100 protein-coding genes, 2 tRNA genes and 1 pseudogene (1 of these 103 running past the window's edge) are annotated in these 115,343 nt (G+C 40.6%); 51 read left to right on the top strand and 52 right to left on the bottom strand.

Annotated elements, in window-relative coordinates; translation table 11 throughout:
- Positions 1–96: 96 nt before the first annotated feature.
- Complete coding sequence (locus AC2SLN_RS09850; protein ID WP_486549111.1) at positions 97–1,662, bottom strand: hypothetical protein; 1,566 nt, start codon at positions 1,660–1,662, stop codon at positions 97–99.
- A 98-nt stretch (positions 1,663–1,760) separates the two neighbouring features.
- Between AC2SLN_RS09850 and serB the strand changes: the two genes are divergently transcribed.
- The 5 genes from serB (at position 1,761) to hemJ (ending at position 6,764) form a co-directional block, all read left to right on the top strand.
- Positions 1,761–3,050 (top strand): phosphoserine phosphatase SerB, encoded by a 1,290-nt coding sequence (serB, locus tag AC2SLN_RS09855; protein ID WP_486549112.1) that lies wholly within the window; start codon positions 1,761–1,763, stop codon positions 3,048–3,050.
- A gap of 362 nt (positions 3,051–3,412) precedes the next feature.
- Entirely contained in the window at positions 3,413–3,832 is a 420-nt protein-coding gene (gene aciT / locus AC2SLN_RS09860) for an AciT family ciprofloxacin tolerance protein (protein WP_486530384.1), read from the top strand.
- Positions 3,833–4,077: 245 nt separating this feature from the next.
- Entirely contained in the window at positions 4,078–4,584 is a 507-nt protein-coding gene (locus AC2SLN_RS09865) for a hypothetical protein (protein WP_486549113.1), read from the top strand.
- A 509-nt stretch (positions 4,585–5,093) separates the two neighbouring features.
- Positions 5,094–6,221: a biotin synthase BioB gene (gene bioB / locus AC2SLN_RS09870; RefSeq protein WP_486549114.1), complete on the top strand. Its 1,128-nt coding sequence runs from the start codon at positions 5,094–5,096 to the stop codon at positions 6,219–6,221.
- A gap of 108 nt (positions 6,222–6,329) precedes the next feature.
- The gene (hemJ, locus tag AC2SLN_RS09875; protein WP_486530381.1) at positions 6,330–6,764 is read left to right on the top strand and encodes a protoporphyrinogen oxidase HemJ; all 435 of its coding nucleotides are present in this window, start codon (positions 6,330–6,332) and stop codon (positions 6,762–6,764) included.
- Between the two features lie 188 nt (positions 6,765–6,952).
- Here the strand turns inward: hemJ and AC2SLN_RS09880 are convergent, their stop codons facing one another.
- The 5 genes from AC2SLN_RS09880 to AC2SLN_RS09900 form a co-directional block, all read right to left on the bottom strand.
- Positions 6,953–7,612, bottom strand: a complete 660-nt coding sequence (locus tag AC2SLN_RS09880) for a hypothetical protein (protein ID WP_486549115.1) — start codon at positions 7,610–7,612, stop codon at positions 6,953–6,955.
- Between the two features lie 388 nt (positions 7,613–8,000).
- Entirely contained in the window at positions 8,001–8,486 is a 486-nt protein-coding gene (locus AC2SLN_RS09885) for a hypothetical protein (RefSeq protein WP_486549116.1), read from the bottom strand.
- 28 nt (positions 8,487–8,514) lie between these two features.
- Positions 8,515–9,231: a ribonuclease PH gene (gene rph / locus AC2SLN_RS09890; protein WP_486549117.1), complete on the bottom strand. Its 717-nt coding sequence runs from the start codon at positions 9,229–9,231 to the stop codon at positions 8,515–8,517.
- 185 nt (positions 9,232–9,416) lie between these two features.
- Positions 9,417–11,183, bottom strand: coding sequence for an AMP-binding protein (locus tag AC2SLN_RS09895; protein WP_486549118.1), 1,767 nt, complete (start codon positions 11,181–11,183; stop codon positions 9,417–9,419).
- 430 nt (positions 11,184–11,613) lie between these two features.
- On the bottom strand, positions 11,614–13,323 hold the full coding sequence (locus tag AC2SLN_RS09900; RefSeq protein ID WP_486549119.1) for an AMP-binding protein: 1,710 nt from the start codon (positions 13,321–13,323) through the stop codon (positions 11,614–11,616).
- 907 nt (positions 13,324–14,230) lie between these two features.
- Between AC2SLN_RS09900 and parC the strand changes: the two genes are divergently transcribed.
- Complete coding sequence (gene parC, locus AC2SLN_RS09905) at positions 14,231–16,543, top strand: DNA topoisomerase IV subunit A (protein WP_486549120.1); 2,313 nt, start codon at positions 14,231–14,233, stop codon at positions 16,541–16,543.
- Positions 16,540–17,586, top strand: coding sequence for an NYN domain-containing protein (locus AC2SLN_RS09910; protein WP_486549121.1), 1,047 nt, complete (start codon positions 16,540–16,542; stop codon positions 17,584–17,586). Before parC ends, AC2SLN_RS09910 begins: the two co-directional genes overlap by 4 nt.
- Positions 17,587–17,722: 136 nt before the next feature.
- Here AC2SLN_RS09910 and AC2SLN_RS09915 read toward each other — a convergent pair whose 3' ends face one another.
- From AC2SLN_RS09915 to AC2SLN_RS09925, 3 genes are all read right to left on the bottom strand, one after another.
- Positions 17,723–18,736, bottom strand: coding sequence for a branched-chain amino acid aminotransferase (locus AC2SLN_RS09915; protein WP_486549122.1), 1,014 nt, complete (start codon positions 18,734–18,736; stop codon positions 17,723–17,725).
- 428 nt (positions 18,737–19,164) lie between these two features.
- Positions 19,165–20,523: an FUSC family protein gene (locus tag AC2SLN_RS09920; protein ID WP_486549123.1), complete on the bottom strand. Its 1,359-nt coding sequence runs from the start codon at positions 20,521–20,523 to the stop codon at positions 19,165–19,167.
- A gap of 127 nt (positions 20,524–20,650) precedes the next feature.
- Positions 20,651–21,211, bottom strand: a complete 561-nt coding sequence (locus AC2SLN_RS09925) for a DUF421 domain-containing protein (RefSeq protein WP_486549124.1) — start codon at positions 21,209–21,211, stop codon at positions 20,651–20,653.
- A gap of 302 nt (positions 21,212–21,513) precedes the next feature.
- Between AC2SLN_RS09925 and AC2SLN_RS09930 the strand changes: the two genes are divergently transcribed.
- The 6 genes from AC2SLN_RS09930 (at position 21,514) to AC2SLN_RS09955 (ending at position 26,674) form a co-directional block, all read left to right on the top strand.
- Positions 21,514–21,669 (top strand): DUF1328 domain-containing protein, encoded by a 156-nt coding sequence (locus AC2SLN_RS09930; RefSeq protein WP_486530370.1) that lies wholly within the window; start codon positions 21,514–21,516, stop codon positions 21,667–21,669.
- A gap of 217 nt (positions 21,670–21,886) precedes the next feature.
- Positions 21,887–22,849, top strand: coding sequence for a metallophosphoesterase (locus AC2SLN_RS09935; RefSeq protein ID WP_486549125.1), 963 nt, complete (start codon positions 21,887–21,889; stop codon positions 22,847–22,849).
- 126 nt (positions 22,850–22,975) lie between these two features.
- On the top strand, positions 22,976–23,524 hold the full coding sequence (purE, locus tag AC2SLN_RS09940) for a 5-(carboxyamino)imidazole ribonucleotide mutase (RefSeq protein WP_486549126.1): 549 nt from the start codon (positions 22,976–22,978) through the stop codon (positions 23,522–23,524).
- Between the two features lie 269 nt (positions 23,525–23,793).
- Positions 23,794–24,993, top strand: a complete 1,200-nt coding sequence (locus AC2SLN_RS09945) for a 5-(carboxyamino)imidazole ribonucleotide synthase (RefSeq protein ID WP_486549127.1) — start codon at positions 23,794–23,796, stop codon at positions 24,991–24,993.
- A complete protein-coding gene (locus tag AC2SLN_RS09950; protein WP_486549128.1) occupies positions 24,990–25,439 on the top strand; it encodes a YaiI/YqxD family protein in 450 nt (149 codons plus the stop codon). The genes AC2SLN_RS09945 and AC2SLN_RS09950 overlap by 4 nt, the downstream gene beginning before the upstream one ends.
- A gap of 188 nt (positions 25,440–25,627) precedes the next feature.
- On the top strand, positions 25,628–26,674 hold the full coding sequence (locus AC2SLN_RS09955; protein WP_486549129.1) for a threonine aldolase family protein: 1,047 nt from the start codon (positions 25,628–25,630) through the stop codon (positions 26,672–26,674).
- A 333-nt stretch (positions 26,675–27,007) separates the two neighbouring features.
- Here AC2SLN_RS09955 and AC2SLN_RS09960 read toward each other — a convergent pair whose 3' ends face one another.
- Complete coding sequence (locus AC2SLN_RS09960; RefSeq protein WP_486549130.1) at positions 27,008–27,463, bottom strand: GNAT family N-acetyltransferase; 456 nt, start codon at positions 27,461–27,463, stop codon at positions 27,008–27,010.
- Between the two features lie 362 nt (positions 27,464–27,825).
- Here AC2SLN_RS09960 and AC2SLN_RS09965 point away from each other — a divergent pair, with 362 nt between their 5' ends.
- The 7 genes from AC2SLN_RS09965 to AC2SLN_RS09995 all read left to right on the top strand — a co-directional run bounded on the left by AC2SLN_RS09965 (position 27,826) and on the right by AC2SLN_RS09995 (position 32,975).
- Positions 27,826–28,110, top strand: coding sequence for an HvfA family oxazolone/thioamide-modified RiPP metallophore (locus AC2SLN_RS09965; protein WP_486549131.1), 285 nt, complete (start codon positions 27,826–27,828; stop codon positions 28,108–28,110).
- A gap of 274 nt (positions 28,111–28,384) precedes the next feature.
- Positions 28,385–28,699, top strand: a complete 315-nt coding sequence (locus AC2SLN_RS09970; protein ID WP_486530363.1) for an HvfA family oxazolone/thioamide-modified RiPP metallophore — start codon at positions 28,385–28,387, stop codon at positions 28,697–28,699.
- A 356-nt stretch (positions 28,700–29,055) separates the two neighbouring features.
- The gene (locus AC2SLN_RS09975; protein WP_486549132.1) at positions 29,056–30,162 is read left to right on the top strand and encodes an HvfB family MNIO-type RiPP peptide maturase; all 1,107 of its coding nucleotides are present in this window, start codon (positions 29,056–29,058) and stop codon (positions 30,160–30,162) included.
- The gene (locus AC2SLN_RS09980; protein ID WP_486549133.1) at positions 30,149–31,093 is read left to right on the top strand and encodes an HvfC family RiPP maturation protein; all 945 of its coding nucleotides are present in this window, start codon (positions 30,149–30,151) and stop codon (positions 31,091–31,093) included. The genes AC2SLN_RS09975 and AC2SLN_RS09980 overlap by 14 nt, the downstream gene beginning before the upstream one ends.
- A gap of 158 nt (positions 31,094–31,251) precedes the next feature.
- Positions 31,252–31,932, top strand: a complete 681-nt coding sequence (locus tag AC2SLN_RS09985) for an HvfX family Cu-binding RiPP maturation protein (RefSeq protein ID WP_486549134.1) — start codon at positions 31,252–31,254, stop codon at positions 31,930–31,932.
- Positions 31,933–31,966: 34 nt separating this feature from the next.
- Positions 31,967–32,587 (top strand): sigma-70 family RNA polymerase sigma factor, encoded by a 621-nt coding sequence (locus AC2SLN_RS09990; RefSeq protein ID WP_486549135.1) that lies wholly within the window; start codon positions 31,967–31,969, stop codon positions 32,585–32,587.
- 205 nt (positions 32,588–32,792) lie between these two features.
- Positions 32,793–32,975 carry a zf-HC2 domain-containing protein gene (locus AC2SLN_RS09995; protein WP_486549136.1) on the top strand — a complete coding sequence of 61 codons (183 nt, stop codon included), beginning with the start codon at positions 32,793–32,795 and terminating at the stop codon, positions 32,973–32,975.
- A gap of 91 nt (positions 32,976–33,066) precedes the next feature.
- Here the strand turns inward: AC2SLN_RS09995 and AC2SLN_RS10000 are convergent.
- From AC2SLN_RS10000 to AC2SLN_RS10030, 7 genes and pseudogenes are all read right to left on the bottom strand, one after another.
- Positions 33,067–33,953: pseudogene (locus AC2SLN_RS10000) on the bottom strand (SDR family NAD(P)-dependent oxidoreductase).
- 66 nt (positions 33,954–34,019) lie between these two features.
- Positions 34,020–35,012, bottom strand: a complete 993-nt coding sequence (epmA, locus tag AC2SLN_RS10005; protein ID WP_486549137.1) for an EF-P lysine aminoacylase EpmA — start codon at positions 35,010–35,012, stop codon at positions 34,020–34,022.
- 474 nt (positions 35,013–35,486) lie between these two features.
- Positions 35,487–36,647: a 4-phosphoerythronate dehydrogenase gene (locus tag AC2SLN_RS10010; RefSeq protein ID WP_486549138.1), complete on the bottom strand. Its 1,161-nt coding sequence runs from the start codon at positions 36,645–36,647 to the stop codon at positions 35,487–35,489.
- A gap of 44 nt (positions 36,648–36,691) precedes the next feature.
- The gene (locus AC2SLN_RS10015; RefSeq protein ID WP_486549139.1) at positions 36,692–37,921 is read right to left on the bottom strand and encodes an AI-2E family transporter; all 1,230 of its coding nucleotides are present in this window, start codon (positions 37,919–37,921) and stop codon (positions 36,692–36,694) included.
- A 307-nt stretch (positions 37,922–38,228) separates the two neighbouring features.
- Positions 38,229–40,322 (bottom strand): glycine--tRNA ligase subunit beta, encoded by a 2,094-nt coding sequence (gene glyS, locus AC2SLN_RS10020; protein WP_486549140.1) that lies wholly within the window; start codon positions 40,320–40,322, stop codon positions 38,229–38,231.
- A 673-nt stretch (positions 40,323–40,995) separates the two neighbouring features.
- Positions 40,996–41,940, bottom strand: coding sequence for a glycine--tRNA ligase subunit alpha (gene glyQ, locus AC2SLN_RS10025; RefSeq protein WP_486549141.1), 945 nt, complete (start codon positions 41,938–41,940; stop codon positions 40,996–40,998).
- 550 nt (positions 41,941–42,490) lie between these two features.
- A complete protein-coding gene (locus AC2SLN_RS10030) occupies positions 42,491–42,703 on the bottom strand; it encodes a PspC domain-containing protein (RefSeq protein WP_486549142.1) in 213 nt (70 codons plus the stop codon).
- Positions 42,704–43,062: 359 nt separating this feature from the next.
- On the opposite strand from AC2SLN_RS10030, the gene nadR reads away from it, so the two are divergent.
- The 4 genes from nadR to AC2SLN_RS10050 all read left to right on the top strand — a co-directional run bounded on the left by nadR (position 43,063) and on the right by AC2SLN_RS10050 (position 46,732).
- Complete coding sequence (nadR, locus tag AC2SLN_RS10035; protein ID WP_486549143.1) at positions 43,063–44,118, top strand: multifunctional transcriptional regulator/nicotinamide-nucleotide adenylyltransferase/ribosylnicotinamide kinase NadR; 1,056 nt, start codon at positions 43,063–43,065, stop codon at positions 44,116–44,118.
- A gap of 209 nt (positions 44,119–44,327) precedes the next feature.
- Entirely contained in the window at positions 44,328–45,077 is a 750-nt protein-coding gene (gene pnuC, locus AC2SLN_RS10040; RefSeq protein ID WP_486549144.1) for a nicotinamide riboside transporter PnuC, read from the top strand.
- Between the two features lie 131 nt (positions 45,078–45,208).
- Positions 45,209–45,655: an Mpo1 family 2-hydroxy fatty acid dioxygenase gene (locus tag AC2SLN_RS10045; RefSeq protein WP_486549145.1), complete on the top strand. Its 447-nt coding sequence runs from the start codon at positions 45,209–45,211 to the stop codon at positions 45,653–45,655.
- Positions 45,656–46,147: 492 nt separating this feature from the next.
- Positions 46,148–46,732, top strand: a complete 585-nt coding sequence (locus tag AC2SLN_RS10050) for a YceI family protein (RefSeq protein WP_486549146.1) — start codon at positions 46,148–46,150, stop codon at positions 46,730–46,732.
- A 119-nt stretch (positions 46,733–46,851) separates the two neighbouring features.
- Here the strand turns inward: AC2SLN_RS10050 and AC2SLN_RS10055 are convergent, their stop codons facing one another.
- The 4 genes from AC2SLN_RS10055 to tyrS all read right to left on the bottom strand — a co-directional run bounded on the left by AC2SLN_RS10055 (position 46,852) and on the right by tyrS (position 49,388).
- Positions 46,852–47,181, bottom strand: coding sequence for a hypothetical protein (locus AC2SLN_RS10055; protein WP_486549147.1), 330 nt, complete (start codon positions 47,179–47,181; stop codon positions 46,852–46,854).
- A 92-nt stretch (positions 47,182–47,273) separates the two neighbouring features.
- Entirely contained in the window at positions 47,274–47,522 is a 249-nt protein-coding gene (locus tag AC2SLN_RS10060; protein WP_486549148.1) for a DUF1653 domain-containing protein, read from the bottom strand.
- Positions 47,509–48,093 carry a GNAT family N-acetyltransferase gene (locus tag AC2SLN_RS10065; protein ID WP_486549149.1) on the bottom strand — a complete coding sequence of 195 codons (585 nt, stop codon included), beginning with the start codon at positions 48,091–48,093 and terminating at the stop codon, positions 47,509–47,511. The genes AC2SLN_RS10060 and AC2SLN_RS10065 overlap by 14 nt, the downstream gene beginning before the upstream one ends.
- Before the next feature lie 62 nt (positions 48,094–48,155).
- Entirely contained in the window at positions 48,156–49,388 is a 1,233-nt protein-coding gene (tyrS, locus tag AC2SLN_RS10070) for a tyrosine--tRNA ligase (protein ID WP_486549150.1), read from the bottom strand.
- A 333-nt stretch (positions 49,389–49,721) separates the two neighbouring features.
- Here tyrS and AC2SLN_RS10075 point away from each other — a divergent pair, with 333 nt between their 5' ends.
- Positions 49,722–51,089 (top strand): anhydro-N-acetylmuramic acid kinase, encoded by a 1,368-nt coding sequence (locus AC2SLN_RS10075; protein WP_486549237.1) that lies wholly within the window; start codon positions 49,722–49,724, stop codon positions 51,087–51,089.
- A gap of 404 nt (positions 51,090–51,493) precedes the next feature.
- Here the strand turns inward: AC2SLN_RS10075 and trxC are convergent, their stop codons facing one another.
- Positions 51,494–51,937 carry a thioredoxin TrxC gene (trxC, locus tag AC2SLN_RS10080; protein WP_486530340.1) on the bottom strand — a complete coding sequence of 148 codons (444 nt, stop codon included), beginning with the start codon at positions 51,935–51,937 and terminating at the stop codon, positions 51,494–51,496.
- Between the two features lie 966 nt (positions 51,938–52,903).
- On the opposite strand from trxC, the gene AC2SLN_RS10085 reads away from it, so the two are divergent.
- The 4 genes from AC2SLN_RS10085 to AC2SLN_RS10100 all read left to right on the top strand — a co-directional run bounded on the left by AC2SLN_RS10085 (position 52,904) and on the right by AC2SLN_RS10100 (position 56,626).
- Complete coding sequence (locus AC2SLN_RS10085; protein ID WP_486549151.1) at positions 52,904–54,688, top strand: SulP family inorganic anion transporter; 1,785 nt, start codon at positions 52,904–52,906, stop codon at positions 54,686–54,688.
- A gap of 129 nt (positions 54,689–54,817) precedes the next feature.
- The gene (locus AC2SLN_RS10090; RefSeq protein WP_486549152.1) at positions 54,818–55,144 is read left to right on the top strand and encodes a protein tyrosine phosphatase family protein; all 327 of its coding nucleotides are present in this window, start codon (positions 54,818–54,820) and stop codon (positions 55,142–55,144) included.
- Positions 55,145–55,214: 70 nt separating this feature from the next.
- Complete coding sequence (locus AC2SLN_RS10095) at positions 55,215–55,547, top strand: protein tyrosine phosphatase family protein (RefSeq protein WP_486549153.1); 333 nt, start codon at positions 55,215–55,217, stop codon at positions 55,545–55,547.
- Between the two features lie 299 nt (positions 55,548–55,846).
- On the top strand, positions 55,847–56,626 hold the full coding sequence (locus AC2SLN_RS10100; protein ID WP_486549154.1) for a dienelactone hydrolase family protein: 780 nt from the start codon (positions 55,847–55,849) through the stop codon (positions 56,624–56,626).
- 33 nt (positions 56,627–56,659) lie between these two features.
- On the opposite strand, the gene AC2SLN_RS10105 is transcribed toward AC2SLN_RS10100, so the two are convergent.
- Positions 56,660–57,532, bottom strand: coding sequence for a LysR family transcriptional regulator (locus AC2SLN_RS10105; protein WP_486530336.1), 873 nt, complete (start codon positions 57,530–57,532; stop codon positions 56,660–56,662).
- Between the two features lie 453 nt (positions 57,533–57,985).
- On the opposite strand from AC2SLN_RS10105, the gene AC2SLN_RS10110 reads away from it, so the two are divergent.
- Both AC2SLN_RS10110 and AC2SLN_RS10115 read left to right on the top strand, forming a co-directional pair.
- The gene (locus tag AC2SLN_RS10110; protein WP_486549155.1) at positions 57,986–58,756 is read left to right on the top strand and encodes a glutathione S-transferase; all 771 of its coding nucleotides are present in this window, start codon (positions 57,986–57,988) and stop codon (positions 58,754–58,756) included.
- A gap of 84 nt (positions 58,757–58,840) precedes the next feature.
- Positions 58,841–59,515 (top strand): LysE family translocator, encoded by a 675-nt coding sequence (locus tag AC2SLN_RS10115; RefSeq protein WP_486549156.1) that lies wholly within the window; start codon positions 58,841–58,843, stop codon positions 59,513–59,515.
- A 344-nt stretch (positions 59,516–59,859) separates the two neighbouring features.
- Here the strand turns inward: AC2SLN_RS10115 and AC2SLN_RS10120 are convergent, their stop codons facing one another.
- From AC2SLN_RS10120 to ahpF, 7 genes are all read right to left on the bottom strand, one after another.
- Positions 59,860–60,474: a LysE family translocator gene (locus AC2SLN_RS10120; RefSeq protein WP_486549157.1), complete on the bottom strand. Its 615-nt coding sequence runs from the start codon at positions 60,472–60,474 to the stop codon at positions 59,860–59,862.
- 115 nt (positions 60,475–60,589) lie between these two features.
- Positions 60,590–61,405, bottom strand: a complete 816-nt coding sequence (locus AC2SLN_RS10125) for an AraC family transcriptional regulator (protein WP_486549158.1) — start codon at positions 61,403–61,405, stop codon at positions 60,590–60,592.
- A 285-nt stretch (positions 61,406–61,690) separates the two neighbouring features.
- A complete protein-coding gene (locus AC2SLN_RS10130) occupies positions 61,691–62,128 on the bottom strand; it encodes a VOC family protein (RefSeq protein ID WP_486549159.1) in 438 nt (145 codons plus the stop codon).
- A 177-nt stretch (positions 62,129–62,305) separates the two neighbouring features.
- On the bottom strand, positions 62,306–62,506 hold the full coding sequence (locus AC2SLN_RS10135) for a hypothetical protein (RefSeq protein ID WP_486549160.1): 201 nt from the start codon (positions 62,504–62,506) through the stop codon (positions 62,306–62,308).
- Between the two features lie 171 nt (positions 62,507–62,677).
- The gene (locus tag AC2SLN_RS10140; protein ID WP_486549161.1) at positions 62,678–63,160 is read right to left on the bottom strand and encodes a helix-turn-helix domain-containing protein; all 483 of its coding nucleotides are present in this window, start codon (positions 63,158–63,160) and stop codon (positions 62,678–62,680) included.
- Between the two features lie 301 nt (positions 63,161–63,461).
- Positions 63,462–64,916, bottom strand: a complete 1,455-nt coding sequence (locus AC2SLN_RS10145; protein WP_486549162.1) for an alanine/glycine:cation symporter family protein — start codon at positions 64,914–64,916, stop codon at positions 63,462–63,464.
- A 445-nt stretch (positions 64,917–65,361) separates the two neighbouring features.
- Positions 65,362–66,954, bottom strand: coding sequence for an alkyl hydroperoxide reductase subunit F (gene ahpF, locus AC2SLN_RS10150; RefSeq protein WP_486549163.1), 1,593 nt, complete (start codon positions 66,952–66,954; stop codon positions 65,362–65,364).
- A gap of 415 nt (positions 66,955–67,369) precedes the next feature.
- On the opposite strand from ahpF, the gene AC2SLN_RS10155 reads away from it, so the two are divergent.
- The 3 genes from AC2SLN_RS10155 to AC2SLN_RS10165 all read left to right on the top strand — a co-directional run bounded on the left by AC2SLN_RS10155 (position 67,370) and on the right by AC2SLN_RS10165 (position 71,064).
- Positions 67,370–67,591: an HP1242/YdcH family protein gene (locus AC2SLN_RS10155; RefSeq protein ID WP_486530331.1), complete on the top strand. Its 222-nt coding sequence runs from the start codon at positions 67,370–67,372 to the stop codon at positions 67,589–67,591.
- 465 nt (positions 67,592–68,056) lie between these two features.
- Entirely contained in the window at positions 68,057–70,363 is a 2,307-nt protein-coding gene (rnr, locus tag AC2SLN_RS10160; RefSeq protein ID WP_486549164.1) for a ribonuclease R, read from the top strand.
- 491 nt (positions 70,364–70,854) lie between these two features.
- A complete protein-coding gene (locus AC2SLN_RS10165; protein ID WP_486549165.1) occupies positions 70,855–71,064 on the top strand; it encodes a dodecin family protein in 210 nt (69 codons plus the stop codon).
- 296 nt (positions 71,065–71,360) lie between these two features.
- Here the strand turns inward: AC2SLN_RS10165 and AC2SLN_RS10170 are convergent, their stop codons facing one another.
- The 3 genes from AC2SLN_RS10170 to AC2SLN_RS10180 form a co-directional block, all read right to left on the bottom strand.
- Positions 71,361–71,960, bottom strand: coding sequence for a class I SAM-dependent methyltransferase (locus AC2SLN_RS10170; protein WP_486549166.1), 600 nt, complete (start codon positions 71,958–71,960; stop codon positions 71,361–71,363).
- A gap of 322 nt (positions 71,961–72,282) precedes the next feature.
- Positions 72,283–73,041 (bottom strand): endonuclease/exonuclease/phosphatase family protein, encoded by a 759-nt coding sequence (locus AC2SLN_RS10175; protein ID WP_486549167.1) that lies wholly within the window; start codon positions 73,039–73,041, stop codon positions 72,283–72,285.
- Positions 73,042–73,376: 335 nt separating this feature from the next.
- Positions 73,377–74,486 carry an AOC03_06830 family ribosome hibernation factor gene (locus AC2SLN_RS10180; RefSeq protein WP_486549168.1) on the bottom strand — a complete coding sequence of 370 codons (1,110 nt, stop codon included), beginning with the start codon at positions 74,484–74,486 and terminating at the stop codon, positions 73,377–73,379.
- Between the two features lie 366 nt (positions 74,487–74,852).
- Here AC2SLN_RS10180 and AC2SLN_RS10185 point away from each other — a divergent pair, with 366 nt between their 5' ends.
- The 4 genes from AC2SLN_RS10185 to AC2SLN_RS10200 all read left to right on the top strand — a co-directional run bounded on the left by AC2SLN_RS10185 (position 74,853) and on the right by AC2SLN_RS10200 (position 82,258).
- A complete protein-coding gene (locus tag AC2SLN_RS10185; RefSeq protein WP_486549169.1) occupies positions 74,853–77,027 on the top strand; it encodes a M3 family metallopeptidase in 2,175 nt (724 codons plus the stop codon).
- A gap of 1 nt (position 77,028) precedes the next feature.
- Complete coding sequence (locus AC2SLN_RS10190; protein ID WP_486549170.1) at positions 77,029–77,274, top strand: YheV family putative metal-binding protein; 246 nt, start codon at positions 77,029–77,031, stop codon at positions 77,272–77,274.
- Positions 77,275–77,612: 338 nt separating this feature from the next.
- Entirely contained in the window at positions 77,613–82,073 is a 4,461-nt protein-coding gene (locus AC2SLN_RS10195; protein WP_486549171.1) for a pentapeptide repeat-containing protein, read from the top strand.
- Positions 82,070–82,258, top strand: a complete 189-nt coding sequence (locus AC2SLN_RS10200; protein ID WP_486549172.1) for a hypothetical protein — start codon at positions 82,070–82,072, stop codon at positions 82,256–82,258. The genes AC2SLN_RS10195 and AC2SLN_RS10200 overlap by 4 nt, the downstream gene beginning before the upstream one ends.
- A gap of 94 nt (positions 82,259–82,352) precedes the next feature.
- On the opposite strand, the gene pnp is transcribed toward AC2SLN_RS10200, so the two are convergent.
- The 14 genes from pnp to tpiA form a co-directional block, all read right to left on the bottom strand.
- Positions 82,353–84,497 carry a polyribonucleotide nucleotidyltransferase gene (gene pnp / locus AC2SLN_RS10205; protein WP_486549173.1) on the bottom strand — a complete coding sequence of 715 codons (2,145 nt, stop codon included), beginning with the start codon at positions 84,495–84,497 and terminating at the stop codon, positions 82,353–82,355.
- A gap of 672 nt (positions 84,498–85,169) precedes the next feature.
- Positions 85,170–85,436 (bottom strand): 30S ribosomal protein S15, encoded by a 267-nt coding sequence (gene rpsO / locus AC2SLN_RS10210; protein ID WP_486549174.1) that lies wholly within the window; start codon positions 85,434–85,436, stop codon positions 85,170–85,172.
- Between the two features lie 166 nt (positions 85,437–85,602).
- The gene (locus AC2SLN_RS10215; protein ID WP_486549175.1) at positions 85,603–85,758 is read right to left on the bottom strand and encodes a hypothetical protein; all 156 of its coding nucleotides are present in this window, start codon (positions 85,756–85,758) and stop codon (positions 85,603–85,605) included.
- A gap of 115 nt (positions 85,759–85,873) precedes the next feature.
- On the bottom strand, positions 85,874–86,038 hold the full coding sequence (locus tag AC2SLN_RS10220; protein ID WP_486549176.1) for a hypothetical protein: 165 nt from the start codon (positions 86,036–86,038) through the stop codon (positions 85,874–85,876).
- Between the two features lie 77 nt (positions 86,039–86,115).
- The gene (locus AC2SLN_RS10225) at positions 86,116–86,643 is read right to left on the bottom strand and encodes a type 1 glutamine amidotransferase domain-containing protein (RefSeq protein WP_486549177.1); all 528 of its coding nucleotides are present in this window, start codon (positions 86,641–86,643) and stop codon (positions 86,116–86,118) included.
- Positions 86,644–87,150: 507 nt separating this feature from the next.
- Positions 87,151–88,170 carry a tRNA pseudouridine(55) synthase TruB gene (gene truB, locus AC2SLN_RS10230; RefSeq protein ID WP_486549178.1) on the bottom strand — a complete coding sequence of 340 codons (1,020 nt, stop codon included), beginning with the start codon at positions 88,168–88,170 and terminating at the stop codon, positions 87,151–87,153.
- A gap of 12 nt (positions 88,171–88,182) precedes the next feature.
- A complete protein-coding gene (locus tag AC2SLN_RS10235; RefSeq protein WP_486530312.1) occupies positions 88,183–88,605 on the bottom strand; it encodes a ribosome-binding factor A in 423 nt (140 codons plus the stop codon).
- Positions 88,606–88,869: 264 nt separating this feature from the next.
- Entirely contained in the window at positions 88,870–91,587 is a 2,718-nt protein-coding gene (gene infB, locus AC2SLN_RS10240) for a translation initiation factor IF-2 (RefSeq protein WP_486549179.1), read from the bottom strand.
- An 18-nt stretch (positions 91,588–91,605) separates the two neighbouring features.
- Positions 91,606–93,093, bottom strand: a complete 1,488-nt coding sequence (gene nusA, locus AC2SLN_RS10245) for a transcription termination factor NusA (protein WP_486530310.1) — start codon at positions 93,091–93,093, stop codon at positions 91,606–91,608.
- Between the two features lie 241 nt (positions 93,094–93,334).
- A complete protein-coding gene (gene rimP, locus AC2SLN_RS10250) occupies positions 93,335–93,841 on the bottom strand; it encodes a ribosome maturation factor RimP (RefSeq protein ID WP_486549180.1) in 507 nt (168 codons plus the stop codon).
- A 141-nt stretch (positions 93,842–93,982) separates the two neighbouring features.
- Positions 93,983–94,059: transfer RNA gene (locus AC2SLN_RS10255), tRNA-Met, on the bottom strand.
- A gap of 205 nt (positions 94,060–94,264) precedes the next feature.
- A tRNA-Leu gene (locus tag AC2SLN_RS10260) sits at positions 94,265–94,349 on the bottom strand.
- 236 nt (positions 94,350–94,585) lie between these two features.
- Positions 94,586–94,915, bottom strand: a complete 330-nt coding sequence (secG, locus tag AC2SLN_RS10265) for a preprotein translocase subunit SecG (RefSeq protein ID WP_486549181.1) — start codon at positions 94,913–94,915, stop codon at positions 94,586–94,588.
- A 263-nt stretch (positions 94,916–95,178) separates the two neighbouring features.
- Entirely contained in the window at positions 95,179–95,958 is a 780-nt protein-coding gene (gene tpiA, locus AC2SLN_RS10270) for a triose-phosphate isomerase (RefSeq protein WP_486549182.1), read from the bottom strand.
- 660 nt (positions 95,959–96,618) lie between these two features.
- Between tpiA and pilB the strand changes: the two genes are divergently transcribed.
- The 4 genes from pilB (at position 96,619) to coaE (ending at position 101,714) form a co-directional block, all read left to right on the top strand.
- Entirely contained in the window at positions 96,619–98,334 is a 1,716-nt protein-coding gene (gene pilB, locus AC2SLN_RS10275) for a type IV-A pilus assembly ATPase PilB (RefSeq protein WP_486530306.1), read from the top strand.
- Between the two features lie 103 nt (positions 98,335–98,437).
- The gene (locus AC2SLN_RS10280; RefSeq protein ID WP_486549183.1) at positions 98,438–99,661 is read left to right on the top strand and encodes a type II secretion system F family protein; all 1,224 of its coding nucleotides are present in this window, start codon (positions 98,438–98,440) and stop codon (positions 99,659–99,661) included.
- A gap of 159 nt (positions 99,662–99,820) precedes the next feature.
- Complete coding sequence (locus tag AC2SLN_RS10285; protein ID WP_486549184.1) at positions 99,821–100,717, top strand: prepilin peptidase; 897 nt, start codon at positions 99,821–99,823, stop codon at positions 100,715–100,717.
- A gap of 292 nt (positions 100,718–101,009) precedes the next feature.
- Entirely contained in the window at positions 101,010–101,714 is a 705-nt protein-coding gene (gene coaE, locus AC2SLN_RS10290) for a dephospho-CoA kinase (RefSeq protein WP_486549185.1), read from the top strand.
- A 138-nt stretch (positions 101,715–101,852) separates the two neighbouring features.
- On the opposite strand, the gene rlmB is transcribed toward coaE, so the two are convergent.
- Positions 101,853–102,662, bottom strand: a complete 810-nt coding sequence (gene rlmB / locus AC2SLN_RS10295) for a 23S rRNA (guanosine(2251)-2'-O)-methyltransferase RlmB (protein ID WP_486549186.1) — start codon at positions 102,660–102,662, stop codon at positions 101,853–101,855.
- Between the two features lie 185 nt (positions 102,663–102,847).
- Complete coding sequence (locus tag AC2SLN_RS10300; RefSeq protein WP_486530301.1) at positions 102,848–103,180, bottom strand: pyrimidine/purine nucleoside phosphorylase; 333 nt, start codon at positions 103,178–103,180, stop codon at positions 102,848–102,850.
- A 597-nt stretch (positions 103,181–103,777) separates the two neighbouring features.
- Here AC2SLN_RS10300 and AC2SLN_RS10305 point away from each other — a divergent pair.
- The 8 genes from AC2SLN_RS10305 to AC2SLN_RS10340 all read left to right on the top strand — a co-directional run bounded on the left by AC2SLN_RS10305 (position 103,778) and on the right by AC2SLN_RS10340 (position 112,355).
- Positions 103,778–105,577, top strand: a complete 1,800-nt coding sequence (locus AC2SLN_RS10305; protein WP_486549187.1) for a DNA repair protein RecN — start codon at positions 103,778–103,780, stop codon at positions 105,575–105,577.
- A 172-nt stretch (positions 105,578–105,749) separates the two neighbouring features.
- Entirely contained in the window at positions 105,750–106,313 is a 564-nt protein-coding gene (locus tag AC2SLN_RS10310; RefSeq protein WP_486549188.1) for a YqgE/AlgH family protein, read from the top strand.
- 63 nt (positions 106,314–106,376) lie between these two features.
- The gene (gene ruvX / locus AC2SLN_RS10315; RefSeq protein ID WP_486549189.1) at positions 106,377–106,889 is read left to right on the top strand and encodes a Holliday junction resolvase RuvX; all 513 of its coding nucleotides are present in this window, start codon (positions 106,377–106,379) and stop codon (positions 106,887–106,889) included.
- A 107-nt stretch (positions 106,890–106,996) separates the two neighbouring features.
- Entirely contained in the window at positions 106,997–107,494 is a 498-nt protein-coding gene (locus AC2SLN_RS10320; protein WP_486549190.1) for a hypothetical protein, read from the top strand.
- 183 nt (positions 107,495–107,677) lie between these two features.
- Positions 107,678–107,971, top strand: coding sequence for a sulfurtransferase TusA (gene tusA / locus AC2SLN_RS10325; RefSeq protein WP_486549191.1), 294 nt, complete (start codon positions 107,678–107,680; stop codon positions 107,969–107,971).
- Positions 107,972–108,541: 570 nt separating this feature from the next.
- Complete coding sequence (locus tag AC2SLN_RS10330) at positions 108,542–110,077, top strand: aldehyde dehydrogenase family protein (protein ID WP_486549192.1); 1,536 nt, start codon at positions 108,542–108,544, stop codon at positions 110,075–110,077.
- Positions 110,078–110,401: 324 nt separating this feature from the next.
- Positions 110,402–111,340 (top strand): site-specific tyrosine recombinase XerD, encoded by a 939-nt coding sequence (gene xerD, locus AC2SLN_RS10335; RefSeq protein ID WP_486549193.1) that lies wholly within the window; start codon positions 110,402–110,404, stop codon positions 111,338–111,340.
- Between the two features lie 46 nt (positions 111,341–111,386).
- A complete protein-coding gene (locus AC2SLN_RS10340; RefSeq protein WP_486549194.1) occupies positions 111,387–112,355 on the top strand; it encodes a hypothetical protein in 969 nt (322 codons plus the stop codon).
- Between the two features lie 13 nt (positions 112,356–112,368).
- Here the strand turns inward: AC2SLN_RS10340 and AC2SLN_RS10345 are convergent, their stop codons facing one another.
- Both AC2SLN_RS10345 and mraY read right to left on the bottom strand, forming a co-directional pair.
- Positions 112,369–113,403, bottom strand: coding sequence for a putative RNA methyltransferase (locus AC2SLN_RS10345; RefSeq protein ID WP_486549195.1), 1,035 nt, complete (start codon positions 113,401–113,403; stop codon positions 112,369–112,371).
- Between the two features lie 142 nt (positions 113,404–113,545).
- Positions 113,546–114,640, bottom strand: a complete 1,095-nt coding sequence (gene mraY / locus AC2SLN_RS10350) for a phospho-N-acetylmuramoyl-pentapeptide-transferase (protein WP_486549238.1) — start codon at positions 114,638–114,640, stop codon at positions 113,546–113,548.
- On the opposite strand from mraY, the gene AC2SLN_RS10355 reads away from it, so the two are divergent.
- The gene (locus AC2SLN_RS10355) at positions 114,552–114,740 is read left to right on the top strand and encodes a hypothetical protein (protein ID WP_486530432.1); all 189 of its coding nucleotides are present in this window, start codon (positions 114,552–114,554) and stop codon (positions 114,738–114,740) included. The genes mraY and AC2SLN_RS10355 overlap by 89 nt on opposite strands.
- Before the next feature lie 45 nt (positions 114,741–114,785).
- On the opposite strand, the gene AC2SLN_RS10360 is transcribed toward AC2SLN_RS10355, so the two are convergent.
- Positions 114,786–115,343: the end of a UDP-N-acetylmuramoyl-tripeptide--D-alanyl-D-alanine ligase gene (locus AC2SLN_RS10360; RefSeq protein ID WP_486549196.1), read on the bottom strand. The gene runs 1,287 nt beyond the window's last position; only the last 558 of its 1,845 coding nucleotides appear in the window; the start codon falls outside the window, past its right edge; the stop codon is at positions 114,786–114,788.

The following is a 115,343-nucleotide window of genomic DNA, read 5'->3' on the forward strand; positions in this document are numbered from 1 at the left end:
TTATTTTTACATTGTCATAATCTGCTATCAATTATAGCCATCAAACTCAGTTAAATTCATTGTGAGGGCTGTTGTTTCAATGTCAATGCTAAGAACCTAACGCTGACCGGATAACAATACAGCATTTCTTACCTCAACTAGCCGCTGCATCATCGCATCACTGGTGCCCTTAACAATAGAGCAATCACGTTCATATACTGTTGTTGGGTTGCTTAAATTTTCCAATTGCATATGCCCGCTAAGCTGTTTCACACCTTCAGTAGGTAACAATGCAAGCACGTCATTGGCTTTTGCTCTATGGCGCACGACTTGTTGCATCTCTTCAGCCACTGCGTCATCACTCACACCTGCATAGACTTCTAAAGCAAATCTTTGCAATTCACGATGCTTGATATAGGTCACTTGATTGAGCATAACAAAAACCTTGGCAAGCATCACTGCGGCTAAGGCTGCCTTGCTAAGGCTACCCCTGTTTATAAATTCAACATTGGCCCCATTAGCATCAAATATGGGTTCATTGTTAATCTTAACACCGTATAGCAACGGCTGCTTTAATAGTTCATCAAGTGTACGCTGCAACAACTGAGTACATAGAGCAAAGTATGGCTTTGATTGCTCAAGCGCAAGTGTCCCAATCAGCTTACTTGGATCGTGGAACCGAATTTGCACTGTCGCAACCTCTATAGGGCGATTACTCATTAAAACTTTACGTGGATAGGGAACGGTAGCCCCCTGTCGCATCGTACCGCTTGCCGACATGTGTTGGGGATGACCTTCAACACCTTGACTGCTTGCGTTACCTTGTCTGTATACTCTTGATGACGTACTGATGCCATCAGAGGGCGCATTATCATCATTTAAAACAGCATCGATGTCGTCATTAGCAAATTTTGAGTCGTTATGTGTCTGCCTTGCCTGTGCGTCATCTCTATTGTCTTCGTTAGCACGTTGATCACCCTCTAGAGTCTTATCGTCTTGATGGGCTTGTACATATTGATTGACAGCTTGATGGACATCAAAACCTGTATTGCTCTCATTAACGGTGTCAGTCAAGCCATCGTCATAGTCTTCAACCTCGTCATCCGGCAGCCGACTGCGACGTGAGCGACTAATAAACCTAGAGCCTTGCTGCTCAATCAAATGATCTTGAATATCTCGGCTCAATGCAGCAAGCTGCTCACGTGTTGGCCGTGCCATATAGCCATAAATGAGCCACAATAACAGATGCACGATGAAGGAGCCCAAAATGTATATCCACTGGGAGGCAATGATTTCGCCTTTGCTCGTGTCCCGTAGCGTCAAGGTTACCTTACCGATAATATTGTCGCCTAGAATCACTGGCTGAGAAATCTCATCACCACTCAACAGTTGCGCTTGACCCGTTTGCAGCAGCACGTCATCGTCGATATCTCGAACTGTCACGCTTGCAACATGGTTTTCACTGGTATATCTACCCGTCAAAACACTTAAGCTGACTTTATCTTTGCTTAACAAAGGCAGTTTAACTTCGTCAACGAGCTGAACTAACATCCGCTCTGCTGTCTGCTTTTTAAGCGCATCAAGCTGTTGATCGGTGCTGATAATCAGCAACGTCGCTTGAATAAAAAAACTAATAAGAATAATTATGGCAAACAGGCCTTGCCGTGGCGCTAAATACGTCATGTTATGCTAAACTTTTGTAAAAGATGAGGGGGTGCTCTAATTTTGGCACGTCCTATTATTCCTAATCTTGCGTACGCTTACAAGGGGCTTAGCTGACCATGACAAAAAATACTACAACTAATTATCAAAATAACAGCTTCAGTACAGAAAAAACACCCTCCGAGATCACAGCAAACTTCGCCAGCTTTGGATCCGGAATGGCACAGCACCTAAAGGGTTGGCTGCGTGCATTACAACAAGCCAATGACTTATTGCCACGTCATTTACGCTTTGACGATGTTAATCTTGACGATTTAAATAATTCTAATAATAAAATATCACTTGATCTAATTGAGCAACTTGAAACCCTACCGGTATTCTCGCTATCAGTTGTTGTACATCAACAAGCTCTTATTAATGAGGGGAATACAAATAAAAAGACTCAATTTGAATCACATATTAAGGAATGGGCTACCCAAAACCCTTTATGGCAAATTATTAAAGTACCTTATGCACATGATAACTTAGAGGACCACTCAGGTAGTGACCGGCTAACTTCAGTATTTACATATCGCTATGTGCTTTTGCCAACAGATGCCTCTACCATGCAGCCCAATAAAAAGGCGGCCGCTGCCCGTCTTTTAGATGATGGTATAACCGCACATCTGCGCCAATTTATTGATACATTACCGATCACAGCAGATCTGGGCGGTGATGCAGCTATAGACTGTCATATTATCTCGCTTGCCAAAATGTTACGCCCCCATCGTTTAGTGTGTTTTGACATGGACTCCACTTTAATCGAACAAGAGGTAATTGTAGAGCTAGCAAAGCATGCAGGGATTGGCGAGCAAGTCAGCGAAATTACCGAGTCTGCAATGCGTGGAGAAATCGATTTTGATACGTCATTTAGCAACCGTGTTGCCCTACTCGAAAATTTATCAACTGACGTACTCGATGAAGTCCAAAGTAAATTAACATTGTCAGCTGGTGCACGCACCTTGATGGCCAACTTAAAAAAGCTTGGTTATCACACCATGCTGGTATCTGGTGGTTTTACTTATTTTGCTAAACGCATCGCCCAAGAGCTTGGCATCGATGAGGTCTATGCCAACGAGCTTGATATAGAAGAGAATATCGTTACCGGTAATGTCATCCTACCCATCGTTAATGGTGAGCGCAAAGCGGCTTTGGTTGAACAGGTAGCTCAGCGTCTTGGTATTAACGCCGCACAGGTCGTCTGTGTCGGTGATGGCGCAAACGATTTACCCATGATGACCTATGCAGATCTAGGTGTCGCTTACCATGCCAAACCTATTGTGCGTTCACGTGCTGATGCTGCCATTAACGCGACTGGACTAGAAGGGGTGCTTTATGTCTTGGGATACGCTGCTCAAGATTTATTGTAAAGTTGGTTTTAAATAGTTGGTATAACACTGCTATTAAAATCCGTTTAATACTACATACAAATAAAACTTTTATGACAGTTTAGAGATTAAATTTAGCGCAAAATATTTCTATAACACTGTCACAAAAGTTTCATATAAAATATTTGTTGGTAAAAATTGTTCCAAACCAATTAATTGTCTAGGTTAGCAAAAATATGCCTATTTTTTGACAGAACAACACGACAGCTACTGTCGTAAATTGTTAGTCATTGTCTTTTTATTTCCATAAAATACAAGCATAATAACAATCAATGAGAAACAACTTACACCGTTCAACATGACTTTTGATGTTGTATTTGTTGACAGTACATGAGGCAATCAAAATGGCACCTAGCATAATCTTGGCCACCAACTTCAATTGGTTCTCCAGCGTAATTTCATGGTCTACACTTGGCTTAGTACTTATTGCCATAGGCATCTTTGCGACACTCTTATCGAATCATCGCTATCTGCTAGCGTATCTGCTTGGCGGTATGGGCTACTGGCTTGTAGTAGAGGGTATTCAATCTGTTGTTGCCAGCACCTTTACTATTGACATATGGCATAGCTATGTTGCATCGCTTGCCATCACTTGGTTTGTACCAAGCCTTGTTTTAGCATATCGCTATTCTAGAACACCAACCCATTCTGGCGCTACTAAGGGTATGAAGCTGAAAAGAGGCTCAAAGCCATTGGCACACTCTGATAATTATATCGAGCACACGCCAATTTATAACAACTACAAACCTAGATTCCATAACTAACTGTTTCGCAAGCTTCATGTACAGCAAAAAAGAAGGCAAGCTTAGCAGAGTTTGCCTTCTTTGCTTTATTAATTACCTTTGTAAATGACTTTGGCCGTACCTTGAAAACAAGAGCATTGAAAACCAGTGTAAAAAGCACAATAATAGGAAGTATCACATCACTCATAAATAAAGGTATTAATTAAATATTAACCTATCGTTATGACATCACTTTATTAACTTTTGTTTAATTTCTGGACACTACTATGTTTACTATTCCTGTACTAAATATCAAAGCTGACCCATTAGATGGTCTATTAGCAGCAGTTGGCTATCGTTTATCTATGCTGGCAAATAGTGATAATGAAGACTTCGCTGCGCTATTAGACGGCCGCAATGTTACCATTCAAATTGGTAGCGCTGCCTCGGGTGTTTCTCGTTATTATACTTTTGAAGAAGGTAAATTTAGTCAACATAGTGGCGAAGCCGTTGAGCCAGACCTTAGTATTGACTTTCAAGACTCAGCTACTGGTGTAAGATTATTGACGGGTGGTAATGTGGCTGCTTTTATGACGGCAGTGCAAGAAAAAGAAATGAGCATGGAGGGGGATTACAGTTTACTCATGTGGTTTAATAAGCTGTCTAAACACATTGTACCTGAGATACCAGAAGAGATTAAGCCTTTGCTTCAAAAGGCAAAACCCTATGCTTATAAAGCACAAAGCTTAGCTTCAAATGTTATTGGAATGTTGAAGCATAAACTGTCGAAATGACCAAACGGTTGGACAGACTTAATTAGAGCGTGTTTTTATTGACAATAATCTACAGGTTATGCATTAAAAATGGCTATATTTGCCCTAACCTGTGGATGATTTCTCGTTAATATTTCATTGTTTTCGTTGAAATCAGTGCTGTTTGGCGACCTTTTATTCTATTTTTTTTATTCTTATAAAGTAAGGTTAATAAAAATACGCCCTAATTTTTAATCATTGCGTTCTTAATCGTTGCATCATACTCAATTATAATAAGCGGGTTGCTGTCAGATGATAGGATTGTAAGACTATTGTATTGTTATAATAAGCCTATTTAGACGCCTAAACGCTATCATGCGCTTTAGGCGTTTTTCGTTTATTTAATATCATCAAATAAATGGTACAATTGTACACATAAACCCTAAATATATACTATATTAACTGAATTATTTGAATTTTAAGAATTAGGTCAATTCATTAGGTATGCCTAAAACACACTCTTATACAAATGATTTGCAAAGGATTGTAGCATGACGATTTTGGTAAAAATTGCAGAGCCCAACTCTGCCGCTAACGATAATATGAATAATAGTTTAGACTACGCCTCTTACACAGATTTAGTGCATTCAAATTTGGATACCGCACCAGTAACTCGTGACCAAATTGCTGAGCTTTTTGAGTTGCCTTTTATGGACTTACTCCTCAAAGCCCAAACTGTACACCGTGAGCATTTCAACGCAAATGAAGTTCAAATCAGTACGTTATTGTCTATTAAAACAGGCAATTGTCCTGAGGACTGCGGCTACTGCTCACAATCAGGACATCACCGCGATAAAACCAAACTACAGGCAGAAAAACGTCTGGAAGTCGATAAAGTGCTTGCCGCTGCCAAACGAGCCAAAGCATCAGGCTCATCACGCTTCTGTATGGGTGCAGCATGGAAGCACCCAAGTAAAAAGGACATGCCGTATATCGCTGAACTTATCAAAGAAGTCAAAGCCTTGGGGATGGAGACCTGTATGACATTAGGTATGCTTAGCCCAGAACAATCCTCACAACTTGCAGAAGCTGGACTTGATTATTACAACCACAACTTAGATACCTCTCGCCGATATTATAATGAGGTGGTCAGCACACGTAGCTATGATGACCGCCTTGACACCATTCAAAACGTGCGTGATGCTGGTATTAATGTGTGTAGTGGCAGTATTGTGGGTATGGGAGAGAGCCGCGACGACCGTATAGACTGGATTTATGAACTTACCAGCATGCCTCTTCCACCAGAGTCTATTCCTGTCAATCTACTGGTGCCCATTGCTGGTACACCTCTTGGCGATAAAGTCATCAGTGAGGGCCAACTGCCTGTACTGGAATGGATTCGTACCATTGCCGTTACACGTATTTGTTGTCCTAAGAGCTATGTAAGGCTATCAGCAGGGCGCGAGAGCCTATCCGACTCTGAGCAAGCATTGGCATTCATGGCAGGCGCAAACTCGTTCTTTTATGGTGATAAACTATTAACCACAGGAAACTCTAGCCAATCAAATGATGACAGGCTAATGGCACAACTTGGGCTTAAGCCTACTAAAGCAATGCCCTCTACGGTACCTGTGGTTAACGCCATGAGCGGTACACGTAGCCATATACACAAAATTTAACAGCCTAACACTTTAACTAATCGTTTAGAGATTAGGCTGGCTAACCTTTTAAAAATGAGTTATAAAAGCGCTTAATTCTTAACACGCACTTAACTCGGTAACTAACCTATGGCGGACTACTTTAACTGGATAAAAGCAGCACATGTTATCTCTATGGTGTGCTGGTTTGCAGCCCTATTTTATCTCCCGCGTTTATTCGTTTATCATGCGATGAGTGAAGATAAAGTTAGCCAAGATCGCTTTGTGATTATGGAGCGTAAACTATATCGCGGCATTATGACACCATCGATGATAGCCACTTGGGTGTTTGGCCTATGGATGGTATTTCTAGGATGGGATGTTTATAAGACGCAAGGTTGGCTACATGCCAAAATCTTACTCGTCGTTCTGCTCTCCGCTTATCATGGTATGTGCGGGGCGTATCGTAAGAAACTTGCGTTGAGCCCTCAGCATAAAACTCATGTGTATTGGCGCTGGTTTAACGAGATGCCTGTATTTGTATTAATTGGAGCCGTGTGCTTGGTTATCGTCAAACCCTTTTAACACGCCCATCAAATTAAAAAACCTGTCAAACCTCTCCCCTTAATAGTGACATACTTAATAGTGACATACTTAAATAATTTCGCTACTAATTTCTCTAAAACGCAGGCAACCAACCGTAGATAGGACAACAAGTAGTATATTGAGGAAGGTCAACAAATACCGTAGCGGATTTATTTGAGAAAGGCTAGCTATATAGGCCGTATGATATTATAGACATGACTTAAATCATATACCTTATAACGAGCCGGCTCTTGGCGATTTTCTCCTGCATAGCTCAAAATGAGAGCTTGACTGCTGTCAGGCTCTACCCAACCAATAAATAGCCCACTGTGTTCGACATCATTATATCCATGATTGATAAAATACAGCCAATCTCCTGAGCGCAATTGTTCACGACTAGCATAGGGCCCTGCTTCATAGCTACCTTTAAGCACTGTATCACGGCCTACAGTCGCTCTTGAGAATACCATATTTAAATAGTCCCAACAGCCACCACCGACGATGACTCTTTGGTTCAAGGTCATTACTCTTGCTTGTCGCAATACTCGCTTAGCAGGCTCTGAAGCCATTAACTCTGACGCCTGAACGATCGAGGCGTGTTGCATGGGTAAGTTACTATATGGAGTGCTTTGCAACGCAAAAAGCTGTGAGGGTTGCCACTCATCCGCCTGATAGATTGAATCCTCAGCGCTTGCTAAGGGCATTGTGCTAAGAGCCATGCAAGTGATGGTAAATGTTCTAATCTTCAGATCTGCTAGTAGGTTTGCTACTCTTATTATCGCTACGCTAACTTTATACGTCGTTGCTTCTAATTTAGATAAATTGGGTTTAAACAGGGGTAAAGTCATGGTAATAACCTCAATCTATACACTATGTTGACTGTATTATCTTTGGATGACGGATTCTACTGATGCTATAGTCAAGTAGTCTAAAACTGTTACTAGGTAACAAACAGTATTTAGTATTAGTTTGAATAATATATCATTATTACCGCATGTAAACCCACAAAAAAAGAGCCCGTATATTATTTTATACAGGCTTTTTTAAAATAAATTATAACTTATATTAGTCCGTGTCCTCATTGAAATCATGAGGGTAAAAATGCGATAAATGATCGTCAAACACCAATGCTTGTAAATAGAATAGTGGCATATTAGCGAGAAATCAGACACAGTTTAGCGATTATTTAGACCTTTTTGCCCATAAAATATAAGTTATGGTCAATGAGGACATGCCCTAGTTTGATTGCATTCTTATATTGGCATTACGCTTATCAAACTTCTGGCCCTGTAGCACAGCTTGCATCACTTGTGCTTCTTTAGGAGAATCAAACCCTGACACTTGACATTTAACGTTGCCATTGATATCAGTAATCAGCAATGCTGCGCCATTAATCTGAACCTTATCATTTGCTTGTATAATAATTTGCTGCCGTTTACCAAGTACATTATGCACAAACATACCCTTTTGTACTTTTAGAACCCCATTATTAATTACCTCAGCCGCTTTAGCATTAGAGCGCAGCCTATTAAACACAAAGCTACCAATAATCAAAACAGCTAAAGCGCCAATGGCTAATCGTTCAGGAAGTAAACTCATCGCCAGTGCTACACCAACGGCGCCTATCAATAAGGCACTTGCAAACCAAAACAGTCCATCGCCAAAGCCTTTCGCTTTGCCAGAGAGGGTTATATTGGCGCCATGGTCAGTCACTTGTAACATAATTAACCTTTGAGTTTACCCTGTGAAATTACCAGCCCAATGCCGTTTGCTGTAGTTTCACTAAATCAGCAATACCTTTTTCAGCGACAATAAGCATTTTATCTGCTTCTGCACGGGTAAAAGGCTTTTCCTCAGCTGTTCCTTGAATCTCGATAAACTCACCTTTTTGTGTCATTACTACGTTAAGGTCGGTATCACAGCTTGAATCTTCGCTATAGTTTAGATCTAGCAATATGTCGCCATTTTTAACCCCAACAGAGACAGCAGCCACTAAACCAATCAGAGGATCTTCTTTGATTTTTTTGTTTCTTTGTAGGGTCTCTAAGGCATCAATCAATGCAACAGCCGCGCCAGTGATACTAGCCGTACGAGTGCCACCATCTGCTTGGATCACATCACAATCAACATAAATTGTATTCTCGCCAAGTTTACTCATGTCGATCATAGCACGCAAGCTCCGGCCAATCAGGCGCTGAATTTCTTGAGTACGTCCCGACTGCTTGCCACGGGCGGCTTCACGTTGGTTACGAGTGTTGGTGGCACGCGGTAGCATGCCATATTCAGCGGTTAACCAGCCTTGACCCTTACCTTTTAACCAGCGAGGAACGCCTGCTTCAACACTGGCTGTACACAGTACTTTGGTGTCGCCAAAACAGACCAGTACTGACCCTTCGGCATGTTTGGTATAGTTTCGTTCAAAAGTTACATTACGAAGTTCATCATGCTGACGGTTATCTATACGCATTGTTTAGCGGTATCCTTTATAAATTAGCTCGTTTATAAAATCGTTGTTTGGTATCTATTTGCTGTTATCGTAACGTCATGGCTACTCAATAGCAAGGCACACCCTTTTAAACAGCGCGATAACTCAATCATTATCACTGAATTCTAGCGCCAAGTGTGAGCCTCAATCAGGTTTGCAAAATGCGTTTAATCCAAACCTTCCATCTTGCGTAACTCTTTACGTAAGATTTTACCGACATTTGATTTAGGTAGCTCATCAACAAACTGTACATGGCGAGGACGTTTATAACCTGTCAGCTGTTTTTTACCAAAATCAAGTAACTCTTGTTCGGTAACATTACCCTTTTTGACCACAAATATTTTAGGCTCCTCGCCACGTTCTTCACTTGGTATACCAATAGCCCCAACCTCTAATACATTTGGATGCTCTGTCATTGCTTCTTCAATCTCATTAGGATACACATTGAAACCAGACACCAAAATCATATCTTTTTTGCGATCAACAATTTTGATAAATCCTTTTTCATCTATAATCCCAATATCGCCAGTCTTGAAATAGCCATCATCAGTGAAGCTATCAGCCGTCTCTTTAGGTCTGTTTTGATACCCTACCATGACTTGTGGACCTTTGACGCAAATTTCTCCACGTTCGCCAATTGGCATAAGATTACCATCATCATCAATCAAAATAACATCAGTAGCGGGGGCTGGTACACCAATCTTTGCAGTAAAATCTGAAATCGTCATAGGGTTAAAAGTTACCACTGGGGAGGTTTCAGATAGTCCATAGCCTTCCACGATAGGTAAACCTGTTGCTTCGTGCCACTGTTTAGCAACACTTGGTAATACTGACATACCACCACCAATAGAGGCTTTAAGGTTCGAGAAGTCAAGACTTTTAAAATCTTTGTGATTGACTAATGCATTAAATAAAGTGTTGACTGCTGGAATATAAGCAGGCTTGTACTTAGCCATATCTTTAATAAGACCATCTAAGTCACGCGGGTTTGGAATGAGTAAGCCAGCAAGACCTTCATACATCGAATAAAGACCACATACCATAAACGAGAAAACATGATACAGAGGCAAAGCTGTTAACATAATCTCCGTCTTATTTGGTGTGTCTTCAAATGCCGCGCTGATTAAGTTATTTATCTGTAGCATGTTAGCAATCAAGTTGCCATGAGTCAGCATAGCACCTTTTGCCACACCAGTTGTGCCCCCAGTATACTGTAGTAAAGCAACATGACTTAAATCTAGCGTTGGCCTTTCGTATTGATGCGCAGAAACAGACTCAAGCACCTGTTTGAAGGTCTTACTACCTGAAATTGAGTAGCTTGGCACCATCTTTTTAACGTGACGCACTACCATGTTAACCACAAACCCTTTTACTAATCCCAGCATATCACCCATGCTACACACAACCACATGTTCAATATCACCTTTGTCAACAACCTTCTGATAGGTATTAGCAAAGTTCTCAATAACAAATAAGGCCTTAGCCCCACTGTCATGCATTTGATGCTCAAGCTCACGCGAGGTATACAGAGGATTAACATTAACTAATATCATGCCAGCACGAATAATACCCAGTGCCAGTATAGGGTACTGAAGTACGTTAGGCATCATTACTGCTACTTTATCACCCTTCTTAAGCCCTATTGACTGTAAATAGGCCGCTATCTGACGGCTATAATGATCTAGCTCGCGATACGTAATAGACGCATCCATACAGATATAAGCATCTTTACTGCCATAACGGGCAAAGTTACGCTCAAACACATCAAGTAATGAGGTGTCATCTGCCGGCATATCAATGGATGATGACAACCCATAACGCTTATATGTTTCAAACCAAGGGCGATCGCTTGGAATCTCCGGGAATGTCGGATAGGTACCATGTAAGTGGCTGTCTATAACATGGGTAGAGTCTTGATTGTCTGCTGTAGTCATTAAATTACCTGTAAAATCGTTGGATGTTGTTAATTCGTGTTATGTGTTTCTTTATAAGATAAAAAATAAGATGAAAATTAATAAGATAATAATCTTCATAAAAAACCAGTTCGTGATTATATTTATCTTATATCAAAACATTCTAGAAAATGGAAATTAAAACAAAAAACTAACCGTAAACCAAAACCTGATCCATACTAAAAAAAGGATACGGTGGCGACGCGTATCCCTTCTCCTTGGTCTCTCTTCTCCTTCGTATCCCTTCTCAAACTCAAGTGGGTCACAATACTGTTTATTAAACACTTAACCTTATGTAAAGCATTAAACGTGAACCCTATAGCTTCTTATAGCCTACAAATATAACGTCTACATTGGTTCTATTGGCAGTTTCTTGTTGCAGAGATAATGTCAAAGCTTGCTGCTATTTTGACTATCTAGACGCTTCAAGCTTACGCAAATCTTTACGCAGTATTTTACCGACGTTAGATTTAGGTAACTCATCAATAAACTCAACAATACGTGGGCGCTTATATCCCGTTAAGTTGTCATGGGCAAACTGTAGTACCTCTTGTTCAGTCAAACTCTCATCGCTACGTACCACAAATATCTTAGGTGTCTCACCCGTTCTGCTGTCTTCAACCCCAATGACACCACACTCTAAGATTTTTGGATGATCTGCCATGACATTTTCTACTTCGTTTGGATAGACGTTAAATCCAGAGACAATAATCATATCTTTTTTGCGATCAACGATAGTGAAAACACCTTCATTACTCATAATACCAATATCACCGGTACGAAAGTAACCATCATCGGTCATAACCTCTTGTGTGGCTTCTTCACGATGCCAGTAGCCTTTCATAACCTGCGGCCCACGCACACATATCTCGCCGCGCTCAACCTCGTTACCCTCTTCATCTAGAATTGCCATTTCCGTACCGGGGATTGGAGTACCAATATTGCCCGTAAATTCAGTTGACACTCGGGGATGATTTGCTGATGCGACAGGCGACGTTTCTGACAGCCCATAACCTTGTACGATAATATTTCCCGTTAATTTCTGCCACTTATCAGCGGTATCTTTTAAAACCGCCATACCTCCACCCATAGACATCTTTAGCATACTGTGATCAAGTTTTTGAAACGTCTTATCATTGGCAAGCGCATTAAACAGCGTGTTAACTGCTGGGAAGAATGCGGGTGGATACGCTTTATAATCTTTAATCAAGCTATCTAAATCCCGAGGATTCGGTACTAACAACCCAATACATCCTCGATACAACCCAAACATACCACAGACGGTAAACGAAAAAATATGATAGAGCGGCAACGCTGTTAAAATGACCGCTTGTTCGCTTTTGTATGAATCAAACGCCTCACCCAAAAACAGATTACACTGAATCAAGTTAGCTGCCAAGTTACCATGAGTCAGCATGGCACCTTTAGCCACGCCAGTGGTACCGCCCGTATACTGCAACACGGCAACATCTTCTAAAACGATATTGTTAGGACGTTTATAATGCCCCGTAGAAAATCGATTTAAAGCATTTTTAAAGGTCACACTGTTTTTAATGGCGTAATCTGGTACTAGCTTTTTAATATGGCGTACAACCGTATTGACAAGCAAGCCTTTAAACGACCCCATTAAATCGCCCATAGATGCCACGATAACGTGATCGACCAGATCCTTACCAATATCGGCATAGGTCTTAGCAAAGTTTTCTAATATAAACAGTACTTTGGCCTCAGAATCTTCTAGCTGGTGCGCCAGCTCTTTAGAAGTGTACAATGGGTTAACATTTACTAAGGTATATCCTGCCCGCAACACCCCCAGTATTGTCACAGGAGATTGCAAAATATTTGGCATCATGACCGCCACTTTATCGCCTTTTTCAAGCCCTAGTGACTGCAAATACGCGGCAATTTTTCGGCTATATTGGTCTAACTCGTCATAAGAAAGCGCGGCGCCCATACATACAAAAGCAGTTTTACCTTTATAGTCCGTAAAGCACTGTTCGAATATGTCTATTAAACTGGTATCGGCTGGCGGCAGTGTCACATCATACTGCACCCCTAGTTTTTCATAGATTTCTAACCAAGGTTTATCGTTATAGCGAATGAGGGTGTCATGATTGTCCATAACCTGTAGATCTCCTGTGTTAATACTTACTCTTTCATAGATTTTTTATCTATACTAATCAAAAATCTATTAAAAAATTATATTTTATTTGACGGGTCAGGTCTGTTTTTTCTGTTTCTACTCACGGTTAATGCTGGTATTAACAGGACGCTTGGTTCCAAAATGCTATTATTTGAAAGTCTGATATCCAAAAATAACACATTAATGCCCTCTTATATATAAAACTTATGCCTAATGACTTATATGATGAATTAAAAAGTCAATACGATCTAAATAGTTAGACGGGTTATAAATGCCTTGACTATACCCCTATCTTGGCTATACCCCTATATGATGATGAGGCGCAATGAAAATCCTCTTAATGATGCCATCTGATAAATGACCTTTTATCATATAAGTTGTATAAAAAGCACCATAATGCTTATGACTATGATGACGCTTGACGACTTCTTTGCGCCATCTGTTGACGTATGACGCATACATCGTCTTTTCTATTGCAGCAATTTAAGCTAGGATACTGCAAACCTATTAATTAATGACTTAATAACCAATAAACACTGAATAGCCAAGTTGTTAATAACCAAGTATTAAATAAGCAAATATTAAATAAGCAAATATTAAATAACCAAACATTGAATAGCTATTCATCCAAAAAACTATTTATTCAAAAAACTAAGAGCCTGTATTCATCAGCTAAAGTTAGGAGATTTTTAGAATAAAATGAGTCAATACGAGGCACCATTAAGTTAAAAGCTCGGGTTGAATAATCACTCTATTTAATCCTAACTTTAACTAATAATAGTGGCTTGTTTCAGGCGAAAACAACCAATTATAGGTTGTGAATACAGGTTCTAAAAGAAAACCAATATGTTAACAATCTCAAACCAATAAGGCAGTCCCTCTCATTATGTCTGACACTATAAGTCCCCCTGATAGCCCTATCCCAAGTGAGCCAATGGATACCCGATCCGTTGCTGAATTTACTGAGCAGGCGTATTTAAACTACGCCATGTACGTCATTATGGATCGTGCCCTGCCTAATATTGCCGACGGTTTAAAGCCTGTTCAGCGCCGCATCGTCTACGCCATGAGTGAGTTGGGGCTTAAGTCGACCGCAAAACCTAAAAAGTCGGCTCGCACCGTGGGTGATGTGCTTGGTAAATATCATCCACATGGTGATACTGCTTGCTATGAAGCCATGGTATTGATGGCTCAGCCGTTTAGTTATCGCTATCCGCTTATTACCGGTCAAGGTAACTGGGGCAGTCCAGACGATCCAAAGTCATTTGCGGCGATGCGTTATACCGAAGCGAAAATGTCCGCCTATGCCAATACCCTGCTCGCTGAACTAGGACAAGGCACCGTAGACTGGCAAGATAACTTTGATGGCTCGATGCTAGAACCCGTTACTTTGCCCGCCCGTCTTCCCAACATTCTGCTAAACGGTACGACAGGTATTGCGGTTGGTATGGCAACTGATATTCCGCCACATAATCTAAATGAAGTGGTACGGGCGGCGATTCGTCTGCTTAAAAACCCTGATCTTTCGGTCAAGCAATTAACCCAATCTATCCCTGCGCCTGATTTACCGACCAAAGCTGAGATTATAACCTCTAAGAAAGACTTGCAAGCCATGTACGAAACAGGACGTGGCAGTTATAAAATGCGCGCGGTGTATCACGTTGATAAGAACGAAAAGAATCTGGTTATTATCGACGCTCTCCCCTATCAAGTCTCTGGCAATAAAATTCAAGAACAGATTGCCAAGCTCATGACCGACAAAAAGCTACCTTGGGTAGTGGACATTCATGATGAATCAGATCACGAAAACTTCTGCCGTATTGTGTTAGAGCTACGTTCAACCCGTGTCGATGTCGACAGAGTGATGAGTCACCTATTTGCCAGTACAGAGTTAGAATCCAACTACCGCGTCAATATGAATATGATTGGCCTTAATGGTAAACCACAAGTCAAAAATCTAAAACAAATTTTATCCGAGTGGCTCATATGCCGCCGCAATGTGGTCACCCGCCGCTTGCAATACCGCCTCGATAAGATTGATAAGCGCTTGCATATCTTAGAGGGCTTGCTGATTGCCTACCTCAATATTGATGAGGTCATTCGGATAATACGTGAAGAAGATGATCCAAAAATGGAGTTGATGACTCGCTACGATTTAACCGAGATTCAAGCCAACGCCATCCTAGATATTCGCCTGCGCCAGCTTGCTAAGCTTGAGGAAATTGAGCTTAAACGCGAACAAGATGAGCTTGCCGCAGAGCGAGCGACCATTCAAGAGCTGCTTGATAACCCTGATAGTCTAAACAATCTGATGGCTGAAGAGCTGACAGCGGATATGAAAGAACACGGCGATGAGCGCATATCACCCATTGTTGAGCGTGATGAGGCGACTGCGCTTAAAGAGTCTGACCTTGTGCCAAGCGAGCCCATTACTGCTATTTTATCGCAAGCGGGCTGGATCCGTGCAGCAAAAGGTCACGATGTTGATGCCGCTGGTATGAGTTATCGCTCAGGGGATAGCTATCAAGCCCATGTCAGAAGCAAATCCAACCAGAAGATTTACATCATGGACAGCACTGGCCGAAGCTATAGCATTGAAGCACACACGTTAGCGTCAGCGCGTGGTCAAGGCGACCCATTAACCAGTGTGTTAAAGCCTCCTGCTGGCGCTAAGTTTACCCAGCTACTCGCTGGCGATGACACCCAGCGCATTATCTTAGCTAGCTCACAGGGTTATGGATTTATCAACACGCTTGGTAACTTAGACACCAACCAAAAAGCAGGCAAAAACATCATCAACTTTACAGGTAATGCACACCTGCTAAACGTTGCCGAAATTGACGTGAAAGAAGTATCTGACAGCTCCGATGGCTCAGACGAAAAAAGCACAATGGACAAAGCCGCACAGGACCAAATTGCAGTGGTCACGTCAGCCGGTTATTTGCTGATATTCCCTATCGATGAGTTGCCTGAACAGCAACGGGGCAAAGGCAATAAGCTGATTAATCTTAAAAAAGGCGAAGAAGTGATTGCCGTGACCCCGCTCCATCACGCCGACAGTTTGGTCATCACTGCTGGCAAACGCCATGTGACCTTAAAGCCGCATGATTTAGCCAACTATACCAGCAAGCGAGGCAACCGGGGCAGTCAATTACCACGTGGCTTCCAGAATGTAGATGCCGTTGAGGTTGCTCAGTGAAACGTTTTGCCGTATTGATTGACGCTGATAACTCTTCGCATCGCAATATTGAAGCGATACTAGAAGAAATTGCAAAGTATGGCATTGCAAGTGTCAAAAGAATTTATGGCGATTGGAGTGTGGATTCACTTCAATCATGGCGTGATAAATTATTACCGAATGCCATCACACCAGTACAGCAGTTTGCTTATGTGGCTCAAAAAGATGCCACAGATATGCGATTGGTCATTGACGCCATGGATTTACTTTACGCTGGAGATTTAGATGGATTTTGTATTATTTCTAGCGACAGTGACTTTACGCCATTAGCCTCACGTATCCGTGAGAGCGGGCTGTTGGTGTATGGTTTTGGCGAAAAGAAAACCGTATCTTCTTTTGTAAATGCATGTGATAAGTTTATCTATGTTGAAAACATAGACTCTAATTTAGATACTAATTCAGAAATATCAAATAGCCATCACTTAAAGTCTGACAATCATCCTAAACCAGCACCTACTACTGATGAAAAAAAGACTATAAATAACGTATCAAAGCACAAAGACGATATTGAACAATCCACGCCTGATCCAAACAAAACAGATAAGACTGAAATAGATTTGCCAACGTTAAATCTCATTTATAGAGCTATTAAAGACAACTCTGATGATGATGGCTGGGCAAGTCTGTCTACTGTTGGAACGTATATTAACAACGTTAAACCCGACTTTGACCCTCGTACCTATGGTCGCTCTAAACTCTCTACCTTACTTAAAAAGCTTGTGAAGTTTGAAACTAAAATAGAAAATAGCCAGATGTTTGTTAGAAAGTTTAACTTTACGCCATTTATTGAAAAGGTTCAAAAAACGATTAAACGTTTGAATAACGTGAACAAAGATACTGAGGGATGGGTCAAACTGCCTGACTTGGTACAATCTCTCGCTGAACAACCAAATGAACCGTTAAATCGCCTATCAGACCATGATATTGAACAAAAGGTTTTAGCCATTTACTCAAATATTATTGAGATTTCAAAGGATGGAAGTCTTGTACGTATGACACCTTAACCCATAATATAGGCAATGTGAATTGCCTCAAACATGATAAATTCATTCTAAAATCTCAATACAATGCCAAATAAAAAAAGAGCCTTAATTGAATTGAGGCTCTTTTTTGTTTTTTAAACGTTGTTATTTAATTGTATTAAATCTGCGTAATCCAGCCAAAAGGATCTTCAGCTAGGCCGCACTGAATGTCGTTTAAAGCTTTACGGATTTTGACGGTGTTTGGCGATCGTGTGCCGCCTTTGACGGGATAAATGTCATCTTGATAGACCACTTCGGTCACGGGGGTTAATACGGCAGCCGTTCCTGATAAGGCAATCTCGCCTGTTTTTGTCCATTCTATAAGTTCTTCAGCTTGAATGGTGCGTTCAGTAATTTTGTACCCAAGCGTCTGTGCTACTTTTAAAACGGAGTCACGGGTAATACCGGGCAAAAATTCACTGGTTAACGATTTGGTAATCACTTCTTGATCGTTGATAAGTAGGCAATTGGCGGCTGCAGTTTCTTGTACATCGCCATTTGGCGCAAAAATGACTTGCTGAGTACCGTATTTCTCTTTGGCTTTCATGACAAGCCCAAGTGCAGAGGCGTAATTACCGCCACTTTTTACTGCGCCAAAGTGAGGCGCACAGCGTAAGTCAGTAGTATTGAGCAGCACACGCATGCCTGATCCCGGCACAAAGTAATCGGCAACGGGAGATATTAGCACATACAATAAAGCGGTTTCGCTGGGAGCTGCGGCTCGGCCAATGGAGGGATCGGTTCCGATAAGCGTGGGGCGAATGTAGGCAGCGCTTGGAAAGGCGGGAACCTCATCACGGTATTTGACAAGCAGGTCAATAATCATTGACTTTAGCTGCTCGGCGTCGGGCACTGGTAAATATAAGGCTCGTGCTGAATTTTGCATACGGCGAACATGGTCATCAATTCGGAATATATTAATTTTGCCATCATGGGTACGAAACGCCTTCATGCCTTCAAAACAAGTGCTGGCATAATGTAAAACATGAGTGGCAGGGTGCAGTGATAAGCTATTTGACGGCACAAGGCTGGTGTCTGACCATGCTTGACCATCATATGACGCTATTGTCATTTCATCAAAAAACACGCTACCAAATTCATTGTTCGCCATTTTCTTGCTCCTTATTTTCATTATTTTCTACGATTTATTTTATCCTGTCTAACAAGATGCTATCGCATGAGGTAGGTCTAATCAAAATTTATTATAATATCTTAACCACTATTGACACTATTAGCTATAGAGAATTTATGCTTGTGAGAGTTGAGGTATTCTTAATAGCAATGATTAACCAGCACTGATTAACAAGCACTGATTAACAAGTAGTCAATGAGCAATGATAAGTTTATCCTCAGTTTGATGCATAGTGCCTTGATGCATAGTCCCTTGATGCATAGTCTCTTATAGTCATATATTGATAGTCATTTATGAACATTTATAGGTATTTATGGTCATTTATAAGTTGGGCATTTATAAGCAGGCATTTGCTTAGACAAGGAGGTCGCACAAGCAAAGCGATGCACGCATGAAGGGTAAGACTAAGCTGCTTTTGCTATCAAGTCTCAAACATCTAAATCACTCTCGCCACCATGTGCATGGATGCGACGCTGCTCTTGACGCTGATAACGCAGACCCGACGCGGCAAACCACTTATCTTTACTGTGTTGTAATAAGTCACTCAAACTTTGCAGCTGGCTTTGCAAGGTTTGCGTCAGCCAAAAATAGCCTTTCCATTCAAATTCTAAGTGGCGGACGCTGGGGTAAGTGGAGACCGGAATACGTGTAATGGGACGAAATACCTCATCACTCGGGCTTCTAAGTACTGCTGCCATATGGCGCATTGCCTGTGTCAGCTCATGGTGATAATGATCCAGCAGCACACGATTTTCGCTATCAATGGGAATATAGGCAAGATGCGGTGCAGCACTAAGCAGTAAGTCAATCGTACCAATAATATTACGATGGGTACGTTGAATCATATCCAATGTTGGGGTATCAATGCCAGATTCGCTTGCGGTTGCAGCAATGTGTCCGCGTACTCTCAGCAAACGCTGATTGATTTTTTTAAATTGCTGTACCATATCGGTATCAACAAAGCTTGCCTCAGTATGGTCTGCCATACCATCTAAAGACGTTGCCGTTGTTGCCCCCAAATCAATATGAGCTTGCACCGTTTGCTCTGTATTAACGAGGTTCTGTTGTTCAAAATTTGACCCACTTACACTTTCAATGGATTGTGAGGCGTTCAGACTTCCGCCACTGTCTTTTACCGCCCTGATGTTAGAGGTATCTTGATGAGTCGGGACAATATTAGGATCTGAAATATGAGCTTCAACGCCATCGTACATATCAGCACAGGCATCGAGGTTTTTCGCTAATAAAAATCGCCACATAAGGGTGGATTTTAGGGGCACAACAAAGGTAGCTGCTACAGCGATTAAAGTACCTATCAATACATTCAGGGCGCGGTACATGCCGTCGCTCGCCACATCGCTGGTACTAGAGATAATCATACACATGGTTATACCCGTCAATAAACCAATATAACCCAGCTGTTTAACCGCATAATAGCCAATAATGCCACTGATAATACCTATCAGTAAAAAGTATAACCAAATATCTGTGAGCAGATGGTGACCCAACCACAGTAGACTCAGACCCACACCAATACCCAAAAGCGTGCCCAGTATTCTCTCTTTGGCTTTGGTATAGATAGCACCTTGATACTGTAGCAAACCCAGAATAATAAAAATGGTAATGGTGGTCCATTCGCCATGCGGAAATTGGCTGAAATGATTGATAATAAGAGATACTACAACAGCGGTTCCCAGTCTAAAAGCATGCAGTATGTCTGCATATTGGTAGCGAGAATATGGCTCAACAAAGGGAGCAATTAGGCGTGTTTTAAGTGTTTTTTTCATTTTAATGGTTCAGTTGATGGATGGGCCATTATAGTGTTATTTACGCCCCATATATATAACAGGACTCACAATCCTAAATACCCTAACTTTAGCTTATGAATACAGGTTGTTAAACATAATGCACGAATTAACGCTTAAATCTTTCATTATTAATCAAGTCTTCACACTCTCTGATATCATCAAATAAGTCAATATCAGGTTGAACATCATTTTGCTTAATGACACTCATATCACCAGTGGTTTCCATCACGACGGCAAATACCTCACTTTTTGATTTCAGCCCATTTTTGCGAAGCACTTCTTGAATATCACTTTTAGCTAAGTTAGCCTTTTTGAGGTTATCCCAATGATATTCTCCATGTGCCATCAGAACTAAAGGTTCGTTATCTACTAAATCTTTAATCGGTTTTATATTCCGGCGCAGCGCAGAAACGACTGCTTGCAAGATAAACAATATGGCCATAGCTATTAAGCCTTGAATTAATGAGGGCGTCTTAGACAATATAGTAGATGCCAAAATACTCCCTACCCCTACTGTCATGGCAAAGTCATGGCTAGATATTTTGGAAAAGCTACGTAGCCCCATTAGCCGAGTAAATAGCATTAATCCAACATAAATACCAATGGCAGATAACACAATGCCAACGGCCTGACTCCACTCTATTGCCAACCAGTCTGACCCTTTCATAATCTTTCCTATTAAACTTAAAGCTGTTATTAAAGCTTAGCGCACATTCTCTACAAACCTACGAAAAATATGATGTTAAAACAGTACTACCTATAATAGATAACAATACTTTACTCTCGTTACAATTAAATCGGCTATTCTTAAAGTGTTGTTAGCGTTTTATTTAAAAGCTCTTAGCATTTCATTTAAAAATCGGGTCACTTAAAAATCGAGAGTTTTAGAGTGTCCAACTGTATTTTACACGCTAGACTTGACTAAGTTATATTCCCTTTTTTTTATTTAGGTTTTTTTAGGAGGATGTTATGGTTAGATGGGCTATCATATTTGCCGTTATCGCTTTGATTGCTAGTTTCCTAGGATTTGGTGGTGTTGCTGGATTAAGCAAAAACTTTGCTTATATTTTCTTAGCAATCGCAGTTATTTTATTTATTGTGAGTTTTATTTCACGCAAAACATAAGCAAGTAAGACCTAATTTTAAGTAAAAAAATGCTGGAAAGCACCTGTTATCAGGTGCTTTTCTAGTTTTGGGGGAAGGATTCAATACGAATATGACAATACGGTATACTAATTAAGCAAAGAATAACTTAAGCGAAGAGTAACTTAAGCAAAAAATAACTAAAATCAGCAATCAAAATCGGTAATTAATATCAGTAATTAAAAGGTGCAGTGCATTTATGATTTATGATGTCATTGGCGATATCCACGGCCATGCTACAAAACTTAAAGGCTTGTTAAATAAGCTTGGTTATACCGTGCACACTGATCTCAAATCTGGCAATCCTTATTATCAGCCGCCGAAAGGTCATCGTGCCATGTTTATTGGCGACTTGATCGATAGGGGTACAGAGGAGGTTGAAACCTTACAGATTGTTTATGCCATGATTGATGCTGGGGTTGCAGATTGCGTGATGGGCAATCATGAATACAACGCCCTTGCCTATGCTACTGAAAATAAGCTGTCAGATAATTCGCGTTATTTACGTACTCATAACACCACACATACTCGTCAGCACCAAGAGTTTCTAAATGAAGTTCCCTTTGGATCAAAACGTCATAAATATTGGCTAAAACGCTTCTACGAGTTGCCATTATGGATTGAGACTGAGCACGCTTGTTTTGTTCATGCGTGCTGGCATGTCGATCAGATGAACGTGCTTAAACCCCTGTTGACAGAAGCTAATCGATTAACCGAAGATGCTTTGCAGCGTACCGGACAGAAAGGCTCAGCGGAATATGAGGCACTAGAACGTGTTCTTAAAGGTGTTGAGGCACCGTTGCCAGAGAATGTTACTTTTACCGATAAAGATGGCACAGTACGCTCAAGAGTACGAGTCAACTGGTGGCAGGATAATCTTAGCGGCCAGCGTATTATTGATATTGCACGGGCCATGCCTGCGGATTTAGCACAGATTCCGCAAGGCGCTATGATTGACCATGTTGACTTTAAACTACAAACAACCAAGCCTGTTTTTGTGGGTCATTATTGGATGCAGGGTACACCAGAACCGCTTAGCCCACAAGTTGTTTGTACAGATTATTCCGCTGCGGGCTCTGGCTATTTAACGGCCTACCTATTTGACACTACTAACCCAATGCCGTTATCAAAAGATAACTTTGTCCAATACATTCCTGACTAGGGCGTATCCTCATAATTTATATGGCCTTACGCCCTAATGCTTTTTAAATATACAAAGTAATGACTTTTACACTTTTTATTGATGTAAAAATTTTGTATCATTGAGGTTTTTCTAAAGGATATAGCCGTGTCAAAGATACAGCAACCCGAGCAACCCAACCCTATTGAGTCTCCTGTGGGCACAGCTAAAGTTGGTATTATTATGGGCTCGCAGTCGGATTGGGCAACCATGAATTTGGCAGCGCAATTGCTCGCTGACTTTGGCGTGGCTTTTGAATGTGAAGTGGTCTCAGCACACCGCACTCCAGATAAACTATTTGATTATGCTAAATCGGCTAAATCCAAAGGGCTACAAGTGATTATAGCAGGGGCCGGAGGAGCGGCTCATCTGCCAGGCATGTGTGCGAGCCAAACCGAGCTGCCTGTGTTAGGAGTGCCTGTGAAGTCATCCACCTTAAGTGGCTGGGATAGTCTACTGTCAATTGTACAAATGCCGAAAGGGATTGCGGTAGGCACCTTAGCCATAGGTACGGCGGGCGCTTATAACGCAGCGTTATTAGCCGTTCAGATACTGGCGCTACAGGATGGCAGTCTCGCCAAACAGTTGGTTGCGTTCCGTGAAAATCAAACCAATACTATTTTAGCGAGTCCAACCCCTGGTATTATTAATAATTAGCGGCAACTGCTTAAGCCAATCTGAATTATGACAAGGCTAACTGACGCTATAACCGGAATAATTTCTGTTATACTTATAGCCAATCTGAACATTAACCTGTGAATGAGAGCTCTACAAACAGTAGGGTTAGCGACTTTGACAAAGTACGGTTGTTTTCAGATTTACTATTTAATTATCTTAATTATCGTTATGATCCAAACCTTAAATTAAAGGTGCTAATAGCACCTTTTTGTATTTTTGACCAATCAAACTGCTAATACGAGCCCATCATGACCACAGCTAACGCTTACCCTGCTAATCAAAAGATTCGTACCATTGGCATCCTTGGAGGCGGCCAGCTCGGTATGATGCTCGCTGAGGCTGCACTACCCCTTGGCTACCGTTGCGTCTTTTTAGAGGATGCACCGAAATGCCCTGCGTCGTTATTTGGCGAGGTTTTTACTAGTGAACAGCTCGATGAGTTTATTGCTAACGCAGATGTGTTTACCCTAGAGTTCGAAAATACCCCTTTGGAAACAGTGCGTAAACTTAAAGATTTGGCAGATAAAGGCATCAAACAAGGCATGTATCCACCGCCACATGCACTACAAGTTACCCAAGATCGTTTATCAGAGAAAACCTTGTTTAATGAACTGGCTATTGCCACTGTGCCCTTTATGTCAGTTGGTTCAAAGTCTGATTTAAACACTGCTTGTGAGCGATTAGGCACACCGTTAGTCTTAAAAACAAGCCGTGGTGGTTATGACGGTAAGGGGCAGTTTGTGGTTAAGTCGCCCAAGGATATTAATGAGGCATGGCAAGTGCTTGGCGATGCAGTAACCGGTAAAGGAGACTTAACACCTACCCCTGCACCGCTAATAGCAGAAGGCTTTATCAAATTTAGCCGTGAGGTATCGATTATTGCAAGCCGTGCTCAAGATGGCAGTATGCGCACTTATGACTTGGTCGAGAACTATCATCACAACGGAATCTTAGCAAAATCACAAGCCCCAGCGATTGGCACCAGTCATCTTTTGCCTGCGGCAACATCAGCCATCGAAACGCTCATGACCCACCTAGACTATGTCGGCACGATGGCACTAGAGCTATTTGTCAGCAAAGACAATGAGGGCAAGGATATCATTCTGGCTAACGAGATTGCCCCACGCGTGCATAATTCTGGTCATTGGAGCATTGAGGGTGCGGTTACTAGCCAGTTTGAAAATCATATTCGCGCTGTGGTTGGTCTACCTCTTGGCGATACTGACAACGTCCATCCCTCTATTATGGTTAACGTATTGGGCAAATATCCAAATATTGCAGAGGTACTAAGCATCGATGGCACCCATTATCATACCTATCATAAAGAGGAGCGGGAAGACCGCAAAATTGCACACATAACCTTGATGCCTAATGATGTGGCTAATCTAGAGCCCGCATTAAAAAAACTGGTTGCTACTCTACCAAACCCAATGGGTCTAGCTAAATGAAAATTTGGATAGATGCCGATGCTTGTCCGTTGGTGGTTAAAGACTTAATCATTAAGACAGTGATTCGTACCAATACGCCTGCTATTTTTGTGGCGAACCAGACTATTAAAGTTCGAAAATCGCCACTGATTACCATGAAGGTAGTTGGCTCGGGCTTTGATGTGGCGGATGATTATATTGCTGATAATGTCGAAAACGGCGACTTGGTCATTACCAGTGATATTCCTTTAGCCAATGACGTGCTAGACAATGGTGGGCAAGTGCTCACGCCACATGGTATTATTTATGATAAGAATAACATCAAGCAAAAGCTAAACGCCCGTGACTTTATGGACACCATGCGCTCTACTGGGGTACTTGATTTAACCCAAATGGGTGGTCAAAAACCCTATTCTGATAAGGACAAAAAGGCGTTTGCAGATGGGCTGAATAAGTTGGTGCGTTAATGGTTGGGTAGAACTAAAGAGTAGCTATCATTCTTTTAAACCCTTTCTTTATAAAGTAACAACCCTTCGATGAGCAACCAAGCGTCCGCCCTCCTTCATACGCATCCTCAATAACGATAAATCTATACGTTAAATGTATACGCTAAATAAATCGATTTTAACCTTGCATTATTATCTACGAGATTGCTATGTACTTTTTCTTGAATGACTACTGTGAAAGCGCCCATCCAGATATCATCAACGCCATGCAGGACCTACATCTGACACAATATGAAGGCTATGGCTTTGATACCTACTCCGATAAAATTACTCAAATTATTCGCCAGAAATTGACTAATGATGGTTACGAGAAAAGTGATGAGGTAGCTGTACATCCTTGCATGACGGGTACACAAGCGAATCTTGTCTGTATTGATGCCATGTTGTCGCCGATTGATGGGATTATAGCTTGTAGCTCTGGTCATATTGCCATTAATGAAGCGGGTGCTATTGAAGCGTTAGGACATAAAATTATATTAGCAGAACCAGTGGAGGGTAAATTAACCGTAGAAGCTGTGGATGCTCTACGAAAACGTCATGCATTTAAGAAGCCACATGTTGTTCGTGCAAAAGCCATATATATATCTAACGCTACTGAAATTGGTACGGTATACACTTATGATGAGCTAAAATCTTTATCAGACTATTGCCGTCAACATGATATGTTAGTGTTAATGGATGGGGCACGACTCGGTGCTGCACTAGCCAGCACTCATCAAGATTTAACATTAGCTGATATAGCTCAGTTTACAGATATTTTTTGGATTGGTGGCACAAAAATGGGAGCATTGTTTGGAGAGTTGATTGTTATCCCAAACCCTAGGCTTGCAACTGATTTCAATATCTACCTTAAACGTCATGGTGGATTGATGGCTAAAGGCTATATTTTAGCGCTACAGTTTTGTGTTTTATTAGAAAATAATAAATTTCTAACATTATGTGCTCATGCCAATACTATGGCAGAGAAACTAGCAAAGGGAATACAAAATAGTGGCTATCAACTAAGCTCTGATACCAAGAGCAACCAAGTTTTTGCTATTTTACCTCAAGAAGTCATCAAAAAATTAAAAGCTGAGTTTATGTTTTATGAATGGGAAGCGCTTGACGATAATCGTAGCATTGTAAGACTTGTTACCTCTTGGGCGACGCCTGAGACTCACGTTGATAAATTTATTCAGCTTTTGCAACAATGTTAAAAAACCCGAGATTATATGTTTCAATCCCTCATATTTACCGTTGAGAACTTCATTATAGGCGTTATAGGCGGATAATTGAAGTACAAGACGGACTACCGAAAATAGTACATCTAGGGAGGTCAACACTGTATTAAAATTAGCAGTTATGGCTTCATCATTAAAACTGTGATTCATGACAATACGCACAATACACCTGCTATTTTATTGTTGTGGCAAACCAGACCATTAAAGTACGAAAATTGCCACCGATTACCCTGAAAGTCATTGGTTGTGGCTTTGCAAATGAGGTAAGTAAGTTGGTGCGCTGATGGGCTGATAGATGGGTTGCCGTAATTAGAGAGTCACAACCATTCGATGAGCAACCAAGCAGCCGTTTTCAAACACATCCTCAATCACACTAAATCCATGCGCTAAATAAAATGGTTTTGCGGTTAACGTTGACTCTGCAAACAGCTCTTTTACGCCTTGTTGTCGATATTGTACTTTTATCCTCTCAAGTAATTTACCGCCAACTCCTTTATTTTGACAATCGGGACTAACATAATTCAGTAACACCGCCCCTTTTTCTGACACTAAAATAAATCCTGCTATCTTGTCAGTGTCGTCTTGTCTAAAGACTAAAGCAAAATTCTGGGCAATCCAGTCTTTAATATTTTTTGGCGTCTTATTTTCAAGCCATTGTTTTATGATAATTTCATTATTGTGGTGATCAGCCGTACAAGATAAAATACTGTCTCTTATGACATAAGCTATCTGATAGGCATCTATCTGTTTTGCAACGTCAATCATATTGAGCCTCCCGTGCTACGTTGTCTGCCTGTCCATTCAAATTATCTTACATAACTGTCAAAACTAACTTGCTTTTACCTAACCCTTTTTACTCAATAAGCTTTTTATTTGAACTTTTTTCTACTTTATAGCAACTTTTATTATAAACATTTATTTTTAATATCAATAGGTTAGCCTAACCACGAATATTTATTTTTAAATATTTAAAAAATAAGTGTAAGAAAATGCCCCTCTCTTACGTCTAATCTATAACAGTATGATAACTTGCCATTGCTATTGATGACACATCTTTTACAGGGCTTAAGTTTTGACACTGTTCATTCATAACCTTTACCTAATCCCTATTATCAATGGAGTTCATCATGAAAAAAATGTCAGTTATTACCAGTTTAGCGCTAGGTTCACTCATGGCAATGGGCGGAGCCAATGCTGCAAATCCATTTGATGCCAAACCTATGCAAAATGCACATCAAAGCCATAGCAAGGCTCATGATGCCAAATGCGGTGATGCAAAGTGCGGTGCTAGTGTGAAAAAAACCACTAAAAAAGCAGATAGTAAATGTGGCGATGCTAAGTGCGGTGCCAGTGTAAAAAAGACCGTCAAAAAAGCAGAGGGTAAATGTGGTGAAGGCAAATGCGGGAGCTAATATGGACGTTAGTATATTCCATCCGTTCAAGTTTTGAACTCAAATGATGGCACTGCAAGACTACCGACCTTAGATAGTACAAGACGTACCTTCAGGAAGCTCAACAACATAGTGAATGTATTTTGACACCATATACATCTAATTTGACGTTCAACCCTTTAACAATAGAATGTGATAAAAGTTTAGGCAAATAGCTTTCAGGTTTAATGAGCTTGCAAAGCCACTTTTATTCACTCATTCAAACATTAATTCACTCAAAAATATGGAAACTATTATGAATAAATCATCAATCCTTACCTCATTAGCCTTAGGCTCTCTAGTTACTTTAAGCGGTTGTGCCACTAACAATCCATTTTCCACCAAGCCAATGCACGACGGCTATCAAAATAGCAGCAAAGCTAAAGAAGGCTCATGCGCTGCTCACAAAATGGATAAAAAAGCTGACGGATCATGTGCAGGGCATGCCACCACTATGGATAAAAAAGCGGATGCTAAGTGCGGCGATGCCAAATGCGGTGCTGATTTAAAGAAGACCGCTAAAAAAGCTGACGGCAAATGTGGCGAAGCCAAATGTGGTGGTAATCAGTAAATCATCATTTCATTATAAAGAGCAATAAAAGTAATAAAGATCGATAAAGTTAGTTTCCTATTGCCTTAAGATAGTTATCGAGACAATTAAACGAGTGAAAATAGCCACTGATTTCCAATCAGCCCTATCTAGCAATGCTCATATCGTCCCAAACATTTAGGAAGCTAACTATATAACGACTGTCAAACCAATTTAAACTTACAGTAAGGAAACTGAGTGCACGCTATAAAATGGTATGGCTAGCGAGGGTATAACCTTAGTCATTTAAGCATTATTTAACCCATCATTTAGCATTGGACAGACTATATAGCGCCACATATCAACAAGTCTCATTAGTAAAAGTTTTAAGGATAATCATGACCTCAACACTCCCAACGTCTATAGCATCAGAAACGACAGAGATTAGCAGCCATCAACTCAGCGGTGCAGGGCTTGGATTTCGTCGTGAATTATTAAACAAAATGAGGGATGCAGATTTATCCGAGATTGATTTTTTTGAGATATCTCCAGAAAACTGGCTTAATTCTAATGGCCAAATGGGAGGGCAATACGCGAGACAGTTGCGTGAATTTAGTGAGCAACATCCCTTTATTTGTCACGGTTTATCTTTATCAATCGGTAGTACCGCTCAGTTAGATACAGCACTGCTTCACAACATAAAATCTTTTATGAATACGCACAACATCGACTTATATACGGAGCATTTATCTTGGTGCAGCGATGAGTCAGGACACCTATACGATCTACTACCCATACCCTGTACCGAAGAGGCAGTGCACTGGGTCGCTGATCGTATTAAAAAGGCGCAAGACATTCTAGGGCGCCAAATAGGTTTTGAGAATGCGTCATACTACTTTGTACCGCCGCACAGCGATATGAGTGATGCCGAATTTATTAGCGCCGTTACTGAGGAAGCAGATTGTTTATTACATTTAGACGTTAATAATATCTATGTGAATAGTCAGAACTTCGGCTTTGATGCACATGATTATTTACGTCAACTGCCCCTTGAGCGAACTTGCTATATGCATGTGGCTGGACATTTTATCGATGACGATGGTCTTATCATCGATACCCATGGTAGCAACGTGATAGATCCCGTTTGGGCACTTTTGGCTGACGCTTACGCACTGATTGAAAATAAAACAGGTGTGTCTGCGAGTCGTCTACCTACGTGCCTTGAACGTGACTTTAATTTTCCGGACTTGTCCGAGTTAATATCAGAAGTTAATCACATCAGGCAGATACAAAATAGCTTTTGTGAGCAGAAATCTTATGAACATAGCTCTGGTAAACATAGCTCTGGTAAAAACAGACTTCATACAAATAGCTCCGATAAAAGCCATACCATAAATACTAACACAGCAAACAAAGCCAACTCCTCAACAGACTATATTAAACAGACTATAAATGGTAATTGCCCCCCATCTCTGCAAAAGGAGAGTTACCATGTTGTCTTTTAAACAGCAAACAGAAGGCTTACTTCAACAAGAAAATTATTTAAATCACTCAACCAGCACCCGCGAAGTATTTTCTGAAGCCCCTTCTTTAGCCGAATTCCAAAATAGTTTTGGGCAGTATCTACGTCTTCAAGATAAAGGGGATTCAACACAGGTTTTACCCATTGAACCAAGGCAGTCTTCGGATAACCATTCCTATCAAGGCGCTGAACCTAGCCGTCTACCTTCAAGTAGAATCGAGCGAGTAAGTCAGCTTTACCAAACGCTTGTTTTTAATAATGTCTGTGGGTTTTTGACTCAATGCTTTCCTGTCTGCCAAACCCTTATCAGTTTGGAGGATTGGCAAAAAATCTGTCAGCAGTTTTTCTTACACCATCACTGCCATAGCCCCTACTTTACTGAAATTAATCAAAGCTTCGTTGACTACCTAAGTCAACCTAAACAGCTTGACCGTTTAGGGCTACCTCCTTATTTTGCCGAGCTCGCACACTATGAATGGGTAGAGCTACTGGTTGAAACACTTCCTGATTCAACTTTCGATAACTCTGATAGGACAGAATCAAAGGAGGATCATGCACCAACCAGTAGCTTATTGACGGTTAACCCAACGGTGCAGAATTTACATTATCAGTGGCCAGTACATACGATCAGTAGTGATGAACTGCCAGAATCAGCAGACGACAGTTTCTTTATTGTTTATCGTAAAAATGAGAGTGTCGAATTTATGCAAACAAATGCACTAACCCACGCCTTGATTGAGTTCATCAAAGCGCAAGTGCCTATTGCAATAAGCCCTGTTGCTCTGGCCTCTCTACTTGAAGAATTTGCTCAGATGCTTGGCTATGACAACAAGACTACTTTAATCGAATTTGGATTGCCTTTGCTTGAGCAGTTATCCCAACAAGGCATTTTATTTCCAACCTTTGAACTATAGTCAATTTCATATAATAGTCGGTAACCGATAAAAGACTTACCAATAGTGCATCTAGAGGCGTAAATAACAACTTTTTATTTCATTGTTTATCTTCTAGATTGTATTTGCCGTTTTACCATTTTTTTAATACTCCTTTTTAATTAGCACAAGGTACACCCATGAATGCTCTTTCTAATCTGCTAAAACCTTTAAATAGAGGCACTCTAAAACTTGAATCTTTGAGTTTTTTAGCTCCGTTAGCGATTCGCTTGTATCTTGCGCCTATTTTTATCAGCGCAGGATGGAACAAAGTAACTGGCTTTTCAGATATTGTTCAGTGGTTTGGCAACAGCGATTGGGGACTGGGATTACCCATGCCTAGCCTTATGGCTGTATTGGTCATAGGCGCAGAACTATTAGGGGGTTTTGCTTTATTACTTGGCGTAGGTACACGTTTTGTGTCATTCTCACTTATTATTACTATGTTAGTGGCCATGGTTAGTGTGCACTGGGCAAATGGCTGGTATGCCATTACGCCAACCAATCCAGACACAAGCATGTCAAGCCTAATGAATAGCTTTGGCTTTTGGGGCAGTGACGCAAGTCTTGCTAACTCTCAAGAAGCTGCCCTTCGTTTAGATAAAGCCCGTGAAATACTGCAAACGCATGGCAACTATGACTGGCTGACTGAAACAGGTAATTTTGCTATATTAAACAATGGTATAGAGTTTGCGGCGACATACGCCATCATGTTGTTGGTTACTTTGTTTTATGGCGGCGGACGCTATATGAGCTTAGATTATTGGTTAAACCCCTCTCAGCTTAAGCGTCAATATCGGAACTTATACCATAATCATTAATATGTTTTTATAAAGTCAATATACGAGCCCTTCTATGACAAACCCCGCGAACTCCTCAGCAGAAGATTTTGATAAAGTTTCGCCTAAATTTGTCGCGTCAGTGCGCCAGCAAATGCTTGCTTTTGCCAGATCCCAATTGGGCGATTACCATTTAGCTGAAGATGTGGTTCAAGAAACATTTATTGCGGCGCTACAATATGGGGATCAATTTAAAGGCGAAGCGGCCTTTAAGAGTTGGGTATTTGCCATCTTAAAAAATAAGATTGTCGATAATATACGCAAAAACAGCAAATATACTACGATGTCTAGTTTATCTGATATGCAAGATGGCAATGAAGATACTTTGATAGATGCTCTATTTGATGAAGCAGGGTCTTGGTACCCAAATAGTAAGCCCAGCCAATTTGATAACAGCTGGAGTGATCCAGACGTTCAGGTTCAATCAGAAGGGTTTTGGCAAGTTTTAGAAGCTTGCTTAACTAATTTGCCCAGTGAACAAGCTCGCGCCTTCTTAATGCGTGAATACATTGAGCTTGGCACCAGTGAAATATGTCAAACTCTTGAGATTAGTACAAGTTATTATTACGTACTAATGCATAGAGCAAGGCTAGGTTTACAAACCTGTCTAAGCATTCGCTGGTTCGAATCCACCTAAACACAGATTTTATGACATTGAGTAGGCGTGTCAATATTAAGCATCAAAGACTATAGATATATTGTTAAATCACTGCCTTAAGTCTTCTCAGCCAGATCTAGTAGTGTTTACGCTCACATGTCTTGTCTCACACCACTTTTAAACTTGATTGGCTTGATTGACTGGCTTGTTCGACTATAGTCACAGAACTTTTATTAGGATTAACATGAAAGACTGCTTACGAATAACCCAAATTGCCAGTGATGCTAAAGAAAGAAAGCTCACTGCTCGCGAAAAGCTACGTCTCAATACTCATCTCATGTTATGCCCAGGCTGTAGAGCCTTTAATAAGAATACAGAAACGTTGAGTAAAATTATGCAGTCTTTTAAATCTCAAAATGACACCTAAATCAGTCTTATTCAGATAAAGATAAGAAACAGTTTGCCGATGGGCTGAATAAGCTGGTGCGATAAATATTATTTTTACCAACTGGCATCATTTAATGATGCTCGCCAGGTAAAATTTTGGCAAAAGCTTTTTGCATAAGGTTAGGCTTACGGTCTTTGGTTTGTGCCGCTTTCGTACTTGGAAAAACACTAAAACCTGCAGACTGTATCGCCACATTAATTGAGGGCACTAACGCATAAGTTGCAGACGCAAATTTTCCCATCATACTCGCAACGCTAGGTGGCTTATCGATAATGGCTTTTGCTATCATCTCAGCTGCTTGTTCCGGCGTTAAAGCAGGCATGTATTTATATAGCTTAGTAGGTGCTATCATTGGGGTGCGACCAGTGGCATATAAACGGTGCTGATATGGATATTTCTGGACTTCACTTCGGCAGCTAGGCAACGACTAAACGCATCTAACGCTGCTTTGGATGCCACATAAGCCGAAAACCGAGGACTATTTGCCAATACCCCAATAGACGATATGTTGATAATATGCCCAGACTTGCGCTCTATCATACTGGGCAACAGCTCCAATATAAGCTTAACTGCACCAAAGTAATTGATGTCCATGGTGCGTTCAAAATCATGAAAACGTTGCGACGATTCACGCACCGAACGACGAATCGAACGTCCCGCATTATTAATCAGCACGTCAATATGGTTGTGATGGCTTAAGATTTTCTGAGCGGTATGAACTACAGCGGCAGTGTCTGTTAAATCACAGCTATAAGTGCTCACTTTGCCCGCTGCATTAATAATATTCTCTCTCACTATTTCTAGCTTATCTTGCGAACGCGCAATTAATACCACATGCGCCCCTGCATTAGCTAATAAATAGGCTGTGCTCTCTCCAATCCCACTTGAACCGCCGGTTATCAAAATTGTTTTATTACTGACCTCAAAAGGTAGGTGTGACATATTTATCCGAGCCATCTTTTTATATCCTAATCAACTTATCATCAAACGAGTACACAGATTATTTTTCGACTGTTTAAGGTTTTAACTTTTGGCTATGGTAAAGCCCATCACTTCATCGATACTTTTAGCATCTGTTAAAACCATCAGAAGCCTGTCAACGCCTAGAGCAATACCGCTACACTCTGGTAATTCATCGCAAGCCGCCAACAAACGCTCATCAATGGGTATGATAGGCAGTCCCCGCTTTGCTCGGTCGATATTATCCTGCTCAAAACGAGCTTGCAGTGCCTGCCTATCTGCCAGCTCATCATAGGCATTGGCTATCTCAATACCATTGATATATAGTTCAAAACGGCGGGCAACTTTATTACCATCTTTATCTGTTTCAATTTTGGCAAGTGCAGCAGTAGCAGGTGGGTAGTCGATAATGAGTGTCGGCATCTCATGCCCCAAATTTGGCTCTACCAAATGGCTAAACAGCATATCAAGCCAACCTTGATGATCATCGCCTAAATCCAAACCGCCTAACCCATTATCTGACGCAATGCCAGCGAGCACGTCACAGCTTGCGGATAACGGATGGATACCAACATAATCTAAAAATGCTTGCGAATAGCTGTAATGCGTCATTATTTGAGGATGGCCATACAACACCGCCATTAAATCAGCCAACTCATGACTCAAGTCATTTAAAGTAAACCCAGGGCGATACCACTCAAGCATCGTAAATTCAGAGTTATGACGGCTACCCACTTCATTATCTCGAAAAACAGGGCATATCTGATAGAGTGCCACTTGCCAACTTGCCAGCATTCTCTTCATAGCAAACTCGGGAGACGTATGTAAATAATAGGTTTTTCGCTGATCTTGCACGGTTACATTAGCGGTTATCGAGGGTACAAACACATCGGTATTGCCTGATTGAGACATCAGGGGTGTTTGCACTTCCAGCACGTCACGCTGAGCGAAAAACTGACGAATCTTAGCCAACATGTCGGCTCGTTTGTGCGCCATATCCAAAGACATACTGGGATGATAATTAATGGGTTGCATAATAGTTGGTTTAGGAGACATGATTCACTCTTAAAAGGTAGTATAAAATAACGAAAGGATAATTAGGGCGTGTCTTAAAGAGGGGTTTGGATGTTAGGGCACAGTTTTTGGCTTATAGATCATTGCAGTATCGCTATCATCGGCACATTTTAAGACTGCTAATAGGAATCAAACGTAAACAGCAGCTCGTTTATCAGAGAAAGCACCTTATGCAAGGTTACCACCGTGTTAAAGTATCCATGCTTTAATTGTAGCGAACCTATCTCACATATCACATTTACATATCATACTTAGGCTTGCTTTTGCCGAGGGACGAGGCACGGTCATAGCTTTGCAAGAACGACTACACTTGCCTTGCATATTTCTCCCCTTTTTAATAGCCCCGATATTAAGGCTCATCTTTTGTTTTTTATCTTTTGGTTTTTGTTTTAATGTAAGTTTTACTGGTAAATCGAGCGCATCCATTAATAAAGGATTGCTTTATTCATGTATACGCTATGAGTTATCGAACTGCCATTCACGGCGTAGCGCATAGTTTTTGCGTAAAGAATCAAAAGCAGAACCGATAACTTTTTGTCGCTTGCTGTCTACGGCTTGTCGAAGCAGGGCATCATCCGCTTGAATGTCATAAAACTCCGATAAACGCTCAGGGTTATTTTTTAATGACTCCCATGAATAAGGGTTGTCTGGCAATAACTGATCCATTAGAGGTTCAGTTTGACCGTCTATGCTTTGAGTTTCTGAACCCTGCCCCTCTAGGCCAAATACCTTCACAAAGGCATCGAATATCATTTGGGTGCCACGCAGCTTGCCTTCCAGTGTATAGCCTGCAATATGGGGGGTCGCTATTGAGAGGCGCTCAAGCAATTGTGTAGAGACCATTGGCTCATATTCAAAGACATCTAAAACCACATCCCTTTTATGGGTCATTAAGTCTGCTAATAGTGCTGACTCACTAATCACTGCCCCACGTGCTGTATTTATCAATAAGGTGTTCACGGGCATCTTTGCGAAGGCGGAACTGCCCATTAGATGATAGGTGGGATATGGACTGCTGTCTGGGGCTGTTAAAGGTACATGCAGGCTAATTGCCTGACTTTGAGTGAGCACCTCATCAAAGCTTGCATTGTTGATATCGGAATGTGGCAAAAAAGGGTCGTAACCCAATACTTGCCAGCCTAAATCCTGAGCATATTTTGCCAGTGTAGATCCAATATTTCCTAAGCCAATGATGCCCAGTTTGATGGGCTCAGCAGGATGGGCAGAGTCGCCATACAAGTGCGAACACGATTGCCAATAACTAGGGCGCAAGGTTAATGCGGCGGTTAGTACATACTGCGCTACTGAGTGCTTGCTACAGCCTGCGGCATTTTTGAAGACGATATGTCGCTTTGCTAAATAATCTTGATCTACATGATCCGTACCAATCGTGGCAGAACCCACAAACGTTACACTCTGATTGATATCAAGTAGTGAGGCATCCACCTTGGTTACTGAACGAATAAGCAGCGCGTGGGGCTGATGTTTTTCGATAACGCTACTGGTAATGTCTCGCCCTGCCATTGCGATCACTTTTACAGGTTGATTTAAAACGGAAGCGTTGAAATAATCGTGTAAATGGGCGATGTTGCTATCGGCAATAATGGTAAGGGTCAATGTTAATCCTAATCGTTATTCAAATGAGTGATGCAATCGACAGTCTACTTGTTTTTATCATGGCTGGCGTCACTAAGCTTAGAATCATCTATAGGCGAGTCAGCAAAGGGGTATTTGCTAAAAGTAACCACATCCGGAGATATCTCAAACGACATAGGTCTATCCGCAGGCCTCCACTGATGCTCATCTAACTGAGCATAACAAGGCGCAAATATGATATTACGATGCTGATTAATCCACTCGCGCCAAACAGCTAATGCAATGGCCAATACGACAGGCCCAATAAATAAGCCAACAAAACCAAAAGCCGTTAATCCGCCAAGCACACCGATAAAAATAATGATAAACGGGATCTTAGTTGCTCCCGAGATAACGATTGGGCGAATAAGATTATCCACCCAACTAATGACCAATGTGCCCCATAGTGCCAATCCAATTGCTTCTGTCGCATGACCTTGAGTAAATAGGTAAATAACCACCCCACCCCAAGCAAATGGCGTACCAAAAGGTATGAGCGCAATCGCAAAGGTTAAAATAGTTAACAGTATCGGGTTGGGGGCGCCTGCAAAGAAATACCCGATGCCAGCAAGAAAAGCTTGGGCCAATGCAGTCAAGCCAATGCCATACACAACCGCTTGCGTCGTACCACCGACCGAATCAATATAGCCGTCTATACGATTGCCAATAATATTGCGCAGGGCTTGACGGATTTGCTTCATGAGGCTAATGCCATCACGGTAAAAAAAGAATAGCGTCATAAACGCCATACCTGTTTTGGCCAAGCTGCTTAACATGGCATCAAGAGCCACTTTGCCGTAGTACAGGTGCGACTGTAGCCACATCTTAAAAGCATTCAGCGACGCTTCTGGATTTTTATTTATCTCCCACAAGATATCTTTTACTTGTTGTCCAATAACGGGTAGATTTTTAATCTCTTCAGGTAAATCGACATAACCGACCTTAAGTCGATAGAGCAGATTACCGTATAAACTTAGGGCTTCTTGCTGCAATACAAACAGCCCCATAACGACGGGCACACCGATAATTAAAGATATGGTTACTGTCATAATGCTTGCACTAATATTAGGGCTAAGCTCTACCTTTTTATGGAAAAAATTATATAGCGGAAAGGTCACATAAGCTATGATAGCGGCCCACAAAGCAGGAACAATAAAAAATTGTACAATACGAAAAGATAATATAAACAAGATTACCAATAAGGTAGCTGTTAATACTCGCTGAGTCACAAGTTCTCGGGTCCAGTTTTCAATCATTGCAAGGCTTACCAAAATAGCAGAAGTTGTCGAATAGTTATAGCGCCCCTATTATGCGACATTCAGACTTGAAAGAATAATGATAACTTGTAACTTTTGCTTACAATATTACTTCAACCCTATTCTCAGGTACGAAATAATTAAAAAACTGCCAAAGACATCATTCAAATCATAGCCAATATGTTGGGATATGGACTAGATAACTCGTATAGTCGCCTCACTTATAACTCGCTAAGGTATTAAAAAGCTGACCCTCCAGAGTCAGCTTTTAACGGATATAAAATGGCTACCTATCATAAACTTGCTATCAGATTTGCAATTCGCCGACATCAGCTACCGTTAAGAAAAGCTCACGTACCTGCTTTAGTAATGCCAAGCGGTTGGCTTTTAGTTTCTCGTTATCACTATTTACCATAACGTTATCAAAAAATGCAGTCAAAGGCGCTTCGAGCTTTGTTAACGATTGCAAAATCTCATTGTATTTAGCATTGGCTTGTAATGGTGCTACTTCTTTTTGCGCCTCACTCACAGCAGCATATAAACTTTTCTCTGCCTCCTCGTTCAATAAGTCTATATCTACTTTCTCGCCTACTGCCCCTTCAGATTTGGCTAAGATATTGGCCACACGTTTGTTAATCTCTGCCAACGTTGCCGCTTGCGCAAGCTCACGAAAAACAGTTACTGCACGAATACGCTGATCAAAATCAAGTGGCATATGCGGGTTGATGGCTTGAACCGCTTGAATGGCATCAACGCTTACCCCTTTTTCAGTATACATGGCACGATAGCGTGAGTTGATAAAGTCCATCACGTTGGTAAAGGTATCGCCCATTTTTGGTAGCTTACCGTCATAATTTTTAATGGCTTGTTCAACCAGTACAATTAAGTTAATAGGCAGTTCTTTTTCAATTAAAATACGTAGCACCCCAATGGCACTGCGGCGCAAACTAAAGGGATCTTTAGAACCTGTCGGCGCTTGATCAATGCCAAATATACCCACCAAAGTATCTAAGCGATCCGCTAAGGCAAGGCATATACCTATTGGTGTTATTGGTAATTTATCACCACTAAACTTAGGTAGATATTGCTCTTCAAGAGCCGCTGATACTGCTTCTGGCTCACCATTTAAACGTGCATAATAGGTACCTGCAATACCTTGCAGTTCAGGAAACTCGCCCACTAAAGTACTCGCAAGGTCGGCTTTAGACAGCACTGCCGCACGGGTGGTTTGCGCCACATCTATATCAGTATAACCTTCAAGCTTTAACTCTTTAAGGGTTGACGCAATGAACGCTGCTAATTTAGCTATACGTTCAGACTTCTGCCAAATGGTACCGAGCTGATCTTGGAATACCCGATTTTTAAGATTTTCAGTCAGGGTAAATAAGGGGTGTTTTTGATCTTGCAAAAAGAAGAATTCAGCATCAGCAAGGCGCGGACGCACGACTTTTTCGTTGCCATTAATCACTTGGCTTGGGTCTTTTGACTCAATATTACTGATAAAGATAAAGTATGGCTGCAATTTGCCATCACTATCCGTTAAGCAAAAATACTTCTGATCCGCTTGCATGGTTTTAATGAGAGCTTCTTGTGGCACTTGTAAAAAGCGTTCTTCAAAACTGGCGCGCAGGGCAACAGGCCAATCAACCAATGCAGTTACTTCATCGAGTAAATCTTGCGGCATAATGGGCTTTGCGTTTACCTCATCTGCTAGCGTTTTTACCCTCTCAATAATCAGCTGCTGACGACGGTCAAAATCTGCAATCACTTTAGCACTGTGTAAAATGCTCTCGTATTCTTTAGCATGAGCAATTTCATGAACCTTTGGCGAATGAAAACGATGCCCTAACGTCGTATTTCCGGCATTTAGCCCTTGTACCGTTGCCTCAAGCACCTTATCGTCTTGCATAAATATCAGCCACTTAACCGGGCGGACAAACTCTTCTCGAGTCGCACCAGAACGCATACGCTTGGCAATAGGCAGTTGATCAAGTGCTGTTTGAAATATATGGGGCAGTAACTCTGTGGTTGCTTGACCAGTGATGGTTAAGTCATAGCCGATATAATCGCCCTTGTCTGTTTTGATGGTCGTCAGTTCGCTGACATCAATGCCTAATCCTCTAGCGAAACCTTCTGCAGCTCGAGTGGGATTACCCTCTGCATCATAAGCGGCCTTTACCGCAGGCCCTCTTTTTTGTTCACTGCGATCAGGCTGCTTATCAGCAATACCTTCAATTTGGATAGCCAAACGACGGGGGGCGGCAAACGCTTTTAAGCGATCAAAACTGATATCAGCCTCTTTAAGCTGACTCTCAACGCTGGATTTAAGCGAATCCCGTAGTGGCTTTAAGCTCTTTGGTGGCAGCTCTTCACTACCAAGTTCAAATAAAATTGTGCTCATGAGGCTCTCTATCTATGATTAATTTTTATAATTTTAGTGTTGTTTATTCTGTATTCGAAAAGCACTGGTATGCAGCTTGCGGTACACCGAGCAATGACAGTTTAAAACGTCACTAATATCGCCGTGAAGTTCATATTCAATGCCACTACGCAAAAAGCCGCCTTTATGCAACATCAATTATCTTACCTTTTATTGCTGCTGCTATTGCTCCTGCGCTATATTAATCTTAGCGTTAATCGAGTATCAGAATAAACTTATTTAGTTTGGGTAATTAGGGTCTGTTGAACATTCAAATATTAGGACTGCTGATAGCTAAAATTGTTCCAAACTAGGTGTAAACCGACGATAATGTCTAGACCTTAGCTAGGTTTATAACAACGTTTGGGGCAATTTTAGCATCAGCCCTGTGGGGCAAGGCTATTTTTTGTCAATATATTGCGAAATTTTCTAACTTAGAATGACTAAGCGTCAAAAATCTCCCTGCATATTGCCTAAAAAATCGCCTCCGCCAGTTCCACATTTGAATGTTCAACAGACCCTAAGCTTAGTACTGAAACATAGTATATTACTGAAGCTTAGTGCTTAAACATAGCCGTAAACAATAGGTTTTAAACACCGTTAGCACAGATTGTTACTCTTAGGAATTAAAACTTAATGTGCTGATATTTCGGCTTTAAACCTTATGCTCAACGGTTTCATCTTTAGGTAAATACTTTTTCAGCGCCGCTTCTCTATGCGCTTTATCCGCTAATGGGAAACCTAGCTTCGCACGAGCTTCCACATACCCCTGTGCTACCTTGCGCGCCAATGTACGCACCCGTAAAATAAAGCGTTGGCGTTCAGTCACTGAGATGGCACCGCGGGCATCAAGTAAGTTAAAGGTATGTGACGCTTTTAAGACCATCTCATAGGCAGGCAGTGGTAATCCAGCCACTACTAGCTTATCCGCCTGTTGCTCATAGAAGTCAAATAACTCAAACATTTTTGGCACATTAGCATACTCAAAGTTGTAAGTAGATTGTTCAACTTCGTTTTGATGGAAGACATCGCCATAAGTGACTTTACCAAATTGACCATCTGTCCAGACTAAATCATAGACACTATCAACACCTTGAATATACATTGCCAAACGTTCAAGACCATAGGTAATTTCGCCCGTTACAGGAAAACATTCCATACCACCTACTTGCTGGAAATAAGTAAACTGGGTAACTTCCATACCATTTAGCCAAACTTCCCAACCCAAGCCCCATGCCCCAAGTGTTGGCGACTCCCAGTTATCCTCTACAAAACGTACATCATGCGTTAGGGTGTCAATGCCAATAGCTTTTAGCGAATCAATATACAACTCTTGAATATTAGGCGGGTTTGGTTTCATGACAACTTGAAACTGATAATAATGTTGCAACCGGTTTGGGTTATCCCCATAACGACCATCTGTTGGGCGACGTGACGGTTGCACGTAAGCAGCGTTCCATACCTCAGGTCCTAACGAGCGTAAAAACGTTGCTGTGTGAAACGTACCCGCGCCCACTTCCATATCGTAGGGTTGCAGTACCACACACCCTTTATCGGCCCAGAAAGCTTGCAAGGTTAAGATGAGTTCTTGAAATGTCATAGTATTGCCACTGTTAAATTAGAATTGTTGTTAAACTTAATTAGAAAAAATATTGTCAAACTTATGGTGTTAAATACAGCCCAAGTCATATAATCGAAGGTTGGTTTTGGTAAAGAAGTTAAGCAAAACGCAGATAAAAAGGCAACCGATAGCAGATTTCATCTTATTTATCTTGAATTTTATTTATCAAAGCACTTATCAAAGAATCAACCTATAGTCCGCTTCACACTTCGAATTTTAGCCCATATTTATCTAGATTATGACTAACGAACTAAGCATTTTAACTTAGTACGCACACCTTACTAAAAAATGGCACTTTTATCTATATTTTAAGCGTTATATCTCGATAAGCAGGCAAAAAAATACCTAGATGGCAACCCATCTAGGCAGGAGGAAAGCGGTTTAAAGATTAGCTTTTTTTTGTTGTTATAATCGTTATTATAATTTAAATGATGGCTAAATCTTATCAGCTAACGATAAAAGGACAATAGGATATTGTCTATAATATTACTGTATTAATATAATATACTAAATATAATTGCTAACACGGCTACTGGTAAGATGCTTGGCTGGCATTAGGCATCACTATCCAAAGTAGTAAGTAAATAAAAATTCCTGGTACGGCAGCGCTTGCTGTTGATATGATAACGAATAAAAGGCGGGTAATATTTGGCGACCATCCAAAATACTCAGCAATGCCACCCATAACGCCTGCAACCATACGATGATTACGTGAGCGATGTAATTTATTTAACCTTTGCATTTTACCTCCATTACTCGCAGTATAATTATTTATCTTATCTTGAAATTAAAAATCTCTTTCAAAGTTTTTCGGGGTAATTTTATAAAGGGTACTTATCTAAACTGTACTGGTCTAAATATACTTTATTTGACTCATTAACCACTTAATTTGATATATTTATTATATATAAATTAGCCAACAATGATGTTTAAACTTAACACTGAATTTGTAACAGTATTTACTTTTACTCTTGCAGAAGCTTAGTAATTGTTATTAATACAAAATGATACCCAACGGGCTGTTTTGTTGAATCACGTTTCATTGCCAGTTATTTAACATCTAGTTATTTAATATCTAGTTAGTAGATAAGGATGCAACTTATGCTTAAATCAGATGCCATACGCTCAGGAATTATGATTGGTCACTTTGAACCTCTACACTTAGGGCATATGCGTAGCATCTTGTTTGCGTCTGATTTGGTTGACACCTTACATATTGTTATCACATCACATCCAGATCCTAACCCTCGTTTTCCCGTGACACTCGAAGACAAAGCTCGCTGGCTACAGATGGCATGCCGTGATCTCCCTTTCATTAAAATACACACCTGCTCTGACTTTTTATTCCCTGTGCATGACAGTGTTGAAGACATTACTTTGAATATTGACGCCTACACTGCCAAGATTGGCTATATTCAAGACAAACTTAATATATCAGAGCATAATGCCCTATTTGTTACTGAGGGTCATCCAATGGCCACAGAAGCCGTCAAAACGGCACTCAATATTGAGGTAATGACCACACCTAGGCATAATGAATTCGATAGTATCGCCATTCATTACGACCCAATTGCAAACTGGGACAGCATTCATCCAGAAGCAAGAGGCGAATATACTCGAACCGTAGCAATTGTAGGTGGCGAAAGCTCTGGAAAGACTACTTTAGCGCACAAAATTGCTAATTATTATGGGACAAATTTAGCGCTTGAGATGGGTCGTCTATACGTAGGTACAGACCTTGGTGGCTCAGAGGTTGGTTTACAATACAGCGATTACGCCCCTATAGCATTAGACCACGCTCACGCTGTACGCGAGGTAGCGTACAAAGCTATCTCACCTGTCACCATTGTTGATACTGATTTTGTGACCACACAAGCGTTCTGTGAAGAATACGAAGGTCGCTCACACCCTTTTGTTACTGCCTGTATTGATGAGTTCCGTTTTGACCATACACTATTTTTGGACAACAACACACCTTGGGTTGATGATGGCATGCGTTCATTAGGTTCTCAGGAGGCACGTGAGCGTTTTGAGACCAGACTAAAAGATATTTATGCGCGTCATAACATTAAAACTCATCATATTAATAACCCAGATTTTTCGGAACGCTACCGACAAGCCATCGCTTATATCGATGCACAAATTTTCAATAAATAATGTTTCATGAGACGGCTTTTCAGTATACTACTGGTTAATAATAAGTACTTTAATTAAGTACCTTAATTACGATCTGACACCTTGTGTTCATAATTCATTGTTAATATTAACAGTAAATTTCTCACCTCGTTATCGACTGATGTATAGACCTCAAACCACAACATTCATGACTCAACTATGACCATTACAGTGACAAATTAGGGACTCACATGCGTATCAGACTTTTGGACAACCTTACCGGTAAATGGTCAATGCAATGGGTTGTGACGTGGTTTATATTTGGGGTTGTTGCCTTAACAACGGGCTTTTGGCTAACCACTGAGCATACTCGCCTTGATTTGTTTTATCTGGTTGTGTCATTGATTGGCTTGGTGTGCGTAGTATCATTATCATTTCGCAAAAATGTTATGGGGAATGGTCTGGGTTTAGCGGCTACATCAGGAGAAATAGTAGTGCAGGCGACTGCTGGTGCGGTTGGACTAATGCTTGCGCCCCTATTTAACTTTTTTACTCACCTATATGGTATCGTCTATTGGTCGAAGAATACCGATCCTGATGGCAATATGGTACCCAAATCTGCCTCAAAATTAGTATGGGTAATAACCATCGCTTTTATTATGATTGGTTTAGCTATTTTTCCTACGGTTAACGCATGGCTCACTGAAAAAGGCTATGCTGTGGTTAGCAATGATGGCAGTCAGTTTTTGGGCTTGATTGACTTTTATTGGATTAACGTTTTAGCATTTGTGCTCTCTATTACTGCTCAAGCCACCATGATTTTGCGCTACTCTTTCAGCTGGTGGATCTGGATTGCGGTTAACTTTGTTTGGCTTATCGTAAATCTTATGACCGGCAATTATATTTTTGCTATTCAAACCATGGTTTATCAGATTAATGCCTTTATTGGCCTGTATGAGTGGTATCGTAGCGAGCTTGATTCAAAACTAATCAACGCATAATGTGCTATCAGTTCTAAGAATCCCCTGCTTTTGAGTGGCAAACTTGCCTTTACAAGACTTACCCCTATTGCCATAATAATTCTCACCTATATAGAATAGATCCAACTCACATTTTTAATAAGGACGTTAAAATGACAAAATTCATTACCAGTAAACGCTCACTTGAGCAATGGCTTGCAGAATATGCGGTTAGCCATCAAAATCCTATTAACAAGAAAATCCACTGGCTTTGTGTTCCTACCATTTTTGTGAGTATCGTAGGTATGAGCATGTCGCTATCAGTTTGGTTTACTATTGTATTAACCATGTTGGTGTGTCTTTTTTATCTAAGGCTGTCTACTCCTTTATTTATTGCAATGGGTATATTTACTTTAATGTGTTTATCAGCAATCGCTCTATTGCCTTTTGGATTTAAAGCATGGGCAGCGGTGTTTGTAGTGGCTTGGATTGGACAATTCATTGGGCACAAGATTGAAGGTAAAAAACCATCATTCTTAGAAGACTTACAGTTTTTGCTCATAGGTCCAGCTTGGGTTGCCAATACGCTAATGGGGCGAAAAATTCAACCTGCAAGCTAATGCCTACCGCTATTGACCGATTCTATTACCTTATAATAAGGTTAACTCGTGAATGAATCATTGTTAAAGTAATCCTGAAATGGTGTGGCTTATTTATAACTAAAATACAACTAAAATGTTTCATTCTGTAACTTTCCGATACTAAAACTTACTTAATCTTTGTTAAACTATACAATGTTATATGTAAGCTCTGCTTAATGAGCCATCAATGAGCAGTGACACAGCGCATACCATTTCTTTAAATAAGAGCCTGAGGAAACAGGAATACAAGTGCCCCTTATTGATCTTATTGATAAGTTTTACCAATGATAAGTCTTATGAGTTTCACAAATGTCGGTTATTTTTAGAGCTGGTAATGAGTCTATATCTTTAGTAAATCTTTAATGAATAATGGTGTGTAGCAAAAAATCCGCTTAAAAATGTACGACTCTAATAACATCAAATATTGTTCAAATTTGACCGCTAGAGGTCTCACAAAAAGGAGAACTAACTGTGAATTTATTAAAAAGCACACTAACTATTGCCGCACTGGCTGGTTTAAGCACATTAAGCGTATTAGGTCAGGCAGCTACCTATGAGATTGACACTCATCATGCTCATGCACGTTTTTCTGTTGATCATTTTGGCACCTCTACCAACGCTGGTGGCTTTTATGGTTTATCAGGTATAGTTGAATACGCCCCTGAAGCCAAAAAAGGCTTTGTGGGTATTACTATTCCTATTGGAAGCTTGGATACCGGCATTAAAGCTTTTGACAATCACTTAAAATCGCCTGACTTTTTTAATGTAGAAAAATACCCCACTGCTTATTTTAAGTCAACAGAATGGCAGTTTGATGGAGATAAAGTAACCGCTGTAAAAGGTGACTTAACCTTACTTGACCAGACACATCCCATTACCCTAACTGCCACTAAGTTTAATTGCTATGATAGCCCAATATTGAAAACTCAAGCTTGTGGTGGCGATTTTGAAACCACTATTGACAGAACGAAGTGGGGTATTGATACCTTTACTGATGGTGGTATGATGAAAGATGTTAAGTTAAACATTCAAATCGAAGCAAGTTTGAAAAAGTAATCCCCCTTACTTTCTTTTACCCTTACTTTCTTTTGATAGATATTTGAATTAAAGTTCTATATCAATAAAGCGCCAATGATTCAGTCAATGGCGCTTTTTGGTATTCATAATGGCTAAAATTAAAACGTGCCACCTATCCAGTCATGGAAATACAATAGGGCGACAATAATAAGTCCCCATGAGGCAAGCGTGTGTACAACAATCTGAATGGGGACGGCTAACCAACGTTTAAGACCATCAAAAGGCGATGACTTATAGAAGATGATTGCACTAAAAAATATGCCTGCAGGAAATAAAATGCCCCAAATGACGCTATCCAGCTTGGAAGTATCGTACTCATTGCGCACATTGAGCCAGTCTATCGTCAATATGACGACCAATTGAATGATAAAAATATAAAGTAGCTTTAGGAAGGGAGACTGCTGAGCCAGCCGTTTAAAAATACTCATAACGTCCCTGTTAGTGAAATATATCTTGCTTAAAATTCAAGGTCTTTTTAATAGAGAGATTGAAATAGAAAATCTGGACTGATTGCTTCTGATTAACTGCTTAACGCTTTGATTAACTCAAAACGGGGTACTTGTTTACCCTCTATTTCAACAGTTTCAATAAACATTTCAAGTGGACGTACCCAGACACCGTATTCACCATAGAGACAACGATAGACGACTAACGCTTCTTCGGTTTCAGAATGATGTGCGTTATGCAAAACCTGATAAAGATTGCCTTTGTAATGGCGGTAAATACCTTGGGGAACCTGTTGCACAGGGTCTGTTTTATGTTTGGTCATAATGCTTCAGCTTATTTTCTAGGTTCATTTTTGCTTGTGGCCATTCACTAATCGTCATGCTATAAACGACAGAGTCCGTAATAGTGCCATCTTGACGCATGCGATCACCACGAATCACGCCGTCTTGTTTAGCGCCTAATCTCTGTATCGCTCGTTGTGATTGAGTATTTATGATATCTGTACGCCAGCCTACCGTCAGATATTCTAGCGTCTCAAAAGCATGTGTCATTAGCATCAGCTTGCATGAGGTATTAATATGACTACGCCAATACGATTTTGCATACCATGTGTATCCAATCTCTAACCTTTTTACCATTGGCATAATATTATAAAAGCTGGTCGAGCCAATCGCTTTACCTGTGGTCTCATCAATAACGGCAAACGCAACCCTATCCTCCATATTATGAGCTTTATTGATATAGTCAGATATGGTTTCTGGACTGGGTACATAGGTATACACCGTTTCCCAGAGCTTTCCATCTTGGCAGGCTTTGGCTAAGTCATCTGCATGATCTTGAGTGAGTGGTTCAAGGGTTATACCATTGTAAGACAGTGTTGTCGGCTTTAGCATAGTGGTTCCTAATCGAAAACGATATAAGCTGTGATTTTAATATAACCCAATAAACCGTTTAATTAAACCACCGTTACCTTAGCAAACGCTTTTTTACCCGCTTGAATCACTACCGTCTGACCTGAGGTTAAGCTAAAGCCCGCATTCACCTCTTCACCATCCACTTTAACCGCATTGCGTTTTAGCATATCTTTTGCCGCAGCGTTATTTTTAGCCAATTCTGCTTGGTTTAAAATTTGCGTAATAAATAAGGCCTCTTGGCCCTCTGGCAACTCAAGTGTCACCTCTGGCAAATCTACTGGCAACTCACCATCGGCTAACACATTTCCCGCTGATTTATGGGCATTGGCAGCCGCCTCTGCGTCATGGAAGCGCTCGATAAGCTCTTCTGCCAAGATACGTTTAATTTCTTGAGGGTTACGCCCATTTTCAATCTCTGCCAGTAGTGCTTCGACTTCATCCATGGGTTTAAAGCTTAAAAACTCATAATAGCGACGAATGAGCGTATCTGGCATCGATAGAATTTTTTGATACATCGTACCTGGAGTGTCATAGATTGCCACATAGTTGCCCAGTGACTTTGACATTTTATTAACGCCATCTAACCCTTCAAGAATGGGCACAGTGATACACACTTGCGACTCCTGACCATAACGAGACTGCAGTGTACGCCCCATTAATAGGTTAAATGTTTGGTCAGTTCCGCCAAGCTCCACATCCGCCTCTAAAGCTACCGAATCATAACCTTGTACTAACGGGTACAAAAACTCATGAATAGAGATGGGCGTTTGCGCCGCATAGCGTTTTGAGAAATCATCACGCTCAAGCATACGGGATACCGTCTGCTGACTGGCCAGAGCAATCATGTCTGCGGCGCTCATGTCATTAAACCACTCAGAATTGAACACTACCGTCGTCTTTTCTTTATCCAAAATCTTAAATACTTGTTCGGCATACGTTTTGGCATTCTCTTTAATTTGTTCATCGGTTAATGGCGGGCGGGTGGTGTTTTTACCCGTTGGATCGCCGATTTTGGCAGTGTAATCACCAATTAAGAAATAAATTTCATGCCCTAAGTCTTGAAAATGCTTGAGTTTATTAATCAGCACTGTATGACCCAAGTGTAAATCAGGTGCCGTCGGATCAAACCCAGCTTTGATTTTTAACGGACGGCCTAGTTTTAGCTTAGCGACTAAGTCTTCTTCAGACAAAATCTCATGAGTGCCTCGCTGAATAATGGCAAGCTGCTCTTCTACTGATAAGTTGTTGCTTGATTCTGGTAGTGCTTGGGTCATGGCTGCCTCTAATTCTAGTAAGATAAATGATTATGACTCAGTATAAACAATAAAAACTATAAGAATTTTTAGATTATACTACTTTGAGGCTCATTTCGTCTCAACCCATAATCGCACTTTAATTAATCCCTTATTTTTATAGTGTAACCGGTTAAGATATTATCTATTATAATTGCACGCGATTTCGCAATAACGAAGGGTTAAACCAAAACGGCCCATACCTTTCACCATACTCTTTTTAAGTTAATTATAGGTTTCATCATGGCGACCACACCGCTCAATAAAGACAATAACAATAACAATAACAATAATGATCTCAACACAACGAACAACATGAATGACAAGGACACCTTTGCCGGGGTTATATCAGAAACTTTGTTTGATAGTTTTGATGAGGGATTTTACATTGGCATGATGTCTGGCACTAGTCTAGACGGACTTGATGCCGTCATTTGCCAGTTCAGTGACTGTTTTGATACCAGCGAGCCAACTCACTGTCCCAATAGGATTATTGCGACCCACAGTAAGGGATTCCCCCCAAGTTTGCGTCGAGTCCTCCTCGCTTTGTGCCAGCCAAATAGTACCAGTCGTTTGGCTGAAATAAGCACCCAAATAGTCAAAGACTACCCAACTCTAGAAAAATTGCCTGAAAGTGAGCTTGAATGGTTTGGTTGGGCAAGCCGAGAATATGCTGAATTTGCCAGCACGGTGGTCAATGAGCTACTACAGAAATCGGGCTTAAATGAAACGTCTATTTTAGCACTTGGTTGCCACGGACAAACCGTACGCCATCGCCCCAACTTAGGGTTCAGTTTGCAATTGGTTGACCCTAATGTGATCGCCGAACGTACCGGTATTAGCGTGGTCTCTGATTTCCGCCGTCGAGATATGGCAGTAGGGGGACAAGGGGCACCACTTGCCCCTGCATTCCATTTGTCTCAATTTGGTAATATCTATAATCGTGAACATTGTAACCGCATTGTGGTTAATTTAGGCGGCATCTCTAACATTACCGTCATGCCTGCTGGGCAACCTGATAACGTCATCGGTTACGATACTGGGCCTGCCAATATGTTGCTTGATGCTTGGTATCAGACCCATGTCGACTCTGCCACCTTAAATCAAGATGACTCAGCGGATGACAATGCAAACGACCCAACCAATGACTCTTTATACGATAAAGATGGCGCGTGGGCAAAAGCAGGCGAAGTCCATCATCCGTTGTTACAGAAGCTGCTAACACACCCCTACTTTGCTCAGCCCACACCCAAAAGCACTGGCCGTGAAGACTTCCATTTAGCATGGTTGAATGAACAGATTGCCGAAATAAGCGACAAACTTGGGGCTAATATCGCTCTTGAGGATGTGCAAGCCACGTTAACAGCGTTTACGGTACAAACCCTTAGCGATGCGATTCAAGCTGAATCAGAGCGTCTTAATATGCACAGTGGCGACAAGGGTTGTGAGCTCATTGTTTGTGGCGGCGGGGCTTATAACACCAACCTACTTACGCAATTGGCACAGGCATTACCAAATTGGGAGGTAAAAACCAGCGCTGACTATGGCATTGCCCCCACTTGGGTTGAGGCAATGGCATTTGCTTGGCTAGCCCGCCAGACTATTATGGGTCAAACAGGCAATCTGCCCGCAGTCACTGGCGCTAGTAAGCCTGTGGTATTAGGTCAGGTGTGTTTTGCTTAGATGCTCCCAACCAAACGATAAAGTTGATTCTATACTTTACAAAATAGGGCCTTTGAACATTGATAGTAGCCATAGATGAGGGCTCAAAGCCACATTTAGCCCTTAACTAGGTAACATTAAATTCCCCACCGAAAAGTAATACCTTAGGATTGAATAAATTTGAATTGAATAAATTATTATGCCAATAACGCTTTGCCGAGGGACGAGGCGCGGACATAATCAGGTAAGAGATACTCCTCATGCCTCGCATATTTCTTACTCTTAAAGAATCCCCGATATTGAGGCTAGTCTTTTGGTTTTTATCTTTAGGGTTAGAATTGAATATACGCAAAAGACTAGGCTGTGCTAGTGCTCAAGCTAAGAGGCTAGTTTTGAGCAAATGTCAAAACTCAACTGTAAAACTCCTAACCCAACGACTGCACCCACTGCACTATCTGATTACTTGGCAATGCCCCAGACTGACGGGCAATCTCTTTGCCACCTTTAAATGCCACCATGGTAGGTAGGCTTCTGATACCATAAGGGGCAGCGGTTTGCTCATATTTATCCGTTTGTAGTTTAGCAAACACCACTTGAGGCAGTTGCTTTGCGGCTTGCTCAAACTGTGGTGACATCATTAAACACGGCTGGCACCAACTTGCCCAAAAGTCGACGATGGTTAATACGTCATTCTTTTGAATGGTCTTGTGTGCAGTTGCATTTGTCAGCTCTCTTGGGGCACCTGTAAGCAGGGCGTGCTGACACTTGCCACATTTTGGCGATTCGCTGATACGCTCAGCAGGAATGCGATTCGTTGCAACACAATGGGGACAAACCAAATGCAGTGCTTCTGTTGTAGCGTGCGTCATACGCCCTCCTTTTTTCTAAAGTTCCAATGTAATCTACATAATTTAGCTTATTATACCTCTGAATATATCATGTGTAGATGATGTTATTATTAAGATTAGTTAAAGACGTCATAAGTGTTATAACGTGACAAGTTGTATAACGTTTAAGTGAGTTGCTATAGCCAGCGCCAACTGCGCCTGATTCATCAGCTCTTGCCTTAAGTACATCTTAACCTACTATCTACTACACTATCTATCTATCTACCTATCTACCTATCTATCTACCTATCTACCTATCTATCTACCTATCTACCTATCTACCTATCTATCTACCTATCTACCTAACTATCTACCTATCTACCTAACTATCTAACTATCTAACTATCTAACTATCTAACTAAGCTAAGCCCCCAACCAAAGTGGGCAATAATGAGAAACTTCGGTATGATAAACCCGTTGCCAAGACAAAACACATGGCATGATTTACTTATTGCATTAGGGCGTGTCGTCATTTAGATTATAAGTATAAAAATAAGATAGATTAACCTAATACGAATGATTTCGAAGAAAAAGCAGTCATTAAATAGAATCATTTTAGCGAGACATCAGACACTGTTTAACCGGGGTATAATCATTTTTAGGGCGTGTCCTCATTTTGAAAATGGAGATAAAAATAAGATAAATCGCAGTCAGACAAGGAAAATAATAGGTAAATATCGAGATATTTCCCCGTTATGTGACGTGGTATGACAAGATTTAGCTATTTTCAACCCATTTAAATGCAATTGTACGAATTGAGGATACGCCCTAGCCCCTAAAATATCAGTTCTTGTCAATGAAGACCGACTCTAATGATAGTATCAAACCATTATGACATTGCCACAACGCACCCACTGCGAATATTTTAGTCTTACAAGGGAATGAGCACAGTCGCAGTTTTCAACTGTGCCGATTATAGTACCTACACGACGACGTAACTGAGAGACCATGGTGACTAACAAGCACGCGACGCTCGTACAAAAGTGGATGACATTGCTCGTGCCAAAGTGGCTAACGCAATACTCAACCAGTACGCTGCCTTCCGACATGGTGGCCGGAATCGTGGTCGGTGTGTTAGTCATTCCGCAAAGCTTAGGCTATGCAGTATTGGCTGGATTACCACCCGTTTATGGGCTTTACGCCTCTATCGTGCCCGTACTGGTTTATGCTTGGGTGGGCTCAAGTAATGTGCAGGCCGTTGGTGCGGTTGCCATCACTGCTATTATGACCGCCAGTAGCCTGCATGGTATCGCTGAGGAAGGCAGTACTGAATATGTGATGCTTGCAGGTCTTCTTGCCCTCATGGTCGGTATTTTTCTGTGGCTGGCGGGTCAATTAAAGCTTGGCTGGATTATGCAGTTTATTAGCCGCGGCGTTTCGTCAGGCTTTGTCAGCGGTGCGGCGGTGCTGATATTTGTCAGCCAACTTAAATATATTACTGGCATACCCGTGCAAGGGAACACCCTACCAAGTTATCTTGATTCTATTGTCAATCAGATGGAAAGTTTGCATCTCCCTACCCTAATATTGGGCGGCATTACCTTTGGCTTATTTTTATTAAATCGTTATGGCAGTGCAATACTCTGGAAGTCTTGGCTCCCAGATTCAAAAGCCAAATGGGCGGGGCGGCTTTTTCCTTTAGTGATAGTCATCATTGCTATTATTGTCAGTCAGATTGGTAATTGGTCAGCGTTGGGTATTCGTCTTATGGGCGTGATTCCAAGTGGGCTGCCTAAGCTATCAATACCTGAGTTTGAGTCTTTTTCACAGGTAGTCTCACTACTGCCAACAGCCGGGCTGATGGCGCTTATCGCCTTTGTATCCAGTAGCTCAGTTGCCAGTACTTATGCACGTTTACGTGGCGAGAAATTTGATGCGAATGAGGAGTTAAAAGGATTAGGACTTGCCAATATAGCGGGCGGATTTAGTCAAAGCTTTCCCGTCGCAGGTGGATTCTCACGTACGGCCATTAATGTCGACTCTGGAGCAAAAACCCCACTGGCCAGCCTCATTACGGTTGGCGTTATGGTTGCTGCTCTCCTAGTGCTTGGCAGTATCATTGCGCCTCTACCCTATGCACTGCTGGGTGCCATGATTATGGCCTCCATCATCAACCTTATTGATGTTAATACCTTTAAAATGGCGTTGAAAACCGATCATTTAGATGCGATTAGCTTTGGTGCTACCTTTATTGGGGTATTAATTTTTGGCTTAAATACAGGGTTAGTAATTGGTATTATCGCCTCATTTGTTGGTCTTATTTGGCAATCTAGTCATCCACACATTGCGGTGGTCGGTCGCCTGCATAACACCGAGCATTTTCGTAATATCAATCGCCATAATGTCATTACCTATGACAACCTACTTATTATGCGGGTGGACGAAAGCTTGTTTTTTGGTAACAGCCAAGCCGTTTATAACCAGATTTATGCGGGACTTGATAAGTACCCAAAGGCAAGGGACTTGGTGCTAATTATGTCTGCAGTCAATCATATTGATCTCACAGCGCAAGAGATGCTTATTACCTTAAATAAAGAGCTGGTAGCGCAACACAAACGTCTGCACTACAGCTTTGTGAAGGGTCCCGTCATGGATATTCTGCAAGAAACGCCCGTTATTTCTGAACTGTCAGGACGTGTATTTTTAAGCACGGTCGAAGCCATTACTTTATTAACGGATGATGACCCTGTTAATGATGTTGCGCCCAAAATCCAAACAGAAGAAGCACATTAAAATAACCCCTTAATATAACATTATGAACACCACACAATCGGTATACATATATTCTTAATCGGGCAATAGATAATGAAACAAAAATGTTAGTATATAATTCTTATTGACACCTATAAAGCCGTATAAACCATGACTGAATCAATTACCATTTATAAGCAAATATACCCTGCGCAATGTACAAAGCTGTGCGAGCTTGGTTATCGCTCTCTTATTAATATCCGCCCCGATGGCGAGGCAGCAAACCAACCTAAAAGTAACACTCTAAATGAAGCGGCGCATCAGGCAAAGTTGCAATATGCTTATCTACCTTATGACTGTGAACGCTTAAGCTTAGATACGATTAAAAAGTTTGCTGAATATTATCATCAGCTTCCAAAGCCTATTATGCTTTTTTGCGGTACAGGCAATCGAGCTAAACTGCTCTATCAAAGTGCAATGATGCAAGGTTTACTGTAGATTTCATCATATATTTATTGAATGTTTAATTAAAACATCTCCATTCACTCAATTAAAAAAAGGATTCACTATGTCGCATCAGGTTAGTTTTGCCGGTCAAGTGACCCCAGAACAAGTTCAAGATATCGCTGCTAAAGGCTTTAAAACCATCATTAATAACCGTCCAGACGGTGAAGCACCGGACCAACCTAAAAGTAGCGAAATCGAAGCCGCTGCCAAACAAGCAGGGCTTGCTTATAAAGAAATTTCATTTGCCGGCAATGCATTGACGCAGCAACATGTAGAAGCGTTTGCTGATTACTTTAATCAAGCTGAGCAGCCAATTTTGATGTTTTGCCGCACGGGTAACCGCTCGAACGGTCTATATGAAGCGGCCAAACAAATGGACCTATTAGACGATTGAATCATCTGGTTTATTAAAGGCTGACTAAGGCGTATTCTTATTCACAGTAATTGACAGTTTTATGGATTAAAAATAGCTAAATCCCCGCCAAACTTTGTTTGATTTCTAGCAAATATGTCTTATATTTGTTCGAAACCACCCATGTTTGACGATACTCTATCTCATTTTTACTCTCATACTCTAGGGTCTATTGAACCGTCAAACATGTCAGTGGCAATGAGTGTTTTTTGAATGTTCAACCGCCCTTAAATGAGGAATACCCTAAAACAAAAATGCCTTAAAATAAAAAAGGAGCTGTTATGTCAAGTCTTCTAAACAACCCATTTAAAACACTTATTATTAACGTAGCCGTTGGTCTAATGACATTAGGTACCAGCCAAATTGCAGCCGCCATAACCAGTAAAAACGTCACTTATTCTGTTGAAAATAAGACCTATGAGGGATATTACGCCAAGGCGGATACCCCAAATGCACCTTTTATCCTGCTCATTCATGATTGGGACGGTTTAACCGATTATGAGCGTAAGCGTGCCGACATGTTGGCTACCGAAGGGTATAACGTATTGGCAGCAGATCTTTATGGACAAGGCATTCGACCTACTGAATTAGAAGATAAAAAACGGCTCACTGGGGAGTTATATAATGACCGCAATAAAATGCGCCATTTGCTTGCAGGTGCTTTAAATGCGGGTCAAGCGGAAGGTAATAATGTACGTGAAGGGGTAACCATGGGATACTGCTTTGGTGGCAGTGCCGCACTTGAGCTTGCACGGTCAGGCTTCCCTCAAAAAGCTTTTGTACCGTTTCATGGTGACCTTGCGACACCTGCCCATCAAAATTATGACAATACCAAAGGCGAGATTTTAGTTTTTCATGGAACCGCGGATCAAGTTGTGCCCTTTGAGGACTTTACCACGCTCGGTAAAACACTTGAGACAGCGAATGTACCTCATGAAATGATTACCTATAGCGGGGCTAAACATGCGTTTACTGACTTTGAGGCGGAGTCTTACGACGAACGTGCAGATAAACGCTCATGGCAGCGTTATTTAGAGTTTTTAGATAATTTATATGAGTAAACGCCCTTCTGACCATACCTAAGCGACTACAGCTTAATTGGCATAACCCTCACAAACCTCAAGCAACTGCGCCCGTCCAAAATTTGGATGGGCGTTTGCCGCTATCACCATCTCAATAATCACGCTAGGCAACTTTGGCAAGGTAAACGGCAACGGATTGTTGGCGCCTGTTAATATCGACATCCCCCTCACACTACTTTTAGCTACCACGGTTATTCCCTGTCCTGCCAACACCAAGCTGCGGATAGCACCCACACTGTTACTACTGCACACCACTTGACTGCTGACATTAAGCTGGCTTAACCCTTGCACCGCAGCATGGTGAAAATGGCAACTTTTCTCAAACAAAACCAATGGCACACTCCCTAAAGCTCTATACGCCTCTGCCAGTTTATCGCTGTCCCCATTAAATGCCCACACCCCGTCACTTTTTTCTAAATACTGCCCCGCTACCTTTGCGGCCGAACGAGAAACAATCGCCGCATCAATCGTACCCGCCACCAACATGTCTTGTAAGTTAGTCGAGTTGTTACAATGAATTTGAATGGGCATGTTGGGCACAATGGCTTGTATTGAGGCCACAATTTTAGGCAATATCAACTCGGCATAATCGTCAGGACATCCTAATTGCAACGGGCGCATAATTTGCTGACTTTCTTTCATTTGGCGTATCATATCATCATGAAGACTAATAATATGACGGGCGTATCCCAGCAAAAACTTGCCATCTTCGGTTAATTCAAGCGCTCTACCTGCCTTTATAAATAATGTCTTGCCTGTCTGCTCCGCCAGTTTTTGCATTTTTTGGCTGACCGCACTTTGGCTACGATGCACCTGCTTTGCCGCTTGCGAATAACTACCCGTTTCCACCACCGCAATAAAACAGCGTAGCGCTTCTATATCCATAATTTTTCAACTTCTTAGACTAACTTTGTTAAATGACTTATAGTCATAGGCAACTAAATGAGATACAAGTCAACCGAACGCAAGTACTACTCTAGTAGGCTTAGTGAGGTTAACGCTGTAGCTCTTTAGTTTGCCTACGACTATAGTCCTACTTTAGCACAGCCAAACCCCTAATATTTACTATCCTGTTCCTCGAATATCTGATAGGTACTATCAGAGTTTTGCGTTTGTTCAATGACGACAACTGCGACATACTAAAATCCTTAGCCAAGTTAACTAATCACTTTAATTTTGTAGCACATCCAGCTTTACGCTCATATCTTGGCTAAACCGCTCTCATCTTTATAGCTCACTTGTTTGTATAACTCAGCTATCTTTATAACTCAGTTAGCTTTATAGCTCAGTACTCTAAAAGGGCTAAAAAGGAATATCCATCACATAAGGAATATTATTATGAACACTCCGCTACTTATCATCGGTAACAAAAACTACTCCTCCTGGTCACTGCGAGCTTGGCTACTGCTCAAGCAGTTTGACATTGAGTTTGACGAGCAGCTTATTCAGTTATTTGATGTCTCTTCAACCCCTATCCTTAGTAAATACTCATCCACGGGTAAAGTGCCTGTGTTGGTTATCAATCGAGACACAGAGAATCCTAACACTACCCAACACCTAGCCATGACTGACAGCCTAGCCATCGGTTTATTTGCCAATGACTATCTTACTAACTTAGATGTTTGGTCAGGCAAACCAAAGTCTGCATTGCTGAACGATGATTTAGCCTTACAACAACAGCGTGCCTTTTGCCAAAGTATCGTTGCTGAGATGCATTCAAGCTTTATGGGCGTTCGTAATGAAATGCCCATGAACATTCGGGTAACAGCTAAAATCAATCCAAGCGACACCTGTTTGGCTGACCTTAATCGCATCGAAGATATTTTTGAAAACAGTTTGAGTAGCGACGCTTATAAAAACAGTCGAAATAACTATTTGTTTGGCGACTTCACCATTGCCGATGCGTTTTATGCGCCTGTTATCCTTCGCTTGCAAAGCTATGTTGAACACTCAGGCTTTATGTTAAGACCGACTACTCATCAATATATGAACGTGATGCTGAACAATCCACATATGAGGCAGTGGCAAGAGGCCGCTTTACAAGAAACACGAAAGATTGGACAAGATGAGGCGGGTGAAATACTAAAGGTTGAAGGGGTGTTAGCATAGGTAGCGTAGGTATTGTGAAGAAAGCGACCTTTGGTGTATAGTTAAATCCATACCTAATCAAAACGTTAAAAAGGACATTCAATTATGGAGTTTTGGCACGGTCTCATACTAATAACCACAGTGCACTTATTAGCAGCTGCTTCGCCTGGTCCTGATTTTTTACTGGTTTCGCAGCAAACCATTACCCATAACCGCCGAACTGGATTACTTTGTAGCTTTGGAATCACCCTTGGACTTGGTGTGCATGTGGTGTATTCCGTATTTGGCTTAGCGGCCGTCATTGCTCACTCTCAGCCTTTACTCACTGCCATTAAATGGCTGGGCGGTGGTTATCTCATTTATTTAGGCTGGCAAGGCATCACCGCAAAAAAGGAGTCCTTAGAGGCTAGCCCTTTAGAGAATCCTCATGTAGATAGTGATCAGAACCGAAGTAAGCATAGGCAGAAAAGTACCGTCTCTGAATCAAGCGTCTCTACCATACGGCGTGGTTTTTTTTGTAATGTGTTTAACCCCAAAGCACCCATATATTTTGTGGCTATATTTACCTTAGTACTTTCGCCTGATATGCCACTTTGGCAACTTGCCGTATATGGTGTCTGGATGATGGTATTACAGATGGCATGGTTTAGTACAGTGGTAATACTGTTATCAATTCCTGCGATTCACCGTCGCTTTATGAATATTGAGCACTGGATTAACCGTGTATTAGGCGCGGCAATGATTGGCTTAGGGCTAAACCTTATCTTTAGAAATCGCTGATTTAAGGTGGTTTGTGATTCAAAGTTATTAGCCCAAATCTCTCTGATTTAGAGAGGTTGTGATTCAGAAAGGGTATGATTAACACATTTCGGCGTTATCATTTGTAATTATGTCTGAAAAACCTACGCTATTACCTCTAAACTTAATTATCACCCACCCTTCTTTGACCATAATCATTTATACCTATAATCCATAAAATATAATCAAAATAATTATTCACTACACCGAGAATATAGTGCCTAAAATAAACATCAAAGAAAAATTCAGCCTATTTGATGAAGAATGGGCGCCAAAAATCATTGCCGAGTCTAACGGTCAATCAACCAAAATATAACGACCCTTTTTTATAACGTCCAAATCGGATTATCAATAATCAACCATATCGCAACGCCTAACAAACATAGCGCATAACTATAATCCAAACTTTTACGATAGGTGGGGCTACTCGATATCTTAGCCAATAACTCACCGACGACTATCCATACCAAATGAAGCGATATATTGAGTATCGCCAACCAAACTATCAAAATGACGATACCATAACCTGCAAACTCTGCATGCGCTTGTGCTGTAAATAACGAAAACATCAAAAACACCATAATCCAGCCTTTGCTATTTAATGCTTGCACAATCAGTCCGTCTTTAAACCCCAATAGTTTGGTATTTATATCGGTATCAAGCTTGCCTGCCACAACAAACGTATACGCCAAATATATCAAATACCCTGCACCTAACAGTTGCATCCCAATCATAATACTGGGATAGGTTTGCACGATTTGACCCAAACCAAAACCAACTAAAATAGTTTGTACAATAAACACCAAATCAATCCCGATTAAAAAAGGAAGCGACCGTTTTAAACCGACTTGTGAACCCGTAGCTGCAAAGGCAATATTTGCAGGGCCAGGACTAAACACTAGGGGAAACATAACAGCGAACCAAGCCAAAAATAAACTCATAATCATTCTTCCTAAGACATGAAAATCAATATCTTAGAGGTTTGAGTTATAGATTTATTGTACAAAATTGACATAGATCGATTCGCTTATCGACAGAGGAATTAGTACAGAAATTTTAAGTAGATTCTGAATAGCCAAAGTATTTTGAAGGCGCAACACCATACACTCTTCGAAAGTTTCGATTAAAGTGGCTTTGATCATAGAATCCGCACATAAAAGCGGTATCAATATAAGACATTCCTTGAGATAGCATTGATTTAGCTTTTTGGGTTTTAATGAGCAACAAATATTGATGCGGCGTTACACTGAACAGGGCTTTAAAACTACGCAATAACTGAAATCGATTACACTGGGTATACGTCTCTAAATCTTCAAGCGATGGATTACCTTGCCAATCATCAATGATATAAGCCTTAGCCAGTGTCGCCCCTTTTATATCGATATAAGCTGCTTTATCATTTGTAATGGATGACCCATAGCGAGCAAATAACTTCTCTAACGCCAGTGTCAATAGCGTATCTTTACTTAAACGCAAACTGCTAAGCTCCAATGCTTGATGTAGCTGCAATAAGTCTTGATACAAAGTAGCATCGTTAATAACAGGCGTATCTATTACCGAATTTATCGATAGCGCACTGTCTGATAGATGAGTAGCTAAATAGGATAAGTCAAAGTAAAACATGCGATAGCGCCAACCACTCTCTACCCCTGCCAAGCCTGTATGCACTTCGCCAGGATTAATTGCAATGATTTGCTGTTCAGGAATAAGCAGGTTCTCCCCTCGGTACCAAACGCTTTCCGCCCCAGCTTCAATCACACCAATGGCAAGCTCATTATGCCAGTGTTTTTTAAATTCAAAATTGGTATAGCTCGCAGACAATAACTCAATACCTGAGTAGTCCTGACTCCGCCATAGTTTTGATTGCTCCACTTGACTACCTCTTGTTTGGTATTGCTTAAAATATAGATATAGTCAAACGTACATTATAGTATGCAGAATGTGTAGCGTGTGGTGTAGCTAGGCGAAGCCCACGGCTTATGTTTTGACTAGGATAATGAAAGCTTCACTATAATGTAAAAATGCTCTGATATCGATTATGACATCAGAGTGTTAGGATTGGGTAATTTTTTTGGCGACGAGTACAGCTTACGATAACTATCTTCTATCATGCTGGGCTATAAGCCCAGACTACACATACTTACAAGCCTGACAACCTTAAGACTTCAAATCATAGTCAATCAACCAATCAATCTCATACTTATCTTTAACCATACCAAATAAACTACCCCAAAACTGTTCTTCTAAAGGCATTTGCACCTCTCCGCCTTCGGATAGTGATTTATATAAACGTTTAGCCTCTTGCTCACTATCAGGTGTAATGCATATCGCATATTGGTTTCCTTTTACTAAGGGTCCCTCGACGCCACAGCAGTCATTAGCCATTAAGGTCATATTTTCATTAATAGCCAACTGCATATGCATTATCTTTTCAGCCATTTCATCGGAGTCAACACCGTCACTTGTACTAACCTCTTGTGGCATATCTTTGTATCGCATAATATGAGTAAACTCGCCACCAAAAACCGACTGATAAAACCTCATAGCTTCTTCAGTATTACCATCAAACGTTAAGTAAGTATTTAATTTCAGCATTTGCCACTCCTAATTCATAATTTGAATTTGATTGAACCACCTATATCACTTGTTAAGAAGTGATGATATTAATATAAACGACAGGTCAAATTTAAACTTATCCTGAAATGCTGATTGACATAAATTAATAGCTATTTTAGGGTTTTAGTCTTAAGAGTTTAGTGAATAGGACGTGACTTAATTTAAGGTTTCATATAATAACTGTAGCAGATTGATATTTATCGGAGGATCATCAGGCTCTTTTTCTCTTAGGGTCAATTCAATGGTTTGGTTTTGAGTGATAGGAAATCTAATAGGCTGACGGAAAATCACACGTTTAGCAGAATCTAATACAAAATAGTGTATCGGATTGGTATTCAGTCGAAGCTCGCATGCCATGACATAGTACTCACCGGGTGGCATATAAGGTATGGAGACGTCATCAATCCCGAATAGCGCCAGCCCCTCAGCAGGTGGACCACTTGGGATAGCTTTTTCATACAGACCAACAAAGGTAATAGAATGCTGACGTTGGGCGTGAAGTTTAATTCGTAACTTGGCATTTATAGTTTAATTATAAAATAGTGCTGACTGTCTTTTATTGGAATCAATTAACTCAAAATTGGCTAAACGTTGAGTATTAGGCTTTCGACTATTTTGTGGATTATAGCGAATTACGGTTTGATAATTATTTGAATAAAATGACTCTACAAACTTTTGTAGGAAATGAATGTCGCGTTTATAAGTTCGTGGCGAGAGGCCAGTGCATTGTTTAAAGGTACGAGAAAAACTACTGGTACTGGTATATCCTGCCTCATTTAATGCATGCGTTACCGAATTTTGTTTGAGTATAGACTTTATACTTTTCTCAATTTTTTTGGACGCTAAATACTCTCTAACAGACAACTGCATGTAAGACTTAAACAATCGACTAAACTGCGAAGGGCTGTAATGAAACCGTTGTGCTAAGGTATGTGCGTCTGGTAAGCCACCTTCATAGCAATGAAAATCATCGATATACTCACATACTTTATCCACTTCAAGTCTATTCACGATGACCCTCTGCCAATAACCAAATTTATAGTGTGCTGCTGTTAAAAGTAACACTTAATATATTATATGATTAACAATCTTTATAGCCTAACTCATTAATATATCCTGCTGATGACTGCACCTCGTTATTTTAAAGCGATACAGTTATAAAGCGACATAGTGCCACATAGACAATGCCCATTGCTCTAAAAAGCGGTTTAGCCTCAAGTAGCAAAAAGCGAAATCTGCGCCAAAACCTAAAAAAAACCACCCAAGCTAATGCTAGCTAAGGTGGCTTTTGAAAAACAAAGATAAACTTAAGTTAGGAGTCTTCTTTCATAGCTTTCGCTTCTTGTACTGCTTTTTTACCCCAAGCACTTAAATCAAGATCTAATTTTTCATACTCTTGAGCATCAAATAACGGCACTTTAACACCTGCTTTTAGCTGACCGGCAAAGTCATCGAGCAAGCGTTTAGCACGTGGGAACAACATAATCAGTGCCAATAAGTTTGCTAGAGCCAGTACACCCATTAGTGGATCAGCAAAGAAGAATACCGATGTAGCCGTTGGCGCCGCTGCTCCAACAAATAGTATGATAACCACCACGACACGTAGGAGAAAAGTAGCTGTTTTGATATTCTTTTTAACAAGGAAGTTGATTGCGTTTTCGCCCATATAATAATTATACATGATGGAGCTTAACGCAAATAATAATAATGAGATGGTCAGAATATATTGCGACCAATCTCCAAGCTCGCTCGATAAGGCTTGCTGAGCCAGCACGATACCATCAACCTCCACACCCGGCTGATAGACACCGCTTAACAAAATCATAAATGCGGTGGCACTACATACTAATATTGTATCTATAAATACAGATAAAGATTGCGAGATACCTTGGCTAACAGGGTGCGTGGCGTAAGCGGTGGCAGCGATGTTTGGCGCCGAACCTAAACCTGCTTCGTTTGAGAATAAGCCACGCTTCATGCCCTGCTCGATTGCCACACCAATACCACCGCCAACGACAGATTCAAACCCAAAGGCATTTTTCACAATCATGACTATGAGGTTGGGTAGTTCTGTGATATTAAGTACAATAATAATAACGGCCATAGCCAAGTAAATTAAGGCCATGATAGGAATAACAATATCGGCAGCTTTGGCAATACGCTTAATACCACCAAAAACAATAAACCCACCAGCAGCGACTAATACAAGACCAGAAATCCAACGCTCGATACCAAAGCTTTCTAATGCAGATCCCGCTACAGTGTTACCTTGGAAAGCAATAAAACCAACCGAGAAAGATAATAATAAGGAGATAGCATAAATGACCGCAAGCCATTTATAGTCTTTGCCTAACCCATGCAGAATATAGGTTGCAGGGCCGCCGCGAAAGTTACCTTCGTGATCTTTGCGCTTATATAACTGGGCTAAACTACACTCGACAATACTGGTCATCATCCCCACTAAGGCAACAACCCACATCCAAAATACAGCACCTGGGCCACCTAGTGAAATAGCAACCGCAACACCAGCAATGTTACCCCCACCCACACGTCCGCCAATAGAGACTAGCAACGCCTGACGAGCACTAATGCCATCGTCGCCAATTTCTTCATTACGAAAAACCGAAAACATACGTTTAAAGTATCTAAACTGAGCAAAATTTCCGACAATGGTAAATAATAGGCCGAAAATAATGAGCATTGGAACAAGCGACCAGCCCCACGTTAAATCACCTACTTTGGAGAAAAATGCTTGAATTAATTCCATCGTTACGCTCCTTCCTTTTTAAAATAAGTCCTGAATCATCTAAACGATTTTATGAAAGAGTCAGGAAGGTAAATTAATATATATCTAATATAGGTCTTTAAATACCTTTTATAGTCAGCACTCAATTAAGTAACCTAAGACTCATAATACCTTATCAATCAATTACTCATCATTGCTTATTAAGCCAGCTTTATGATTGCTACGTTTGTTAAGCAAAAACAAAGTTGGAGATTATAACAAAATTTGGAATAGGTATATATTCAAATATCGTCAGTAAATTTTATAACGTTTTATCAAGCTTTTTTTTACACAATAAAAAACCACCAAAGCTTACCGCTACGGTGGTTTTTAGCTTAACACTAGACTTTTTATACAAACAGAGTGGGTAGCGCTTCGCTACACGCTACCCACTCTGTAGGGAGTCCTAAATAGGTATAACTGCCGCCTACTGCATCACAAGGTATTCAAATGCGGATAACGCCGCTTTACTACCCTCGCCCATTGCAATGTTAATTTGCTTAAATGGTACGGTAGTCACGTCGCCCGCAGCAAAGATACCTTTACGATCTGTTCGGCAAGCTTCATCAATTTCGATTTCACCAAAGCGATTCACATCGACAAACCCTTTAACAAACTCAGAGTTTGGCACCAGACCAATTTGCACGAATACTGCCGACAATTCTTGCTCTTTGGTTTCGCCACACGTGCGATCTTCATACACGATGGAGGTCACTTTACCATCCGCTGCTTTAATTTCTTTGGTCGCCGCTGAGGTAATGATGTTAATATTTTTAGTCTCTTTGGCTTTGTTAATCAATACTTGGTCCGCTTTTAAGCCATCCGCAAACTCAAATACCGTGACGTTTTTCACGATACCGGCTAAGTCTAACGCTGCTTCGATACCTGAGTTACCACCACCGATTACCGCGATGTCCTTACCTTTAAAGAATGGGCCATCACAGTGTGGGCAGTACGCCACACCGCTACCGATATTTTCTTCTTCACCAGGGACGTTCAGCTTACGCCACTGCGCACCCGTTGCGATGATGATACTGCGGGTCTCAAACTGCTCACCGGTATTAAGATGAATATTGTAGTTCTCATCTTCAGTTTCAGATAACTGCTTCACGCTGACGTGCTCTTTGATGTTAATGTCGTACTCTTTAAGGTGTTTTTCAAAGTTAGCTGACAGCTCGTTACCTGTGGTTAATGGTACAGAGATTAAGTTTTCAATTGCTTGAGTATCTTTCACCTGTCCACCGATACGGTCAGCAATAATAGTAACTTTTAAACCTTTACGCGCACTATAAATCGCTGATGCTACGCCTGCTGGACCACCACCAATAACGGTAACGTCTTGACGTTCTAACTGCTCTTGATCATCAGCACTCGCCGCATTCAATAAATCTGGGTATTCTGCTTGCAGTTTATCTATAATGCGAGCCGTATCCACTTTACCATTTAAGAAAGGTTTGCCATTTAAAAAGACAGCTGGCACACCTTGAATGTTGTTGGCTTCGACTTGCTCTTGGAATAAGCCGCCATCGATCATCTCATTACTGATACCGTCATTAAGCAGCGCAAACTGGTTCAATGCTTGCACCACATCAGGACAGTTGTGGCAAGATAATGAGACGTAAGTTTGGAACTGTAATGGCTGACCAATACGCTTCACCATTTTCTGAATGCTGTCATCAAGCTTTAACGTATGTCCACCGGCTTGCAGAATCGCTAAAATTAATGAGGTAAATTCATGTCCACCCGGAATACCGCTAAATACGATACCTGTCTCATTAGTTTTGCCACTTTCTTCAGAGATAATTTTAAAGCTGATTGGGCTAGGCAAGCGGTCATCTGTATTGCTCACATCAAAATTAATTTTATCCGTTGTGCCTGCAATTTGAGTTAGAAAGTCAACCAATTCGGCACGTTTTTCATGGTTGCTATCATCATTGGCACTACCAATGACAAAACTGATTGGACGAGTCATGTTGTCACTGTAACTTTTAACCGCATCTAATAAACTTTGGTCTAACATATTTAAATCCTCTTATAAGAATAATTTGATTATAAAAATGGTCATTTAACGCACTATATAATAGATAGCTTTATTATCGTAACTTCAACTGTAAACTACAATCTGAGAAACTCAAAGACTCAGTTTTATAAAACTGAACAATATTAATTTTTCATGATGTTTTATAAAACCATTAATTTGTTTTTATACTCCACTATTGATATAGCATTTAATCAGTACTTTTTATAGGGTTTCAATAACCTTATTATCTGATGTCACAAATTTAGTTCATTCAAGCATGGTCAATGTCACTAATTTTGGTTACAATTTGACTAGGAGATACTTTTCTCACTGGTCTAATAGGATTATGGCAGTCACTACTTTTTGCGCTAGACTCCTATGACACTTATTCAACTGAACCAATAAGGATACTGATATGTTCCACGAACACCGCGACCTAATTACTGAACTAAAACAATCAGATGCTCACTTTCAAAAGATGTTTGATGCGCATAATGAGCTTGATACAGAGATTGATAAACTAGAAAATGACGTGGTTAAATCAGTTAGCCGTGAAGATGAAATTGAAGAAATGAAACGCCGTAAGCTTGCGTTAAAAGACCAAATTGGTAAATACTTAGAAGAGAAAAGTAAATAACAATAAAAACACGTGGTTTAGCTATTGTTTTTTTGATGCAAAGAGCCTTATCATCTGATAAGGCTCTTTGGCATAGAAATATGCCAAACTAGGGCTAACAGAAACCATATGTTCTCAGGCGAACGCTTATTTAACAATCATTAAGAGTCATTTTGTGACCTTTGATAACAGTTACCTCCTTATTAGGTCATACTTATTACCCAATGATTTATGGTAAGATACGATCATATATATTAGCATCACTATCAAATCGCCATCTTCATTTCTGATACGCGACCGCTTTAATCCAGATTGCTAAATTGTATTTTATCCACACAATAATGAGACAAGCTAAAGTATGGCACTTCCATATTAGCTATTAACCATTAAGTTAGTCGTATACGAACAGACATTAAGAGTGTACCCCTAAGTTTACATCACACTTATATTATTTAAATTAATCTAATAAAAAAGAAACGGTATTCTATGACCTGGAACGATCCAAACGCACAACAAGAAGCACAGAATTATGACAACCCCATTCCAAGCCGTCTGCTTATCTTACAGACCTTGGTTGATAAGGGCGAGTTGACCCATAAACAATTAGCCGAAAGTTTTGGTATCAACGATACCGACCAATTTGATGCACTAGGCAACCGACTAAAGGCCATGACCCGCGATGGTCAAATAAATCGTGACGGCAATCCCGTCAAATATCGTGTAGTAACTAAGCAAGATGTTGTTTCTGGAACAGTATCAGCACATGCTAAAGGCTTTGGTTTTGTGGTGCTAGATGACATGCCAGATTTGTTTTTACATGAAAAACAAATGCGCTGGGTATTCAATGGTGATGTTGTCGATGCCATAGCAACTTCAACAGATCATCGTGGTCGTACCGAAGGTCGTATTCTCGAGGTAACTGAGCGCTCACAAGCACAGTTTATTGGCAGACTTGAAAAAGACGATGAGGGGTTTACCGTTACTCTGTCCAGCCCCAATAACCATCAGCCTATTACGGTTACTGAGGAGAATGTCGCGGCTTTAAAAGCAAAACCTGGCGTGCCTGTTAAGGTTGACATTATTGACTGGCCTAATCAGCACGAATTTGCTACGGGCAAAATTGTTGAAGTCATGGATGATGAAAATGATCGCGAAGTTATCATTGAAACGACCCTACTTAACTATGATATTCCGCACGAATTTAGTAGCAAAGTATTAAAGCAGGCCAACAGTTACTCCGAGCCTTCTGAAAAAGAGATAAAAGGTCGCAAAGATATTCGTCACTTACCCATGGTCACTATCGATGGGGAGGATTCACGAGACTTTGACGATGCCGTGTATGCTGAGAAGCGCTCTGGTGGCAACTACCGTGTGGTCGTCGCCATTGCTGATGTTAGCCACTATGTGACCCCAAATTCTGCGCTTGATCATGAAGCCTTTGAACGTGGCACATCGGTTTATTTCCCACATCATGTGGTGCCTATGCTGCCAGAAGTATTGTCTAATGGACTGTGCTCACTAAACCCAGGGGTTGACCGCTTATGTATGGTAGCGGATATTAAGCTGTCTCGTGCTGGTAATGTGACGGGGTATGAGTTCTACCCTTCTGTAATGCACTCACAAGCCCGTTTGACTTACAATCAAGTAAACGCATATTTTGATAATGAGTTACAAAATGTGCCTGACTCATTAACCGGTAATAAAGACGTTAAAAAATCTATTGACATCATGCATCAGCTATATAAAGTACTGGTTCAAAAGCGTGAACAGCGTCATGCAATGGAATTTGAAACGCCTGAAACTTATATTAAATTTAATGAAGAGGGTGGCATAGACGCAATTGTTCCCCGTACTCGTGGCGACTCCCATAAGTTAATCGAAGAGCTTATGTTACTGGCTAATACATCAGCAGCAAACTTCGCATTAAAAAATGAACTGCCGGTATTGTATCGTAACCACGATAAACCAAGTGATGAAAAATCACGAGTAGTCCATGAATATGCCAAAAACTTTGGCATTGGGTTCCCAGAAGAAAGCCCTACTCAAGCGGACTATAAACGTATTATCGAAGCAACCAAAGAACGTCCAGATGCGGTAAGTATTCACAGTATGCTATTGCGCTCTATGATGCAGGCCAACTATGCGCCTGATAATATTGGTCACTTTGGCCTTGCCTACGATGAATATTCTCACTTTACCTCACCCATTCGTCGTTATCCTGACCTCATGTTGCATCGTGCAATTAAAGCAAAAGTCACTGGCGCGAAGCAGCCAAATATGGACTTCTCGTTAGAAGAAGCCGGTCAACAAACCTCAGACACCGAGCGCCGTGCCGAAAAAGCCTCTCGCTTTGTTGAAGGCTGGCTCAAATGTCATTACATGAAAGATCATGTGGGCGATGAGTTTGACGGCGTTGTTACCACGGTAACCAGTTTTGGACTGTTTATTACCCTGACTGATTTGTTTATTGATGGCCTTGTACATATCTCTAATGTTGGCCAAGACTACTTCGTCTATGATGAAAAGCAACAGCAGCTCATTGGTAAAGATAAAGGCAACTTATTTGGCTTAGGCGATCTTGTGCGCGTTAAGGTCGCTGGTGTGAATATGGACTTATTGCAAATTGACTTTGAGCTAGTGGCTAAGATTAAAGCAAGTGCTATGAATCAAAGTAAGAAAACCTCTTCTAAACCCACTACTAAGGCCGCTACCAAAGAGGGTGGCGACAAGAAGCCCTCACGCCGTCGTAGTTCACGCAGTAGAGGCAAGAGTAAGCCAAAAACCGACAATTAGTAGTAGGTTAAATGGTTGAATGGTAAATGCTCAGAAGGTTTGGCACTGCTCATTTAATTTTTCGGTAGACTATAAGAGTTGTACGGGAAACTGTGCAACTCTTTTTTATCCTCATACAATGCCTTTTTTAGTGTGAATTTTGTTTAAATAGCTCGAAAACGCCGGAAGAATAACCCAATACAAACACTTTGTGCTTTATTAAAGATTAAAGCATTGACAATTTTGGAATAAAAAGCGTAACAGTTTATAGGCTATTAAGCTTTTTACACTCTACTAATACCCTGTTAGTTAGACTATACTGGCCTTGCTTTACAAACCTGTGCTTAGCGTAACATCTATTGACTAAAGTTAACGGTATAGGTCTATCGTGTCTGATAGAGTTATTAAAGATAGTTTGAAGGTAATGGAATAAATAACTTTCATACTATCTAAGCGTGTATACGACTAAATTTAATAGCTTAATTAGCGTGATAAATAATAAGGATATAATTATGACAGTTGCAAAAAATATTGAAGTAAGCAGTACGTCAACGGAAAGCTTTGAAGATGCTATCCAAAAGGGTGTGGCTCAAGTTTCAAAAACCGTTAAAAATGTACAGGGTGCCTGGGTTAAAGAGCAGAAAGTAGGTATTAGTGATGGTAATATCAGTACTTTTCATGTTGTTATGATTGTTAGCTTCGTCATCGATGATAATGTATAACTGATGCAGTTAATCAGCCTTTTATAATCATTCAATAGCTGATTGAATCAGTAGAAAAGTACATAGTAAACCGCAGCCTTTGTCTGCGGTTTTATTTTTTGTAGATAGCCTCTTTAAAATAGTTAAAGAGCTTTAAAATCGATACAAGCTAACCAAGTAAAGGTATGACACTTGTAAGCTAACCGAGGCTAACACGGTACCAATTTACAAGGTAAACGACTATAGCTTGTTGTTTAACTTAATAGCTTATAAATAATTAAATAGCTTATTGTGCATAAATTTTATGATTAAATACCTTATGGCTTAACGCCTACAAACTGTACCACAGCACTTAATCCTCTGTGGCCTTTACCTTCGTCGATCTCACGCTGTATTTCTTGACCGACCACCATCTGTAAATCCTTAAGCTCATTTTTTAATTTTTCTAACGACATAAACTTGTCAATTTGGTCAGCTGATGGCCCTCCTACACCTTCTGACTTGAGCTGTTCTGGCGTATAGGCTTCTAATATAAAAACACCCTCTGACTTTAATGCCTTACTAACTCTGGTATGCAAGCCTTGGCGTAGTACCTCTGGCATGTGCGCCCAAATAGACACGATCCCATCCCATTTATCCTTACCCAAATCATACTCCGCAAGATCTGCCACTTGAGTGGTAATGCTGACGCCTCTTTCACTGGCCAGTTTTTGCGCCTTATCAAGCCCGACTTGTGATAAGTCGATTGCCATTACCTCAAATCCTCGTACAGCAAGAAAGACGGCATTTCTACCTTCCCCTTCTGCCATGCAAAGTACACGCCCATGTGCAGGTATGCGCTTGTATTGTTCAATCAAAAAATCATTAGCCTTAGTACCATAAACATATTCTTCTTTACTATATCTATCATCCCACATTATTATTCGCCCCTATAGAATAGAACCTTATTGATTTTTAATGACTATATTTACGATGTTGAGTCAAACAGCATAATTAACATAGCATGATAAGAGTGATAAGAGATAGTCTGTCATGAACAATAGGAACTATATAGAATTGACATATGTCACTGGTAGTTACCATTTTTAGGCACTGCTTTAATTAAGTGCCGGAGAAGAGTCTCTAATTTAGTCCTTTTAAATGGATATTTTTCAATCTAGTAGCGTCAAAAAGAGTCTTATCGTTTACTCTAACGTCGCTATCAATAGTTCTAATATATCAAATCTATACAACCTTTAATCAATCAAGGGTAATTTCTGCACTAATTGGTAAATGATCCGATAGTTCAGACCATGGTTTACCTTTATGTACCCATGCCCGTTTGACAGTCAAGTTACGTACATAGATACGATCTAAGGATAGCATAGGGATGCGGGCGGGAAATGTGGGTAATAATTTATTATGTATCTCCAAAAAAGCTTCTGTCATATTCAACTCATTTGCCATTTTTTTGCATGAGTTTTTTTTCCAATCGTTAAAATCACCGGCAAATATGAGGGGTTGATTTTGATTAATTGTTTCATTTACATATTTTGTGATCGCATCATATTGCTTCTCCCTACCACCTTCTAAAAGATTAAGATGAGCACACAATACCACAATAGGCACCTCCCATCCCGCAGGCAAGATTTCACAATGTAACACCCCCCGTTTTTCTAGATTATTTACCGTAATATTGACGTTATGCTTTGGATCTAAAGGATGACGGCTTAAAACGGCATTACCATGATGGCCATTATTATATTCAGAGTTTTTACCATAACTGTGCTCACAGTCCAAAAACTCACCAAACCATTCATGTTGCGATTGATCAGGGTACTCATTGTACTTAACCATTCGCTTTAGATTTTGCCCTTGCACCTCCTGCAAACAGAGTATGTCAGGGTTAATATCTTTTAATGCCATGCCAATTCTTTTAGTCACCACTTGACGATTAAGCGGTGACATGCCTTTATGTATATTGTAGGTAGTCACAGTAATACTATTTATTTTTGTCATTCTATGCGCACTTAATTAATAGAGGTATAGTCATAGGTAACTAAATGAGATACAAGGCAACCGAGCGCAAGTACTACTCTAGTAGGCTTAGTGAGGTTAACGCTGTAGCTCTTTAGTTTGCCTGCGACTATAATTGATTGGTTATCGCAATAAACCTATGCATAAGAAATTATAGGACAATTATATTACAATAAAAAACACTGGTACCGTTACCAGTGTTTTTATAACATCAGCGAGTGAGAAAGATACCATTTGACCCGCATGCAGGTATTTTAAAAGGATGCTCGTCTCAAGTTTTATCGCTAAATTTTAAAGGCTAATTTTTTAAAGGCTAATTAGTAGCGAGTAACTAGCGCCACGGGCTGGTCTTGACCCATAATATCTTCCGGTAGGAAAACAACTTCACCACCATTGTGAATAACCAACTCAATAATTTCGCCCACCGCATCATCGCTAACACCTTTTACGGCTGGATCATCTGCTAACTCAAGCGTTTGAGCTTTTGAATCAATCTTAGCGGGCTGAATATATCCTTGACGCACGTATAACGTCTCGCCCGCTCCTTGGAATGCCGATTGATACACGTCTTGTAAATCCGTACGAACCAAATCAGCACCTCTAGCCTGTTCAATCCGCCCTAGTGCTTCTTTATGAAGATTGGCACGATATTCTTCAATAGCCTCCTGCACCCCATCAATAATATGTTGGGCGGAGCCAGTTTCTAAATCAGAGATATTATCGACAGTAGCAATAATATTTTCAGGACGATCACACACGTCTTTGTAGAAGCTAATATTACGAGCGTCACCAACGATTACCAAAGGCATCTTATGATCACCCCAAAGTTCTTGTACACTCTTGTCTACCCGATTTAAAAACTCCTTTAAATAGTTGTCTTCATTGGAAGCATTAGAGCGGGCCGCACCACTAGAGGTATGCAAGGTCGTATTTTCAATTGGGAAAGGGATGTTTTGCATATGGTTTTGAGCATCATCATTTTTATCAAATTCAAGCACAACGCGGTTATTTGATGCTTCAATTAAACGAGCGTGTTCACGGGTAATGACGACCGCATAAAAATGAACAGCACTGGCCATATCACGAATTAAGTCACGGGTTGCAAAGTGCGTATCGACTATAACACGTTCGTCTGTATCAAGTGGCATACGTATGACTTGTACATCGTCTTCGTGCGCAAAAATCGCTAAAGTATCTAAGTTATAGTTATGGTCTAACTCATCCGTTTTTTCATGAATTTTATCTAATATTGCAGTAGCAGTGCGCTTATCGTATTCATTGGTAATACGCTCCTCCGCCACTTTTAATTGATTTTTTAACGCAATGTGATCCTGCTCATTGGCAGGATGTTCACGGTGCGTTTTAACAAAAATACTGACCGCTGGCTTAGCAGTTACGTCACGTAGACTTTTAAGTGTTGCCTTCATAGAAAATCTCCTATTGAGTAATGTAATGAGAGTTTATGATTTAATCTGAGTTAATGATTATTTGTCACTTTAATTAGATTATTTTTATAAATTTGCGGTTATAAGATCAGATTCAGTATTGACTAAACTACTTTGCGTTGTAGTTATTAATATTTATTGCTATTCATTTAGGCATTTTCTAATTTTTAAGCTTATCAAGCTAGCTCTATGCCAACTAGATAAGCTTTGTAAATAACTTTGAACCCCTATCTGTTCTTGTTCTGATTATGTAACCCTTGTATTCTAAAGATAGTGACTCAATAAATATAAGTAACCAAAATTATTATTTCTATAAAACTAATTGTTACAATTTCTGTGGAACGAACTATGCAAAACAATCAAATCATTTCCAATAGCGATGCTAGTCTTCATCTTGTCGACTTCTCAAAAGCCTCACCTGATGCGCTTAATACCAAAGTGCGTGATGCCATTGATAAAGGCAATCAGTTTTTGGATACCCTTGAAGAGCATGATAAAAGCATGGGTAATGCGTCGTTAACAGCTAAGCAAGCGTTAGCCGACGTTGGCCATTTTGAACATATCAACCTAGATTTAGACCGAAACTGGGGGATCGTCTCGCATCTTAACAGTGTTATGAGTAATGATGACATTCGCCACGTCCATCATGAGCTACTGCCTCTTATTTCAGCCTATAGCACTCGAGTCGGTCAGCACAAGCCGCTGTTTAAACGTTATCAACTCATTAAAGATGACCCTGATTTTTTTGAGACCTTAAACCCAGCACGCCAGCGCGCAACTCAGCTCGCTATTCAAAGTTTTGAGCTGTCAGGCGTTGCCCTGCCTGTGCAAAAACAAGACCTCTATGCAAATATTCAAAGCAAACTATCCACCTTATCTGCAAAGTTCTCAGACAATATTTTAGATGCTACCCAAGCTTTTACTCTACCCTTAACAGAGTCTCAACTGGCGGGGATTACTGAAACAGGACTAGCAATGTTGGCATCGGCTGGGGAGCAGTACAAAACCAAACTAAACGGCAACTTGCCTACGCCTTATTATGTGGCAACGCTTGATATCCCTGTATATTTGGCAGTCATGACTCATGCCGATGATCGCAAGTTACGTGAAACACTATACAAAGCATATGTAACCCGTGCCTCTGAATTTGACCGTCATAAAAACAGTAAAGATGAATCGTTAGACAATAGTAAAGTAATGGCAGAAATATTGGCTTTGCGGGCTCAAAAAGCAGAATTGCTTGGCTTTGAAAACTACGCTGACATGTCATTATCTAAAAAAATGGCCGATAGTGTGCCTGAAGTAGAAGCCTTCTTACGAGATCTAGCAGCTAAAGCCAAGCCTGTAGCAACGCAAGACTTTAAACAACTACAACAGGAAGCCAGTAAACATGGCATTGACGCTGATGACGTGCAACCTTGGGATACCGCCTATTTAGCTGAAAAAGTAAAACAGGCTAAATTTAAACTATCGCAAGAAGAGATCCGCCCTTATTTTCCCCTGCCTAAAGTTATCGATGGACTGTTTACCATTGTAAATAAACTATTTGCTATTAAAGCAGTCGAAAAAACAGGTACCGTATCTGTGTGGCACGATGATGTGCGTTTCTATCAGCTATTCGATGCAGATGACAGCTTAATAGGTGGTTTCTATTTTGACTTGTATGCCCGTCAAGGCAAACGTGGCGGTGCATGGATGAGTGGCTTCCAACCTCGCTACAAATCCAATAGCAGCTTAACTAGCAATTCAGCTTCTACAACAGAGGCGTACAGCCAACTCCCTGTCTGTTTTATGGTAGGTAACTTTACCCCTGCACACGCCGATAAACCGAGCTTATTGACCCATAACGAAGTTCTGACGCTATTCCATGAATTTGGACATGGTCTCCATCACCTGCTCACTCAAGTTGACATTAGCGATGTGGCAGGGGTTAATGGTGTAGAGTGGGATGCAGTAGAGTTACCCAGCCAGTTTTTAGAGAATTGGGCATGGAACCCTGAAGGCATTAACCTAGTCAGTGCGCATGTTGACACTGGCGAGCCCTTACCAAAAGACAAACTAGACGCCCTACTCGCTGCCAAGAACTTCCAAAGCGGTATGCAGACGCTTCGCCAAATTGAGTTCGCCCTATTTGATTTATTGCTACACGCTCAAAACCCAGCACCAGACTATCACGGTATTTTAGCTACCCTTGATAGGGTTCGTGATGATGTCGCCATTACTGAGACCCCAGATTACAACCGCTTTGCTAATGGCTTTAGCCACATCTTTGCGGGCGGCTATGCAGCGGGATACTACTCATACAAGTGGGCTGAGCTATTGTCTGCCGATGCGTTTAGTAAGTTTGAAGAAGAAGGCATATTCAATGCGCAAACAGGTAAAGCTTTCCGTGATAATATTCTGTCAGTAGGTGGCAGTTTACCAGCCAAAACCAATTTTGAAGCCTTCCGTGGGCGTACAGCAAGCATCGATGCCCTACTCCGCCACAGTGGCTTTGATACTGCTGATAGCGAGGTGGCATAACATGCGCTACGAATCAAAACGACCCAGACGCCAGTTTTTAGCGGGCGTTAAGTGTCCAAAATGTGATGAGATGGATGCGGTGGTTCAGGTTCGACTCTTTGAGCCTGAAGAGGATGAATACATTGAGTGTACCAAATGCGGGCACAGCGAGCGTCGCCCTGACCCTGAAGATATCAAAGAGAAAAATGCTTTAGCCAATGATGCGATGAGCACGGGTACGCAGGGTACGGTTAAGTTTTTTAAGTAAGGTTTATTATTATATTTGAACGTATATGATATGGATTATCATTTTTGTATACGCTCTACAAAGTGTAAACGGAATCTAAGAGTTTACCTTTTTATTATTTATGTTAAATACTGCTTCATAATACAACTAAGAACTATTAGATATTAAGAGACCATTATTTTTAATGGTCTCTTTTTCTTTTTAGGCTATACCATTGTTGAATAAAAGCACTGAAAACAATTCTTCTATTTTTGTGAAAAAACGTGATTTTTGTGATTTACATTTATTTTTTTTGGTTATATACTCTTTATAAATATCAGATAAAGCTACTCCTAAAACACTAAACAAGGACGTAAATCATGTTAAATAAACAACTAAACTACCTAAAGGCCGTCACTAAAAAGCTAGAAGCAGAGGGGCTTTTAGGTAATATGGTACTAAAACAATGGAAGATAATTGTTGATGTCATTGAGTCTACACAAAGTCTAAATCTTGATAAACCAACCCTTATTAATAAAACAGAAACAGAGATAGGAAAAATAACCCCTTCTAATTTTCGTAAGCGTATCAGTATGCTTAATCAAGAACTAGAAGACGAAGATAATGACTTTGGTATCAAAATAGATAACAGTAAAAGTAGTGTCATCATTAGTGTCAATGAGGACAAAGTCAATAAAGCAGATGAGCAGAAAACTGTCGAATTTATCAAGAGCAGACATGCACATGATGAAATAGATGATGATAAATTTATTGCACCTAAAGCAACATCGTCATTGACACCAGCAAAAAGACAAGTGCTATTTAGCTATGCTTGGGGAAGCACAGAAGCGGAAAAAGCTCAGCAAAACGCATTCGCTGACTATCTCAAAGAAGGACTTAAATACCCTCCAGCACGATTCAACAAACATCCAAAAATCAACCTTTTTCATGATGAATCAGGTTTTCGCCTTGGCGATAATATGCAAAAACAACAGGATGAGGTTTGTAAGGTTTCACCATGCGTCATAGTCTGCTATACCAATAGATATCTAGTGTCTGAAGCTTGCCAAAGAGAGGTGAGCTTTTATCTGACTGATGACGGTAATAACAAACCGAACAAGAAAGCCATTATAGTGCCGTTTAGTAATAACTATGGTGAACTGGATAAACGCTATCAAGTCAATCTGGCACATACAGTCGGAGGTAAATATCGTAATGCCTTAGATTTATTTGAATGTGGTAGCGAAACGGACAAGCAAGAATTTATAAAGCCTTTAGTTGATGAGATATATACATGGTTTTATGAGAATCCCGAGCTATTTGACAAACATCATATTCAAAAAAAAACCCTGCAACAACTCGGTAAGGGTATCGGTCAAGACCACCAAAACGTAGAAAATCTAAAAGCAAATAGACAGCAACTACAACACGAAGGTGCTGTCGATATTGTGCAGACTACGTTTGATTGGGCAACTGGTACAACAGGTATGGAGACTCGCCTATTTTACCTATTAGGTGATTTTGGCGCTGGTAAGTCTATAAGCTGTCAGATGCTTACCAATAAGCTTATGGAGAACTACAACAGTCAACCTGCCAAAGACCGACCTGTCCTACCTATATATTTAGATCTTAAAAAACTACTCAATGCTTTTAACCAACACTCGGATATCATCGCTGAACCTATTACTTCGTTGATTGAAACCATGCTTAAAACATCGGGGATTAACTCTACAATCTCGGGAGCTGATATTATTAGATTTATTAATGAATACCCATGTTTATTAATATTTGACGGCTTTGATGAGGTGGGGCAAAAGTTAAATACACAACAGCAAACAGGGCTGTTAAACAAGCTATTGGATATCTTCCCTAAACGTGTCTATCAACAGGATTTAGAACGGATCAAAAATGTAGATGATATCACAACCCCCTCCTCTGACATTCCTATTAATTCGAGAATCCTAATCAGTTGTCGTACTCACTTTTTTAAAGATTACAACGAACAAGAGGCATTTCAGCAGTTATATTATCGTCATGAAGCAGGCGTTAGTGCAGGCGAGATCAAAAATTATCAAACCTATTATTTACTGCCATTTACTAAAGAGCAAATTAAAAGCTATCTAGTAAGTTGGCTGGGTGAAAATGATGCTGAGAAAGCGATTACCTTTATCAATACAGTGCATGACTTATCAGGATTATCAGAGCGTCCTTTAATGCTAAACCTTATCCGTGACTTATTGCCCGAACTGCAAAAAGAATACGAGCAAAACAAAGAGATAAACGCTTCGACGCTTTATAAACTGTTATTTGATAGAGTGCAGCATCGAGATAATGAAAAGCACCTAATACCTATAGACGAGAAGCGTAAACTATTAAGTCGTTTTGCCCTGCATATGTGGCAAGAGGGTGTGACTACTTTAAATGTTGAAGATTTGGATAATTGGTTTTTAGAAAACAGAAATGATTACCCAAAAATAAATATCAAGCTAAATTCAGGACAATATGAACCTGAAACCATACTACAAGACCTCCACAACGCCAGTTTACTTGTCCGTGATAGTGAAGATGACTACCGTTTTGCTCATACTTCATTTTTAGAGTTTTTTGTTGCGGTAGGTATTTTTGATAGTGTGATTGATTGTAAGGACACTTCACAAGGGTTTGATTCTATATTTAAGAGGGATAATTTAAGCCGTGAGATTATGCAGTTTTTACTTGATTGGCGGGAGTCACATCGACTTAAAGACAAGTTTGATAAAAATTGGCAACTCCTACAACAAGCAGACAGTAGTACATCGGCACGGCAAATTGCACTAGATATCTGGTATTTGGGGTATGACAATCAGCAGTCGTTCACTACTTTAGCAAAGCCTAACTGGCATGGGTTAAAGTTGTATAAGCTTAAATTAGATAAACAATACGGAAATAATTTATTAGATTTAAGTAGTACTAATTTGTCAAAAGCCAATATCGAGGAATGCGATTTTAGCTATGTCGATTTATCTGATAGTGATTTAACGGATGCTCATTTAAGACAAAATAATTTTGAAAGCTGTAGATTTGATTCAGTTAAAAACCAAGAGTTACTCGCATCCTCAAATAGGTTTATGTATTGCTCTGAAGAACCTGTATTTGAAGGTCAAAATAACTTCGTAATGCCTGATCCCAGACCAGTTAAAGAAGGAAGTCTTTTATACAGGGCGTGTGATAGAGCAATTGAAGGAATAAGCTTCAGTTCAAACAATAAACTAATGGCTGTACTATCTTTAAATTATATATCAATTTGGGATATAGATAGCCAGTCTTGTATTAGTCACATACCAAATATTTGTGAAGAAGGTGATTCCATAACGTTTAGTCTGAATAACGCATCTATTTACGTGCCTAATAAGACGGGGGTTTCATTAATTAAAATAGCTTCTCAAGAAGAATTAAAGACGTATAAGATCGATAGTAATCTTTTTAAATTTCATCTCAGCGATGATCAAAGATATATCTTTATTTCAAGCTACTTTAATATCGATATTTGGGATACTAACAAACATGAGTTGGTTGTTACATTGGATAATCCGCATGGTATCTTATGTAATGTTAAATACAAAAATGGTTCGTTTATTTTTAATACTTTCCATAATAATTCAATATTCTCAATATCGTGTCATCAAGATTCTAAAATTGAGATTCTTGAAAGTGGAATATCCGAATACGAAAATGTAGTAATACATGAATCAGAGAACTTATCTCTGAAAACTTTAGTGGAAAGTAAATTAAGTCAAGAAGTATATAAGTATTCTAAAGACGGTTTTAAACTGATAGATTCTAATAAAAACTACCTACTTTATGACAACATGCTATCTACTCTCTTATTAGTTGATATATCAACTAATAAAACATTCTTTATCAATTATCCAAAGTCGGAATATAGTAGTATTTCCAAGAGTATTGCATGGAGTCTAGATAATAACCTCCTAGCTTTTGAAGCTAATAGGCACGTACATCTTTATGATTTAAGAAAAAATAAAATGATATTTTCTTTTCCGACGGTTAGGAAGGTCAAAACAACAAATCGTATAATAAGTAATAGGTTTGCATACTTATTTAATGATTATGAACATGGTCTAACTAAAGAAAATAAAATTATAGAGTTTGAAGATAGTTATAATACTCCCTCATTTCTGACTAAGACTGACTATAAAAGTAACTTAGTTGGACGATATTATTCAAACGACTTGAAATACGCCTTATTAAGCCAAGAAGAAAAATCTTGTATTTTTGATTTTACTAACGACAAGTGCTATGACGTGACAGATGATCTTTATTACTGTCCTTCAGTTATAAACATACCTCATCTATCACTATTAATTTTTATCCAGATGGATAGTGTTTATATATACTGCACGAAATCATTTGAGCGTAAGAAAAAATTATACATTTCAGAATATACAGAATGTGCCTGTTATTGTGAATTAAATAATCTTGTCTTTATAGGAGGTACTCAAAATGTATCCGTGTTAGACCTATCTACTATGGATATAATACATCAGATCCCTATGACATATAACGCTATCGATTTAATCACTTCTAAAGATGGAAAAACCATTATGATTAATAGTGTTTTAGGTATTTCTATATGGGATACTCAAACGCTCAAATGCGTAAAACGCATTCAGATTTTTGAAGATGCTTATATTGAATTTTCAGATGCCGAGTTTCAACAAATAAGCCGAATCGGAGGCAAGGCCTGGAAATATCTTACTAACGTTGTGACAGATGAAAAAGGCAAGGTTCATTCCCTCCCCCCTGACACCCATCCCGATTGGGAAAAAGCTTATCAAGGATGATTCGCAATAGTCAGTTAACTTTAAACGTTAATTTCGCTACAGAGGAGAGGTTTAGCCTCGATTGCAGCGGATATACTGTTTGGCTCAGCAAGTTGCAGGCGCTTGCCATTGGATGGCTCGCGAAGCAAGAGACACGCAATGGCTTAGCGACTGCCTTGCTGGGTAAAGCAGATAGTAGCGAATAGCGGGATTAGCTACCAGTTATCATCTTTAACCGCAAAAAAATGCTCCCAATTTGGGAGCATTTTTTATAACACACAATGCGATTTTGCGCAGATACTATTCAGCTGTTGGCGTTGGCTGTAGCTCTGGCGTTGTCGCACCGTTTTGTTCCACACCTTTCATAGTCAACTTAATGCGACCACGGTTATCAACATCTTGAACTAAAACACTGATGGTTTGACCTTCTTTGATGTAGTCAGATACGTTTTCAACACGCTCATCAGCAATTTGCGAGATGTGCACTAAGCCGTCTGTACCGGGAAGTACGGTAACAAAAGCACCAAAGTCAACAACACGAGCGACGGTACCTTCATAAACTTTACCCACTTCGACTTCGGCAGTTAACGCTTCAATCTGGCGAATCGCATCTTTAGTGGCGGCTTTGTTTTCGCCAAAAATACGAATAGTGCCGTTGTCATCAATGTCGATGACCGCCCCTGTATCTTCAGTTAGCTGACGGATGGTTGCACCGCCTTTGCCAATCACGTCACGAATCTTGTCAGCATTGATTTCCATAACGGCATAGTTAGGGGCATGCGCATTTATTTCCTTGCGGCTGGCTGGCAATACTTCGTTCATGGCGTTTAGGATATGAATACGACCAGCATGAGCTTGCTCTAAGGCTTTTTCCATGATGTCTGGCGTGATGCCTTCGATTTTGATATCCATTTGCAGGGCAGTAATACCGTCTTTAGAGCCGGCGACTTTAAAGTCCATGTCGCCTAAGTGATCTTCATCACCTAAGATATCTGACAATACGGCAAAACGATCGCCTTCTTTAACCAGACCCATCGCGATACCGGCAACTGGGGCTTTCATTGGTACGCCAGCGTCCATTAAGGCAAGGCTAGCACCACATACTGATGCCATAGACGATGAGCCATTTGATTCAGTGATTTCAGATACCACACGCATCACATAAGGGAAGCGGTCGCTGTCTGGAAGCATGGCCTGAACACCACGGCGGGCAAGACGCCCATGACCGATTTCACGGCGTTTAGGACCACTTTCACGACCCGTCTCGCCCACTGAGAAATGCGGAAAGTTATAGTGGAGCATGAAGTGATCTTGCAGTTTACCTGCCAGTGAATCAATTAGGTTCACGTCACGCGTGTTCCCCAGCGTAGCGGTCACTAATGCCTGAGTTTCGCCACGTGTAAATAAGGCAGAACCATGAGTGTAAGGTAATACGCCAACTTGGATATCAAGCGCACGCACGGTATCTAAATCACGACCATCGATACGAGGCTTACCAGATAAAATATTGTCACGAACAGTGCGGTATTTTAAATCATCCAAGATGGCTTTGATTAATGATTCGTTATCGCTGAACTCATCAGACTCTGGATTACCAGCAAGAGCTTCAATGGCAGCCGCTTTGATGTCGTCAAGTTTGCTATAACGCTCTTGCTTATCGCTAATGGCATAGGCTTCGCTGATTTGCCCGCCAAACTGAGCAGTTACTTTTTCTTTTAGTTCTGCATCTAACTGCGGTGCTTCAAAGGGGCGTTTCTCTGTACCAACAGCTTTAGCAAGTTCAATGATGTTATCAATGACAATTTGTTGCTGCTCATGACCATAAAGCACAGCGCCTAGCATTTGATCTTCAGACAGTTCAGCGGCCTCTGACTCAACCATCAATACGGCGGATTTAGTACCCGCAACAATCAAATCCAGATCGCTTTTTCCGAGCTCTTCGATTGATGGGTTTAATACATATTCGCCATCAATAAAACCAACACGAGCACCACCAATTGGGCCATTAAACGGCGCACTTGAGATAGCCAAAGCAGCCGACGCACCAATCATGGCAGCGATGTCAGCATAGTGCTGCTTATCGCTTGACAAAACGGTTGCCGTGATTTGAACTTCATTGACATAGCCTTCTGGAAATAAGGGACGAATCGGGCGGTCAATCAAACGCGAGGTTAAGGTTTCAAACTCACTTGCACGGCCTTCACGCTTACCATAGCCGCCTGGAATCTTACCAGCTGCATACATTTTTTCTTGATAATTAACCGTTAATGGGAAAAAGTTTTGACCTTCTTTGGCGTCATCTTTAACAACAGCAGCCACAAGTACCGTGACACCGCCCATATGTACCAACACTGAGTTGGCTTGTCTAGCAACTCGGCCCGTCTCTAAAACTACCTGCTGGCTACCATATTGGAATTCTCTTGAAATTGTATTAAACATTGACATTAATTTATCCTGTTTTTAAATGATTATTATAAATGATTGTACTGTCTATGATGATGCGGTTTTTTATGCACCCTCTTCGAGATAAAGTGTCAGCCTCTAACATTTAGGTGCTAGTAAGGATATAGATCTCATGCTTTGTGTCATGTGTCATATGCTTTGTCTCATGACAGGAACGACCCAAACGTTAGAAGCCCATTATCTTCATATAGACGTTGTCTTATTTTACAGGGATTTATCTAGCTTGACCAATGCTTAACCTGCAAAAGTCGCTAGCTGCTGCTGGATTACCCTATCCTGCTTTGCCTCTTTGATTATCAATACTATTATTATCGACAATCTTACTATCCAAAAATATTACTATCAGCAGCAACACTTATGGCAGTGCTAACTTAGAATCAGCCACACACAAAGCGTATTACTAAAAGTCACTAACTGAAAGCGGCTTACCAAGAGTGACATACAAAAAAACGGCGTGAACTATATCCACACCGTTTATCCATCCGCTTAATAGTAGCTAACAAACCTAAAGTAAGTACGCGTTAAGCTGGAAATTAGGCTGATAGTTGAGCGAGTATTACAAATCATAAAGCCAAGCTCAACAACATCGTAATGCACATATCTATAGCCAACCTATTTTAAAAGTGGTTCACTATATTAATTAACGATGACTAATTAACGACGCAGACCCAACTGGCTAATAAGCGTTGAGTAACGTGATGAGTCTTTACCTTTTAAGTAATCTAACAATTTACGACGTTGGTTTACCATACGAATAAGCCCACGTCGGCTGTGATGATCCGCTTTATGCGCTTTAAAATGATCTTGCAAATCATTAATACGGGCAGTTAATAGCGCCACTTGCACTTCGGGTGAACCAGTATCACCAGGTGCACGTTGGTATTGAGCGATGATTTGTTGACGATCGGTATTAGTTAACATAGATTTCTCCTGCAATGCATTGATATAAGTCGCTAATTTCATTGGGGACATCCCTGCATTACTAGAGATGACCTAAAAAAATAGCGATGTAAGCGGAGCATTATAACAAAAAAACTGCCAAACAGTTAGCAGTTTTTCATGTAGAAATGAGACGATAAATATAATGCTATTTTTCAACACCGCCTTGATTTGCATGACCACCCAAAGCGTCATCATCTAATGGAGCAGTCGTTGCTTCTGCTAGACTCTCAGGATTTTCATGGTCATCCAAAGATTTATCAATGGCTTCGCCTATAGGCGTTGTTTTTGGGTCGTTGCTCATAAAGAACTCCAAACAATTATGTTCGTTAAACTTATCTGTCTAAGTCGACTAAGACAACAGAGAAATTGAGAATATCTTAGTCTGATGCTAAATTCTACAGTTCAACAATTTTAAGCTATTTAGAATGAGATTTTTCTAAGTTCTCAGCCAAACCTTCTGCAGCATCTTTAGGGTCTTTGTCCTTATTGGGACCAAGATTACCATCAACCTGATTTTTTAGTGCTGTCAGTTCTGCTTCTGGTTGTTGCTGTGAATACTTCTTATCATCTGAAGTTGACATAACAATTTCCTTTAAAAGTAAAGTTTTTGTTTTTAGAGTGTGTTAAATATTAGTTAGTAAAAATTTAAATAAGTGAATTAACTAAGTGCTTTGTCGATAGCCTCTGCAAACGCCTCAATATCATCAGGATTGCGTGATGTAATTAAGTTGCCATCTTTTTGCATCTCTATATCAATAAACGTAGCACCGGCATTCTCAATATCTGTGTGCAAAGAATGATATGCTGTTACCTTTTTGCCTTCCAGTAACCCTGTATTAACCAATAACCAAGGGGCATGGCAAATCGCTGCAACTGTTTTATTTGCGTCATAAAAGCTTCTAACGAAATCTTGAGCATATTTATCGGTACGTATGGTGTCTGCATTGACTGTACCACCCGGTAATACAACAGCATCGTAATCATCTGCATTTGCTTCTTGCACAAACAAATCTGCAGTAAAGGTATCTGCTTTATCAACATCACTATCCATACCCTGCACAGTCTTACTGTCATTTGTCGTGATTAAGACTGTCTCATGACCTTTACTTTCTAAAATATCTTTAACTTTAGTATATTCTACTTGTTCAAAATATGAGCTCAGTAAGAATGCAATCTTCTTAGCCATAATATTTCTCCCTCAGAAATTTGAGATAATGTATAAATTTATTATTAATTTTCAGTATTCAATCAATTGAATGACGCTTTAAGTATTTAGGTTTATTCATTTAGTTATTAATCCTTTCACTTAATTATTATCCTACTGGGAGAGTAGGAATTACTAAAGCCAGTTGATGCAATAAAATGTATAAGAATGTGAGTTATGTTATGACTCAGTAACTCTGATGGGACGAACTCATTGAAATTGATCTTAAATAAAGAGGGTTGTCTTAAAAAGGGAGAGTTATCAAAACAAGTAGCATTAAAAAACACCCTGACAGAATAAGTTAGGGTGCTATAAAAAGAATAACAATTGAAAGCGCGTTTGGTGGTAATCGTATTATCAATTTGAGGTGTAGTTAATACAGTTATTAGAATGAAAAATGACCCCTTAGGAAAATGACCCTTTAACTATTACGACTCATTAGCTAAACGACTTAACAGATCATTTCAATTATTCCATAATCTATAATAATCACGGACGTTGAATCATTTTTTTGGGTTGTAAACGACCATTAGCTTCTAACTTCCCTAAACCAATGAACTCACCATCATGAGTGCTTAACCTAACGTCGCAAGGCTCATTACCTGTGGTATTTTGATTAAGATAAGCCAGAATTTCAGAAGTTAGTGATTCTCGTACGTTTAGTCTCTGACCCAAATGCAAACGCTGATATTCAGTTTCGGAAACGGATAAAAGAGGCAATCCTTCAATACAGCTATCGATACCCATTAAATGCTTAAAACGCTCAGAAAATTCTAATGCCTCAAACTCATCTAGGGTAATGGCTGAACCTATATCAAAATGCCCAACATGAGTACGTCTAAGGGCAGTTAAATGACCTAAGGTACCCAATGATTTGGCGATATCTTCACCTAAGACACGTATATAAGTGCCTTTAGAACAGGTAACGGTAATGACAAGTTGGTCATCTGATTCACCCCTGCCAATAATCAACTCTTTAATGGTAATTGGACGAGACGCCCGTTCAACTTCAATGCCCGCTCGCGCATATTCATATAGCTTCTTACCATCTTTTTTCAAAGCCGAGTACATGGGTGGAGTTTGCTCAATAGCCCCTGAATACTGCTCAGTAACCTTGTCTAGCATTTCTTGGTTGAGGCTAGGTACTTCTGCGATCTCGACGACTTTACCTTCAGCGTCGCCTGTATCTGTCTGCACGCCTAACTGAACGGTTGCTTGATAAGACTTGTCCGCATCCAGTTGATAGTGACTATACTTGGTTGCTTCACCTAAGCACACTGGCAGAAGACCTGTAGCCATAGGGTCTAGCGTACCCGTGTGCCCTGCTTTTTTGCTGTCATGCTTGGGCGATTTAAACAGATATTTGACTTTTGAGACCACTTGCTGAGAGGTCAGCCCCTTAGGTTTATCAATCAATATAACCCCTGAAACCCGCGTCTTTTTATTCGGATTTAAGGTAGCCATAGCTGATTTAGTAAAACCTGGGACTTGAAAGCTATCTGTCGTCATCAGTCATCAACCTTACTCTTTAGAGTCTAATGGCGCTTCTTGAAACTCTTCATCATCAGAGGTTCTTTGAGTTTTATCCACGGCTTGACTGATTAGATTCATCATATAGTTGCCACGTGCCGTTACTTCGTCATAATGAAATCTTAACCGTGGGGTTGTTCGGGTTTTCAAACGATGGCTAAGCTCTGTACGTAAAAAGCCAGCTGCTTTATTTAGCACCTTGATACTATCTTCATGGCTATACTTACTCATAGCATCATTTAGCTCAGGCTCCATTACGGTAACATATACATCAGCATAGCCTAAATCTGAGCTGACCTTAACACTAGAGATAGTAATAAACCCAGTCAAACGTGGGTCGTTTACGTCATCTCGGATAAGTACGGCAAGTTCCCGCTGAATTTGGTCGCCTAAACGTTGCATGCGTTGGTTCATGACTTTATTCCTTAAATACCTCTATTGTGAATTAAATAAAGGCATTGGTAAATGAATAATTCATACCAAACCCAGAAATTAAAGTAGCAAGGACAACGATTGTAATAACTACCAACAGTAGGCTAAGCGAATTTGACACTGCTAATTTATTTTTAGGAGAGGTACCATTATAAGTTTCATAACTAAACAGTACTAATAAAAAAGACCTAACAGGATGACCTGATAGGTCTTTTCAATGTTAATAAACATTAAGCGTAATACATATTAAATAGTACGTTGTATTTCTTGGATTTCAAATACCTCGATTTTATCTCCAGCTTCAACGTCATATCCACGAACCGCAAGGCCACACTCCATACCTGCTCTTACTTCGTTAACGTCATCTTTGTAACGACGTAGAGATTGCAACTGCCCAGTAAAGGCAACTTGATTGTCCCGTAGTACACGAATTGACTTGTTTCGATATATGGTACCTTCGACTACCATACAGCCCGCAGCGGCACCGAACTTGCTCGAGCGGAATACCTCACGAACTTCAGCAATACCCAATATTTTCTCACGATGTTCTGGAGATAACATACCACTCATAGCCGCTTTGACATCATCAATTAGCCCATAAATGATACTATAGTAACGGATATCAATACCTGATTCATCAGCTTTAGCTTTTGCGGCATTATCTGCTCTAACATTAAAACCAAGCAGTACGGCTTCACTTGACTCAGCAAGTGTCACATCTGACTCTGAAATTGGCCCGACACCTGAACTAATGACTTTTACTTTTACTTCATCAGTTGATAACTCTTCTAAAGCGGAGAGCAAGGCTTCTAATGATCCTCTTACATCTGTCTTCAAAATAATATTTAAGAATGACAGATCCTCTTGTCCCATTTGCTCAAACATACTCTCTAAGCGCATCTTATTCTGACGTTCTAATTGCTTTTCCCGCTCACGTGTTGCACGGAACTCTGCAACTTCACGCGCTTTTTTCTCGTCCGTTACTACTAGGAACTCACTACCAGACGCTGGGGTATCAGGTAAGCCTAATATTTCGACCGGAATAGAGGGTCCAGCAGACTTAATACGGTTACCTGTTTCGTCATTCATAGCACGAACACGGCCATAGTATTCACCAGCTAATACCAGATCGCCTTGTTTTAGCGTTCCTTTCTTAACCAGAATACTCGCCACGGCACCTCGACCCTTCTCAAGACGTGATTCAATAACCACACCTTGAGCAGCACCATCAGTAGGTGCTTCAAGCTCCATAAGCTCTGCTTGAAGATTAATAAGCTCCAACAGCTCGTCAATGCCTTCACCCGTTTTGGCTGAAATCTTAGCAACTGGCGTATCCCCACCCCAAGCTTCAGTAACGACCTCTTTGGTCGTCAGCTCATTAAGAACACGATCTGGGTCAGCAGACTCTTTATCCATCTTATTAATAGCAATAATAATAGGCGTATTAGAGGCGCGGGCATGATCAATCGCTTCAACCGTTTGCGGCATCATACCATCATCAGCAGCAACAACAATAACTACAATATCTGTTGCTTGTGCACCACGTGAACGCATTGCTGTAAACGCAGCGTGACCTGGTGTGTCTAAGAAAGTGATTAAGCCACGATCTGTTTTAACATGATAGGCACCAATATGCTGAGTAATACCACCTGCCTCACCAGACGCCACTTTCGCTTCTCTAATCTTATCAAGTAATGATGTTTTACCGTGATCTACATGACCCATGATAGTCACTACTGGAGGGCGTGTTTGTATGTTACTACTACGCTCTTCAACAGCTTCCTGTAAATCATCTTCAACCTTAGTATCGCTTACAGGGATAGGATTATGACCCATTTCCTCAACAATCAGACTGGCAGTTGCTTGATCTATTTCTTCGGTCTCACTAACAATCTCGCCCATTTTCATGAGTAATTTAGTTACTTCACGAGCTTTGACCGCCATGCGCTGTGCAAGATCAGCAACAACAATATGCTCTCCAATCTCAACATCATGCACAATTTTTTCAACAGGCTTCTCAAACTTATGCTGGGAGGCTTGTGTAGACTTAAGACCATGTTTACGATTGCGAATTTCTCTTTCTTCTTGTCCTTTGCGACGTCGGCCTCGAGAAGCAGTGCTTGAAGAACCACGCTTAATTTCTCGGCGCTCTTTTTCAAATGACTCCTCTAATGCTTCGCCAACAAGACCTTCTGCTAACGGTTCGTCTTTACGTACTTTAGCAACCGTATCTTTTTCACTATATTTACCCGCCATTTTACGCATTTGCTCTAGAGTTTTCTTCTGAGCTTCTTCTGCCTGCTTGCGACGGGTTTCTGCCTCAATTGTGCGCAGACGTTCTTCTTCAGCCTCACGCGCTTCACGTGCTTTGCGTTCTGCTACAGTTTCAACTTTAGGCTTAGTGGGGGCTACTTTCTTTTTAGGCTTCTCTTTTGTGACTTCCGCTGTTTTACCGCCTTTTTTGACCACAACAGTCGAAACATCTTCATTTTTATCACTTGAGGATTTTCCACCACCTAAATTAGCACGCATTGCAGCCAATGTGGCGGCTTGACGCTGTTCAGCTTCTTTTTTAGCCTGCTCACGTTTTTTAGCTTCTTCAAGGGCACGTTCTTTTGCTTCAGCAGCTGCTTTTTCTCGAGCAGCTATTTGCTCTGCGAGTTTGTTTGGATCGGGCTTCTCAAACACCTTTTTCTTACGAACCTCAACATTCACGCTTTTCGATTTACCTGATGAGCCTGTTACTCGAGCGGTACTCGTCGTTTTAGACTTCAAGCTAATACGGCGCTTCTGCTCTTGCCCGTGTGTTTGTTTTAAAAATGCCACCAGCTGTTCTTGCTCAAGCTCGGTGACTAGGTCATCCTCGCCACGAGCAGGCAGCCCAGCATCAATCAATTGCTGTTGTACAGCACTGACTTCTTTGCTTACCATGTCTGCTAGTTCTTTGACGGTCTTATCTGCCATTGTGTAGTCACCTATTTATTATTCTTCATTAAACCAAGATTCACGTGCTTTCATGATGAGTTTGCCGGCTGTTTTTTCATCAAGACCTTCTATGTCTTCAAGGTCAAAAACAGCTTGTTCCGCTAAATCATCTACAGTAATAATGTCACGTTGAGCCAATTTATACGCCCAGTCAGTGGTCATTCCTTCCATTGTGAGCAACTCTTCACTTGGCTCTTTCATATTTTGCTGTTTTACCAGTTCATCAGCTATAACGACTTCTTTCGCACGCTCTTGAATCATTGCAATTGCGTCGTCATCAAGGCCTTCAATATCATAAAATGTATCCGCTGGTACATACGCCACTTCTTCAATACTGGTAAAACCAATATCAACCAGTGCTTGAGCTAAGTCTTCATCAACCTCTAAGCGATTGTAGAATAAATCAATAAAGGCTTTAGTTTCATTTTGCTGTCTTTCTAAGTATTCTGCTTCGAGCATCATGTTTAACTTGTAACCTGTCAACTCTGATGCCAATCGTACATTTTGACCTTGAGCGCCAATGGCACGGGCTAACTGGTCGTTTGCGGTAAAAATAATATCAGCCGTTTTGGCATCTTCATCTAAAATGATACTACTTACATCAGCAGGTTCAAGTGCACTTATAATATACTGTGCTGGATCATCCGACCAGACAATAACATCAATTCGTTCACCATCAAGCTCTTGCTGAACTGCTTGGATTCGAGTACCACGCATCCCAATACAGGCGCCGACTGGGTCAATACGATGATCATTGGTCTTTACTGAAATTTTAGCACGAACACCCGGCTGTCGGGCAACACCGCGAATCTCAATGATTTCTTCATTAATTTCGGGTACTTCTTTATTCATCAAAGCGGTCAACATATCTGGATGCGTACGCGATAGCAGTAGTTGAGCACCGCGATTATCGCGGTTAACATGGTATAAAATAGCTTGAATACGAGACTTAACACGCAGTTGCTCACGGGGTAGCATCTGATCTCGTGATAAGTAGCCTTCCGCATTATCCCCTAAATCAACAATGAAACCGTCGCGAGTCTGTTTTTTAACTTCGCCGTACATCATCTCGCCAACTCTTGGTTCGAAGGCATCAGCAACTAGCGCCCTTTCAGCTTCACGAATCTTTTGAATAATGACTTGTTTGGCCTGTGTGGCAGCAATACGTCCAAATTCGATAGATTCTATTTGTTCTTCTTTAATATCGCCAATTGACCACTCAGCTTCATCTAAGTCACTGATGGCTAATTGACATGCAGGCATCTCGTGATCTTCATCAGCAACAACCGTCCAATAACGATAAGTATCATAATCCCCTGTTTCACGGTCGATACTAACACGTACAGCAACTTCTGGCTGTTCGGTATAAACTCGTTTTTTTGTTGAAACCACTAACGCTTCTTCAATGGCTTCAAAAATATCTTCGGGGTTTAGCCCCTTTTCATTACTGACGGTCTCTACTACCGTTAAGATTTCACGACTCATTGCACACCTATCCTCACCTACTCCACATTTAGAGTAGCAACTTATATAATTGAATGTATTTTTTATATATGGCTCTAAAATTCTGTTTCTAGTTGTCTGAAATGACAGATTACTTATTGAACTATTGATACCTATCTTAATGTGATACTTATCTTAATGGTACTTTTGAGTGGCTATCTAATAAAAAACATTCAACCAAAATTCAATACACAACCTTGCTTAAAAGAATTTACATCAATACTTACAACTCTTGATAAATCAAATTAGCCTTGTCAATATTATCTAACTGTATATCAAATTGGTAACCGTCAGTAGTCGCTATTGTCAATTGCCGCTTATCCAACTCTAATTTTTCAAGTTTGCCAGAGACTTTACGGCGTTTCGCTGACTCAGTGCCAATCGCTTTAATCAAACGAAGATTCATATGTTGCCCAACATATTGCTGCATTTGCTCAGCAGAAAAAAACGGTCTATCTAAGCCAGGTGATGACACTTCCAATACATATTCGCCCGCAATTGGGTCATGTACCTCTAGAACACCACTAACCTGATGGTTAACTGCTGCACAGTTTTCAATGGTCACTTGTTTATTTATCGCCTTATCTTCTGGTAAAGCCTCAATAAAAATACGTAAAAGAGAACGCCCACCTTGTGGGACAAACTCAATACCCCAAAGCGCTACGTCACAAGCAGCAACCGCAGGCTCTATAATATCAGTCAATTGAGCGACTTTATTTGATACCTTCATGATTTATGGCTTCATCCAAAATATAAACATCTATTATAAGTAGTTATTGTGAAATGCAAATAACAATAGAAAAAACAGATACAAAAAAACCCACAAACAATATGGTGGGTTAGATAAAAAAAGTAAGATTGAAATAAAAAATGGTAGCGGGGGCTGGATTTGAACCAACGACCTTCGGGTTATGAGCCCGACGAGCTACCAGACTGCTCCACCCCGCATCAATCTAGGTGGGTTATTATAGGGATGCTCTTCACAGTTGTCAAGCAATAACTGAAAAAAACTAAAATTAATCTATCCTATAATAAAACGACCAAAATACTCAAACTATGGCAACAACTAAATGAAGACTATTACCCTGTTTATAACAATCATATTAAGCTCAACATATGCTTGTTATAACCGTATTAGGTATAACGGTATTAATGGTGCGATTGGAGGGACTTGAACCCTCACGGCTTGCGCCACCACCCCCTCAAGATGGCGTGTCTACCAATTCCACCACAATCGCAAATCACTAATTTAAACACTAAATAATTTAAACACTAAATAATAAACCGCTACTAATAATTGAGGATTATCAAACGATAACGTTATAATTTAGACTTTATTAAACTAGGTCGGATATTCTACTCATGTTTGAGTGGGTGTGCAACCTATTTAACGTGAGTACATTCTTTCTTTTATACAGTTAACTTAACTATATAAGCTAAAGGTAGGGTTGTTTTAGTTATTTTAATCTATCGTTTAATCGTTGGGCGGTTGGTCCGGTGTGGGGACTGGTACTGAATTAGCCAAAGGCGCTTCTGTCGCTGCTGGCACATCTAAACTATATTGATCTTCAGCTTGTTTGCGAGCATGCATAGCAAGGGTCAAACTGGTTGAAAAGAAGATAATCGCTAATACAGCTGTTGCTCTGGTTAAAAAGTTTGCACTACCCGCGGCGCCAAATACAGTACCTGAGGCACCAGCGCCAAATGATGCGCCAGCATCTGCACCTTTACCATGCTGAATTAAAATCAGCCCAATCATGGCAATAGCGACAATAATGTGAATGGCTAAAATAATGTTGAACATGCTTTGCCTTACTAAAAATTAAGTAACAGTAATAAATAAAAAAATAGGATAAGAATTTGAAAGTAGTTAGTATGCTGAGGCGTCCAATGGAGAATATAAACTCAGGGTTGTATAATATAATATATAGTGATGTTTTTTCTAAAACTATTGCTTCTAAAAAAACGCTTACTCTCAAAAGAATTCAAACTTTCGAAAGACAGACAACTAGACATATACAATCAGTCCAGCTTACTTATTACACTGTATGCTACCGTTTTTTTGATTTACTTACAAAAGCTTTTTGCAATGGTTAAAAAACTATCAGCATTGAGTGATGCGCCACCTACTAGAACCCCGTTAATTGCATTGCAACTAGCAAACTCATGAGCGTTATCTGGCTTAACGCTTCCCCCATAAATAATCGGTGTGTTATCAAACCGGTCACTGATGCTCATCAAGTAGTCGTGAATAAAACTATGTACCGATTCCACATTTTGTACACTAGGGACTTTACCAGTGCCAATTGCCCAAACAGGCTCATAAGCAATAATGATATTAGCTAGCTTCTTTTTAGCATCCTCAACATCTAGGCAAGCAACCAAGGATTTAATCACATCGAGTTGCTTAGAGAGTACCTTTTGCGTACGACCAGATTCAAAATCTGTTTCAGACTCGCCAATGCAAAAAACAACCCCCAAGTCATGTGCGTCACAATATATTACCTTTTGCAGCAGTGCCTCATGATCTTCAGCATAGTATTGACGGCGCTCAGAATGACCGATAATAACCCACTCTACACCAACATCTTTAAGCTGAGCTACTGACACATCTCCTGTAAATGCACCTTTCGTATCTGTCAACGCAGTAACATTCTGACAGGCTAACTTCAAATTTGAAGCTTGAACTGCTTTAGCAACATGGCTTAAATGTACGAAGCTTGGTGCTACCATTAGGTTACAATCAACTGTATCATCAAGCTGAGAGACAATACAGTCAATAAGCGTTTGTGTCTCGGCAACAGATGCAGGATTTAGTTTCCAATTTCCAATAACCCAAGGCGTCATATAGTGAACTCTCAAATGATAATTTTTAGTAAATGAACTCGTACTGAATATAATAAGGCATATTTATAACTTATAACGCCTATTTACCACTCTAAAATTGCATTAACCCCGAATTATAACATAGTCTTTAATCTTGCATTTACCGTTTGTGGCTGAGCATTAAAAAAATTAAAAATCGGAACGCCTAACATGAATTTAAAATATTAATCACTCTATCAGCTCGGTTACCAGTCTATACTCTCTTTAGAACTCAAACTTTAGAACTCAAACTTTAGAACTCAAATTAAAACGAGGCACTTATGTATGCAAACTTGTTTATCACTCAAATTTACGGTTAAATAATACAATTATAGCAAAATACTTTAACCACAAATTTTTATAAAAAAGCGTATCCGTTTTAATAGGTATGTCTTATTAAATAATTTTAAATACATAAGATTGAATACATAGGATTAGAGCTCTATAACTCAATATTACGTTCTATGAACAAAGCATTGGTTGGTTTTAACTGACCTATTTAAAACAAATTTTACAGATTGACTTAGTGTATAAATAGCAAGTGTTTATTAAACATGAACTCATATTTATACAAGGTCATAAATACTTTTGTATTAATAAAAAAGTTAAACCGACATAAAAATCAACTAAAGGTAATTTCAAATGTCAATCCCCATGAGCTTTGGCGGTATTGCCCAGCGGCTTGTCCAAGATGGTTTGGTCAATAGTCAAGTGATGAGGAAGGCTGTGGCCGAGTCGCAAAAACAACATAAAAGTATCGTATCCTATTTAGTCGATCACAAACTAGCGCCAGCAAACAAAATAGCCACTGCGGTTGCCAAAGAGTTTGGAGACTCCTTGTTTGATTTAGACCAATTAAATCCAGATGCCATACCCAAAGATTTAGTTGATGAAAGAATAGTAAGAAAATATAATGCCTTGCCTATCTTTGTGCGGGGACAACGCCTTTTTGTTGCTATCAGTGATCCTACTCGTCTTGAGGCCATAGAAGCCATTCAATTCAATTCACGTCTTGCTGTGCAAACGATTGTCGTGGAAGAAAATAAGCTTGTCAAACTTATTGAAACCACTTTTTCAGATTCTATGAGTACGTTTAATAGCTTCAGTGATAACGACTTAAACATAGATTATGAACAGTTTGACGGAAACAATAAGCTTGGCGATCTAAGCACACTACCCAATGATATTAGAGAAGCACCTGTTGTAAAGTTCGTTAATAAGATGCTCATTGACGCCATACGTATGGGGGCATCAGATTTACACTTTGAACCTTATGAAAAATCGTTTCGGGTACGTTTTCGCATTGATGGTATCATGCAGCAAATGGCCAGCCCTCCTGTAGAACTTGGCGCAACTATTGCTGCACGTTTAAAAGTCATGTCGCAGATGGATATTTCAGAAAGACGTGTGCCCCAGGATGGGCGAATCAAATTAGCCATTTCCAAAGATAAAGCCATCGACTTCAGGGTAAACTCATTGCCCACACTTCATGGTGAAAAAATTGTACTTCGTATATTAGACCCGTCTTCTGCCATGCTTGGTATCGATGCCCTTGGCTATGAAGCTGATCAAAAGAAGGTGTTTTTAGAAGCGCTGCATAAGCCGCAAGGCATGATTTTGATTACGGGACCTACTGGCTCAGGTAAAACGGTTTCTTTATATACGGCGCTTAATATTTTAAACACGGTACAAACTAACATATCAACTGTTGAGGATCCTGTAGAAATCAATCTTGAAGGTATTAATCAGGTTAATGTAAATTACAAAGTTGGCCTAACATTTGCCAATGCGTTAAAGTCCTTTTTGCGGCAAGACCCTGACATCGTCATGGTGGGTGAAGTTCGTGATCTTGAAACCGCTGAAATTGCTATTAAGGCGGCGCAAACTGGCCACTTAGTTTTGTCCACTTTGCATACTAACTCAGCGCCTGAGACATTAACTCGACTTCGTAATATGGGTGTCGCTACATTTAATATTGCTACTTCTATTAACCTTGTTATTGCTCAAAGGTTAGCGCGAAGGCTGTGTAACAACTGCAAAAGACCTACGAGCGTACCTAAACCCAGCTTGTTAGAGATGGGATTTACAGATGAAGACTTGAGTAATCCTACTAACATTATTTATGAACCGGTAGGCTGTGATGAATGCCGAGATGGCTACAAAGGTCGTGTGGGTATTTACGAAGTTATGAAAGTTGATGATACCATTGCACGTATCATTATGGAGGAGGGTAACGCAATGGATATTAAAGAAGCCGCATATAATAATGGGTTTAGGGACTTGCGTCGCTCAGGCATCTTAAAGGTATTGCAGGGCATTACTAGTGTTCAAGAAATGTATCGAGTAACGACAGATTAAGCAAACTTACTTTCTGTTACTATAACCAACTAAAATAGAGTAACATTACTAGTATAAAGTAACATTACTAATATTCAGCCCTTGGGCTGTTGAGGGAATGAACATGGCAAAAGCCACGACGGATATGCTATTGGACTTTGTCTACGATGGTATCAATCGCCGTGGACAAAAAGTGACAGGTGAACTAACCAGCAAAAGCATGGATTTAGCCAAAGCGCAGCTACGTAAACAGGGTATTAGTGTCCGTAGTATCAGAAAAAAACCCAAACCGCTTTTTCAAATAAAAAAGCGCATCAAAGCACTTGATATTGCTATTTTTGTGCGTCAGTTAGCAACTATGATGAAAGCGGGTGTACCATTAACCCAATCATTTGAAATTGTGGCAGAATCACTTGAAAATCCAAGTATGAAAGAATTGGTTTTAGATATTAAAGCTGAGGTTGAGTCAGGTAATACTTTTGCTGGCGCGCTGCGTAAACACCCCAATCATTTTGATAACTTATTTTGCTCGCTTGTAGAGTCAGGTGAGCAATCAGGGTCTTTGGAGACCATGCTAGAGCGGGTAGCAACTTACAAAGAAAAAAGTGAATTACTAAAGTCAAAGATAAAAAAAGCGGTTAAATATCCTATTGCGGTTATTATTGTAGCCATCGTGGTTACTATCATCTTGTTAATAAAAGTTGTTCCTGCATTTGAGACTTTGTTTACCTCGGCAGGTTCTGAGTTGCCCGCTTTTACTCAAATGGTGGTAAATATGTCGGAATGGATGCAATCATATTGGTTTCTGTTAATCATAGCGCTAGGCCTGACTATAATTGCTTTTTTTGAAGCAAAAAAACGCAGTCAAAAATTTCAAGACTTTTTAGACAAGTTGATATTAAAACTGCCAGTTTTTGGTAATATAACTTATCAAGCCATTGTTGCCCGCTTTTCACGCACCCTGTCAACAACATTCGCCGCTGGCGTGCCTCTTATTGATGCGCTGGAGTCAACTGCAGGTGCGACAAACAATATCGTGTTTTATAATGCAACACAGCAGATTAAAGACGATGTCTCCACCGGTCAACAACTACAGTTCTCAATGCGCAACACCAATTTATTTCCAACACTGGCTGTACAAATGGTAGGCATTGGTGAAGAATCTGGCGACCTAGATCAAATGCTTGAAAAGGTCGCTACTTATTATGAGAATGAAGTTGATAATGCCATTGATGGGTTAACTAGTCTGATGGAACCCATCATTATGGTTGTATTGGGCGTACTAATTGGTGGCTTGGTAGTTGCAATGTACTTACCCATCTTCCAAATGGGCTCAGTTATTGGCTAGGAGCCTTGTTAGCACTGAGGATTTAGATGATTTTAGCTATCCGCAGAGTCATTTCCAAATCTGTAACATCCTACTTAACTACCTAATGCGCCTTGTATTCTTATTTCTTAGATCGCTACCTTTTTTACTACTTTTTCACGACCGCTTAAAGGCTACCCGATGCAACTGTGGCAACTTTTACAAGAAAACACCTTATTGGCGTTAACCTTATTTGGTTTATTAGGTCTTTGTGTTGGCAGCTTTTTAAATGTGGTTATACACCGCATGCCATTGGCAATGATGCTTGAGTGGCGTGCAGGTTCAGTACAAATTCTATCAGAGCAAGATGACATCTCTCCTTCATTAGTTGAACCGATTGCAAAAATAGTCGCCAAAGACCTGCCTTTGTCTTTGGCATATCCCGCCTCTCAATGCCCAAAATGTGCTCACGGTATCCGTTGGTATGAAAATATTCCTGTCATTAGCTGGGTATTGCTCAAGGGTGCATGCTCTCAGTGTAAAAATTCAATAGGGATACGTTATCCATTGGTTGAAATTATTACTGCTGTACTAACCGTGCTGGTTATTGCTCAGTTTGGTGTGACACTTCCTGCACTGTCTGCACTTGTTTTGGTTTGGACTCTGATCGCATTAACAGGTATAGATTGGGATACTCAACTACTACCAGATAGACTAACGGTTCCTTTAGGGGCGCTTGGCTTAGTAGTTAACACCCAAGGCTGGTTTGTCACTGCTAATGAATCAATTTGGGGGTTGATACTGGGATTTTTATCACTTTGGGTGGTGGTTAAGGTTTTTTATTGGATTACCAAAAAGAACGGTATGGGACAGGGAGACTTTAAGCTTCTCGCTGTATTAGGGGCATGGCTCGGTCCTATGATGCTACCTTTGATCATCCTACTGTCCTCATTGCTCGGTTCACTTGTTGGCATTGTACTAATGAGAAAGCATGGAGAGAGCAAACCATTCGCTTTTGGCCCCTTTATTGCAGTAGCTGGTATAATTGCTCTTTTATACGGACAGCACATCATGGGCTGGTATCTCGGTCAGTATTAATGATCAATACATATTATATAGTCGAAGCCGTCCAAATTGTATAATGGTTATAAGACAACCATGCTCAGAGAGTAGCTATCAATTTTGACTGGTAAAGAAGGGTAAGACTGTCACTGGTTATATTTAGACCTTAGTTTATCGTAGTAGCCTTTGGTGTTGTGTTTAATAACAACACCCATCAACCCAGACCATCGACTGGTTAAATCATGAATGCCTAAATAGTATTAAGTTCTAATACAATATATGCAGCAGGATTGAAACCTTTGCCATAGACACTTTGTGAGGTCTTTTTATGCCCAACTCTAACGTATCAACAACACCCTCTAATACCTCAGAGGATCAATCCGTTAGCTCACCACCGCAAATCTTTAACCGTTTTTTTATAGATAAACCAGTTATAGGGTTAACAGGGGGTATTGGCAGCGGTAAAACAGCGGTATCAGATTGGTTTGCTACACAAGATGTTGATGTAGTTGATGCAGATGTGGTTGCCCACGATATAATGAAAAAAGGTAGCCCTACGCTAAATGAGCTAGCTCAAGCTTTAGGCGACTGGGTTATTGATGACGCTGGCAATATGGATAGGCAGGCGGTACGAGAACATGTATTTGCTAATGATGACTCTTTGCTAAAACTTGAAGCGATTACCCACCCTGCCATTCGTCAACAGATAAAAAAACAACTGACTGAATCCCAATCGAAATATGTAATTTTATCAGCCCCTTTACTGTTAGAGAGCGCAGCTGGCGGGCTAGCGTCCCTGTGTGACAGGGTATTGGTGGTGGATGTTAGCGAGGCCATTCAGCTGGATCGAGCCAGTGCTCGTGATACCCAAAGCATGGATAAGATTAAAGCCATTATGAACAATCAACTGTCACGAAAGGCTCGGCTTGAACATGCAGATGACATTATTGATAACTCAGGTAGCTTAGAGGCACTTTATGAACAGCTTAAACCTCTACATCAGAAATATTTAACCTTAAAAAAGAAAATATAAGTCAGTCTCATAACACTTAAGCTCACAACACATAAACTCATAATATTTAAGAAAGCCACATAAAAAAGGTATGTCATAAAGTGACATACCTTTTTTGTGTGGCTTAATATGGGGGGTTAATGCTTACTTGTCAATCTACTACATATGGCGTTGACGGCTTACTTCATACAACACCATACCCGTTGCTACACTGACATTTAGACTTTGTAAAGAGCCATGACGATTGCCTGTCATTGGAATATACACTAACTCATCACAGCGCTCAGCCGTTAGACGACGCATTCCTTCGCCCTCAGAGCCCATAATAATCGCAACCTTACCCGTTAAATCAACATCAGTAATAGACTTTGCCGTGTCATCAAGAGCCGTCCCATAAATAAACACACCGGCCTGTTTTAAGTGTTCCATAGCGCGTGCTAAGTTAGTCACTGCAACGACCGGCATAATCTCCATTGCCCCTACGGACACTTTAGAGACTGTAGGCGTTAAACTCGCTGAGTGATGCTTTGGGCAAATAACAGCATCAACACCCATAGCTGCTGCTGTGCGTAGACAAGCGCCTAAATTGTGAGCATCTGTTACTTGGTCTAATACTAAAAACAGACTATCATCTCGCTCAGTCCAAGCATCCAGCTCATTTTCATTAGCCATTGCTAGTGGACGGGCGTGTAAAACCACACCCTGATGCTGCGGGCTATGGCAAAGTGCAGTCAGTTTGTCTTTACTAGCCTCTTGGATACTGACACCCATCTGATCAGCCAGCTCAATTATTTCAGTCAGTATAGCGTCAGTGTTTGAGCCTTGGTTAGCACCTGAGGCGTGTGTAGAATAACTGTTATCGACAGCACTACGACCTTGTTGGATAAACAAGGCCATCGCATCCATCGGACGATGTGTCAATAACGCATGAACGGCATGAATACCGTAAAAATAAACGGGCTTTGCCATCTAATAGGCCTTCTTAATAATAAGCAACATAAATAAATTAACAACTCCCCTCTCGGTGCTGACTTGATACATAGTAACCACTGATTAGTGGTAACAGAGTCATAGCAATGACTAGTATCCATCCTTAGTAGCCAGTGATTCGCAGCAACTGACTTATGACATCAAGTTAATAACTATTAAATAAGCTAGCCTTCCAGATGACAAATGTACTGTACAATTTGATCCGTACGTAGGGTAAAGCTACTCTCGCCTGCAACCACAAAGGCCTGACCTGCTCGGTAATAGGTAAACTCATCTTCGCCCGTTACCTTAACCTCACACTCGCCACTCATAATTTCCATACGTTCAGAGGTGTGAGTTGCAAACTCATATTCTAAAACCTTATCATCACAAGGCAAAATAACACCAAGCATCTTTTTGCTACCGTCATCAAAAAGTAATGTATGGCTACTGCAGCGTCCATCATATGAAATTGTTGCAGTTTTTTCGACAGAAACATGGTCATAAGTCGTCGGCATGATGACTTCCTCAATCAAAATCAATGTATAAGAATGCAAAGTGTGTGGCTAACTATTACATCAGTCAACACCTAGCTTTTTAATAGTTTTATGTTATTTAATCCTACCACAATATAACCCCAAGAGTGATGACAGGGGCTTAATTTTTTACAATTTATGACGACATAATACTAATTATGCACTATCAAACCCTGTTCATTTAATCTTTGCCCTACTTTTCAACATTTTCTAATCACTACCGTATAGATTAGCCATGACAAAGATGAGGTGTGTCCTATCCTTTTTTAGTGAGGCCTAATGAAGCAGCAACGTACCATCAAATCAGTTAAAATAAACGCTCAATTTGCAGCATATATCTATAGTGACGCAATCTTTCTATTATATCTTTATCGTGTCTTGCCATATTTATTATTCATCCTATTTGACCTTAATTAAAAACTTAATTAAAAATAAGATGGTGTTTGCTTTTATACCCCCTAAACGCTACGATATCCATACTATTTAAGTGTTTATTTATACTGTTTTCTTGTCATAATATCTTTTTTTAAAGACAGTTTTTACAGACAGTCATATACACAACCATTGTAGAGATTATCAATGCTCGCATCTATAACGTTGCAAAACTTTGCTTTGATTGACCACCATGAACTGTCCCTCTCTGGTGGATTTAACGTCATTACTGGCGAAACTGGTGCAGGAAAATCCTTACTACTGGATGCCCTGTCCTTATGTATTGGTGGGCGTGCCGATACCGGTATGGTGCGTCATGGCACTGATAGCGCTGACATTTATGCTCAGTTTGATTTCAGTGAGTCAGACTCCAAGCTCTCCTCAGTAGTGATACAGAAGTGGTTTTTGAACCATGAGCGTGAATTCGATGGCGAGATTTTAATTAGACGCCAATTGAGCAGTAATGGACGGTCTAAAGCATGGTTAAATGGTGTTCCTGTAAGCTTAGCAGAGCTCAAAGAATTAGGGGCTATGCTGGTCAACATCCATAGTCAGCATGCACAGCAGGCATTATTAAAGCCCCTGTTTGTTGTCGACTGGCTAGATAGCATCGCTGGGCTAAAGCCTTTGGCTAAAAGTACCGCCCAAGCTTATAAAAAGTATCAAAAGCTTAAGCGCCAAGCGGATGATATTACCGCTAAAGAAGCACACCGTCAGGACCGTATCGAGCTATTGACCAGTCAGCTAGAAGACATTGCACCACTCGTTGACGTCGATTATGCTCAAGTTGAAGCTGAGCATGACGAGCTATCTAATCTTGAAGCGTTGATGATTGAAGCCAGTCAAGCACTACAACTTTTAGAAAACGAAAGTGATGATCCTCATGCAATGGCGTTGTTAGGTCGCGCCATTCGCCTATGTGATAACCAGATTGAAGTCAGCCAAACATTTGCTCAGGCCAGTGAGTCACTGCATTTGGCCCAGCAGCATATTAGTGAGGCTGCCGCCTTATTGACAGATTACGCCGAACAACAGCTACCAGACCCTGAACGTTTGCAACAACTAAACAGCTTAATCAGCTTAGGTCATCGCTTATCACGTAAACATGGTCTGCCAGCAGCAGATCTACTACTTGAAGCGAAAGCCTGGGCTAATGAGTTAGATGAATTAAATAATCAGCCTACCTCAGAGGTGTTAGAGGCTAAAATTAAAGAGGCGTGGAACGAGTATTTGACCATCGCTACTCAATTGAGTAAGTCTCGTAAGCAAGTGGCACCAAATATTGGTCAAAAACTGGTCACACAATTACAACCTTTGGCGCTGCCTAATGCCCGCTGTGAATTTATATTTACTGATCGAGAAGAAGAAGACTATAACGCTCAAGGCTTACAAGATATTGAGCTCATGTTTAGCGCAAACGTAGGTATGCCTATGCAGCCGCTCTATAAAATTGCTTCTGGGGGCGAGCTTTCACGTATGGCTTTAGTCATGCAGGTGCTTTTAGCGACTCATATTGACCTAAATAGTGATGCTAATAGCGGTTCCGATAGCGCACAGACCCAAGCACAACATCATGATACAGTTGATGATAGCGATTTACCTGAAAATAATGAACTATCCAATGCTGCACAGCCCATGCTGGTTTTTGACGAAGTGGACGTTGGCATCAGTGGTGGCACGGCACAAGTCGTCGGCGAGTTACTACGCCAACTTGGCTCGCATCGTCAGCTTTTGGCCATCACGCATCAAGCACAAGTCGCCGCACAAGCCCATCAACATATATTAGTACAGAAGCATCATGATACTAACGAGGGACAAACTACCAGCGAGCTAAAAATAATCAGTGGTAATACTCAGGTCGATGAGCTGGCACGTATGTCTGGCGGTGTTAATATTACCGAAGTGACCCGTGAGCATGCTCGTAGCTTATTGGCTGATGTGACCTAATCTTTTAAAACGCATTATACGCATAATATAAAATGTACCTTACAAGACAAACATTAGATATAAATCGTATGCCTTTTTTACATTCTAGATGTCATCGTGTATAAACTGACTAACATATTGATTTATGCGCGATGATATCAAAATCCTTATAGCCACCGAGTTTGCAACAATTATGTCTCTTGAAAATCTAACGCATCATTTTTTAATTGCAGCACCGCATATGCCAGACGAACGCTTTGCGCAAACCCTAATTTATATCTGCCGCCACGACAAACATGGGGCACTAGGATTAATTGTTAATCGTCCAATTTTAGATACCCCTGTTGGCAAATTACTGGAAGATTTAGATATCGAAGTCAGTGATAATTCCGTTATGCATGAGGTAGCTTTAGAGGGTGGACCTGTTTATCCCGAAGTTGGGTTTGTTATTCATACGGGTCAACCTAGATGGGCATCCTCATTTGCAATTTCAGAAAATATTTGTATTACCACCAGTAAAGATCTGTTATACCGCATTGCAGAAGGACAAGGCGTTGGACACTATCATTTATGTTTAGGTCATGCAAGCTGGACAAAGCGTCAATTAGAGCAAGAAATTAGTCAAGGTGATTGGTTAGTTTGCCCCGCAAACTTGTCACTGCTATTTGAGATACCCTTTGAAGAGCGTTGGCATCATGCTGCAGAAAACATCGGTATTCGTTTAGACTTTTTAAGCGATGATATTGGTCACGCCTAAGCTATTTTTAACACCTTATATAATACTGATACCTTAACTGAGACCTTGAATAACGAGACGAGTATGACTGAACAGGCCAACGCTGAGCCCCACCCCACCATGGGCAAAGCTAAAGACATGTTACTGTTAGGGCTGGACTACGGTGTTAAAAAGATGGGTATTGCGCTTGGTAATTCCTTGACCAAAGATGCAAGACCTTTTGATATACTTGCCATGAATAATGGCCAGCCAGCTGACTGGGATAATCTGCTTGGTATTATCTCAACATGGGAAATCGGACGTGTTATTGTTGGTCTACCACTCAATATGGATGGTAGTAATTCAATGTTAGCAAAACGCGCCCATAAATTTGCCCGTCGGCTAGCCCATCGGCTAGTAGAGCAGCATATTCTTGTTCCTGTGCAGCTATTTGACGAAAGATTGACGTCTATTGAAGCGCGTGACATGGCGTGGAATTTGGGATTGATAAAAAATACGCACGACCCAATTGACGATATTTCCGCTTGTCTATTACTAACCACGTACCTTGCTAACCCTGATTATGCTCAAGATATCACCACGTATCGTGACGACTGACCTTATTTAATGTCCAGCAACATTTAATATTTAGTGACAAGATAGCTTAAAATCAGCGTTAAAAGCACACCGCAACCAACTGCACTTACCCATAAAAGTACGTACCTATGAGCACAGACCCTGTCACACCAACCGACCTACCTGTTACCACAGAACCTTTGGTCAGTCGAACCATTGCAGGTTTTCCTCCCCTAGCACTTAAACGTATTCGCGGCGCTCAAAGGTTAAACCGCATGACTATATGGCTGATTATGTTAGCGCTGTCTCTATTTGTTATATTTGGTACAATGGCCAGCTTAAAGATGTTCCACTCAAATGAATGGCTCTATTTAGTGTTTCACTATGCTCCCTACATATTAGTAGCTATTGCGATTCCAATCCTTTTGTATCAGACATTTGTTGTCTCACACTATCGCTTAAGCCAACCCTCTATGTTAGTTACCAGCGTCGGTTTAGCCAGTATATTAACCCTTGCTTGCCTCGTATTTCAGCTGTCTAATTGGTTATGGCTGGCTATGGCAGCATGGATTGGAGTAGCGTATTGGTTCCAAGCCACTTTTAAGCGCTTCTTCAACTTTATAGATTCCCAAGAAAAATATAGTTAAAGAAGTCTAAAATGGTTACAAGGCAACCGAGTGCAAGTACTACTGGAGTAGGCTTAACGAGGTAAACGCCGTAACCGTTTAGTAGTTCGCTGACTATAGATACTCAATAAAATTGAATATTCTAAGGTTACGTTTAACATCATTTATAGACAAAACTAATAGACAAAATTAATAGACAAACTTATGACTGATTCTAAAGACACATTACATTATGACATTGAACACCACTTAGATACCCAAGGTCTTATCTGCCCCGAACCTGTGATGATGCTGCACCGAGCTATACGCAAAGCTAAAGGTGGGGAGTGTATTGAAGTCTTGGCAACCGACCCTGCTACCACCCGAGATATCCCTAATTTTTGTCGCCATCTCGGTCATACCTTAGTAGAGAAGTCTGAAACCGAAAATGCAAATGGTAACCGTGAAACCCATACCGATACGCTTTATCGTTATGTGGTGCAGAAAAAGCAAAGTTAATGCATTGTAACCCCTTTTGTTATCCCCACCTTTTTAAGAGTCCAATCGTCTAAAGGCAGTAAACCCTCTGGTTTACGCCTCTTTGACTTTGTGGCTTGTTTAATCTCGTTATATGTCATAAACGTTCCACTGTCTAACGTTATCTCCTCAAAATCCTTACTCTATTACCTATTCATGGATTAAAAACCTAGCCTGTTTCAATAATTGTGCTCTCCTTTTAATAAGTTCCCAATTAATAGGTCTCAAGCAACTCACATCAGTTAAGTTATTCTCTATCCAATATTTGATTTTTTAAGTTCTTATTAATAAACCTTCTTACAAAGTTACTTTTCATAAACAATACTTCAAAAGCAATCAACAATATTTATCTTTTCATATGCTAGGATGAAAGCACTTGTTTGGAAAGGTTAAAAAAGTGCTCAAATCCATGCAAGACCTTTATTTATATTCTTTATTTATATTAAAGACAGTTCTTTTACAACATATCTGACCCTTTCAAGTATAACGCTAAGAGTCATGAATTAAAGAGCTTAATTAAAGTCAGATACTAAAGATAACTAAGGATGATTTATGAGTAATGATAAGACAAATAACCAATCTACCCCTTCTACTAACGCGTCTACTACTGCGGCTGATAGTGCACCCGCCTCTTACACAGATTTCAATCTACAATTCATCGCTGGCGAATGGGTAAAGGGTAAAGATGACAGGGTCAATAATGATACCAATCCCTATAATGGCGAGACATTGGTTGAGATTCCTCAAGCCACAAAAGAGCAATTAGATGAGGCTTTCAAAGCAGCAAGCGATGCTCAAAAAGAATGGGCGAAGACTACCCCTGCTGAGCGTACTGCTGTGATGTATAAGCTTATTGATTTATTAGATCAACGTCGTGATGAAATCATAGACTGGATAATCAAAGAGTCTGGCAGCACACGAATTAAAGCCGAAGTAGAGCTAAGCATTGCGCGCGCTGTTACTGTAGAAGCAGCAACTTATCCTAACCGTGTGCATGGCGAAACTCGCCCTTCAAATACCCCCGGTAAAGAAAACTTGGCATACCGAGATCCTGTTGGGGTGGTTGCCCTTATCAGCCCTTGGAATTTCCCCTTTCATTTGACTCAGCGCTCGCTGGCGCCAGCGATTGCCCTAGGTAATGCTGTCGTTTTAAAACCTGCCAGCGACACCCCAATAACTGGCGCCCTGTTACTGGCTAAACTATTTGAAGAAGCAGGCTTACCTAAAGGTGTGTTAAACGTTGTAGTCGGTGCAGGTAGTGAGATTGGCGATGCTATCGTTACCCACGATACACCTAGTCTAGTATCATTTACTGGCTCTACCCCAGTTGGTAAGCGCATTGGCGAGCTTGCATTTAGTGGCGACTATATCAAAGACGTTGCCTTGGAGCTGGGTGGTAATAGCCCATTTGTGGTACTTAAGGACGCTGATCTGGATCAAGCCGCACGTGCCGCTGCCTTTGGTAAGTTTTTACATCAAGGACAGATTTGTATGGCCATCAATCGTATCATCGTCGAAGAAGAGGTACATGATACGTTTGTAGACAAGTTTAAGTCCATCGTAGAAACTTTAAAAGTGGGAGACCCTAACGAGAAAGATACCTTTATTGGACCGATCATCAATAAGAACCAAATAGAGTCTCTGCAAGAAAAAATTGCCACTGCCAAAAAAGAAGGTGCCAACCTGATTTTAGAAGGTAAAATTGAAGGTCAACTGGTCTCACCTTATATCTACACAGATGTAACTCCTCATATGGATTTATTTCGCAATGAGATATTTGGGCCACTAGCCGCCATCATCAAAGCCAAAGATGAAGACGATGCCTTAACTCTTGCTAACGACACCTCATTTGGGCTATCTAGTGCCGTATTTACTCAGGATCTGCAAAAAGGGCTCCGCTTTGCTAAGCGCATTGAAGCGGGTATGACTCATATTAATGATATGCCTGTTAATGACGAGAGCATGGTACCTTTTGGTGGGGTTAAAAACTCTGGTATCGGCCGCTTTAATAGTGACCAAGTGCTTGAAGAGTTTACCAAAACCCATTGGATTTCTTTCCAGAATGAGCCACGTGACTATGGTTTCTAATGGCATGGGCCATCGTTAAATGGCCTATAACTAACCTATAGTTTAGTTGTATTAATACCCTTATCGATTGATATAAATTGATATTAAAGAGATAAAGAGAGGCTACATCATGTGGCCTCTCTTTTGTACTATGTTACTGGCTAAAAACTCTCCCCACACTAGATACACGACCCAAATTAGTGAGCAGTTATAAGCATTCAGCGATAAGCAGCGATTACCACTATCTTTTTAGCAGCCAGTGGAAAAGATAAGCGGTATAGTTTATTTATGGTATATTCAAAGTTTGATTATTGTTTCGTATAACAGACTAATTTAGAGCATTCTATGAGCCGTGATAGAGCCGTGCAACCCAGACAACCCAAAGCCTTAGCTGTAGATGATGAGCCTGCTTATATCACAGAATTTCGCCAAGCCATGCTGTCACGAGGGCTGTCAACGCGCACCCGTAATGCCTATGTGCGTGACCTAAAACTCTGTGAAACCACCAGCCCAAAAGCGTTAACACTTTGGAACGACCTTGATGTGATGCAATGCTTGTCGGCTTTATCAAGGCAAGGCAAAACGCCCCGTACTCAAGCCCGTATGCTATCCAGCTTGCGCCAATTTTATTTATGGATGGTCGGCAATGAGCGCCGTGAAGACAACCCGTGTGAACGCATCAAAACCCCTAAAATAGGACGCTCACTGCCCAAAGATTTATCTGAGCATGATGTAGAAAACCTATTGGCAGCCCCTGATACCAGCACCGCCATGGGACTGCGAGATAAAGCCATGCTCGAAGTGTTGTATGCTTGCGGGCTTCGGGTAAGCGAGTTAATGAACTTATCACTTGAACAAGTCAACTTAAATGCGGGCTGGTTACAGATTACTGGTAAAGGCAACAAGACAAGGCTGGTACCGCTCGGGGAATATGCAACTGAAGCGTTAGAAGATTATTTGACACATGGGCGTGGTGAGTTGATTGCCCATTTAAAATCTGGCAATTGCCAAGCGGTGTTTTTGACCACGCAGGGCGGCTATATGACACGGCAAAACTTTTGGTATATGCTCAAAAAGTACGCCAAACAAGCAGGATTAAACGACAGTTTATCTCCCCATACCCTACGTCATGCGTTTGCCACTCATTTGCTCAACCACGGGGCGGACTTGCGTAGCGTACAGTTGCTACTCGGTCACAGTGATTTATCGACCACCCAGATTTATACCCATGTGGCAACAGCTCGATTGCAACAGCTGCATGAGGCACATCATCCGAGAGGATAGTTTTCGATAAAAACATTTTAAATTAATAATTAGAGGTTAAAGGCCCATGTCATATTGGCTATTAGAAAGGCTATTTGAAACTGGTAATCAACCTAAACCAAGGTTTGCACTTCAAGGTACTGTAAACTGGATGCATGCTCTTGCTTTAATTATCAAGAGTGGTACGTGTGAAAAACAAAACCTTAAAGAGATATACTCTAAAGTCCAAAGAAGAACGCTGAATAAAGAAGCAGATAACTACGTTTTTGAAAATATGCATATGGCTTACAATAACTTAGCAAGCCTTAATGCCTTAACTAACGAATCTATACCAAAATATGATATTGGTAGTACAGCTATAGTTTCATGGTATTACACCATATACTTTGCCTGTAGTGCTATGAATGCTGCTGCTTCTGGCTCTAAGCAGGAGGATCATGCTAGTACGGCTAGAGTTTGGCAAGCAGATATAGTAGAAAAAGGTTTAATGCCTTATCCGTTTAACTTATATCTTAGTAGCTTAATACAGGAAACAGCTGATGCAAAAATCAAATTATATCGTTCAGAAAATAAATACGACTTAAATACTAGAGCTGATAACCTAGAAATTGCTTATGGTAATTTAATATCTTATTTAAATGGCACGAAAGATTACGAAAAATGGAAGGTAGAGGTTAGAGTCAAAGAATCTAAAGAATTTAAAAAACAGAAATTCGAAAACTTTCGAAAGAAAGCGGCAAGGCAAATGAGGGACAAAAAACTTGAGAATAAAAAAGTTAACTTCTTAGTTCAAGCTTTCAGATATCGAGGGAAAGCCCATTATAGGGACTCTATTTTCTTATCGTATGGGGATAATAATACAGATCTGATTAATCAATTAATACATGACTTATACACTGTTGCAGAGGGGTTTGTAAAAGCTTCTGCTTATTACTGTTCAATGCGTGTCGAGAAAGGTACTTGGGATGAATTTGTAACAGACATTGAGTCTCACACGAGATTATCATTGAACATAGACCCAATTGAAGGAAGATAACCCTCCAAAGTAGTTAATTATCAATCCTCACCAACTCATACACCACAAAATTTGCGTCAGTGCTAAAATTATTATCCTGAGTAGATGCCAATAATGCCTCGCGCTTCTCTGCCTTGGCACGATACGAATACGGGGTCATGGTCAATAAATCAGCGAGTGATTCAGCGTTAAGCGATAAGTCGCACTGCACTTGATGGGTCTGTTTAAGCTCAAAATACGGTGCAAGCTCGTCTAAAAACTTATCCGAGTCATGCGGACGGACGTCATCAAACAAAGCATCACGCATACGTTGTAGATGCCCAGCGTCTGGCTTGGCAATAATCAATCTGCCGTCAGGTTGTAACACTCGGGCAAATTCTTTGGGCAATATCGGGCTAAAAATAGTGCTGATGGCATTCACACTTTCATCAGTAATTGGTAGGTTTGCCGCACTAGCAACCATTGGATAAAGGGCGGCTGGACGTTCAGTCAGGCCATTCGTTATCACTTCATTATTTATAGACGTAGTATTCATAGCCGTAGGGGCTTGGTCATCATTTGACTTAATCTGATACCACAGTTGATGCTTTTGTTTGGCAGATTTTGCCTGTTGAATGACCGCAGGTTTGCTGATATCTACGGCTATCAGATTATTCATCGGTTGACCTGAACGATGGGGCAATGCTGTTGCTATCGCTTCAGTGTAATACCCTTCTCCGCTGCCAATATCAAGCCAAGTCAGACTTTCTACAGTGTCTTCATTGTCGTAAATCTTGGTTGCAATACTAGCGATCAGTTGCTGTAGGGGTTGATAAAAGCCTTGATTTAGAAACCGATGCCTTGCTTCTATCGATTCTTGACTGTCTCCTGGGTCTTTAGACTTTTTATGCTGTACTGGCAATAGATTGACATAACCTTGACGGGCCACATCGAAGGGATGCTGGGTGTGTTTGTCATTTAGGCTGCCATCACATCGCCATGTTTTGCTATCAATAATCAAAGGTGAGCGGCAATAGGGACAGGTAAAAGATGGGTGGATTAAGCCTGTCGTTGAGGCAGTCTTTGGCATGACGAATTACTCACTGATGGAAATTAATATAATAAGACTCTAACTTAAAGACCAAATGATAAACGGTGTTGATACCCTTAAGCACCAACACCGTTTATCTCAGCTTTATAATTGGCATGATGTTAAGTAGCCATCCAAGATATCAACGCAGTTTAAGGGTCATCAAACCAAGCACCACGAGCAAGATAGCAATAATCCAAAACCGCACCACAACTTGAGTCTCTTTCCAGCCTAGCTCTTCAAAGTGATGATGTAGCGGCGCCATTAAAAAGACTCGTTTTTTACGCATTTTGTATGAGCCTACCTGAATCATAACCGACAAGGCTTCTACCACAAATAAACCAGCCATGATGGCAAAGGCAATCTCTTGACGGGTCATTACTGCAATCGTACCCAACATGGCACCAAGTGCCAGCGCACCGACATCTCCCATAAATACTTCGGCAGGATGCGCATTAAACCAAAGAAAGCCCAAACCCGCACCAATCATTGCGGCACAAACCACGGTCACTTCAGCATTATAAGAGATATAAGGGACATGCAAATATGCGGCAAAGTTTGGCGTGCCTGATACATAGGCAAAAGCGCCTAAACCAGCAGCGACCAAAACCACGGGGAGTATAGCCAAGCCATCCAGCCCGTCAGTTAAATTGACAGCATTCGATGACCCATTAATCACAAAATAGGTAAAAATGATAAAGGCAATACCAAACGGAATAGTCGAAAATGGAATGATCCAGTCTTTAAAAACAGGCAATAATAAATCCTGCATAGCACGGGTGGTTTCTATATCAGGTTGCTGCAAAGCGAGATAATAGAGGGCGCCACCGGCAAATAACGCCCCAACCGACAACCAGAAGTATTTTTTGCGGGCAATAAGTCCAGTAGGATTCTTATGTTTAATTTTCAGCCAATCATCCGTCCAACCAACCCCACCAAAGACTACCATGACAAACAGGATAATCCAGACATATGGATTGGTTAAGTCAGCCCAACACAGCGTAGCAAAAGCGATTGAGGTTAAAATGAGTACCCCGCCCATAGTTGGGGTGCCTGTTTTTGCTAAATGTGACTTGGGACCATCATCCCGAATTGCTTGACCATATTTAATATTACGCAAATAAGCAATGGTCCGAGGCCCTAATAGAATGCTAAAAGTTAACGAGGTAACTACTGCCAGTAGCGCACGCAATGTTAACGACGAAACCGCCGAAAACGGTGAATATATTTGGCTCAGCCAACTGTCAAATAACCAATATAACACCGCTTACTCCTCATCTATTTTTAATTTTAAGACCATCACTGACATTAAATTTTTGTGCTTAGCTACCATTTAAGATTGCTTTTAACAAACTATTGCGGGCAGAAATATGAAGCCATTTTTATTCATTTGCAAAACGTGCTATCAAGCTTTCAATGACTGTTTCCATAGTGGCACTTCGTGAGCCTTTAAACAGTAGCGTACACGTTTTATTTTTACGATTACTATCCAAAATAAGTGCCTCTAATGTGGATAATAACTCAGCTTTTGTGGCAAATGCCTCTGCTTGCTGTAAGTTATTAGCAGCGGCGTATGAGTTAGCGCCTTTTATCGTATTGGGCGCATAATCACCAACACACAAAAGTCTATCGATAGATTTTGCCGCAATTGACCGGCCTAACTTTTCATGCTCATCTTGTGCAGAATCGCCCAGCTCACCGATATCGCCTAAAACCAATATTTTCTCGCCAGTTTGTACGGCCAATACATCCGCCGCCGCACGTACTGCGTTCGGGTTTGCATTGTATGTATCATCAATAATGGTATGCCTACCCAAACTAAGCCTACCCAAACGCCCTTGTGTAGACTGAGCTTGAGTTAAACCTTTTACGATACTATCTGTAGATATGCCGATAGCGTAAGCACAACTTGCTGCCGCTAACGCATTGCTGACATTATG

It is taken from the genome of Psychrobacter sp. CX90 (assembly GCF_057396305.2).

Excerpts from the sequence above, each read along its gene's own strand:
- AC2SLN_RS09850 (WP_486549111.1), bottom strand. The coding sequence starts at position 1,662 with ATGACGTATTTAGCGCCACGGCAAGGCCTGTTTGCCATAATTATTCTT.
- serB (WP_486549112.1), top strand. The coding sequence starts at position 1,761 with ATGACAAAAAATACTACAACTAATTATCAAAATAACAGCTTCAGTACA.
- aciT (WP_486530384.1), top strand. The coding sequence starts at position 3,413 with ATGGCACCTAGCATAATCTTGGCCACCAACTTCAATTGGTTCTCCAGC.
- AC2SLN_RS09865 (WP_486549113.1), top strand. The coding sequence starts at position 4,078 with ATGTTTACTATTCCTGTACTAAATATCAAAGCTGACCCATTAGATGGT.
- bioB (WP_486549114.1), top strand. The coding sequence starts at position 5,094 with ATGACGATTTTGGTAAAAATTGCAGAGCCCAACTCTGCCGCTAACGAT.
- hemJ (WP_486530381.1), top strand. The coding sequence starts at position 6,330 with ATGGCGGACTACTTTAACTGGATAAAAGCAGCACATGTTATCTCTATG.
- AC2SLN_RS09880 (WP_486549115.1), bottom strand. The coding sequence starts at position 7,612 with ATGACTTTACCCCTGTTTAAACCCAATTTATCTAAATTAGAAGCAACG.
- AC2SLN_RS09885 (WP_486549116.1), bottom strand. The coding sequence starts at position 8,486 with ATGTTACAAGTGACTGACCATGGCGCCAATATAACCCTCTCTGGCAAA.
- rph (WP_486549117.1), bottom strand. The coding sequence starts at position 9,231 with ATGCGTATAGATAACCGTCAGCATGATGAACTTCGTAATGTAACTTTT.
- AC2SLN_RS09895 (WP_486549118.1), bottom strand. The coding sequence starts at position 11,183 with ATGACTACAGCAGACAATCAAGACTCTACCCATGTTATAGACAGCCAC.
- AC2SLN_RS09900 (WP_486549119.1), bottom strand. The coding sequence starts at position 13,323 with ATGGACAATCATGACACCCTCATTCGCTATAACGATAAACCTTGGTTA.
- parC (WP_486549120.1), top strand. The coding sequence starts at position 14,231 with ATGTCTGACACTATAAGTCCCCCTGATAGCCCTATCCCAAGTGAGCCA.
- AC2SLN_RS09915 (WP_486549122.1), bottom strand. The coding sequence starts at position 18,736 with ATGAAAATAAGGAGCAAGAAAATGGCGAACAATGAATTTGGTAGCGTG.
- AC2SLN_RS09920 (WP_486549123.1), bottom strand. The coding sequence starts at position 20,523 with ATGAAAAAAACACTTAAAACACGCCTAATTGCTCCCTTTGTTGAGCCA.
- AC2SLN_RS09925 (WP_486549124.1), bottom strand. The coding sequence starts at position 21,211 with ATGAAAGGGTCAGACTGGTTGGCAATAGAGTGGAGTCAGGCCGTTGGC.
- AC2SLN_RS09930 (WP_486530370.1), top strand. The coding sequence starts at position 21,514 with ATGGTTAGATGGGCTATCATATTTGCCGTTATCGCTTTGATTGCTAGT.
- AC2SLN_RS09935 (WP_486549125.1), top strand. The coding sequence starts at position 21,887 with ATGATTTATGATGTCATTGGCGATATCCACGGCCATGCTACAAAACTT.
- AC2SLN_RS09945 (WP_486549127.1), top strand. The coding sequence starts at position 23,794 with ATGACCACAGCTAACGCTTACCCTGCTAATCAAAAGATTCGTACCATT.
- AC2SLN_RS09950 (WP_486549128.1), top strand. The coding sequence starts at position 24,990 with ATGAAAATTTGGATAGATGCCGATGCTTGTCCGTTGGTGGTTAAAGAC.
- AC2SLN_RS09955 (WP_486549129.1), top strand. The coding sequence starts at position 25,628 with ATGTACTTTTTCTTGAATGACTACTGTGAAAGCGCCCATCCAGATATC.
- AC2SLN_RS09960 (WP_486549130.1), bottom strand. The coding sequence starts at position 27,463 with ATGATTGACGTTGCAAAACAGATAGATGCCTATCAGATAGCTTATGTC.
- AC2SLN_RS09965 (WP_486549131.1), top strand. The coding sequence starts at position 27,826 with ATGAAAAAAATGTCAGTTATTACCAGTTTAGCGCTAGGTTCACTCATG.
- AC2SLN_RS09970 (WP_486530363.1), top strand. The coding sequence starts at position 28,385 with ATGAATAAATCATCAATCCTTACCTCATTAGCCTTAGGCTCTCTAGTT.
- AC2SLN_RS09975 (WP_486549132.1), top strand. The coding sequence starts at position 29,056 with ATGACCTCAACACTCCCAACGTCTATAGCATCAGAAACGACAGAGATT.
- AC2SLN_RS09980 (WP_486549133.1), top strand. The coding sequence starts at position 30,149 with ATGTTGTCTTTTAAACAGCAAACAGAAGGCTTACTTCAACAAGAAAAT.
- AC2SLN_RS09985 (WP_486549134.1), top strand. The coding sequence starts at position 31,252 with ATGAATGCTCTTTCTAATCTGCTAAAACCTTTAAATAGAGGCACTCTA.
- AC2SLN_RS09990 (WP_486549135.1), top strand. The coding sequence starts at position 31,967 with ATGACAAACCCCGCGAACTCCTCAGCAGAAGATTTTGATAAAGTTTCG.
- AC2SLN_RS09995 (WP_486549136.1), top strand. The coding sequence starts at position 32,793 with ATGAAAGACTGCTTACGAATAACCCAAATTGCCAGTGATGCTAAAGAA.
- epmA (WP_486549137.1), bottom strand. The coding sequence starts at position 35,012 with ATGTCTCCTAAACCAACTATTATGCAACCCATTAATTATCATCCCAGT.
- AC2SLN_RS10015 (WP_486549139.1), bottom strand. The coding sequence starts at position 37,921 with ATGATTGAAAACTGGACCCGAGAACTTGTGACTCAGCGAGTATTAACA.
- glyS (WP_486549140.1), bottom strand. The coding sequence starts at position 40,322 with ATGAGCACAATTTTATTTGAACTTGGTAGTGAAGAGCTGCCACCAAAG.
- glyQ (WP_486549141.1), bottom strand. The coding sequence starts at position 41,940 with ATGACATTTCAAGAACTCATCTTAACCTTGCAAGCTTTCTGGGCCGAT.
- AC2SLN_RS10030 (WP_486549142.1), bottom strand. The coding sequence starts at position 42,703 with ATGCAAAGGTTAAATAAATTACATCGCTCACGTAATCATCGTATGGTT.
- nadR (WP_486549143.1), top strand. The coding sequence starts at position 43,063 with ATGCTTAAATCAGATGCCATACGCTCAGGAATTATGATTGGTCACTTT.
- pnuC (WP_486549144.1), top strand. The coding sequence starts at position 44,328 with ATGCGTATCAGACTTTTGGACAACCTTACCGGTAAATGGTCAATGCAA.
- AC2SLN_RS10045 (WP_486549145.1), top strand. The coding sequence starts at position 45,209 with ATGACAAAATTCATTACCAGTAAACGCTCACTTGAGCAATGGCTTGCA.
- AC2SLN_RS10055 (WP_486549147.1), bottom strand. The coding sequence starts at position 47,181 with ATGAGTATTTTTAAACGGCTGGCTCAGCAGTCTCCCTTCCTAAAGCTA.
- AC2SLN_RS10060 (WP_486549148.1), bottom strand. The coding sequence starts at position 47,522 with ATGACCAAACATAAAACAGACCCTGTGCAACAGGTTCCCCAAGGTATT.
- AC2SLN_RS10065 (WP_486549149.1), bottom strand. The coding sequence starts at position 48,093 with ATGCTAAAGCCGACAACACTGTCTTACAATGGTATAACCCTTGAACCA.
- tyrS (WP_486549150.1), bottom strand. The coding sequence starts at position 49,388 with ATGACCCAAGCACTACCAGAATCAAGCAACAACTTATCAGTAGAAGAG.
- AC2SLN_RS10075 (WP_486549237.1), top strand. The coding sequence starts at position 49,722 with ATGAATGACAAGGACACCTTTGCCGGGGTTATATCAGAAACTTTGTTT.
- trxC (WP_486530340.1), bottom strand. The coding sequence starts at position 51,937 with ATGACGCACGCTACAACAGAAGCACTGCATTTGGTTTGTCCCCATTGT.
- AC2SLN_RS10085 (WP_486549151.1), top strand. The coding sequence starts at position 52,904 with ATGGTGACTAACAAGCACGCGACGCTCGTACAAAAGTGGATGACATTG.
- AC2SLN_RS10090 (WP_486549152.1), top strand. The coding sequence starts at position 54,818 with ATGACTGAATCAATTACCATTTATAAGCAAATATACCCTGCGCAATGT.
- AC2SLN_RS10095 (WP_486549153.1), top strand. The coding sequence starts at position 55,215 with ATGTCGCATCAGGTTAGTTTTGCCGGTCAAGTGACCCCAGAACAAGTT.
- AC2SLN_RS10100 (WP_486549154.1), top strand. The coding sequence starts at position 55,847 with ATGTCAAGTCTTCTAAACAACCCATTTAAAACACTTATTATTAACGTA.
- AC2SLN_RS10105 (WP_486530336.1), bottom strand. The coding sequence starts at position 57,532 with ATGGATATAGAAGCGCTACGCTGTTTTATTGCGGTGGTGGAAACGGGT.
- AC2SLN_RS10110 (WP_486549155.1), top strand. The coding sequence starts at position 57,986 with ATGAACACTCCGCTACTTATCATCGGTAACAAAAACTACTCCTCCTGG.
- AC2SLN_RS10115 (WP_486549156.1), top strand. The coding sequence starts at position 58,841 with ATGGAGTTTTGGCACGGTCTCATACTAATAACCACAGTGCACTTATTA.
- AC2SLN_RS10120 (WP_486549157.1), bottom strand. The coding sequence starts at position 60,474 with ATGAGTTTATTTTTGGCTTGGTTCGCTGTTATGTTTCCCCTAGTGTTT.
- AC2SLN_RS10130 (WP_486549159.1), bottom strand. The coding sequence starts at position 62,128 with ATGCTGAAATTAAATACTTACTTAACGTTTGATGGTAATACTGAAGAA.
- AC2SLN_RS10135 (WP_486549160.1), bottom strand. The coding sequence starts at position 62,506 with ATGGCATGCGAGCTTCGACTGAATACCAATCCGATACACTATTTTGTA.
- AC2SLN_RS10145 (WP_486549162.1), bottom strand. The coding sequence starts at position 64,916 with ATGGAATTAATTCAAGCATTTTTCTCCAAAGTAGGTGATTTAACGTGG.
- ahpF (WP_486549163.1), bottom strand. The coding sequence starts at position 66,954 with ATGTTAGACCAAAGTTTATTAGATGCGGTTAAAAGTTACAGTGACAAC.
- AC2SLN_RS10155 (WP_486530331.1), top strand. The coding sequence starts at position 67,370 with ATGTTCCACGAACACCGCGACCTAATTACTGAACTAAAACAATCAGAT.
- rnr (WP_486549164.1), top strand. The coding sequence starts at position 68,057 with ATGACCTGGAACGATCCAAACGCACAACAAGAAGCACAGAATTATGAC.
- AC2SLN_RS10165 (WP_486549165.1), top strand. The coding sequence starts at position 70,855 with ATGACAGTTGCAAAAAATATTGAAGTAAGCAGTACGTCAACGGAAAGC.
- AC2SLN_RS10170 (WP_486549166.1), bottom strand. The coding sequence starts at position 71,960 with ATGTGGGATGATAGATATAGTAAAGAAGAATATGTTTATGGTACTAAG.
- AC2SLN_RS10175 (WP_486549167.1), bottom strand. The coding sequence starts at position 73,041 with ATGACAAAAATAAATAGTATTACTGTGACTACCTACAATATACATAAA.
- AC2SLN_RS10180 (WP_486549168.1), bottom strand. The coding sequence starts at position 74,486 with ATGAAGGCAACACTTAAAAGTCTACGTGACGTAACTGCTAAGCCAGCG.
- AC2SLN_RS10185 (WP_486549169.1), top strand. The coding sequence starts at position 74,853 with ATGCAAAACAATCAAATCATTTCCAATAGCGATGCTAGTCTTCATCTT.
- AC2SLN_RS10190 (WP_486549170.1), top strand. The coding sequence starts at position 77,029 with ATGCGCTACGAATCAAAACGACCCAGACGCCAGTTTTTAGCGGGCGTT.
- AC2SLN_RS10195 (WP_486549171.1), top strand. The coding sequence starts at position 77,613 with ATGTTAAATAAACAACTAAACTACCTAAAGGCCGTCACTAAAAAGCTA.
- AC2SLN_RS10200 (WP_486549172.1), top strand. The coding sequence starts at position 82,070 with ATGATTCGCAATAGTCAGTTAACTTTAAACGTTAATTTCGCTACAGAG.
- pnp (WP_486549173.1), bottom strand. The coding sequence starts at position 84,497 with ATGTCAATGTTTAATACAATTTCAAGAGAATTCCAATATGGTAGCCAG.
- rpsO (WP_486549174.1), bottom strand. The coding sequence starts at position 85,436 with ATGTTAACTAATACCGATCGTCAACAAATCATCGCTCAATACCAACGT.
- AC2SLN_RS10215 (WP_486549175.1), bottom strand. The coding sequence starts at position 85,758 with ATGAGCAACGACCCAAAAACAACGCCTATAGGCGAAGCCATTGATAAA.
- AC2SLN_RS10220 (WP_486549176.1), bottom strand. The coding sequence starts at position 86,038 with ATGTCAACTTCAGATGATAAGAAGTATTCACAGCAACAACCAGAAGCA.
- AC2SLN_RS10225 (WP_486549177.1), bottom strand. The coding sequence starts at position 86,643 with ATGGCTAAGAAGATTGCATTCTTACTGAGCTCATATTTTGAACAAGTA.
- truB (WP_486549178.1), bottom strand. The coding sequence starts at position 88,170 with ATGACGACAGATAGCTTTCAAGTCCCAGGTTTTACTAAATCAGCTATG.
- AC2SLN_RS10235 (WP_486530312.1), bottom strand. The coding sequence starts at position 88,605 with ATGAACCAACGCATGCAACGTTTAGGCGACCAAATTCAGCGGGAACTT.
- infB (WP_486549179.1), bottom strand. The coding sequence starts at position 91,587 with ATGGCAGATAAGACCGTCAAAGAACTAGCAGACATGGTAAGCAAAGAA.
- nusA (WP_486530310.1), bottom strand. The coding sequence starts at position 93,093 with ATGAGTCGTGAAATCTTAACGGTAGTAGAGACCGTCAGTAATGAAAAG.
- rimP (WP_486549180.1), bottom strand. The coding sequence starts at position 93,841 with ATGAAGGTATCAAATAAAGTCGCTCAATTGACTGATATTATAGAGCCT.
- secG (WP_486549181.1), bottom strand. The coding sequence starts at position 94,915 with ATGTTCAACATTATTTTAGCCATTCACATTATTGTCGCTATTGCCATG.
- tpiA (WP_486549182.1), bottom strand. The coding sequence starts at position 95,958 with ATGACGCCTTGGGTTATTGGAAATTGGAAACTAAATCCTGCATCTGTT.
- pilB (WP_486530306.1), top strand. The coding sequence starts at position 96,619 with ATGTCAATCCCCATGAGCTTTGGCGGTATTGCCCAGCGGCTTGTCCAA.
- AC2SLN_RS10280 (WP_486549183.1), top strand. The coding sequence starts at position 98,438 with ATGGCAAAAGCCACGACGGATATGCTATTGGACTTTGTCTACGATGGT.
- AC2SLN_RS10285 (WP_486549184.1), top strand. The coding sequence starts at position 99,821 with ATGCAACTGTGGCAACTTTTACAAGAAAACACCTTATTGGCGTTAACC.
- coaE (WP_486549185.1), top strand. The coding sequence starts at position 101,010 with ATGCCCAACTCTAACGTATCAACAACACCCTCTAATACCTCAGAGGAT.
- rlmB (WP_486549186.1), bottom strand. The coding sequence starts at position 102,662 with ATGGCAAAGCCCGTTTATTTTTACGGTATTCATGCCGTTCATGCGTTA.
- AC2SLN_RS10300 (WP_486530301.1), bottom strand. The coding sequence starts at position 103,180 with ATGCCGACGACTTATGACCATGTTTCTGTCGAAAAAACTGCAACAATT.
- AC2SLN_RS10305 (WP_486549187.1), top strand. The coding sequence starts at position 103,778 with ATGCTCGCATCTATAACGTTGCAAAACTTTGCTTTGATTGACCACCAT.
- AC2SLN_RS10310 (WP_486549188.1), top strand. The coding sequence starts at position 105,750 with ATGTCTCTTGAAAATCTAACGCATCATTTTTTAATTGCAGCACCGCAT.
- ruvX (WP_486549189.1), top strand. The coding sequence starts at position 106,377 with ATGACTGAACAGGCCAACGCTGAGCCCCACCCCACCATGGGCAAAGCT.
- AC2SLN_RS10320 (WP_486549190.1), top strand. The coding sequence starts at position 106,997 with ATGAGCACAGACCCTGTCACACCAACCGACCTACCTGTTACCACAGAA.
- tusA (WP_486549191.1), top strand. The coding sequence starts at position 107,678 with ATGACTGATTCTAAAGACACATTACATTATGACATTGAACACCACTTA.
- AC2SLN_RS10330 (WP_486549192.1), top strand. The coding sequence starts at position 108,542 with ATGAGTAATGATAAGACAAATAACCAATCTACCCCTTCTACTAACGCG.
- xerD (WP_486549193.1), top strand. The coding sequence starts at position 110,402 with ATGAGCCGTGATAGAGCCGTGCAACCCAGACAACCCAAAGCCTTAGCT.
- AC2SLN_RS10340 (WP_486549194.1), top strand. The coding sequence starts at position 111,387 with ATGTCATATTGGCTATTAGAAAGGCTATTTGAAACTGGTAATCAACCT.
- AC2SLN_RS10345 (WP_486549195.1), bottom strand. The coding sequence starts at position 113,403 with ATGCCAAAGACTGCCTCAACGACAGGCTTAATCCACCCATCTTTTACC.
- AC2SLN_RS10355 (WP_486530432.1), top strand. The coding sequence starts at position 114,552 with ATGCTAAAAGTTAACGAGGTAACTACTGCCAGTAGCGCACGCAATGTT.